Origin of the sequence: Pseudomonas sp. CAU 1711, assembly GCF_039888625.1 — a bacterium.
GTDB lineage: Bacteria > Pseudomonadota > Gammaproteobacteria > Pseudomonadales > Pseudomonadaceae > Aquipseudomonas.
Genome location: NZ_JBDQQT010000014.1, coordinates 1 through 111,933, shown reverse-complemented (window position 1 = coordinate 111,933; position 111,933 = coordinate 1). Strand labels below are relative to the sequence as shown.

103 protein-coding genes (1 of these 103 only partly in view) are annotated in these 111,933 nt (G+C 68.2%); 51 read left to right on the top strand and 52 right to left on the bottom strand.

Going from position 1 to position 111,933, the window contains the following annotated elements; genetic code table 11:
• On the bottom strand, positions 1-473 hold the 5' portion of the coding sequence (locus AAFN46_RS16450) for a TetR/AcrR family transcriptional regulator (RefSeq protein WP_347809775.1). Its footprint begins 169 nt before the window's first position; 473 of the gene's 642 nt are visible here — the first part of the coding sequence; the start codon lies at positions 471-473; its stop codon lies off the left edge, out of view.
• Between the two features lie 139 nt (positions 474-612).
• Between AAFN46_RS16450 and ilvA the strand changes: the two genes are divergently transcribed.
• The 3 genes from ilvA to AAFN46_RS16435 are packed head-to-tail and all read left to right on the top strand — an operon-like array spanning position 613 to position 3,065.
• Positions 613-2,127 (top strand): threonine ammonia-lyase, biosynthetic, encoded by a 1,515-nt coding sequence (gene ilvA, locus AAFN46_RS16445; RefSeq protein ID WP_347809774.1) that lies wholly within the window; start codon positions 613-615, stop codon positions 2,125-2,127.
• Between the two features lie 12 nt (positions 2,128-2,139).
• On the top strand, positions 2,140-2,583 hold the full coding sequence (locus AAFN46_RS16440; protein WP_347809773.1) for a DUF2269 family protein: 444 nt from the start codon (positions 2,140-2,142) through the stop codon (positions 2,581-2,583).
• A gap of 14 nt (positions 2,584-2,597) precedes the next feature.
• Positions 2,598-3,065: a DUF2269 domain-containing protein gene (locus tag AAFN46_RS16435; RefSeq protein WP_347809772.1), complete on the top strand. Its 468-nt coding sequence runs from the start codon at positions 2,598-2,600 to the stop codon at positions 3,063-3,065.
• On the opposite strand, the gene AAFN46_RS16430 is transcribed toward AAFN46_RS16435, so the two are convergent.
• The 3 genes from AAFN46_RS16430 to AAFN46_RS16420 are packed head-to-tail and all read right to left on the bottom strand — an operon-like array spanning position 3,062 to position 5,932.
• The gene (locus AAFN46_RS16430; protein WP_347809771.1) at positions 3,062-4,159 is read right to left on the bottom strand and encodes a DNA methyltransferase; all 1,098 of its coding nucleotides are present in this window, start codon (positions 4,157-4,159) and stop codon (positions 3,062-3,064) included. The two genes, AAFN46_RS16435 and AAFN46_RS16430, sit on opposite strands and share 4 nt — an antisense overlap.
• Entirely contained in the window at positions 4,152-5,264 is a 1,113-nt protein-coding gene (locus AAFN46_RS16425) for a hypothetical protein (protein WP_347809770.1), read from the bottom strand. The genes AAFN46_RS16430 and AAFN46_RS16425 overlap by 8 nt, the downstream gene beginning before the upstream one ends.
• Before the next feature lie 11 nt (positions 5,265-5,275).
• On the bottom strand, positions 5,276-5,932 hold the full coding sequence (locus AAFN46_RS16420) for an HAD family hydrolase (protein ID WP_347809769.1): 657 nt from the start codon (positions 5,930-5,932) through the stop codon (positions 5,276-5,278).
• A gap of 143 nt (positions 5,933-6,075) precedes the next feature.
• Between AAFN46_RS16420 and AAFN46_RS16415 the strand changes: the two genes are divergently transcribed.
• Positions 6,076-6,555: an RNA pyrophosphohydrolase gene (locus AAFN46_RS16415; RefSeq protein WP_347809768.1), complete on the top strand. Its 480-nt coding sequence runs from the start codon at positions 6,076-6,078 to the stop codon at positions 6,553-6,555.
• Between the two features lie 11 nt (positions 6,556-6,566).
• Entirely contained in the window at positions 6,567-8,846 is a 2,280-nt protein-coding gene (ptsP, locus tag AAFN46_RS16410; RefSeq protein WP_347809767.1) for a phosphoenolpyruvate--protein phosphotransferase, read from the top strand.
• A 61-nt stretch (positions 8,847-8,907) separates the two neighbouring features.
• Here ptsP and rpmG read toward each other — a convergent pair whose 3' ends face one another.
• Complete coding sequence (gene rpmG, locus AAFN46_RS16405; RefSeq protein WP_021702025.1) at positions 8,908-9,063, bottom strand: 50S ribosomal protein L33; 156 nt, start codon at positions 9,061-9,063, stop codon at positions 8,908-8,910.
• A gap of 10 nt (positions 9,064-9,073) precedes the next feature.
• Positions 9,074-9,310 carry a 50S ribosomal protein L28 gene (rpmB, locus tag AAFN46_RS16400; protein ID WP_039806568.1) on the bottom strand — a complete coding sequence of 79 codons (237 nt, stop codon included), beginning with the start codon at positions 9,308-9,310 and terminating at the stop codon, positions 9,074-9,076.
• A 322-nt stretch (positions 9,311-9,632) separates the two neighbouring features.
• Here rpmB and AAFN46_RS16395 point away from each other — a divergent pair, with 322 nt between their 5' ends.
• On the top strand, positions 9,633-11,210 hold the full coding sequence (locus AAFN46_RS16395) for an ABC transporter substrate-binding protein (protein WP_347809766.1): 1,578 nt from the start codon (positions 9,633-9,635) through the stop codon (positions 11,208-11,210).
• A 6-nt stretch (positions 11,211-11,216) separates the two neighbouring features.
• Here the strand turns inward: AAFN46_RS16395 and radC are convergent, their stop codons facing one another.
• Entirely contained in the window at positions 11,217-11,891 is a 675-nt protein-coding gene (radC, locus tag AAFN46_RS16390) for a DNA repair protein RadC (RefSeq protein ID WP_347809765.1), read from the bottom strand.
• A 136-nt stretch (positions 11,892-12,027) separates the two neighbouring features.
• On the opposite strand from radC, the gene coaBC reads away from it, so the two are divergent.
• The 4 genes from coaBC (at position 12,028) to argB (ending at position 17,249) form a co-directional block, all read left to right on the top strand.
• Positions 12,028-13,236 carry a bifunctional phosphopantothenoylcysteine decarboxylase/phosphopantothenate--cysteine ligase CoaBC gene (gene coaBC / locus AAFN46_RS16385; protein ID WP_347809764.1) on the top strand — a complete coding sequence of 403 codons (1,209 nt, stop codon included), beginning with the start codon at positions 12,028-12,030 and terminating at the stop codon, positions 13,234-13,236.
• A gap of 23 nt (positions 13,237-13,259) precedes the next feature.
• Positions 13,260-13,715, top strand: a complete 456-nt coding sequence (dut, locus tag AAFN46_RS16380) for a dUTP diphosphatase (RefSeq protein WP_347809763.1) — start codon at positions 13,260-13,262, stop codon at positions 13,713-13,715.
• Positions 13,716-14,922: 1,207 nt separating this feature from the next.
• Positions 14,923-16,320 (top strand): phosphomannomutase/phosphoglucomutase, encoded by a 1,398-nt coding sequence (gene algC, locus AAFN46_RS16375; protein ID WP_347809802.1) that lies wholly within the window; start codon positions 14,923-14,925, stop codon positions 16,318-16,320.
• Positions 16,321-16,340: 20 nt separating this feature from the next.
• Positions 16,341-17,249: an acetylglutamate kinase gene (gene argB, locus AAFN46_RS16370; RefSeq protein WP_347809762.1), complete on the top strand. Its 909-nt coding sequence runs from the start codon at positions 16,341-16,343 to the stop codon at positions 17,247-17,249.
• A 12-nt stretch (positions 17,250-17,261) separates the two neighbouring features.
• Here argB and AAFN46_RS16365 read toward each other — a convergent pair whose 3' ends face one another.
• Positions 17,262-17,855: a DUF4124 domain-containing protein gene (locus AAFN46_RS16365; RefSeq protein WP_347809761.1), complete on the bottom strand. Its 594-nt coding sequence runs from the start codon at positions 17,853-17,855 to the stop codon at positions 17,262-17,264.
• A 19-nt stretch (positions 17,856-17,874) separates the two neighbouring features.
• A complete protein-coding gene (pyrE, locus tag AAFN46_RS16360) occupies positions 17,875-18,516 on the bottom strand; it encodes an orotate phosphoribosyltransferase (RefSeq protein ID WP_347809760.1) in 642 nt (213 codons plus the stop codon).
• A gap of 104 nt (positions 18,517-18,620) precedes the next feature.
• Here pyrE and AAFN46_RS16355 point away from each other — a divergent pair, with 104 nt between their 5' ends.
• The gene (locus AAFN46_RS16355; protein ID WP_347809759.1) at positions 18,621-19,400 is read left to right on the top strand and encodes an exodeoxyribonuclease III; all 780 of its coding nucleotides are present in this window, start codon (positions 18,621-18,623) and stop codon (positions 19,398-19,400) included.
• A gap of 10 nt (positions 19,401-19,410) precedes the next feature.
• Here AAFN46_RS16355 and AAFN46_RS16350 read toward each other — a convergent pair whose 3' ends face one another.
• Positions 19,411-20,328 carry an SdiA-regulated domain-containing protein gene (locus tag AAFN46_RS16350; RefSeq protein WP_347809758.1) on the bottom strand — a complete coding sequence of 306 codons (918 nt, stop codon included), beginning with the start codon at positions 20,326-20,328 and terminating at the stop codon, positions 19,411-19,413.
• A 128-nt stretch (positions 20,329-20,456) separates the two neighbouring features.
• Between AAFN46_RS16350 and AAFN46_RS16345 the strand changes: the two genes are divergently transcribed.
• A complete protein-coding gene (locus tag AAFN46_RS16345; RefSeq protein WP_347809757.1) occupies positions 20,457-21,440 on the top strand; it encodes an AraC family transcriptional regulator in 984 nt (327 codons plus the stop codon).
• Positions 21,441-21,626: 186 nt separating this feature from the next.
• Positions 21,627-22,661: a histone deacetylase family protein gene (locus AAFN46_RS16340; protein WP_347809756.1), complete on the top strand. Its 1,035-nt coding sequence runs from the start codon at positions 21,627-21,629 to the stop codon at positions 22,659-22,661.
• Positions 22,662-22,675: 14 nt separating this feature from the next.
• Here AAFN46_RS16340 and AAFN46_RS16335 read toward each other — a convergent pair whose 3' ends face one another.
• From AAFN46_RS16335 to AAFN46_RS16325, 3 genes are all read right to left on the bottom strand, one after another.
• Positions 22,676-23,605: an SdiA-regulated domain-containing protein gene (locus tag AAFN46_RS16335; protein WP_347809755.1), complete on the bottom strand. Its 930-nt coding sequence runs from the start codon at positions 23,603-23,605 to the stop codon at positions 22,676-22,678.
• Between the two features lie 76 nt (positions 23,606-23,681).
• On the bottom strand, positions 23,682-24,347 hold the full coding sequence (locus tag AAFN46_RS16330; protein ID WP_347809754.1) for a fumarylacetoacetate hydrolase family protein: 666 nt from the start codon (positions 24,345-24,347) through the stop codon (positions 23,682-23,684).
• A 152-nt stretch (positions 24,348-24,499) separates the two neighbouring features.
• Positions 24,500-25,894 carry an FAD-binding oxidoreductase gene (locus AAFN46_RS16325; RefSeq protein WP_347809753.1) on the bottom strand — a complete coding sequence of 465 codons (1,395 nt, stop codon included), beginning with the start codon at positions 25,892-25,894 and terminating at the stop codon, positions 24,500-24,502.
• Between the two features lie 176 nt (positions 25,895-26,070).
• On the opposite strand from AAFN46_RS16325, the gene serA reads away from it, so the two are divergent.
• Positions 26,071-27,300 carry a phosphoglycerate dehydrogenase gene (serA, locus tag AAFN46_RS16320; protein WP_347809752.1) on the top strand — a complete coding sequence of 410 codons (1,230 nt, stop codon included), beginning with the start codon at positions 26,071-26,073 and terminating at the stop codon, positions 27,298-27,300.
• A gap of 234 nt (positions 27,301-27,534) precedes the next feature.
• On the opposite strand, the gene AAFN46_RS16315 is transcribed toward serA, so the two are convergent.
• Both AAFN46_RS16315 and AAFN46_RS16310 read right to left on the bottom strand, forming a co-directional pair.
• On the bottom strand, positions 27,535-28,110 hold the full coding sequence (locus tag AAFN46_RS16315) for a YceI family protein (protein ID WP_347809751.1): 576 nt from the start codon (positions 28,108-28,110) through the stop codon (positions 27,535-27,537).
• Between the two features lie 18 nt (positions 28,111-28,128).
• Positions 28,129-28,674, bottom strand: a complete 546-nt coding sequence (locus AAFN46_RS16310; RefSeq protein ID WP_347809750.1) for a cytochrome b — start codon at positions 28,672-28,674, stop codon at positions 28,129-28,131.
• Positions 28,675-28,904: 230 nt separating this feature from the next.
• Between AAFN46_RS16310 and AAFN46_RS16305 the strand changes: the two genes are divergently transcribed.
• From AAFN46_RS16305 to AAFN46_RS16290, 4 genes are all read left to right on the top strand, one after another.
• Positions 28,905-30,311, top strand: a complete 1,407-nt coding sequence (locus AAFN46_RS16305; protein ID WP_347809749.1) for an adenosylmethionine--8-amino-7-oxononanoate transaminase — start codon at positions 28,905-28,907, stop codon at positions 30,309-30,311.
• A gap of 4 nt (positions 30,312-30,315) precedes the next feature.
• The gene (gene tmpT, locus AAFN46_RS16300; protein WP_347809748.1) at positions 30,316-30,957 is read left to right on the top strand and encodes a thiopurine S-methyltransferase; all 642 of its coding nucleotides are present in this window, start codon (positions 30,316-30,318) and stop codon (positions 30,955-30,957) included.
• Positions 30,958-31,019: 62 nt separating this feature from the next.
• Positions 31,020-31,742: a 16S rRNA (uracil(1498)-N(3))-methyltransferase gene (locus AAFN46_RS16295; protein ID WP_347809747.1), complete on the top strand. Its 723-nt coding sequence runs from the start codon at positions 31,020-31,022 to the stop codon at positions 31,740-31,742.
• 221 nt (positions 31,743-31,963) lie between these two features.
• A complete protein-coding gene (locus tag AAFN46_RS16290; RefSeq protein ID WP_347809746.1) occupies positions 31,964-33,454 on the top strand; it encodes an alanine/glycine:cation symporter family protein in 1,491 nt (496 codons plus the stop codon).
• 50 nt (positions 33,455-33,504) lie between these two features.
• Here AAFN46_RS16290 and AAFN46_RS16285 read toward each other — a convergent pair whose 3' ends face one another.
• The 10 genes from AAFN46_RS16285 to pilG all read right to left on the bottom strand — a co-directional run bounded on the left by AAFN46_RS16285 (position 33,505) and on the right by pilG (position 48,711).
• Positions 33,505-34,113, bottom strand: coding sequence for a LysE family translocator (locus AAFN46_RS16285; protein ID WP_347809745.1), 609 nt, complete (start codon positions 34,111-34,113; stop codon positions 33,505-33,507).
• 77 nt (positions 34,114-34,190) lie between these two features.
• Positions 34,191-34,982: an AraC family transcriptional regulator gene (locus AAFN46_RS16280; protein ID WP_347809744.1), complete on the bottom strand. Its 792-nt coding sequence runs from the start codon at positions 34,980-34,982 to the stop codon at positions 34,191-34,193.
• 1 nt (position 34,983) lies between these two features.
• Positions 34,984-35,454, bottom strand: a complete 471-nt coding sequence (locus tag AAFN46_RS16275) for a chemotaxis protein CheW (RefSeq protein ID WP_347809743.1) — start codon at positions 35,452-35,454, stop codon at positions 34,984-34,986.
• Between the two features lie 19 nt (positions 35,455-35,473).
• On the bottom strand, positions 35,474-36,493 hold the full coding sequence (locus AAFN46_RS16270; RefSeq protein WP_347809742.1) for a chemotaxis protein CheB: 1,020 nt from the start codon (positions 36,491-36,493) through the stop codon (positions 35,474-35,476).
• The gene (locus AAFN46_RS16265; RefSeq protein ID WP_347809741.1) at positions 36,486-44,228 is read right to left on the bottom strand and encodes an Hpt domain-containing protein; all 7,743 of its coding nucleotides are present in this window, start codon (positions 44,226-44,228) and stop codon (positions 36,486-36,488) included. The genes AAFN46_RS16270 and AAFN46_RS16265 overlap by 8 nt, the downstream gene beginning before the upstream one ends.
• Before the next feature lie 22 nt (positions 44,229-44,250).
• The gene (locus AAFN46_RS16260; RefSeq protein WP_347809801.1) at positions 44,251-45,114 is read right to left on the bottom strand and encodes a CheR family methyltransferase; all 864 of its coding nucleotides are present in this window, start codon (positions 45,112-45,114) and stop codon (positions 44,251-44,253) included.
• Between the two features lie 68 nt (positions 45,115-45,182).
• Positions 45,183-47,225, bottom strand: a complete 2,043-nt coding sequence (locus AAFN46_RS16255; RefSeq protein ID WP_347809740.1) for a methyl-accepting chemotaxis protein — start codon at positions 47,223-47,225, stop codon at positions 45,183-45,185.
• 83 nt (positions 47,226-47,308) lie between these two features.
• Entirely contained in the window at positions 47,309-47,845 is a 537-nt protein-coding gene (locus AAFN46_RS16250) for a chemotaxis protein CheW (protein WP_347809739.1), read from the bottom strand.
• A 47-nt stretch (positions 47,846-47,892) separates the two neighbouring features.
• Positions 47,893-48,258 (bottom strand): twitching motility response regulator PilH, encoded by a 366-nt coding sequence (pilH, locus tag AAFN46_RS16245; protein WP_043216118.1) that lies wholly within the window; start codon positions 48,256-48,258, stop codon positions 47,893-47,895.
• A gap of 45 nt (positions 48,259-48,303) precedes the next feature.
• Positions 48,304-48,711 (bottom strand): twitching motility response regulator PilG, encoded by a 408-nt coding sequence (pilG, locus tag AAFN46_RS16240; RefSeq protein WP_021698994.1) that lies wholly within the window; start codon positions 48,709-48,711, stop codon positions 48,304-48,306.
• A gap of 220 nt (positions 48,712-48,931) precedes the next feature.
• On the opposite strand from pilG, the gene gshB reads away from it, so the two are divergent.
• The 7 genes from gshB to AAFN46_RS16205 all read left to right on the top strand — a co-directional run bounded on the left by gshB (position 48,932) and on the right by AAFN46_RS16205 (position 54,798).
• Entirely contained in the window at positions 48,932-49,891 is a 960-nt protein-coding gene (gshB, locus tag AAFN46_RS16235; protein WP_347809738.1) for a glutathione synthase, read from the top strand.
• Positions 49,892-49,978: 87 nt separating this feature from the next.
• A complete protein-coding gene (locus AAFN46_RS16230) occupies positions 49,979-50,875 on the top strand; it encodes an energy transducer TonB (RefSeq protein ID WP_347809737.1) in 897 nt (298 codons plus the stop codon).
• Between the two features lie 123 nt (positions 50,876-50,998).
• A complete protein-coding gene (locus tag AAFN46_RS16225) occupies positions 50,999-51,565 on the top strand; it encodes a YqgE/AlgH family protein (RefSeq protein WP_347809736.1) in 567 nt (188 codons plus the stop codon).
• Positions 51,562-51,987, top strand: coding sequence for a Holliday junction resolvase RuvX (gene ruvX / locus AAFN46_RS16220; protein WP_347809735.1), 426 nt, complete (start codon positions 51,562-51,564; stop codon positions 51,985-51,987). The genes AAFN46_RS16225 and ruvX overlap by 4 nt, the downstream gene beginning before the upstream one ends.
• 21 nt (positions 51,988-52,008) lie before the next feature.
• Positions 52,009-52,515 carry a bifunctional pyr operon transcriptional regulator/uracil phosphoribosyltransferase PyrR gene (gene pyrR, locus AAFN46_RS16215; RefSeq protein ID WP_347809734.1) on the top strand — a complete coding sequence of 169 codons (507 nt, stop codon included), beginning with the start codon at positions 52,009-52,011 and terminating at the stop codon, positions 52,513-52,515.
• Positions 52,516-52,525: 10 nt separating this feature from the next.
• A complete protein-coding gene (locus AAFN46_RS16210) occupies positions 52,526-53,527 on the top strand; it encodes an aspartate carbamoyltransferase catalytic subunit (protein ID WP_347809733.1) in 1,002 nt (333 codons plus the stop codon).
• Positions 53,527-54,798 carry a dihydroorotase gene (locus AAFN46_RS16205; protein ID WP_347809732.1) on the top strand — a complete coding sequence of 424 codons (1,272 nt, stop codon included), beginning with the start codon at positions 53,527-53,529 and terminating at the stop codon, positions 54,796-54,798. Before AAFN46_RS16210 ends, AAFN46_RS16205 begins: the two co-directional genes overlap by 1 nt.
• 184 nt (positions 54,799-54,982) lie before the next feature.
• On the opposite strand, the gene AAFN46_RS16200 is transcribed toward AAFN46_RS16205, so the two are convergent.
• The 5 genes from AAFN46_RS16200 to AAFN46_RS16180 all read right to left on the bottom strand — a co-directional run bounded on the left by AAFN46_RS16200 (position 54,983) and on the right by AAFN46_RS16180 (position 60,364).
• Entirely contained in the window at positions 54,983-56,149 is a 1,167-nt protein-coding gene (locus AAFN46_RS16200) for a PLP-dependent aspartate aminotransferase family protein (RefSeq protein WP_347809731.1), read from the bottom strand.
• Entirely contained in the window at positions 56,146-57,519 is a 1,374-nt protein-coding gene (locus AAFN46_RS16195) for a cystathionine beta-synthase (RefSeq protein WP_347809730.1), read from the bottom strand. The genes AAFN46_RS16200 and AAFN46_RS16195 overlap by 4 nt, the downstream gene beginning before the upstream one ends.
• Positions 57,520-57,623: 104 nt before the next feature.
• Positions 57,624-58,025, bottom strand: coding sequence for a TM2 domain-containing protein (locus AAFN46_RS16190; RefSeq protein WP_347809729.1), 402 nt, complete (start codon positions 58,023-58,025; stop codon positions 57,624-57,626).
• Between the two features lie 106 nt (positions 58,026-58,131).
• Positions 58,132-59,277, bottom strand: a complete 1,146-nt coding sequence (locus AAFN46_RS16185) for a PilT/PilU family type 4a pilus ATPase (RefSeq protein WP_347809728.1) — start codon at positions 59,275-59,277, stop codon at positions 58,132-58,134.
• Positions 59,278-59,329: 52 nt separating this feature from the next.
• Entirely contained in the window at positions 59,330-60,364 is a 1,035-nt protein-coding gene (locus AAFN46_RS16180) for a type IV pilus twitching motility protein PilT (RefSeq protein ID WP_347809727.1), read from the bottom strand.
• A 71-nt stretch (positions 60,365-60,435) separates the two neighbouring features.
• Between AAFN46_RS16180 and AAFN46_RS16175 the strand changes: the two genes are divergently transcribed.
• From AAFN46_RS16175 to AAFN46_RS16115, 13 genes are all read left to right on the top strand, one after another.
• Positions 60,436-61,125 (top strand): YggS family pyridoxal phosphate-dependent enzyme, encoded by a 690-nt coding sequence (locus tag AAFN46_RS16175; protein ID WP_347809726.1) that lies wholly within the window; start codon positions 60,436-60,438, stop codon positions 61,123-61,125.
• Positions 61,126-61,141: 16 nt separating this feature from the next.
• Positions 61,142-61,960 carry a pyrroline-5-carboxylate reductase gene (gene proC, locus AAFN46_RS16170; protein ID WP_347809725.1) on the top strand — a complete coding sequence of 273 codons (819 nt, stop codon included), beginning with the start codon at positions 61,142-61,144 and terminating at the stop codon, positions 61,958-61,960.
• 9 nt (positions 61,961-61,969) lie between these two features.
• Positions 61,970-62,560 (top strand): YggT family protein, encoded by a 591-nt coding sequence (locus tag AAFN46_RS16165; protein ID WP_347809724.1) that lies wholly within the window; start codon positions 61,970-61,972, stop codon positions 62,558-62,560.
• Positions 62,557-62,877, top strand: a complete 321-nt coding sequence (locus AAFN46_RS16160; RefSeq protein ID WP_347809723.1) for a DUF167 domain-containing protein — start codon at positions 62,557-62,559, stop codon at positions 62,875-62,877. The genes AAFN46_RS16165 and AAFN46_RS16160 overlap by 4 nt, the downstream gene beginning before the upstream one ends.
• A gap of 122 nt (positions 62,878-62,999) precedes the next feature.
• Positions 63,000-64,988 carry a dynamin-like GTPase family protein gene (locus AAFN46_RS16155; protein WP_347809722.1) on the top strand — a complete coding sequence of 663 codons (1,989 nt, stop codon included), beginning with the start codon at positions 63,000-63,002 and terminating at the stop codon, positions 64,986-64,988.
• Between the two features lie 99 nt (positions 64,989-65,087).
• Positions 65,088-66,227 carry a homoserine O-acetyltransferase gene (locus AAFN46_RS16150; protein ID WP_347809721.1) on the top strand — a complete coding sequence of 380 codons (1,140 nt, stop codon included), beginning with the start codon at positions 65,088-65,090 and terminating at the stop codon, positions 66,225-66,227.
• A 2-nt stretch (positions 66,228-66,229) separates the two neighbouring features.
• On the top strand, positions 66,230-66,850 hold the full coding sequence (gene metW / locus AAFN46_RS16145) for a methionine biosynthesis protein MetW (RefSeq protein ID WP_347809720.1): 621 nt from the start codon (positions 66,230-66,232) through the stop codon (positions 66,848-66,850).
• Between the two features lie 25 nt (positions 66,851-66,875).
• Positions 66,876-67,295: a DUF4426 domain-containing protein gene (locus tag AAFN46_RS16140; RefSeq protein ID WP_347809719.1), complete on the top strand. Its 420-nt coding sequence runs from the start codon at positions 66,876-66,878 to the stop codon at positions 67,293-67,295.
• Positions 67,292-67,885: an RdgB/HAM1 family non-canonical purine NTP pyrophosphatase gene (gene rdgB, locus AAFN46_RS16135; RefSeq protein WP_347809718.1), complete on the top strand. Its 594-nt coding sequence runs from the start codon at positions 67,292-67,294 to the stop codon at positions 67,883-67,885. Before AAFN46_RS16140 ends, rdgB begins: the two co-directional genes overlap by 4 nt.
• Positions 67,882-69,096, top strand: coding sequence for a radical SAM family heme chaperone HemW (hemW, locus tag AAFN46_RS16130; RefSeq protein ID WP_347809717.1), 1,215 nt, complete (start codon positions 67,882-67,884; stop codon positions 69,094-69,096). The genes rdgB and hemW overlap by 4 nt, the downstream gene beginning before the upstream one ends.
• 84 nt (positions 69,097-69,180) lie before the next feature.
• On the top strand, positions 69,181-69,504 hold the full coding sequence (locus AAFN46_RS16125) for a DUF3392 domain-containing protein (RefSeq protein WP_347809716.1): 324 nt from the start codon (positions 69,181-69,183) through the stop codon (positions 69,502-69,504).
• Between the two features lie 34 nt (positions 69,505-69,538).
• Entirely contained in the window at positions 69,539-69,793 is a 255-nt protein-coding gene (locus AAFN46_RS16120; protein WP_347809715.1) for a hypothetical protein, read from the top strand.
• An 82-nt stretch (positions 69,794-69,875) separates the two neighbouring features.
• Complete coding sequence (locus AAFN46_RS16115; protein ID WP_347809714.1) at positions 69,876-70,277, top strand: hypothetical protein; 402 nt, start codon at positions 69,876-69,878, stop codon at positions 70,275-70,277.
• Between the two features lie 63 nt (positions 70,278-70,340).
• On the opposite strand, the gene AAFN46_RS16110 is transcribed toward AAFN46_RS16115, so the two are convergent.
• Both AAFN46_RS16110 and hslO read right to left on the bottom strand, forming a co-directional pair.
• The gene (locus AAFN46_RS16110) at positions 70,341-71,882 is read right to left on the bottom strand and encodes a phosphoenolpyruvate carboxykinase (RefSeq protein ID WP_347809713.1); all 1,542 of its coding nucleotides are present in this window, start codon (positions 71,880-71,882) and stop codon (positions 70,341-70,343) included.
• 158 nt (positions 71,883-72,040) lie between these two features.
• Complete coding sequence (hslO, locus tag AAFN46_RS16105; protein WP_347809712.1) at positions 72,041-72,934, bottom strand: Hsp33 family molecular chaperone HslO; 894 nt, start codon at positions 72,932-72,934, stop codon at positions 72,041-72,043.
• 93 nt (positions 72,935-73,027) lie between these two features.
• Here hslO and AAFN46_RS16100 point away from each other — a divergent pair, with 93 nt between their 5' ends.
• Positions 73,028-73,825 (top strand): phosphatase PAP2 family protein, encoded by a 798-nt coding sequence (locus tag AAFN46_RS16100; RefSeq protein WP_347809711.1) that lies wholly within the window; start codon positions 73,028-73,030, stop codon positions 73,823-73,825.
• A 2-nt stretch (positions 73,826-73,827) separates the two neighbouring features.
• Here AAFN46_RS16100 and AAFN46_RS16095 read toward each other — a convergent pair whose 3' ends face one another.
• A complete protein-coding gene (locus AAFN46_RS16095) occupies positions 73,828-74,211 on the bottom strand; it encodes a S4 domain-containing protein (RefSeq protein WP_347809710.1) in 384 nt (127 codons plus the stop codon).
• A gap of 130 nt (positions 74,212-74,341) precedes the next feature.
• Between AAFN46_RS16095 and AAFN46_RS16090 the strand changes: the two genes are divergently transcribed.
• Positions 74,342-74,833: an ATP-dependent zinc protease gene (locus tag AAFN46_RS16090; RefSeq protein WP_347809800.1), complete on the top strand. Its 492-nt coding sequence runs from the start codon at positions 74,342-74,344 to the stop codon at positions 74,831-74,833.
• Complete coding sequence (gene rimK, locus AAFN46_RS16085) at positions 74,775-75,680, top strand: 30S ribosomal protein S6--L-glutamate ligase (protein WP_347809709.1); 906 nt, start codon at positions 74,775-74,777, stop codon at positions 75,678-75,680. Before AAFN46_RS16090 ends, rimK begins: the two co-directional genes overlap by 59 nt.
• A gap of 36 nt (positions 75,681-75,716) precedes the next feature.
• Here rimK and AAFN46_RS16080 read toward each other — a convergent pair whose 3' ends face one another.
• Genes AAFN46_RS16080 through AAFN46_RS16070 form a run of 3 tightly spaced genes read right to left on the bottom strand, consistent with a single transcriptional unit; the run spans position 75,717 to position 78,684 of the window.
• Positions 75,717-76,163, bottom strand: a complete 447-nt coding sequence (locus AAFN46_RS16080; protein WP_347809708.1) for an NfeD family protein — start codon at positions 76,161-76,163, stop codon at positions 75,717-75,719.
• Positions 76,160-77,086, bottom strand: a complete 927-nt coding sequence (locus AAFN46_RS16075) for an SPFH domain-containing protein (protein WP_347809707.1) — start codon at positions 77,084-77,086, stop codon at positions 76,160-76,162. The genes AAFN46_RS16080 and AAFN46_RS16075 overlap by 4 nt, the downstream gene beginning before the upstream one ends.
• 53 nt (positions 77,087-77,139) lie before the next feature.
• The gene (locus tag AAFN46_RS16070; RefSeq protein WP_347809706.1) at positions 77,140-78,684 is read right to left on the bottom strand and encodes a L,D-transpeptidase family protein; all 1,545 of its coding nucleotides are present in this window, start codon (positions 78,682-78,684) and stop codon (positions 77,140-77,142) included.
• A gap of 150 nt (positions 78,685-78,834) precedes the next feature.
• Here AAFN46_RS16070 and AAFN46_RS16065 point away from each other — a divergent pair, with 150 nt between their 5' ends.
• Complete coding sequence (locus tag AAFN46_RS16065) at positions 78,835-79,542, top strand: murein L,D-transpeptidase catalytic domain family protein (RefSeq protein ID WP_347809705.1); 708 nt, start codon at positions 78,835-78,837, stop codon at positions 79,540-79,542.
• Positions 79,543-79,551: 9 nt separating this feature from the next.
• On the opposite strand, the gene AAFN46_RS16060 is transcribed toward AAFN46_RS16065, so the two are convergent.
• Both AAFN46_RS16060 and AAFN46_RS16055 read right to left on the bottom strand, forming a co-directional pair.
• Positions 79,552-81,336 (bottom strand): GspE/PulE family protein, encoded by a 1,785-nt coding sequence (locus AAFN46_RS16060; protein ID WP_347809704.1) that lies wholly within the window; start codon positions 81,334-81,336, stop codon positions 79,552-79,554.
• 36 nt (positions 81,337-81,372) lie between these two features.
• The gene (locus AAFN46_RS16055; RefSeq protein ID WP_347809703.1) at positions 81,373-82,737 is read right to left on the bottom strand and encodes an inorganic triphosphatase; all 1,365 of its coding nucleotides are present in this window, start codon (positions 82,735-82,737) and stop codon (positions 81,373-81,375) included.
• A gap of 100 nt (positions 82,738-82,837) precedes the next feature.
• Between AAFN46_RS16055 and AAFN46_RS16050 the strand changes: the two genes are divergently transcribed.
• From AAFN46_RS16050 to argA, 4 genes are all read left to right on the top strand, one after another.
• A complete protein-coding gene (locus tag AAFN46_RS16050) occupies positions 82,838-83,515 on the top strand; it encodes a TIGR00153 family protein (protein ID WP_347809702.1) in 678 nt (225 codons plus the stop codon).
• A gap of 39 nt (positions 83,516-83,554) precedes the next feature.
• The gene (locus AAFN46_RS16045; protein WP_347809701.1) at positions 83,555-84,820 is read left to right on the top strand and encodes an inorganic phosphate transporter; all 1,266 of its coding nucleotides are present in this window, start codon (positions 83,555-83,557) and stop codon (positions 84,818-84,820) included.
• Positions 84,821-84,895: 75 nt separating this feature from the next.
• Positions 84,896-86,035, top strand: coding sequence for an acetylornithine deacetylase (gene argE / locus AAFN46_RS16040; protein WP_347809700.1), 1,140 nt, complete (start codon positions 84,896-84,898; stop codon positions 86,033-86,035).
• Positions 86,036-86,141: 106 nt separating this feature from the next.
• Positions 86,142-87,440, top strand: coding sequence for an amino-acid N-acetyltransferase (gene argA / locus AAFN46_RS16035; RefSeq protein ID WP_347809699.1), 1,299 nt, complete (start codon positions 86,142-86,144; stop codon positions 87,438-87,440).
• Positions 87,441-87,534: 94 nt separating this feature from the next.
• Here the strand turns inward: argA and AAFN46_RS16030 are convergent, their stop codons facing one another.
• From AAFN46_RS16030 to AAFN46_RS16015, 4 genes are all read right to left on the bottom strand, one after another.
• A complete protein-coding gene (locus AAFN46_RS16030) occupies positions 87,535-87,720 on the bottom strand; it encodes a ribosome modulation factor (RefSeq protein ID WP_347809698.1) in 186 nt (61 codons plus the stop codon).
• 143 nt (positions 87,721-87,863) lie between these two features.
• Positions 87,864-89,450: a glutamate--cysteine ligase gene (gene gshA / locus AAFN46_RS16025; RefSeq protein WP_347809697.1), complete on the bottom strand. Its 1,587-nt coding sequence runs from the start codon at positions 89,448-89,450 to the stop codon at positions 87,864-87,866.
• A 125-nt stretch (positions 89,451-89,575) separates the two neighbouring features.
• Positions 89,576-89,962, bottom strand: coding sequence for a PaaI family thioesterase (locus AAFN46_RS16020; protein ID WP_347809696.1), 387 nt, complete (start codon positions 89,960-89,962; stop codon positions 89,576-89,578).
• Positions 89,963-89,965: 3 nt separating this feature from the next.
• A complete protein-coding gene (locus AAFN46_RS16015) occupies positions 89,966-92,293 on the bottom strand; it encodes a Tex family protein (protein ID WP_347809695.1) in 2,328 nt (775 codons plus the stop codon).
• 174 nt (positions 92,294-92,467) lie between these two features.
• Between AAFN46_RS16015 and ompR the strand changes: the two genes are divergently transcribed.
• The 3 genes from ompR to AAFN46_RS16000 all read left to right on the top strand — a co-directional run bounded on the left by ompR (position 92,468) and on the right by AAFN46_RS16000 (position 98,396).
• On the top strand, positions 92,468-93,199 hold the full coding sequence (gene ompR / locus AAFN46_RS16010) for a two-component system response regulator OmpR (protein ID WP_347809694.1): 732 nt from the start codon (positions 92,468-92,470) through the stop codon (positions 93,197-93,199).
• An 85-nt stretch (positions 93,200-93,284) separates the two neighbouring features.
• Complete coding sequence (locus AAFN46_RS16005; protein WP_347809693.1) at positions 93,285-94,598, top strand: ATP-binding protein; 1,314 nt, start codon at positions 93,285-93,287, stop codon at positions 94,596-94,598.
• Between the two features lie 63 nt (positions 94,599-94,661).
• Positions 94,662-98,396, top strand: coding sequence for an EAL domain-containing protein (locus tag AAFN46_RS16000; RefSeq protein WP_347809692.1), 3,735 nt, complete (start codon positions 94,662-94,664; stop codon positions 98,394-98,396).
• A gap of 263 nt (positions 98,397-98,659) precedes the next feature.
• Here the strand turns inward: AAFN46_RS16000 and gcvP are convergent, their stop codons facing one another.
• The 10 genes from gcvP to AAFN46_RS15950 all read right to left on the bottom strand — a co-directional run bounded on the left by gcvP (position 98,660) and on the right by AAFN46_RS15950 (position 111,149).
• Positions 98,660-101,536 (bottom strand): aminomethyl-transferring glycine dehydrogenase, encoded by a 2,877-nt coding sequence (gene gcvP, locus AAFN46_RS15995; RefSeq protein ID WP_347809691.1) that lies wholly within the window; start codon positions 101,534-101,536, stop codon positions 98,660-98,662.
• Between the two features lie 102 nt (positions 101,537-101,638).
• A complete protein-coding gene (gcvH, locus tag AAFN46_RS15990; RefSeq protein WP_347809690.1) occupies positions 101,639-102,028 on the bottom strand; it encodes a glycine cleavage system protein GcvH in 390 nt (129 codons plus the stop codon).
• Between the two features lie 85 nt (positions 102,029-102,113).
• Positions 102,114-103,196: a glycine cleavage system aminomethyltransferase GcvT gene (gene gcvT / locus AAFN46_RS15985; protein ID WP_347809689.1), complete on the bottom strand. Its 1,083-nt coding sequence runs from the start codon at positions 103,194-103,196 to the stop codon at positions 102,114-102,116.
• Positions 103,197-103,358: 162 nt separating this feature from the next.
• Positions 103,359-104,978 (bottom strand): iron ABC transporter permease, encoded by a 1,620-nt coding sequence (locus AAFN46_RS15980; RefSeq protein ID WP_347809688.1) that lies wholly within the window; start codon positions 104,976-104,978, stop codon positions 103,359-103,361.
• 155 nt (positions 104,979-105,133) lie between these two features.
• Positions 105,134-106,135 carry an extracellular solute-binding protein gene (locus AAFN46_RS15975; protein WP_347809687.1) on the bottom strand — a complete coding sequence of 334 codons (1,002 nt, stop codon included), beginning with the start codon at positions 106,133-106,135 and terminating at the stop codon, positions 105,134-105,136.
• Positions 106,136-106,252: 117 nt separating this feature from the next.
• On the bottom strand, positions 106,253-107,470 hold the full coding sequence (locus AAFN46_RS15970) for a 2-octaprenyl-3-methyl-6-methoxy-1,4-benzoquinol hydroxylase (RefSeq protein ID WP_347809686.1): 1,218 nt from the start codon (positions 107,468-107,470) through the stop codon (positions 106,253-106,255).
• A gap of 9 nt (positions 107,471-107,479) precedes the next feature.
• Entirely contained in the window at positions 107,480-107,962 is a 483-nt protein-coding gene (locus AAFN46_RS15965; RefSeq protein ID WP_347809685.1) for a DUF4442 domain-containing protein, read from the bottom strand.
• Positions 107,963-107,971: 9 nt separating this feature from the next.
• Positions 107,972-109,156 carry a 2-octaprenyl-6-methoxyphenyl hydroxylase gene (gene ubiH / locus AAFN46_RS15960; RefSeq protein ID WP_347809684.1) on the bottom strand — a complete coding sequence of 395 codons (1,185 nt, stop codon included), beginning with the start codon at positions 109,154-109,156 and terminating at the stop codon, positions 107,972-107,974.
• A 93-nt stretch (positions 109,157-109,249) separates the two neighbouring features.
• Positions 109,250-110,584, bottom strand: coding sequence for a Xaa-Pro aminopeptidase (pepP, locus tag AAFN46_RS15955; RefSeq protein WP_347809683.1), 1,335 nt, complete (start codon positions 110,582-110,584; stop codon positions 109,250-109,252).
• A 10-nt stretch (positions 110,585-110,594) separates the two neighbouring features.
• Entirely contained in the window at positions 110,595-111,149 is a 555-nt protein-coding gene (locus AAFN46_RS15950; RefSeq protein ID WP_347809682.1) for a YecA family protein, read from the bottom strand.
• 145 nt (positions 111,150-111,294) lie between these two features.
• Here AAFN46_RS15950 and AAFN46_RS15945 point away from each other — a divergent pair, with 145 nt between their 5' ends.
• On the top strand, positions 111,295-111,504 hold the full coding sequence (locus tag AAFN46_RS15945) for a TIGR02449 family protein (RefSeq protein ID WP_347809681.1): 210 nt from the start codon (positions 111,295-111,297) through the stop codon (positions 111,502-111,504).
• Positions 111,501-111,815, top strand: coding sequence for a cell division protein ZapA (locus AAFN46_RS15940; RefSeq protein WP_347809680.1), 315 nt, complete (start codon positions 111,501-111,503; stop codon positions 111,813-111,815). Before AAFN46_RS15945 ends, AAFN46_RS15940 begins: the two co-directional genes overlap by 4 nt.
• Positions 111,816-111,933 lie beyond the last annotated feature (118 nt).

Here is a 111,933-nt window from a genome sequence, read left to right as displayed (position 1 = left end):
TCGACGTCGGCCGGCAGCTGCGGCAGCGGGAAGTGGCGGTCGAACAACTGCTGCATCAGGCGCCCCAGCTCCAGGTCGTGCTGGCGGTCGGCCTGGGTCACCTCGGACAGGCCGTGCTGGGCCAGGATCAGCTGGCGTGCGGCGCTGTCACCGGCATAGATGCTCAGCATGCGCTGTTCGACGATGCGCGACAGATCGCGCCAGTCGCGCAGCGCGGCGTGCTCCACCGGCTGCAGCAGGCAGTCGCGAAAGGCGGCATGCACGTCGGCGGTCAGTGCCTCGAGCAGGGCCGGCACGCTGGCGAAAAAGTGGTACACCGAAGACGGCGGAATGTCCGCGCGCTCGGCCACCGCATAGATGGTCAGGCCGGAGAAGCCCTGGCTGCCGAGCAGTTCACGGGCGGCCGCGAGAATCTGGTCGATACGCGCCTGGCTGCTGGCGCGGGGCTTGCGCGGGCTGGCGGGACGGGGCATGCGGTTCTCCTGTCCGAGGAAGGCGCTATTGGACGCCAGCCGGCCCGCGTAGGCAAGCCGCCATTGCACGGGCTCCCGCAGGCGCGTCGCGCTGGGGTAGACTGGCTCGCCCCGCCACCCTTGCATAAGAACGCCCGCAATGCTCGAACAGTACGTGAAGATGATGCTCACCTCGCGCGTCTATGACGTCGCGGTGGAAACCCCGCTGCAATCCGCCCGCCAGCTCACCGAGCGGCTGGGCAACCAGATTCTGCTCAAGCGCGAGGATCTGCAGCCGGTGTACTCGTTCAAGATTCGCGGCGCCTACAACAAGCTGGCCCAGCTCAGCGCCGAGGAACTGGAGCGCGGCGTGGTCACCGCTTCGGCCGGCAACCATGCCCAGGGCCTGGCCCTGGCGGCCAAGCATCTGGGCGTGAAGGCGACCATCGTCATGCCGCGCACCACCCCGGAACTGAAAGTCCAGGGCGTGCGCTCGCGCGGCGGCAAGGTGGTGCTGCACGGCGACGCCTTCCCCGAGGCGCTGGCGCATTCGCTGAAGCTGGTGGAGGAGAAGGGCTACACCTACATCCACCCCTACGACGACCCGCTGGTGATCGCCGGGCAGGGCACGGTGGCCATGGAGATCCTGCGCCAGCAGCCGGGCCAGCTGGATGCCATCTTCGTTCCGGTCGGCGGCGGCGGCCTGATCGCCGGCATCGCCGCCTACGTCAAATACCTGCGCCCGGACATCAAGGTCCTAGGCGTCGAGCCGGACGACTCCAACTGCCTGCAGGCGGCCATGGCCGCCGGCACCCGCGTAGTGCTGCCGCAGGTCGGGCTGTTCGCCGACGGCGTGGCGGTGGCGCAGATCGGCGCGCACTGCTTCGACGTCTGCCGCCAGCATGTGGACGAGGTGATCACCGTCAGCACCGACGAGATCTGCGCGGCGATCAAGGACATCTACGACGACACCCGCTCGATCACCGAGCCGGCCGGCGCCCTGGCCGTGGCCGGAATCAAGAAGTACGTGGAGCGCGAGGGCGTGCAGGGCCAGGTGCTGGTCGGTATCGACTCCGGCGCCAACATCAACTTCGACCGCCTGCGCCATGTGGCCGAGCGCGCCGAACTGGGCGAGAAGCGCGAGGCGATCATCGCCGTGACCATCCCCGAGCGCCCGGGCAGCTTCAAGGCCTTCTGCGAGGCGATCGGCAAACGCCAGATCACCGAGTTCAACTACCGCTACCACAACGACCGCGAGGCGCACATCTTCGTCGGCGTGCAGACCCACCCGGAGAACGACCCGCGCGAGGCGCTGGTGGCGAGCCTGCGCGAGCAGGGCTTCCCGGTACTGGACCTGACCGACAACGAACTGGCCAAGCTGCATATCCGCCACACCGTGGGCGGCCACGCGGCGGCGGTGTCGGACGAGGTGGTGTTCCGCTTCGAGTTCCCCGAGCGCCCGGGCGCGCTGTTCAACTTCCTCAACCGCCTGGGCGGACGCTGGAACATCAGCATGTTCCACTATCGCAACCACGGCGCCGCCGACGGCCGCGTGCTGGCCGCCCTGCAGGTGCCGGCGGAGGAGCGCGAGCAGATTCCGGCAGCCTTCGACGCGATCGGCTACCCCTACTGGAACGAGACCGACAACCCGGCCTACAAGCTGTTCCTCGGCTGACGGAGCACGGTGATGGAACACTATCAGTTGCTGAAGTACGCCCACCTGATCCCCGCCGTGCTGCTGTTGGCCGGCGTCGTCGCCCACTGCTTCATGCTGTGGAAGGCGCATCGCGCGGGCGACGTCGCCGTGCTCAGCCGCAAGCTGCGCGTCACCCGCCACTACAGCCTGCCGGCCCTGGGCCTGGTGGCGCTGAGCCTGCCGGTCAGCGGCTGGTGGCTGGTGCACCTAGTCGGCCTGTCGCTGGGCGCCAGCTGGCTGCTGTATAGCGCCAAGCTGTTCGGCCTGCTGATGCTGTTTGGCCTGCTGCTGCACGATCGCCTGGGCGCCTGGCAGAAAGCGGTCGCCGCGGGTGACGTGCCGCAGCGCCTGCTGCGCTTCGTGGTCGCCTATGCCGCGCTACTGCTGGTCCTGCTGCTGGCGATCTTCGCCCTGATGGGGGCCAAGCCGGCCTGACACCGGCCCACGCGATGACCCTGTACCTGCTGCTCAAGACCCTGCATATCCTCTCCGCCACCCTGCTGTTCGGCACCGGGCTGGGCTCGGCCTATTACGCGCTGCGCGCCTGGCGCAGCGGGCGGGTCGAGGTGATAGCGGTGACCTTCCGCCACCTGGTCACCGCCGACTGGCTGTTTATCGCCACCAGCGCGGTGTTTCAGCCGCTCTCCGGCCTGGCCCTGACCAGGGTCGCCGGCTGGCCGCTAAGCCAGAACTGGCTGCTATGGAGCCTGGGCCTGTTCGTGCTGGCCGGGCTGTGCTGGCTGCCGGTGCTGTGGCTGCAGATGCGGGTACGCGATATGGCCAGCGCAGCCCTGCAGGGCGACGGCGAGCTGCCGGAACGGGCGCAGCGCTATATGCGCATCTGGTTCGTATTGGGCTGGCCGGCCTTTATCGCCTTTATCGCGATCTTCTGGCTGATGGTGGCCAAACCGCTCTAGCCGGCCAGCGGTAGTCCCTGGCAGAAACGCAGACCACCCAGGCGCTCGGCCACATCGGCGCCGTCCAGCTCGAAACACAGATCCAGGCGCAGCCGTTCTCCGCCACGCTGCAGCCGTTCGGCGCGGAAGTAGTAGCGGCCGCGATACTCGGCCAGGCGCACCGGCAACTCCAGCGGTTGCTGCCAGCAGCTCAGGGCGAAACCCTGCCCCTGCAGCCAGGCCAGCAGGGCATTGACCGCTGCGTCCTCGGCCGGCAGCAACAGGTCGATATCCGCGGGCCAGGGCCGCGCCGCATCTTCCAGCCAGGCGGCGAAGCTGCCGAACAGGGCGAAGCGCAGGCCGGCCGCCTGCATGGCCCGCAGTAGCGCCAGCCCGGCTTCCGGGGCCGGCGCCTCGGCCTGCTTGCGCAGGATCAGGGCGTACTCGTGACTGCGATCGCTGTGGCAACTCATCGGCGCCAGCGCCTCGACCGGCTTGGGATAGAGCAGGACGCGCTCCTCGCACAGCTGCAACTGCCCGGCCAGCAGCCTGGCCACGTCCCAGGCCAGGGGCAGCATCTGCCCGCCCAGCTGCGGGTTCTCGGCCATGACGATGCAGTAGCGCCCCGGCGCCAGCAGCTGGCGGATCAGGCGCAAGCGCTCGCCGAGACGCTGCAGATAACCGGCGTAGTCGGCACTGGCATACAGCTGGTCGGGGTCGCCCGAGGCCCAGCCGCAACCGAAGTAGGGGATGTTGGTCAGGCACAGATCGATGCCGCCCTGCGGCGGCTCGCGCAGGATGTCGGCGGCAACCACCCGCTGCGCCATGGCGCCATGCCGGGCCAGGCGCTCGCGGGCCAGCTCGGCGCGCGCCGGGTCGATCTCGTAGCCCAACCCGGCGCGTTCCTCAAGGTGGGCGGCCAGCAATGTGCTGGCGAAGCCGCAGAAAGGATCCAGCACCCGCTCGCCGGGCCGCGAGAACTGGCGGATAAACGGGCGCATCTGCTCCACCCAGCCGCAGTCACGGGCGGCGAAGGGGTCGCGCCGGCGCAGGTCGTCGGGCAGCCGCCAGCGCGGGTCCTCCTGCTCCAGCAGCATCCAGCTACGGCTATCCATGCCCCGTCTCCAGCAGGACATCCCGGCCCGGCTGCCAGCCGGCGCAGAGCTGGCCGTTGGCGAAGTACACCAGCTTGTAGACCCGGTCCTCGGCGTGCCGCCGGTGCATGACGCGATAGTCCGAGCACTCGAAGACCACCTGCAGGCCGCTGCGATGGCGCAAGCGCAGGTTCCAGAAGTAGTAGCCGTCGGTCAGCGCCTGCGGCGCCAGGCCCAGCTCGCGGTCATCCAGGCAGGCCTGCAGCAGCGGCTCCAGGCTCACCCGCCGCTCCTCCACATAGCGCGCCGTGGCATTGGCCCGGTAGCCCTGGTCCAGGCGCGACAGCTCGCGGAAGATGACGCCGCAGACGCCGAGCCGCGCCGCCCAGTCCAGATAACGGGCCACGCCCTGCGGGGAGTCGATGCCGCCGCGTTGCAGCAGACACACCAGCTGCACCGGGAAACGCCCGGCGACATCGCGCAGCAGGGCGTGAAAGCCCTCGCCGCCGGCCACCGCCAGCCCCGGACGAAAGCGCATGATGCGCTGGTTGGCTTCGGCCTCGTGATGGTGGCGCGACAGCTCCAGCCAGGACAGGCCGAAACGCTCCAGCGCCGTCAGCAGCTGCGCGCCGCGCGCGGCCGCCAGACCGGCGCCGTTGGAGTAGAGCACGCGCTGCTCGACGTCCGGCAGGTCGGCCGGATCGCTCAGGCACGCCAGCAGCTGCAGCAGCCAGTCGGCATCGTCGCTGGCCTCCAGGCCGGACAGCGAATAGGAACGGGGCAGCCCCCGCAGTTCGCCGAGCGCCTGGCGCAGACCGGCGAAATAGCGGGCATCCGGGCGCAACAGCGCCGGCGTGGGCGCGCCATCGAGCCGGCGCAGGTTTTCCGAGCAGAAATGGCAACGCGCCGAGCAGGGCGCGCTGGCCGCGTAGGGCGTGAGCGTCAGCGGCTGGGCAAACAGATGTTCACGCCCGGCGAGGCGATGCCGGCGCCAGCGCCGGGCGTCCTCGCCGGGCGCCCGGCGGATCAGCGCCAGACCGTCGGCCAGCAGCCGCCTGGCCAGCGCCGAACCGAGCATGGCCGACGCCACATCGCTGGCGATCAGTGAAGCGGGGCTGACATCCATGTCGGCAGGGCTCAGTCGCGCAGGCTGAGCACCGGCCAGCCGCGCGCCACGGCGATGGCGCGCAGGCTGTCGTCGGGGTCGACCGCCACCGGCTGGCTCACCGCCTCGAGCAGCGGCAGGTCGTTGCGCGAGTCGCTGTAGAAGCAGGCGCCGTCCAGGCTGTGACCGGTCTCGGCCAGCCATTGGTTCAGACGCACCACCTTGCCCTGCTGATAGCAGGGCACGCCCTCCACCTGGCCGGTGTAGCGTCCATCGCGCATGCCGCACTCGGTGGCGATCAGGGTATCCACGCCCAGGCGCGCGGCGATGGGCGCGGTGACGAAGCGATTGGTGGCGGTGATGATCACCAGCTTGTCGCCGGCCTCGCGGTGCTGGCGCAGCAGCGCCTCGCCCTTGGCCAGGATCAGCGGCTCGATCACCTCGGCCATGAACTCGGCCTGCCAGCGCGCCAGCTCGGCGGCCTCGGTGCGCGCCAGCACGGCCTGGGTGAAGCTCTGGTAGGCCACCACATCGAGCCGGCCGGCGCAGTAGTCGGCGTAGAAGGCATCGTTGCGCGCGCGGTACTCGGCGGCATCGACCCGCCCGCTCTCGCAGAGGAATTCGCCCCAGCTGTGGTCGCTGTCGCCGGCGAGCAGGGTGTTGTCGAGGTCGAAGAGGGCTAGGCGCACGGGAATACCTGAATCGATACGGCCAAAAGGGCCGCCAGAATAGCCGTTTTCGTCCCCCCTGCCCACGGCAGAGAGCCCGCGTTTGCTGCGCCCGCGGCCTTTGTGGAACAATGCCGAAACTTGCGTTTTCGAGGTGCTGTGTCGTGATCGATTCCGATGGTTTTCGCCCCAATGTCGGCATCATCCTGACCAATGATGTCGGCCAAGTGCTGTGGGCCCGGCGCATCAACCAGGATGCCTGGCAATTTCCCCAGGGCGGCATCAACCCCAACGAGTCGGCCGAGCAGGCGCTGTACCGCGAGTTGCACGAGGAAGTCGGCCTGGAGCAGCGGGATGTGAAGATTCTCGCCTGCACCCGTGGCTGGTTGCGTTATCGTCTGCCGCAGCGCCTGGTGCGCACCCACAGCCAGCCGCTGTGCATCGGGCAGAAACAGAAGTGGTTCCTGCTCAAGCTGGTCGGCGACGAGAACCGGGTGCGCATGGACCTGACCGGCAAGCCGGAGTTCGACGGCTGGCGCTGGGTCAGCTACTGGTACCCGCTGAACCAGGTGGTGACGTTCAAGCGCGAGGTCTACCGCCGCGCCCTCAAGGAATTAGCCCCGCGCCTGCCGGTGCGCGACTGACGGAAGCCCGCATGCTCAATATCCTGCGCAAGATCGTCCAGGAAGTTAACGCCGCCAAGGATCTCCGGGCGGCGCTGACGATCATCGTGCAGCGGGTCAAGGAGGCCATGGGCAGCCACGTCTGCTCGGTCTACCTGCTCGACCCGGAGAGCAACCGCTTCGTCCTGATGGCCACCGACGGCCTCAACAAGCGCTCCATCGGCAAGGTCAGCATGGCGCCCAACGAGGGCCTGGTCGGCCTGGTCGGCACCCGCGAGGAGCCGCTCAATCTCGAGCACGCCTCCGAGCACCCGCGCTATCTGTACTTCCCCGAGACCGGCGAGGAACGCTACGCCTCCTTCCTCGGCGCGCCGATCATCCACCACCGCCGGGTGATGGGCGTGCTGGTGGTGCAGCAGCGCGACCGCCGCCAGTTCGACGAGGGCGAGGAAGCCTTCCTGGTCACCATGAGCGCGCAGCTCGCCGGGGTGATCGCCCACGCCGAGGCCACCGGCTCGATCCGCGGCCTGGGCAAGCTCGGCAAGGGCATCCAGGAGACCCGCTTCGTCGGCGTGCCCGGCGCCCCCGGCGCGGCCGTGGGCAGCGCCGTGGTGGTACTGCCGCCGGCCGACCTGGACGTGGTGCCGGACAAGAGCATCGACGACATCGAGGCCGAGCTGGCGCTGTTCGGCAAGGCCCTGGACTGGGTACGCGAGGACATGCAGGAGCTGTCCGAGAAGCTCGCCAGCCAGCTGCGCAAGGAGGAGCTGGCGCTGTTCGACGTGTACCTGATGATGCTCGACGACAACGCCCTCGGCAACGAGGTGCGCAAGGTCATCGAGACCGGCCAGTGGGCCCAGGGCGCGCTGCGCCAGGTGGTCAACGAGCACGTCTCGCGCTTCGAGCTGATGGACGACGCCTACCTGCGCGAGCGCGCCGCCGACGTGCGCGACCTCGGTCGCCGCCTGCTCGCCTACCTGCAGGAGGAGCGCAAGCAGACCCTGGTCTACCCGGACAACAGCATTCTGGTCAGCGAGGAACTGTCGCCGGCCATGCTCGGCCTGGTGCCGGAGGGCAAGCTGGTCGGCCTGGTCTCGGTGACAGGCTCGGGCAACTCGCACGTGGCCATCCTCGCCCGCGCCATGGGCATCCCCACGGTGATGGGCGCGGTCGACCTGCCCTACTCCAAGGTCGACGGCATCGAGATGATAGTCGACGGCTACCACGGCGAGGTCTTCACCAACCCCAGCGAGAGCCTGCGCAAGCAGTACGCCGAGGTGGTCGAGGAGGAGCGCCAGCTGGCCCAGGGCCTCGACGCGCTGCGCGAGTTGCCCTGCGAGACCCTCGATGGCCAGCGCCTGCCGCTGTGGGTCAACACCGGCCTGCTGGCAGACGTCAAGCGCGCCCAGGAGCGCGGCGCCGAGGGCGTCGGCCTGTACCGCACGGAAGTGCCGTTCATGAACGGCGAGCGCTTCCCCAGCGAGAAGGAGCAGCTGGCCACCTACCGCGAGCAGCTGCAGGCCTTCCATCCGCTGCCGGTGACCATGCGCACCCTCGACATCGGCGGCGACAAGGCACTGTCCTACTTCCCGATCAAGGAAGAGAACCCCTTCCTCGGCTGGCGCGGCATCCGCGTCACCCTCGACCACCCGGAGATCTTCCTGGTCCAGGTGCGCGCCATGCTCAAGGCCAGCGAGGGTCTGAACAACCTGCGCATCCTGCTGCCGATGATCTCCGGCCTGCAGGAACTGGAAGAGTCCCTGCACCTGATCCACCGCGCCTGGGGCGAGGTGCGCGACGAGGGCGTGGATATCCCCATGCCACCGGTGGGGGTGATGATCGAGATTCCCGCCGCCGTCTACCAGGTCCGCGAGATGGCACGCCAGGTCGACTTCCTCTCGGTCGGCTCCAACGACCTGACCCAGTACCTGCTGGCGGTGGACCGCAACAACCCGCGCGTGGCCGACCTCTACGACTTCCTCCACCCGGCGGTGCTGGGCGCGCTGCGCCTGGTGGTCGACGGTGCGCATGCCGAAGGCAAGCCGGTAAGCATCTGCGGCGAGATGGCCGGCGACCCGGCCTGCGCCGTGCTGCTGCTGGCCATGGGCTTCGACAGCCTGTCGATGAACGCCACCAACCTGCCCAAGGTCAAGTGGCTGCTGCGCCAGATCAGCTCGAACAAGGCCCGCGAGCTGCTCGAACAGCTGATGCGCATCGACAACCCGCAGGTGATCCACAGCTCGCTGCACCTGGCCCTGCGCAACCTCGGCCTGGGCCGGGTGATCAATCCGGCGGCGACCATCCAGAGCTGAGCCCGAACCCAGAAATGAAAAAACCCGCCGATTGGCGGGTTTTTCGCAAGGACCGGATCAATTACTTGATCTTGGCTTCCTTGTAGGTCACGTGCTTGCGGACGACCGGATCGTACTTCTTGATCTCGATCTTGTCCGGGGTGGTGCGCTTGTTCTTGTCGGTGGTGTAGAAGTGGCCGGTACCGGCGCTGGACACCAAACGGATCAGTTCACGCATGATTAGCTCCTTAAACCTTTTCGCCGCGGGCGCGCAGTTCGGACAGAACTACGTCGATGCCACGCTTGTCGATGATGCGCATGCCCTTGGCGGAAACGCGCAGACGCACGAAGCGCTTCTCGGACTCGACCCAGAAGCGATGGTGCTGCAGGTTCGGCAGGAAACGACGACGGGTTTTGTTGTTCGCGTGGGAAATGTTGTTCCCGGTTACCGGACCCTTACCGGTAACTTGACAGACTCTCGACATGCCTCAGCCCTCTAAACCACATGCCCAACCCGGCATGGGTTGGCCGCTTGAACTCAATAGTCATTTGGCGCTCAGCGCCGCGTTTCTCGGGGGTCTTACCGGCGCTTTGCGTCGCCGCTTGACCGGGCCCCTAGAAAAGAGCGCTGCTTTATACCAGAACAGCCACCCCCTCGCAAGAATTGCCGCGCTTCGCCGACACCGGGCGGAGCCTGGAGCGCCACACCATCGCCCTCGGCGGTGGGCGACCGCTCGTCGCCGGATTTCGTTGTCCACCTCCCTGCATTGGTCTAGGGTTGGGCTCTCGTCGATCGGAGGACACGCGATGCGCCTTGCCACCCTGCCCCTGCTGCTCGCCCCGCTGCTGAGCCAGGCCGCCACCCTCAGCGTCTGCAGCGAAGCCAGCCCGGATGGTTTCGACGTGGTGCAGTACAACTCGCTGACCACCACCAATGCCTCGGCCGACGTGCTGATGAACCGCCTGCTCGACTACGACGCCGCAGCCGGCCAGCTGGTGCCCAGCCTGGCCGAGCGCTGGGAGGCCTCCGCCGACGGCCTGAGCTGGACCTTCCAGCTGCGCCCCGGGGTGAAATTCCAGCGCACCGAGTGGTTCACCCCAAGCCGCGAGATGAACGCCGACGACGTGCTGTTCAGCTTCCGGCGCATGCTCGACCCCGCGCACCCCTGGCACCAGGTGGCCGCCAGCGGCTATCCGCACGCCCAGTCGATGCAGTGGCCGAGCCTGATCGAACGCATCGAGTCGCCCACGCCGATGAGCGTGCGCTTCGTGCTCAAGCACCCGGACGCCACCTTCCTCGCCACCCTGAGCATGGGCTTCGCCTCCATCTATAGCGCCGAATACGCCGACCAGCTGCTGGCCGCAGGCACACCGGAAAAGCTCAACAGCCAGCCGGTGGGCACCGGCCCCTTCCTGCTCAAGCGCTTCCAGAAGGATGCGGCGATCCGCTACACGGCCAACCCGGACTATTTCGCCGGCAAGCCGGCCGTCGACGCCCTGGTGTTCGCCATCACCCCCGACGCCAATGTGCGCCTGCAGAAGCTCAAGCGCGGCGAGTGCCAGATCGCCCTGTCGCCCAAGCCGCTGGACGTGCAGGCCGCGCGCACGGACAGCCACCTGGCAGTTAGTGAGACCCCTGCCTTTATGACCGCCTTCGTCGCCCTCAACAGCCAGCATCCGCCGCTGGACAAGCCGCAGGTGCGCCAGGCCATCAACCTGGCCTTCGACAAGGCCAGCTACCTCGACGCAGTGTTCGCCGGCAGCGCCAGCGCGGCCGAAGCCCCCTACCCGCCGAACACCTGGAGCCATGCCAGGGACCTGCCGGGCTACGCCCATGATCCGGCCAGGGCCCGCGCGCTGCTGGCCGAGGCCGGCCTGGCGGAAGGCTTCGCGACCACCATCTGGACCCGCCCCTCGGGCAGCCTGCTGAATCCCAACCCGACCCTCGGCGCCCAGCTGCTGCAGGCCGACCTGGCCAAGGTCGGTATCCGCGCCGAGATCCGCGTGATCGAGTGGGGCGAGCTGATCCGCCGGGCCAAGGCCGGCGAACACGACCTGCTGTTCATGGGCTGGGCCGGCGACAATGGCGACCCGGACAACTTCCTCACCCCGCAGTTCGCCTGCGCCTCGCTGCAGTCCGGGCTGAACTTCGCGCGCTATTGCGACCCGCAGCTGGACAGGCTGATCGCCGAAGGCAAGGCCGTCAGCTCCCAGGAGCGGCGCAGCGCGCTGTACCGCGATGCCCAGGCGCTGATCCAGCAGCAGGCGCTGTGGTTGCCGCTGGCCCACCCGACCGCCTTCGCCCTGCTGCGCAAGGAAGTCGAGGGCTATGCGGTCAGCCCCTTCGGCCGCCAGGACTTCTCCAGGGTCCGCCTGGCGCGCTGAGCGCGGCTACAGCCAACCGCGCTCGGCCAGGGATAGCGGCTCGCCGTCACCGACTATGAAGTGATCGAGCACCCGTACCTCGATCAGGCCGAGCGCCTCCTTCAGCCGCTCGGTGAGCAGGCGGTCGGCCTGGCTGGGCTCGGCCACCCCGGACGGGTGGTTATGCACCAGGATCGCCGCCGCCGCATTGTGCGCCAGGGCCCGCCTGACCACCTGGCGCGGGTAGACGCTGGCGCCGTCGATGGAGCCGAAGAACAGCGCCTCGAAGCAGATCACCCGGTGCTTGGCGTCGAGGAACAGACAACCGAACACCTCGTGCGGCTCGTGGCGCAGGCGCGCCTTGAGGTAGTCGCGCACCGCCTGCGGACTCTCCAGCGCCGAATCGCGCCTGAGCCGTTCGGCCAGATGGCGCCGACCCATCTCCAGCACCGCCTGCAACTGGGCGAACTTGGCCGGCCCCAACCCCAGGCGCTGGCTGAAGCTGCCGAGATCGGCCTCCAGCAGGGCGCGCAGGCCGCCGAAGTCGCTCAGCAGATGGCGCGCCAGGTCCACCGCGCTCTGCCCGGCCACGCCGGTGCGCAGGAAGATCGCCAGCAGCTCGGCGTCGCTCAGCGCCGCCGCCCCCATTTCCAACAACTTCTCCCGCGGGCGCTCCGCCGCGGGCCAATCGCGAATGCTCATGACTTCTCCCTGTCGTGCCGCCCGCTGTTCCACTGCAGGCCCTGTGCTATCTTAGCCCGGCTTTTTCGGCGCGGCGGCCGGCCTGGGGAGGTGTCGTCGTCGCGTTGCCATCCACTGACATTATTAAGGCAGGCCTATGCAGCGGCTGTATCGGAAACGCATCGTCCTGGGCGTCGGCGGCGGCATCGCCGCCTACAAGAGCGCGGAGCTGGTCCGCCGCCTGCGCGACCAGGGCGCCGAGGTGAGGGTGGTGATGACGCGCGGCGGCCGCGAGTTCATCACCCCGCTGACCCTGCAGGCCCTGTCCGGCCACCCGGTGCACCTCGACCTGCTCGACCCGGCCGCCGAGGCCGCCATGGGCCATATCGAGCTGGCCAAGTGGGCCGACCTGGTACTGATCGCCCCGGCCACCGCCGACATCATGGCGCGCCTGGCCCAGGGCGTGGCCGACGACCTGCTGAGCACCCTGGTGCTGGCCACCGACGCCCAGGTCGCCCTGGCGCCGGCGATGAACCAGGCCATGTGGCGCGATGCGGCGACCCAGGCCAATGCCGAGATCCTCACCCAGCGCGGCCTCAAGCTGTTCGGCCCGGCAGCCGGCAGCCAGGCCTGCGGCGACGTCGGCCCCGGGCGCATGCTGGAGGCCGAGGAACTGGCGCAACGCGCCGCCGACTGCTTCCAGTGGCAGGCCCTGACCGGCAGGCATGTGCTGATCACCGCCGGCCCGACCCAGGAAAACATCGACCCGGTGCGTTACATCACCAACCACAGCTCCGGCAAGATGGGCTTCGCCCTGGCCGAGGCCGCCGTCGAGGCCGGTGCCAGGGTGACCCTGGTGACCGGCCCGGTGCACCTGCCAACCCCCGATCGGGTCAACCGCATCGATGTGGTCAGCGCCCGCGACATGCTGGCCGCCTGCGAGGCCGCCATGCCCTGCGACCTGCTGATCGCCTCCGCCGCCGTCGCCGACTACCGCCCCGAGGTGGTGGCCGCGCACAAGATGAAGAAGGACCCCTGCAGCGGCGAGGGCCTGCTCCTGCAACTGGTGCGCAACCCGGACATCCTCGCCACCCTCGCCGGCCGTGAAGATCGCCCTTTCAGCGTGGGCTTCGCCGCAGAAACCGAGAATCTGCTCGGGTATGCTGAGCGCAAGCTGAAGGACAAGAACCTCGACCTGATAGTCGCCAACGACGTGGCCAACCCCAGCATCGGCTTCAACAGCGAGGAAAACGCGATCACCGTGATCGACCGCGACTTGCAGGCCAGCGCCTTCGCCCAGACCAGCAAGAGCAAGATCGCCCGCCAACTGGTGGCCTTCATCGCCGAGCGCCTCAGCCGCGCCTGATCCACTCGTCTACGGAACCCGACATGCACGCTCTGCAAGCCAAGATTCTCGACCCGCGCCTAGGCAGCGACTTCCCCCTGCCGCAGTACGCCACCCCAGGCTCCGCCGGCCTCGACCTGCGCGCCATGCTCAAGCAAGACTGCGTACTGGAACCGGGTCAGACCCTGCTGATCCCCACCGGCCTGTCCATCCATATCGCCGACCCGGGTCTGGCCGCGCTGGTGCTGCCGCGCTCGGGCCTGGGCCACAAGCACGGGGTGGTGCTGGGCAACCTGGTCGGCCTGATCGATTCGGACTACCAGGGCGAGCTGATGGTGTCCTGCTGGAACCGCAGCAACACCGCCTTCACCATCGCCGTCGGCGAGCGCATCGCCCAACTGGTGCTGGTGCCGGTGGTGCAGGCGCACTTCGAACTGGTCGAGGAATTCGACGCCAGCCAACGCGGCGCCGGCGGTTTCGGCCACTCCGGCAGCCACTGACTCGCAAAGGGAGACATGCGTGAAACTGTTCAAGCGTGCAGCCAAGGATAACGAGCAGAACCTCATCACCCCCAGCGCCAAGCCGCCGCGCAAGAACGGCAACGATCCGCAGGCCCTACTGCCCGGCGCCATCGCCGCGCTGCTCGGCATCGGCCTGGGTGCGGCGCTGATCGTCGTCAACCTCAGCGGCGGCGCCCAACAGCAGCAGCAACGGCTGATCGAGGCCTGGGGCGGCAGCCAGGCCAGCGCCCTGCAGCAGGCCCAGCGCCAGCTGCAGGCCGACACCCAGGCCGCGGCCGGCGACCCGACCCTGCTGGCCGCGCTGCACAGCGGCGAGCGCGAGCTGATCGCCAATGCCGAGCGCAGCCTGCTGCGCTGGCAGGGCGTGGTCGACGCCCACCTCAACCTGCCAGGGCAGGCCTCGCTCAACGTCGACCGCCGCGGGCCGATGAACTTCGCCGCGCTGGACATGCTGCGGCGCCTGGAGAGCGGCCAGGCGCCGGCGGTGGAGGCCTACAAGATCGGCGACCGCTGGCTGGCCTACAGCGCCGCCCCGCTGCGCAGCCCGGACAGTGCGCGCGCCCAGGGCACCCTGCTGCTGGTGGTCGATCTCGAACGCCTGCTCGCCACCCTGCCGGCCCTGCCCGCGGACGCCGGCCAGCTGCAGCTTCAGCAGCAGTTCGCCAACGGCGCGCCCCAACTGCTGCTGCAACGCGGCACTCCGGCGGCCGACGGCCAGGCCGTGGCCTTCGACAGCGGCAACCCCAACTGGCGCCTGGAGTTCACCTCTGGTCCGGCCAGCGGCGCCGCCCTGTCGCCTATGATTCTCGCCATCGCCGTGCTACTGAGCCTGGCCGGCGCCCTGCTCGGCCTGATGCTGACCCGCAACCATCTGCTCGGCCGCTTGCGTGGCGACGTGCAACAACTGGCCGGCATGCTCCAGGAACTGGCCGCCGGCAAATCGGTCAAGGCCTTCAGCCTGCATTTCGCCGCTCTGGACGGCCTGGCGCAGAGCCTGGCGCGCCTGCCGCGCGGACGCCAGGAAGCGCCCCGCACCGACAATGGCGCCAGCGCCAACGGCGCGAAGAAGGTCGCACCACCGCCGGTGGAACCGCTGGCCGACCCGCTGTTCCAGGCCACCGACATTCTCGATATCGACATCCTCGACGAGGACCAGGACCTCCTCGGCCTCGACCAACCCGCAATCATGGAAAACGCAGTGCAGAATCCTCCCAAGCTCCCCGCCAGCATCTTCCGCGCCTACGACATCCGTGGCGTGGTCGGCGACACTCTAACCCCCGAAGCCGCCTACTGGATCGGCCGCGCCATCGGCTCCGAGAGCCTGGCCCAGGGCGAACCCAGGGTCGCCGTCGGCCGCGACGGTCGGCTTTCCGGCCCGCAGCTGGTGCAGCAACTGATCCAGGGCCTGCTCGACTGCGGCTGCCAGGTCACCGACATCGGCATGGTGCCGACCCCGGTGCTGTACTTCGCCACCCATGTGCTGGAAGGCAAGTCCGGAGTGATGCTTACCGGCAGCCACAACCCGCCGGACTACAACGGCTTCAAGATCGTCATCGCCGGCGACACCCAGGCGGGCGAACAGATCCAGGCACTGAAGGCGCGCATCGACGGCAACGACCTGGCCAGCGGCGTCGGCAGCGTCGAGCAACTCGACATCCTCGACCGTTACTTCGCCCAGATCCGCGACGACATCGCCATGGCCAAGGCCATGAAGGTGGTGGTCGACTGCGGCAACGGCGTGGCCGGGGTGATCGCCCCCAGGCTGGTCGAGGCCCTGGGCTGCAGCGTGATCCCACTGTACTGCGAGGTGGACGGCACCTTCCCCAACCACCACCCGGACCCGGGCAAGCCGGAGAACCTCAAGGACCTGATCGCCCGCGTGCAGAGCGAAGGCGCCGACCTGGGCCTGGCCTTCGACGGCGACGGCGACCGCGTCGGCGTGGTGACCAACAGGGGCACCATGGTCTTCCCCGATCGCCTGATGATGCTGTTCGCCAAGGATGTGGTGTCGCGCAACCCGGGCGCCGACATCATCTACGACGTCAAGTGCACCCGCCGCCTGGGCGCCCTGATCAGCGGCTACGGCGGCCGCCCGGTGATGTGGAAGACCGGTCACTCGCTGATCAAGAAGAAGATGAAGGAGACCGGCGCCCTGCTGGCCGGCGAGATGAGCGGGCATATCTTCTTCAAGGAGCGCTGGTTCGGCTTCGACGACGGCATCTACAGCGCCGCGCGCCTGCTTGAGGTGCTCAGCCAGGACCGCCGCGACGCCGAGCAGGTGTTCTCCGCCTTCCCGCTGGATATCTCCACCCCGGAAATCAATGTCACGGTCACCGACGAGAGCAAGTTCCGCCTGATCGACCGCCTGCAGCGCGACGGCGTGTGGGGCGAGGCCAACCTGACCACCCTGGACGGCGTGCGCGTCGACTACCCCAAGGGCTGGGGCCTGGTGCGCGCCTCCAACACCACCCCGGTGCTGGTGCTGCGCTTCGAGGCGGAGAGCGAGGACGAGCTCACGCGCATCAAGGAAGTGTTCCGCGCCCAGCTGTACAACGTCGCGCCCGACCTCAACCTGCCGTTCTGACCCGTTTTATGGAGCATCCCATGAACCTCGATCGTGAAGCCGCCGCCCAAGTCGCCAAGGTCCTGTCCGAGGCGCTGCCCTATATCCGCCGCTTCGTCGGCAAGACTCTGGTGATCAAGTACGGCGGCAACGCCATGGAGAGCGACGAGCTGAAGGAAGGCTTCGCCCGCGACATCGTGCTGATGAAGGCGGTCGGCATCAATCCGGTGGTGGTGCACGGCGGCGGCCCGCAGATCGGCGACCTGCTCAAGCGGCTGAGCATCGAGAGCCATTTCATCGACGGCATGCGCGTCACCGACAGCCAGACCATGGACGTGGTGGAGATGGTCCTCGGCGGCCAGGTCAACAAGGACATCGTCAACCTGATCAACCGCCACGGCGGCAGCGCCATCGGCCTGACCGGCAAGGACGCCGAGCTGATCCGCGCCAAGAAGCTCAAGGTCAGCCGCCAGACCCCGGAGATGACCCAGCCGGAGATCATCGATATCGGCCATGTCGGCGAAGTGACCGGAGTCAACACCGAACTGCTCAACATGCTGGTGCACGGCGACTTCATTCCGGTGATCGCCCCCATCGGCGTGGGCGCCGACGGCGAGTCCTACAACATCAACGCCGACCTGGTGGCCGGCAAGGTGGCCGAGGCGCTGAAGGCTGAGAAGCTGATGCTGCTGACCAATATCGCCGGCCTGATGGACAAGCAGGGCGAGGTGCTGACCGGCCTGACCACCGAGCAGGTGGACAGCCTGATCGCCGACGGCACCATCTACGGCGGCATGCTGCCGAAGATCCGCTGCGCCCTGGAGGCGGTGCAGGGCGGCGTGACCAGCGCGCATATCATCGATGGCCGGGTGCCCAATGCGGTACTGCTGGAGATCTTCACCGACAGCGGGGTCGGCACCCTGATCAGCAACCGCAAGCGCCATCACTGATGGCGCCCTGGCTCAGCGCTCGCCGAGCAGCTTGACCAGGCGCGCGCGGTCGGCGGCGAAGGAGGCCTCTGCCGCCTTGCGGCTGTCGCGATAGCGCTGGATATCCTTCTCAGCGTTGGCCTGTTCGACCTTGAGGTTGTCGATCTGCACCAGCAGGTGCTCGGGCACCTGGCGCCCGGCACGCTCGAACTCGGCGGCCTTGCCCTGCAGGTTGCCCTGCTGGATGCGCAGCGAGTGCAGGTTGCTCTGCGCCACACCGATCAGACCATCGAGCTCGGCCAGCTTGCGATCACGGGCGCGGTCGACGTCGGCCGGCTCGGAATAGATGCGCAGCAACTGGGCATCGGACTGGGCCTTGGCCTTCTCCTCGGCCAGCCGCTGGCGCTCCTCCAGGCTCGGCGCCGGGGGCACCACGCGCACCACCCTGCCCTCCGGGCTGAGAACCTCGTAGCCCTTGGAGATATGCTCGGGCGGCACGCCCTGACGGCTCAGAACGACCCGCCCCTGATCGTCCTTGTAGCGGTAGTACTCGGCGCCGCCGGCCGCGAACGCGGCATGCGGCAACACAGAGCAAAACAGGGCCAGGAGTGCGACCGATCTGAGCATGGTGTTCCCTTGTCGTGATTCAGATGCCGTACTGCGCGCGGTAGGCCTCCACCGCCGGCAGGTGTTTCTTCAGATCGGCATCGTCGGCCAGATAATCCAGCACCTGCTGCAACGAGACAATACTGACCACCGGCATGCCGTAATCGCGCTCCACCTCCTGGATCGCCGACAGCTCGCCCTGGCCGCGCTCCTGGCGGTTCAGCGCGATCAGCACGCCGGCCGCCCGGGCACCCTGGGCCTGGATGATCTGCATCACCTCGCGGATCGCGGTGCCGGCGGTGATCACGTCGTCGACTATCATCACCCGCCCGGCCAGCGCTGCGCCGACCAGGGTGCCGCCCTCGCCGTGATCCTTGGCCTCCTTGCGGTTGAAGCACCAGGGCAGGTCGCGCCCGTGCTGCTCGGCCAGCGCCACGGCGGTGGCCGCGGCCAGCGGGATGCCCTTGTAGGCCGGGCCGAACAGCACGTCGAAGTCGATGCCGGCATCGACCAGCGCCGATGCGTAGAAACGCCCCAGCTTGGCCAAGGCCAAGCCGCTGTCGAACAGGCCGGCATTGAAGAAGTAGGGGCTGGTGCGCCCGGACTTGAGGGTGAACTCACCGAAACGCAGCACGCCGCGCTCGATGGCAAACCGGATGAATTCGCGTTGATACGCCTGCATGCAAAGCTCCGCAAGGCACGGATTGGGCTACTGATTTAGCTATGAATTTAGCTAATGGGAATGAGCTCGGGTATCATACACGCTGGTGTTTTTGGGGGCCATTTATGCGGATCATCAGCGTGAACGTGAATGGTATTCAGGCCGCGGTCGAGCGAGGATTGCTCAGCTGGCTGCAGGCCCAGAATGCCGACGTGATCTGCCTGCAGGATACAAGAGTCTCCTCCTTCGAACTGGACGACCCAGCCTACCAACTGGATGGTTACTTCCTCTATGCGGCCGATGCCGAGGTGCCGAGCCAAGGTGGCGTGGCGCTTTACTCGCGCCTGCAACCCAAGGCGGTGATCCACGGCCTGGGCTTCGAGATGGCCGACCGTTACGGGCGCTACCTGCAGGCCGACTTCGACAAGGTGAGCATCGCCACCCTGTTGCTGCCGTCCGGCCAGGGCGGCGACGAAGGACTGAACCACAAGTTCAAGTTCATCGACGACTTCACCGGCTATCTGGACAAGCAGCGGCGCAAGCGCCGCGAGTACATCTACTGCGGCTCGCTGTACGTGGCGCACCAGAAGCTGGACGTGAAGAACTGGCGCGACTGCCAGCAGCTGCCGGGCTTCCTCGCCCCGGAGCGCGCCTGGCTGGACGAGGTGGTAGGCAACATGGGCTATATCGACGCCCTGCGCGAAGTCAGCCGCGAAGGCGACCAGTACAGCTGGTGGCCGGACAGCGAGCAGGCGGAGATGCTCAACCTCGGCTGGCGCTTCGACTACCAGCTGCTTACCCCCGGCCTGCGCCGCGTGGTGCGCAACGCCAAGCTGCCGCGGCAGCCGCGTTTCTCCCAGCACGCCCCGCTGATCGTCGACTACGACTGGCTGCTCAACGTCTGAGCGGCCGGCCTCAGGGCCTCTTCTCGAAGCGATAGAACAGGTTCGGCTCGCTGACCAGATACAGCCGACCGGCGTCGTCCAGCGCCACCCCTTCCGCCTGCGGCACGCCCTTCTCCAGGCCGTGCCGGCCGCCGAGCAGCGACAGCGAGCTGATCGGCCGGCCATCGGCGTTCAGCTCCAGCACCAGGCGCGACTCGTCCGACAGGGCCAGCAGGTGGCCGCTGGCCACGTCGTACTGCAGGCTGGACAGGTCGCGCAGGAACAGGTGGCCGTCGCGCTCGCGATCGTCCAGCACGTGCACGGTGAACGGCTGGCTGCGGTCGATGCGAGGGAAGCCATAGATCTCGTAGATGCTCAGCGGGTCGCGCTCCTTGGCGGCGAACAGGCGCCGGTTGAGCGGATCGTAGGCCAACCCCTCGAAACCCTTGTTGCCGTTCAGGCCCAGGCCCAGCGACAGCTGCTCGGAGTCGGCGGCATCCACATGCCGGGTCGTCTCGCTCAGATGCACGCGGAACAGACGCTGCTGGCGCTCGTCGGCGATCACATAGAGGTCGCGACCGATGTACTCGATCGCCTCCGGATCGCCGAAGCCGGTCAGGGCGACGCGGCGCAGCAAGCGGCCGTCCAGCGACAGCTCGACGAGCTCGGGACTCTTGTTGGTCACGCTGAACAGCGTGCCGCGGTCGGGATCGAAGGTCAGCGCCGAGACCTCGGCATCCAGCCCCTCGACCGGCCGCGCCTGGACCACCGCGCGGTAGTCCGGTAACCAGATCGAAACCTCACGCCACTCGGCCGCATGGCGCCATTCTTGCACCGCAAACCAGCCCCGCTCGAACAACCGCCACTGCTGGGCGACCAGCAGCAGGCCGAGGAGCACGAGCACAGCCAGCAGGGACAGCAGGAAACGGGGTTGAGTCAGACGGCGCATGAGGGAAGTCCGAGCGAGGCCATGCCGCATTGAAGCAGGCACAGCTGAATTCAAGCTTAAGGGCCGCCGTCACTTAACACCACGCAGTGGAAACGCCAGCCATGTCAGTGTTACCGCAAGAGCGCGTCATGACCACCCTGCACACCGTCGCCCTGGCCGTGCAGGTCCTGCAGCGTATGGGCGTGCCCGCCGAGCGGGTGCTGGCCAGCAGCGGCATCCAGCCGGGCGACCTGGAAAGCCCGACCCGCCTGATCAGTCACGCCCAGGAACTGCGCGTGCTGGCCAACGCCCTGGCGGCCAGCGCCGACCCGGCTCTGGGCCTGCTGCTGGGCAAGCGCATGCATGTCTCGGCCTACGGCATGCTCGGCTATACCCTGCTGGCCAGCCGCAATTTGGGCGAAGCGCTGCGCCTGGCCATCGCCCACCCGGCGCTGCTCGGCAGCTACTTCCAGCTCGATCTGCACACCCAGGATGGCGAGGCGCGCCTGAGTGCCGCCGGCTACCGCTACGACCCGGCCCTGACCCTGTTCAACACCGAGCTGTGCCTGGCCTCGCTGCTCACCGTGGTGCAGGACCTGCTCGGCGAGGCGGTGCGCCCGCGCCGCCTGCTGCTGACCTACCAGGCCCCGGCGCATGCCGCCCGCTACGGCGAGTGGCTCGGCTGCCCGGTGGAGTTCGGCGCCGAGTGCAACGCCCTGTGCTTCGCTCCGACCCTGCTGGAGCGCCCCCTGCCGCTGGCCGACCCGGTCAGCTACCAGCACGGCCTGCAGCAGTGCATGCGGCTGGAGGCCCAACTGCACAGCCGCCACGACCTGCGCGAGCTGATCCGCCAGCAGCTGGCCGACGACCTGGCCGGCTGCGCCAACCTGGAGCGCGTCGCCACCCGCCTACACCGCTCCGAGCGCACCCTGCGCCGCCATCTGCGGCAGCTCGACACCAGCTTCCAGCATCTACTCGACGAGGTGCGCTACGACAAGGCGCGCCAGCTGCTGCTCAACACCGACCTGCCGATCTACCTGATCGCCGAGCAGCTCGGCTACAGCGAGACGGCCAGCTTCCGCCACGCCTTCCAGCGCTGGAGCGGTCAGGCCCCGAGCGAACTGCGGCGCTGAGCGCCGGTCGCGCATCTTGGCCGAATTTATCCCCTATTGACCGCTTCTACCGTTCTGCCCCCCGCGCCACCCGCCTAGAATCCTCGCCAGCGCCCGCCCACGACATAGACTTCTCTATGTAAAACAGATGCTTACCTGGCCGGGCGCGCTGCCATGCATAGCCCCTGTCGAGCCGAGGAGCCCGCGATGCTGACCATCTACAGCGACGACCATCACCTGCACCACGGCAAGTACGAGCTGATCGACGGCCAGCTCACGCCCTGCTTCGAGAAGCCCAGCCGCGCCGACATGGTCCTGGCGCGGGCGAAGAAGGTCGGCCTCGGCGAGATCATGGTGCCGCGCGAGTTCGGCCTGGCGCCGATCCTGCGGGTGCACGACGAGGGCTTCGTGCACTTCCTCGAGGGTGCCTGGGCCGAGTGGCAGGCCCTTGGCCGCGAACACGACATGCTGCCCTTCACCTGGCCCAACCGGCGCCTGCGCCAGCGCATTCCGGAGTGCGTCGACGGCAAGCTCGGCTACTACAGCTTCGACGCCGGCGTGCCCATCACCGCCGGCACCTGGCAGGCGGTGAGCAGCTCGGTGAACGTCGCCCTGACCGGCCAGGCCGAGCTGGCCAAGGGCGCACGCGGGGTGTTCGCGCTGTGCCGGCCGCCGGGCCATCACGCCGCCGCCGACTACATGGGCGGCTACTGCTACCTGAACAACGCCGCCATCGCCGCCCAGGCCATGCTCGACCAGGGCGCCCGCCGGGTGGCCATACTCGACGTCGACTACCACCACGGCAACGGCACCCAGGACATCTTCTACGACCGCGCCGACGTGCTGTTCGCCTCGATCCACGGCGACCCGCGCGTCGAGTACCCCTTCTTCCTCGGCTACGCCGACGAGAAGGGCGAGGGCGTCGGCCGCGGCTTCAACTGCAACTACCCGCTGGCCGCCGGCAGCGACTGGTCGGCCTGGGGGCAGGCGCTGGCCGCCGCCTGCCGGCAGATCGCCGCCTACGCGCCGGACGCGCTGATCGTCTCGCTGGGCGTGGACACCTTCAAGGAAGACCCGATCTCGCAGTTCAAGCTGGACAGCCCGGACTACCTGCGCATGGGCGAGATCATCGGCGCGCTGGGCCTGCAGACCCTGTTCGTGATGGAGGGCGGCTACGCGGTGGAGGAAATCGGTATCAACGCCATCAATGTGCTGCAGGGCTTCGATAGCGTGGCACGCTGAATGCGCTGCGTGCCTCAACCCGGGGGCACGCTGAAAGGCTCGTCCTTGCGAAACACATAGAACAGGTTCGGCTCGCTGACCATGTAGAGGGTGCCCTGCTCGTCCATGGCCACGCCCTCGGCGCGCGGGATGCGGCTTTGCAGACCGCTCTGGCCACCGAGCAGACTGATGAAGCTGACCGGCTCGCCGTGCTCGTCCAGTTCCAGCAGCAGGTGCGACTGGGCGGAAAGCGCGAGGATATGCCCGGTACGCGGGTCGACGCTGAGCGCCGAGAGATTGCGCATACCCAGGCCGTAGCTCGGCAGCGGCCGCAGCTCCTGCTCGAGCAACTGCCGGCCGTCGCTGCCCAGGCTGAACAACGCGGTGGGCTCGCGCTCCTTGCCGAGCAGCAGGCGCTGTCGCGCCGGATCCCAGGCGACACCCTCGAAGCCCTTGTTGCCGGCGTCGGCAAAGCCCAGGTCGAAGGGCTCGGCGTCGAGGATATTCAGCTCGCGGGTGTCCGGGTTGAGTTCGAAGAGCGACAGGCTGTGCTTGCGCTCATCGGCCAGGGCGATCATGCCGTTCTCCAGCACGGCCAGCCCTTCCGGGTTGGCGAAACCCTTGAGCGCGATACGCCGCAGCACCTCGCCGCTGCGGCTCAGCTCCACCAGCACGGGCAGCTTGCCGGTGACGGCGAACAGGGTGCCGGTCAGCGGGCTGTAGGCCAGGTCGGAAGCCTCGTCGTGCTCCAGGCCGGCCAGCGGCTTGCCTTCGATGCTGGCGCGATAGCCCGGCAGCCAGATGCTGGTGGCGCGCTCGGCGACGGGCAGGTTCCGCTCCTTGAACCACAGCAGGGCGCGATCGTCCCAGTGCAGGTAACGGACGAGGGCGCTGGCGCAGGCGGCAGCGATTACCAGCGCCAGGGCCAGGAGCCGGCGGCGGGACAGGGGGAAAGCGAGGGACATCGGAAGAGGCTCGGGAGATCGAGCCTCTCAGACTACTGGGTGCGGGTGAAAGTTCTGTGAAGCGCCGACCGCGACCTCAGAGCACCCGACTGACGAAGCGCGACAGACCGACCAGCTCGATCTCCAGGCTCTCGCCGCTGCTCAGCGGGCCGACGCCGGCCGGGGTGCCGGTGGACACCACGTCGCCCGGCTGCAGGCTGAAGTGGCCGGCGATATGCTGGATCAGCGGAACGATGGGATTGAGCATGTCGCGGCTGTTGCCGTCCTGGCGCAGCTGGCCATCGATGCTCAGGCGAATGCCGATATCGCGCACATCCTCCACCGCGTCGGCCGCGACGAAGGGCGCCAGCACATAGGCGCCGTCGAAGCTCTTGGCCAGCTCCCAGGGCAGGCCCTTTTCCTTCAGCTTCGCCTGCACGTCGCGCAGGGTCAGGTCCAGCGCCGGGGCGTAGCCGGAGATGGCGTCGAGCACTTCCTCTGCGGAGGGCTTCTTCGACAGCGGCTTGCCGATCAGCACGGCGATCTCCGCCTCGAAGTGCACGGCGCCGCGCTCCTGCGGAATGGCGAAACCCTCATCCATCGGCACGGTGCAGGAACCGGGCTTGATAAACAGCAGCGGCTCGGTCGGGATCGGGTTGTTCAGCTCGGCGGCATGCTCGGCGTAGTTGCGCCCGACGCAGACCACCTTGCCCAGCGGGAAGTGGATCGGCGTGCCGTCGGTGTACTGGTGCTGGTAGCTCATGGACCACTCCTAGGATGGGGGCATTGATTTCCCTCTCCCTCTGGGAGAGGGCCAGGGTGAGGGTGTCGCAAGCGACTCGGAGTAGCCTGGAAATCCCTCACCCCTGCGCGGGCCGCCCCGCCCCTCTCCCATGGGGAGAGGGGTGGTAAGGCTCAGAGGGGGAAGATCTTGCCGGGATTCATGATGCCGTTCGGATCGAACACCTGCTTGATCGCCTTCATATAGGCGATCTCGGCCTCCGAACGGCTGTAGTGCAGATAGTCGCGCTTGGTCATGCCCACGCCGTGTTCGGCGGAGATCGAGCCGTTGTACTTCTGCACGGTCTCGAACACCCACTTATTGACGATCGCGCACTTGGCGAAGAACTCGTCCTTGGACAGGTTCTCCGGCTTCAAGATGTTCAGGTGCAGGTTACCGTCGCCGATATGACCGAACCACACCACCTCGAAGTCCGGGTAGTTTTCTTCGACGATGCGGTCGATGTCGTGCAGGAAGGCCGGCACCTGGCCGACGGTGACCGAGATGTCGTTCTTGTACGGGGTCCAGTGGCTGATGGTCTCGGAGATGTACTCGCGCAGCTTCCACAGGTTCTCCAGCTGCTGCTGGCTCTGGCTCATCACGCCGTCCAGCACCCAGCCCTGCTCGACGCAGTGTTCGAAGGTCTCCAGCGCCTGGTTGGCGACTTCCTCGGTGGTGGCCTCGAACTCCAGCAGGGCGTAGAACGGGCAGTCGGTTTCGAAGGCCGGCGGCACATCGCCGCGGGCCATGATCTTGGCCAGGGCCTTGTCCGAGAAGAACTCGAAGGCGGTCAGGTCCAGCTTGTTCTGGAAGGCGTGCAGCACCGGCATGATCGAGTCGAAGTCCGGGGTGCCGAGGACCATGGCGGTGAGGTTCTTCGGCGCGCGCTCCAGGCGCATGGTGGCTTCGACAACGAAGCCCAGGGTCCCCTCGGCGCCGATAAACAGCTGACGCATGTCGTAGCCGGTGGCGTTCTTGATCAGGTCGCGGTTCAGCTCCAGCAGCTCGCCGGCGCCGGTGACCACCTTCATGCCGGCCACCCAGTTGCGGGTCATGCCGTAGCGGATCACCTTGATGCCGCCAGCGTTGGTGCCGATATTGCCGCCCAGTTGGCTGGAACCACTGGAAGCGAAGTCCACCGGGTAGTACAGGCCCTTGTCCTCGGCGAACTGCTGCAGCTGCTTGGTCACCACCCCCGGCTGGCACACCACGGTGCGGTCGTATTCGTTGAAAGCGAGTATCTGGTTCATGTAGTCGAACGCCACCACCACTTCGCCGTTGGCCGCCACGGCGGCGGCGGACAGGCCGGTGCGGCCGCCCGAGGGCACCAGGGCGACCTTGTGGGCGTTGGCCCAGCGCACGATGGCCTGCACCTGCTCGATGGTCTTGGGGAAGACGATGGCCGAGGGCGCCGGGGCGAAGTGCTTGGTCCAATCCTTGCCGTAGGCGTCGAGGGAGGCGGCGTCGGTCAGCACCTTGCCGGCATCCACCAGGGTCTTCAGCTCGTCGATCAGGGCGGGATTGGTCATCTGGGAACTCTCAAACGGTTCATGGTCACCCTGAGAACGCTTCATCGCCCAGGGGTGGCTGTTTCGCGGGGCTCGTATGCTAGCATACGCACCCCGCCAATCGTGCCCCCGAGCCGATCCGCGGGCCCGGCCGCGGCCGCTTTCCTGACACTTTTTGTGGGACCACAGGTACTCCGATGAGCAAGACCTCTCTCGACAAGAGCAAGATCAAGTTCCTTCTGCTGGAAGGCGTGCACCAGAACGCCGTCGACACCCTGAAGGCCGCAGGCTACAGCAACATCGAGTACCTCAAGGGCGCCCTGTCCGGCGAAGAACTGAAAGCGAAGATCGCCGACGCCCACTTCGTCGGCATCCGCTCGCGCACCCAGCTGACCGCCGAGGTGTTCGACTGCGCCAAGAAGCTGGTCGCCGTCGGCTGCTTCTGCATCGGCACCAACCAGGTCGACCTGGCCGCCGCCCGCGAGCGCGGCATCGTGGTGTTCAACGCGCCCTACTCCAATACCCGCTCGGTGGCCGAGCTGGTGCTGGCCGAGGCCATCCTGCTGCTGCGCGGCATCCCGGAAAAGAACGCCTCCTGCCACCGCGGCGGCTGGATCAAGTCGGCGGCGAACTCCTTCGAAATCCGGGGCAAGAAGCTGGGCATCGTCGGCTACGGCTCCATCGGCACCCAGCTCTCGGTACTCGCCGAGGCCCTGGGCATGCAGGTGTTCTTCTATGACACCGTGACCAAGCTGCCGCTGGGCAACGCGCAGCAGATCGGCAACCTGCACGAGCTGCTGGGCCTGTGCGACATCGTGTCGCTGCACGTTCCGGAGCTGCCGTCCACCCAGTGGATGATCGGCGAGAAGGAAATCCGCGCCATGAAGAAGGGCGGCATCCTGATCAACGCCGCCCGCGGCACCGTGGTCGAGCTGGACCACCTGGCCGAGGCAATCAAGGACGAGCACCTGATCGGCGCCGCCATCGACGTGTTCCCGGTCGAGCCCAAGTCCAACGACGAAGAGTTCGAAAGCCCGCTGCGCGGCCTGGACCGGGTGATCCTGACCCCGCATATCGGCGGCTCGACCGCCGAGGCGCAGGCCAATATCGGCCTGGAAGTGGCCGAGAAGCTGGTCAAGTACAGCGACAACGGCACCACCACCTCGGCCGTCAACTTCCCCGAAGTGGCCCTGCCGGCGCACCCGGGCAAGCACCGCCTGCTGCACGTGCATGCCAACATCCCGGGCGTGATGAGCGAGATCAACAAGGTGTTCGCCGACAACGGCATCAACATCTGCGGCCAATTCCTGCAGACCAACGACAAGGTCGGCTACGTGGTGATCGACGTCGACGCCGAGTACTCCGACCTGGCGCTGGAGAAGCTGCAGCACGTCAACGGCACCATCCGCTGCCGCGTTCTCTTCTGAGGACTTCGCTGCGCTAAAGGGCTTAGGCCAAATGCCAGTCACCCAGGTGACTGGCATTTTTATTTCCGCATGGCCGAGCCCTGTAGGCCGCGAGACATCAAGAGCATGGGCGCTATGACCCCTCGCAGGAAAGCCACCGATTTCTGATACAGCTTGCGACTCGTCAGCGGGCAAAGCCGGGGCAATCCATTGCCCCGCAGCCGGCTCCTTATCTCAGCCTTCCCAGAACCGCCATTACTGGCGCACCCCCTCCACCGAGATGATCAGCTCCACCTCCTGGGCGGCCGGGCCGAGGTCCTTCTGGATATCGAAATCCTTCAGCTTCAGCCGGGTCGTGCCCTCGAAACCAGCGCGGTAGCCGCCCCAGGGGTCGCTGCCCTCGCCGATGAACTTGGCGGCGATCACCACCGGCTTGGTCACGCCGTTGAGGGTCAGGTTGCCGGTGATGTCGGCGCTGCCCTCGCCGGTGCTCTTCACCGAGGTGGACTCGAAGATGGCGGTCGGGTGCTTGTCGACATTGAGGAAATCGCCGCTGCGCAGGTGCTTGTCGCGCTCGGCGTGGTTGGAGTCGACGCTGGCGGTGTTGATGCTCACCTTGACCTTGCTCGCCTCCGGTGCCTTGGCGTCGAAGCTGAAGCTGCCGTCGAAGTCCTTGAAGGTGCCGTACAGCCAGCTGTAGCCCAGGTGGCTGATCTTGAAGTTGACGAAGGCGTGCTGGCCTTCCTTGTCGATGGCGTAGTCGGCGGCCATGGCCTGCCCGGCGAACAGGGCGGCACTCAGGGACAGGGCGGCGAGGGATTGCTTGAGCATTAACAGTCTCCTTGTGGATTAACGACCGAACATGCGCACCAGGGTGGCATCGCGGTCGACGAAATGGTGTTTGAGCGCCGCCAGGGCGTGCAGGCCGGCGAAGATCACCAGGGCCCAGGCGAGATACTGGTGGATGACGCCGGCCAGATCGGCCTGTTCCGGCAGGCCGGTCAGGGTGGCCGGCACCTCGAACAGGCCGAACACGGCGATGCCGCGCCCCTCGGCGGTGGAGATCAGATAGCCGCTGATCATCACGCCGAACAGCGCCAGATAGAGGAAGGCATGGCCGAGCTTGGAGGCCAGCCGGGTGGCCGCCCCGTGACTGGCCGGAGCCGGCGGCGGCGGACTGATGAGGCGCCAGAGCAGGCGGCCGAGCATGATCGCGAACAGCAGAATGCCGATGCCCTTGTGCAGCTCCGGCGCCCTGCGGTACCAGCCGCTGTAGTAGTCCAGGCCGACCATCCACAGGCCCAGGCCGAACAGACCGAATACCGCCAGGGCCACCAGCCAATGCAGCAGGATGCTGACCAGGCCATAGGTGGAGTTCGAATTGCGCCACTGCATGAGAGATCGTCCGTATCGCCGAGTGAAGACAGCCTAGCGACAAATGCATCGATGAAAAGCGGAATTTTTCGCTGCGAAATATCGAGCAAACAGATAGTTCGCCATAGCCGCCATTAGTCCGTGCCGAGCGGCTGCGGTTCGCCGCGAGGCTCTGGCCGGCCGATTCCGAGGGACGAACGGCAACGGGCATCTCTGTTAGTCTCTGCCCAATTCGTTGTGGAGAGTCGAACATGAGCCAGAACACCCAGTGGATGCAGCGCGATCTCGAAGTGCTGTGGCACCCCTGCACCCAGATGAAGGACCACGAGCGCCTGCCGCTGATCCCCATCAGGCGCGGCCAGGGCGTCTGGCTGGAAGACTTCGACGGCAAGCGTTATCTGGACGCGGTCAGCTCCTGGTGGGTCAACGTGTTCGGCCACGGCAACCCGCGTATCAACGCGCGCATCAGGGAGCAGCTGGAGAGCCTGGAACACGTGATGCTCGCAGGCTTCACCCACGCCCCCGTGGTGGAGCTGTCCGAGCGCCTGGTGCGGATCACCCCGCAGGGCTTGTCCAAGGTGTTCTACGCCGACAACGGCTCCTCGGGCATCGAGGTGGCGCTGAAGATGAGCCACCACTACTGGATCAACACCGGCAAGCCCGAGAAGAAGCGCTTCGTCACCCTCACCAACAGCTACCACGGCGAAACGGTGGCGGCCATGTCGGTGGGCGACGTGGCGCTGTTCACCGACACCTACAAGGCGCTGCTGCTCGACACCCTCAAGGTGCCCAGCCCGGACTGCTACCTGCGCCCCGAGGGCATGGGCTGGGAAGAACACTCGCGCAACCTGTTCGCCGCTATGGAGCAGTGCCTGGCCGAGCACGCCCATGAGGTGGCGGCGGTGATAGTCGAGCCGCTGATCCAGGGCGCCGGCGGCATGCGCATGTACCACCCGGTCTACCTCAAGCTGCTGCGCGAGGCCTGCGACCGCCATGGCGTGCACCTGATCCACGATGAGATCGCCGTCGGCTTCGGCCGCACGGGGACCATGTTCGCCTGCGAGCAGGCCGGCATCACCCCGGACTTCCTGGTGCTGTCCAAGGCGCTGACCGGCGGCTACCTGCCGATGGCCGCCGTGCTGACCACCGACCAGGTGTACGGCGCCTTCTACGACGACTACGCCACCCTGCGCGCCTTCCTCCACTCGCACACCTACACCGGCAACCCGCTGGCCTGCGCCGCGGCCCTGGCGACCCTGGATATCTTCCGCGACGACGATGTGATCGAACGCAACAAGGCCCTGGCGGCGCGCATGGCCAGCGCCACCGAGCACCTGAAAGACCACCCGCATGTGGCCGAAGTGCGCCAGACCGGCATGGCCCTGGCCATCGAGATGGTCAAGGACAAGACCAGCAAGACCGCCTACCCCTGGCAGGAGCGCCGCGGCCTGCACGTCTACCAACATGCCCTGGTGCGCGGCGCCCTGCTGCGCCCGCTGGGCAGCGTGGTGTACTTCCTGCCGCCCTATGTGATCACGCCGGAGGAGATCGACTTCCTCGCCGAGGTCGCCAGCGAGGGCATCGACATCGCCACCCGCCAGTCGGTTAGCGTGGCCGTCGCCGCCGATCTCTATCCCAACCATCGCGACCCGGGTTGAACAGATGGAACACGACTTCTGGCACAACCGCTGGGCGACCGATCAGATCGGCTTCCACGAGCCGGCAGCCAATCCGCTGCTGATCGAGCACCTGAGCGCACTCAACGTGGCGAAGGGCAGCCGCCTATTCCTGCCGCTGTGTGGCAAGACCCTGGATATCGCCTGGCTGCTCGCCGCCGGCTACCGGGTGGCCGGTGCCGAGCTCAGCGAGCTGGCGGTGCAGCAGCTGTTCGCCGAGCTGGGCCGGGCACCTCGCATCGAGGCACTCAACGCCAGCCTGAAACGCTACGAGTCGGACGATCTGGAGGTGTTTGTCGGCGATATCTTCGCGCTGGATGCGCGGCTGCTCGGCCCGGTGGACGCCATCTACGACCGGGCGGCGCTGGTGGCGCTACCGCCATCGATGCGCCCCGGCTACGCGCGCCATCTGCTGGAGCTCGGTGCCGGTGCGCCGCAGCTGCTAATCAGCTTCGACTACCAGCAGAGCCTGCTGGCGGGGCCGCCGTTCGCCGTGCCGGCCGGCGAGCTGGCGGACCTGTATGGCGCCCACTACCTATTGCGCCAGCTGGCTCGCCAGCCGCTGGAAGGCGGCCTCAAGGGCCAATGCCCCGCCGAGGAAGTAGTGTGGCACCTGCAGCCTCGCTGACAGGTCATGCCAGAAGCATCCGCCGCGCTTAAACTAGCCTCTTTGCCAGTCGCCCACAGCCCATGCGCCTATCCCGCTTCTTTATCGATGCCCCCCTGTCCCTCGGCCAGCACCTGCTGCCCGAGGCCCAGGCCCACTATATCGGCCGCGTGCTGCGCCACGCCGCGGGCGATGCCGTGCAGCTGTTCGACGGCAGCGGCCAGGAATACCTGGGCGAGCTGATCGAGGTGGGCAAGAAGGCGGTCCGGGTCGAGTTGCGCGAGGCCTTCGCCGGCCAGGCCGAATCGCCGCTGCGCATCCACCTGGGCCAGGGCCTGTCGCGCGGCGAGCGGATGGACTGGGCGATCCAGAAGGCCACCGAGCTGGGCGTGGCCGAGATCACCCCACTCCTCTCCGAGCGCTGCGAAGTACGGCTGAAGGACGAGCGCGCCGACAAGCGCCTGGCCCACTGGCGCCAGGTGGCGATCAGCGCCTGCGAGCAGTGCGGCCGCTCGCGGCTGCCGACCCTCCACCCCCCCGTGCCCCTGGCCGAATGGCGGACGGCGGTGGAGGCCGAGTTGAAGCTGGTGCTGCATCCGCTCGCGGCGCCGCTGGACAGCCATGCCAGGCCGCAATCCCTGGCCTTCCTGATCGGCCCCGAGGGCGGCCTGTCCGAGACCGAGGTGGAGCAAGCCAGGGCCGCCGGCTTCCACCCCGCCCGCCTGGGGCCCAGAGTGCTGCGCACCGAAACGGCGCCGGTCGTCGCCTTGGCGGTCGCGCAGCAGCTCTGGGGCGATTTTTCATAAATCTCTGTCGCCTGAACGTAACTAGATGTGACTTAAAAAGATGGCAAGGCCGTCCACCTCTGGCATGCTCTGCACGCCAACAGCGGCCTGCGGCCTACCACCGCGCGTCGCATGTGCGAGAACGGCACTCATCGTGCCGGCCTCACTCCAATAACAATTCGCCGAGACGACGTCCCCTCCCATAAGGAGGCCGCTCGAGTCTCAGGCTAAAGGAGCACTACATGAACGAACTGGTCTCGACTCTGAACGGACTGGTCTGGAGCCCGGCGCTGATCTATCTGTGCCTCGGCGTCGGTCTCTACTTCTCCCTGCGCGGCCGCTTCCTGCAGGTTCGCCACTTCAAAGAAATGATCCGCCTGATGTACACCGGCAAGACCGATGAACACGGCATCACCTCCTTCCAGGCCCTGACCATGACCCTCGCCGGTCGCGTGGGTACCGGCAACATCGCCGGCGTGGCCACCGCCATCACCTTCGGCGGCCCGGGCGCGGTGTTCTGGATGTGGATGGTGGCCTTCCTCGGCGCCAGCTCGGCCTTCGTCGAGTCCACCCTCGGCCAGGTCTACAAGGAAGACCTGGACGGCCAGTACCGCGGCGGCCCGGCCTTCTACATCGAGAAGGGCCTGGGCATGAAATGGTTCGCCTGGCTCTTCGCCATCGTCACCGTGCTCGCCTGCGGCCTGCTGCTGCCGGGCGTACAGGCCAACTCCATCGCCTCCAGCGTGCAGACCGCGTTCGACATCGAGCCGACCGTCACCGCCGCGATCCTGGCCATCCTGATCGGCCTGATCATCTTCGGCGGCGTCAAGCGCATCGCCCACTTCACCCAGGTGGTGGTGCCCTTCATGGCGCTGGGCTACATCCTGGTGGCCATGGTAGTGATCCTGCTGAACATCGAGCAGCTGCCGGGCGTGATCGCGCTGATCTTCAAGAGCGCCTTCGGCCTCGAGGCCGGCTTCGGCGCCATCCTCGGCATGGCCATCATGTGGGGCGTGAAGCGCGGCGTGTACTCCAACGAGGCCGGCCAGGGCACCGGCCCGCACGCCTCCTCCGCCGCCGCCGTCAGCCACCCGGCCAAGCAGGGCCTGGTGCAGGGCTTCTCGGTGTACATCGACACCCTGTTCGTCTGCTCCGCCACCGCCTTCATGCTGCTGATCACCGGCCAGTACAACGTGCAGGCGCCGGACGGCAGCGCGCTGTTCACCGGCATCGCCGGCGTCGCCGCGGGCCCGGGCTACGTGCAGACCGCCATGGAGAACATGATGCCGGGCTTCGGCAACATCTTCGTCGCCATCGCCCTGTTCTTCTTCGCCTTCACCACCATCCTGGCGTACTACTACATCGCCGAGACCAACATCGCCTACATCAACCGCAAGGTGCACCGCCCGCTGCTGATTCTGCTGCTCAAGCTGGGCATCATCGCCGCCACCGTGTACGGCACCGTGCGTAGCGCGACCCTGGCCTGGGACCTGGGCGACCTCGGCGTGGGCCTGATGGCCTGGCTGAACATCATCGCCATCGTCCTGATGCACAAGATCGCCTACGTCTGCCTGAAGGACTACGAGGCGCAGAAGAAGGAAGGCAAGGACCCGGTCTTCCATCCGGAGAAGCTCGGCATCAAAAATGCCGACTACTGGACCGGCTCCCGCGCCGAGGCCAACCTGGTCAAGGAGCAGGACGAGATCAAGGGTGAAATCAGCACCCAGCGCTGAGTCGCCGCTCCGCTGAACGAGAAACCCCGCTTCGGCGGGGTTTTTCATTGCTACAGGCCGCGCAGGGTGAGCCCGGCCAGCGCCAGCAGGAGCAGGCCGCAGCCGGCATGGCTGATGCGCTGCCAGCGCGGCGAGCTGTGCCGGCGCAACCAGTCCACCAGGGCCGCGCAGAAGAAACACCAGAGCAGCGAGGCGAACATGAAGCCGGCGAAGAACACCGCCAGCTGCGCCTGGCTCGGCGTGCCCTCGACCATGCCGGCCAGGGCGCTACCCAGGGCGCCCCAGAACACGATGTTCTTGGGGTTGGACAAGGACAGCAGCGCCCCGGCGCCGAAAGCGTTGCGTCCCAGTTGCGCCCCCTCCTCCGCCAGCGGCGGGCGCCGGGCGTCGCGCAGGCCCTGCAGGCCGAGCCAGGCCAGGTAGGCCGCACTGGCCAGGGTCAGCGGCTGACGCACGCTCTCTTGCGTCAGCAGCAGGGCCAGGCTGCTCAGGCCGATCAGCGCCCAGGCCGCATCGCCGATCAGCGAGCCCAGCTGCACCAGCAACGCCGGACGGAAGCCGCCGAGCAGGCCGCGGCGCAGCGTCTCGCTGAACACCGCGCCGGGCGAGGCGCAGAAGGCCACGCCGAAGAGCATGGCGGCGCAGAAGATAAGCAGCATGGTGGCGCTCCGTGAGTCGGGAAGCGCCAATTATCCTGGTGGCGGCATCACCCGGCTTGAACCGGATTGCTGCGCGCTCAAGCGCGCACGCAGGCCTGGTAACGGCCCGGACTGATGCCGTAGGCGGCGCGAAAGTGGCGGTTCAGGTGGCTCTGATCGGCGAAGCCCAGGGCATGCGCCACCTCGCCGGCCGCCATGCCCTGGCGCAGCAGACCCTGGGCACGGCGGGTACGCAGCTGCATGGCCCATTGCCGCGGGCTGAGCCCGGTGTGCTTCTGGAAACTGCGCAGCAGGTGGAACTTGGACAGGCCCAGCTCGGCGGCCATCAGGTCCAGACTCGGGGTGCGTTCGAGGTTGTCCGCCAGCAAGGCCTGCAGCCGGGCCACCGCGGCATGGCCGATGCTGCGCGCGGCGGCCAGACGCACGCCGGCGCCGGCGGCGACAGCCCCCAGCAGCAGCGTCACGCCCTCCTCGCCGCGCTCGCGCAGCAGCGGGTCGTCGCTCAGGCAGGCTTCCACCCGGCGCGCCAGCTCGGTGGCCAGCGCCGGCGCATGCTGCAGCGGTCGCTCGAACTGCAGCTCGGCGCGCCCCAGGCTGGTGGCCAGCTGCGCGGCCGGCAGGTAGAGGCCGACATAGCACCAGGGCTGACCCTCGGCCGCGCCGCCGCCCTGGATCTCGCCGGGGTTGTAGGTGGTGATGGCGCCGACACCGGCGCTGAAGCTGCGCCCGTCCAGCCAGATGCGCTCCTCGCCGAGCAGGTTGGCGCCGATGACGAACTCGTCGTGACTGTGCTTGTCGAACTGCCGGCCCGCCACGCAGCTGCTGGCGACTTCGAGGTCGCCCAGCCGCGCCAGGCGCACCGAGCTCATCTCAGATCAGGCCGGCGTCCGCCAGCTTCTGCTCCAGGCCGACCAGGTCGGGAATCTTCACCACCGCCTCGCCGAGTTGCACGGCATCCAGCTCCAGCGGGGTGAGCGGCGCGTTGGCGCGCTGCAGGTTGTCCTCGAGCTTCATCGAGCGCGGGATGCCCTGCACCAGCAGGGCGATGAACTTGACCCTGTCGCGCCCGCCGAGGGCATTGAGCACCGCCACCCGCACGCCAGGGCCGATCTGGCTCTGCCCGCCCGTGGCGGCCTCGAAGGACAGCAGCGGCAGCTGCAGGTCGCGCCAGGCGACCTGGCCGAGGAACCAGGACGGCAGGCCCGGGGAGATCACCGGCGGGCGGTAGGGAATCAGCTCGGCCACCGCCACGTTGGGCAGCAGCAGGGTGCGGTCGGCCAGCGGCACCAGCAGCCCGGTGAGGCTGGCGACGGCGTTCTGGTTGGCGATGGCTTGGCTCATGAAAACTCCTGAGGCGCCGTTACTGGCACTGTTCGGCCAGGTGATTGACCAGGGCGGCGGCCAGCTCGCGCGGGTCGCCGCTGAGGCTGCTGTAGCCGCCTTCGCGCAGGCTGTCGGGCATGCTCGGGGAGGCGCAGCTGTCAGCCTTCTGGGTCCAGATCAGGCCACCCTGGCGGCGCACGTAGGCGGCCGCGGCGCTGCCGTCGCTGCCCATGCCGCTGAAGGCGATCACGCCGCAGTGGGCGCCGAACTGCTGGGCCAGGTTGAGCATCATCTGGTCGATCGACGGGCTGTAGGGCTCGGGCCAGCCACGCTCGGCCACCTGCATGCGGCCATCCTCGGCGAAGCCGAGTTCGTTGCCGATCGGCGCCACCACCACTTCGCCGCAGCGCACCGCGTCGCCGTGGCGCACCGGGTTGACGTGCCACTGGCTGTGCCGGCCGACCGCCTGCGGCAGCACGCTCTCGAAATCCGGGGCGATGTGCTGGGCATAGACGAAGCCGATCGGCAGGCCGCCGGGCAGGGCGTCGAGAAACTCCTTGACCGCCGCCGGGCCGCCGAGGGAGGCGGCCAGCAGCCAGACCTGGCGGGCCGGCTCGCCGGCCTGCAGCGGGGTGCCGGCCAGCGCCGCCGGCAGCTCCACCCGCCCCGCGCGCTGCGACTCGGCCAGCAGTGCCTCTAGGCTCGGCCCCACCGCCTGGGTCGGGTCGCCGACCAGGCGCTTGAGCTTGCCGAACAGGCGCCGCTCCCAGCGCGGGTAATTCTCCGAATGCCGTTCGGGGGCGTGGCCCTCGCCGAACAGCACCGGCGCACTGGCCTTCTCCAGCAGGCTGTCGACCAGCGGCGAGTCTTCCGACTGAGCCAGATCGACCAGCCACAGGTCGGTCTCGCAGCCGGCCAGGGCCTCCTCGTCGAGGCGCGCCGGGTCGCTGTTGAGTACCACCTGGTAACCACTACCGGCGAGCGCCTGCTGCAGCACGTGGCGCTGCAGGGAGGTGTCGGCGATGACCGCGATACGAGCTGCAGTTCTGTCAGCCATTGCCCTTGTCCTTGTCCTTGACCAGTTTCTGGATGTTGTCGAGCAGGTCCGACTCTTGATAGGGCTTGCCCAGATACTCGTTGACGCCGATGGCCATGGCCCGTTCGCGGTGCTTCTCGCCGGTACGCGAGGTGATCATGATGATCGGCAGGTCCTTGAGACGCTCGTCGTGGCGCACCAGGGTGGCCACCTCGAAGCCGTCCATGCGCGGCATCTCGATGTCCAGCAGCATGACGTCCGGGCGGTGTTCCTGCAGCTGGGCGATGGCGTCGACCCCGTCCTTGGCGGTCAGCACGTTCATGCCGTTGCGCTCCAGCAGGCGGCTGGTGACCTTGCGCACGGTGACCGAGTCGTCGACCACCATGACCAGGGTCGGCCGCGCCGCCTCGACCTCGGCGACCGCCGGCGCGGCCTGGCTGGCCAGGCGCGGTGCCTGCACCTGGCCGAGCAGGTGGGCATGGCGCACGCGGATGGTCGCCAGCAGGTCGAGAATCACCACCACGCGGCCGTCGCCGAGGATGGTGGCGCCGGAGATGCCGTGCACGCCGGCGAACTGCGGACCGAGGCTCTTCACCACGATCTCGCGCGATCCGGCCAGGGCGTCGACCTGCACCGCCACCGCGTGCTCGCTGGAACGCACCAGGATCACCGGCAGCGGCAGGCTCTGGCCGACCAGCTTGGGCTGCTGGCCGTTGTTCAGCAGGTCACCCAGGTACTTCAGCTCGTAGGCCTGGCCGGCGTACTCGAAGCGTGGCGCGTCCGGCCCGTAGTAGGCCTCCAGCTCGTAGGGCGAGACCCGCACGATGCCCTCGATGGTGTTCAGCGGAATGGCGTACAGGTCCTCGCCGGACAGCACCATCAGCGCGCGGTTGACCGACACGGTGAACGGCAGGCGGATGAGGAAGCGGGTGCCCTCGCCGACGCTGGACTCGATGCTCATCGAGCCGCCGAGCTGCTTGACCTCGGAATGCACCACGTCCATGCCGACGCCGCGGCCGGAGATCTGGGTGACCTTCTCGGCGGTGGAGAAGCCGGCCTCGAGGATGAACTGCAGGATCTCGTGGTCGGTGAGATCGCTGTCGGCATCCATCAGGCCGCGCTCGATGGCCTTGCGCTTGACCGCGTCGAGGCGGATGCCGCCACCGTCGTCGGCCAGGGTCAGGAGAATATCGCCGCCCTCGCGACCGAGGCTCAGGCGGATATTGCCGACCTCCGACTTGCCGGCGGCACGGCGCTTGTCGGCCGGCTCGATGCCATGGTCGACGGCGTTGCGCAGCATGTGCTCCAGCGGCGCGACGATGCGCTCCAGCACGGTGCGGTCCATCTCGCCTTCGGCGTTGCCGACATGGAACTCGACCTGCTTGCCCAGCTCGCCTGCCACCTGGCGCACGATGCGGCGCAGACGCGGCACCAGGCGGTCGAACGGCACCATGCGGGTGCGCATCAGGCCTTCCTGCAGCTCGGTGTTGACCCGCGCCTGCTGCAGCAGCAGGGTCTCGGCGTCGCGGTTCTTCGCCGCCAGGGTCTCCTTGAGGTCGAGCAGGTCGGAGGCGGACTCGAACAGCGCCCGCGAGAGCTGCTGCAGGTGCGAGTGGCGGTCCATCTCCAGCGGGTCGAAGTCCTCGTAGCCGGCGCGCTCGGCCTCGGCCTGGTAGCGGCTGAGGATCTGCGCCTGGGTCTCGGTGTCGAGGCGGCGCAACTGGTCGCGCACCCGCTCGATGGTGGCCTCCATCTCGCCCAGGGTGTAGCCGACGTCGCTCACCTGCTGCTCGACCCGACCGCGGAAGATCGAGGTCTCGCCGGCCAGGTTGACCAGGCCCTCGAGCAGCTCGGCGGGCACCTTGACCAGCTCCTGTGGCGCGCGCTGGGCGGCGGCGCGGGCGGCGGCCTCGGCGGCGCGCTGGACGAAGGGCAGCACCTTGTTCTGTTGTTGCACCTGCGGCTGGCTGCTGGCCGCCACTATCGGCATGGTCAGCGCGGCCGGAGCCGGGGTCGGCTCCGCGGCCGGCTTGTCGACCGGCGCCGCGGCGCTCGCGGGGCTGTCGTCCAGGCGCTGGCGCAGTTGATCCAGGCCCTGCTGCAGCCCCTCGAAACCGGACTGCACGTCGAGGAACAGGCTTTCCGGCCAGGGCGCGCCCTGGTGCTGCGCCTCGGTCAGGTGCTGTTCGAGGTCATGGCTGAGATCGCCCAGGCGCTTCTGTCCGGCCAGGCGCGCACCGCCCTTGAGGGTATGCAGGATGCGCAGCAGCTCGTCGATGGGCGAGCCGTCCTCGCGGTTGGCCTCCCAGCGGCCGATGGCGGCCTCCATGGCCTCGAGCAGGTCGTCGCCTTCCTCGAGGAAGATGTCGAGAATCTCGTCGTTGTCGCCGTCCGGCCCCGCATCCTCCTGCACCGGCTGCAGGTGCACGCTGGTCGGCATGCTGAGCTGCGCCTCGGGGTCGGCCCGGAAGCGCTTGATGGTCTCGATCAGCGCCAGGCCATCGGGGATGGCACGGTTGTCGCGCACCGCCTCGAGCATCTCGGCCAGGCGGTCGTGACAGGCCTGCAGCAGGCCGAACAGGTCGCCGCCGGCCTTGAGGCGGCCGTTGCCGACGCCCTCGTAGAGGAACTCCAGCTCGTGGGCCAGATCGCCGATCTCGCGAATCTCGGCCATCCGCGCACCGCCCTTGAGGGTGTGCAGATCGCGCTGCAGGGATTCGACCTCGAGGGTGTTGTCGACGTCGGCCATCCAGCGCTGCAGGGCGGCGCCCGCGCTGTCCATGATGTCGAAGCCTTCCTCGAGGAATATCTCGACCAGCTCGGGGTCGCGCTCGACCGTCGGGACAGCGGCAACCGGTGCAGGCGTCGGCACTACCGGCTCGGACTCGGGCTCGGGCTCGGGCTCGGGCTCGGGCTCGGGCTCGGGCTCGGGCTCGGGCTCGGGCTCGGGCTCGGGCTCGGGCTCGGCAGCTTCGGCGGAAAGATCCTGCGTGGCAAGCGGCTCCAGATCCTCGGCGCCCAGGGCCGGCAGCGACTCGTCCAGGTGCCACTCGTCCGGGCTCAGCGTCGGCATCTCGGCCGGCGCCTCTTCGCTCGCCGGCTCGGCGGCTGGTTCGATCTGCAGTTCGGGCAACTCGTCCGGCTGCGGCGCGACGAAGTCCACCTCGGCCAGTTCGCCCAGATCCATTTCGGCCGAGCCAAGGTCAGCGTGTTGCGCGGGCGCGGACGGCTCATCCGGGGTTTCGCCACCCAGGGCCGGCAGCGACTCGTCCAGATGCCACTCGTCCGGGCTCAGCGCCGGCATCGCGGCCGGCGTCTCTTCGCTCGCCGGCTCGGCGGCGGGTTCGATCTGCAGCTCGGGCAGTTCGTCCGGCTGCGGCGCGACGAAGTCCACCTCGGCCAGTTCGCCCAGATCCATTTCGGCCGAGCCAAGGTCAGCGTGTTGCGCGGGCGCGGTCGGCTCATCCGGGGTTTCGCTACCCAGGGCCGGCAGCGACTCGTCCAGATGCCACTCGTCCGCGCTCAGCTTCGGCATCGCGGCCGGCACCTCTTCGCTCGCCGGCTCGGCGGCTGGTTCGATATGCAGCTCGGGCAACTCGTCCGGCTGCGGTGCGACGAAGTCCACCTCGGCCAGCTCACCCAGGTCCATTTCCGCGGACTCGCCCTGCAGCGGCGCGGCACTGGCCGTTAGCGATCCGCCGCCCTGGCGAAAGTTGCGGATGACTTCGATCAGGTCCGCCGAGCCGAACAGCGGCTGGCCGCGCTGCAGCTGCTCGAGCTGCACGGCCAGGCGATCGTGACTCTGCTGCAGCAGGCCGGCCAGCGCCGCCGAATGATTGAAGCGGCGATCCACCAGGCCTTCGTAGAGCGACTCCAGCTCGTGAGCCAGATCACCGATGGGACGAATCTCGGCCATGCGCGCGCCACCCTTGAGGGTGTGCAGGTCGCGCTGCAGCGACGACAGGGCCAGGTGGCTGTCCGGGTCGGCGAGCCAGCGGTCGAGGGCCTGGCCGGCGCTGTCGAGGATGTCGACGGCCTCCTCCAGGAATATCTCCACCATCTCGGCATCGAGGTGCTCGGGCATCTCCGCCAGCGCCGGCGCCTGTGCGACAGCCTCGGGCTCGGCCGGTTGCTCAAGCTCGACCACTTCGAGACCGGGCGCGGGATCCTCCAACAGGGACAGGGCATCCTCGCCCAGGGTCTGTTCCAGCAGGCGGTGCAGGGCCTCGACCCGCTCCGGCTGCGGACTGACCTGCAGGGCCGCGGCGACCTGGTCCATCATGCCGATCAGCGCCTCGTGGGCGGCCTCGGCCTCGGCGAAGAACGCCTCGCTCACCGCCAGACGACCGTCCTGGGCAGCCCGGTACAGGGCCAGCAGCGCCTGGCACAGCTCGTCGATCTGCGGCAGGTCGGCCATCTGCGCGCCGCGCCCCAGGGTGTTCAGCTCCTCCAACAGGGCGGACAGCTCCTGTTGCTCGCTGGGATGCTCGCGCCACTTGCGCAGCAGGTCCTCGGCATCCAGCAGGATATCCATGCCTTCGGCGAGGAAGATCGAGATCAGCTGCGGGTCGCGGCTGTCCTGCTCCTCCATGCGCGCGCTCTCGGCGCTGTCCAGGCGGGCCTGGTGCAGCTTGTGCACCCGCTCGAGGAACTCGGCCGCTCCGGGAATGGGCGCCAGCGGCTGGCTTTCCAGCTGTTCCAGGCCGGCGCGGAACAGCTGCTCGGCATCGCGCAGCAACTCGGCCTCGGCCAGGTCCATGTCGATCAGGTTGGTCTTGAACTCCTTGACCAGCTTCTCCAGCGGCGTGGCGATCTCGGCGATCGGCAGGATGCCGGCCATGTGCGCGCTGCCCTTGAGGGTGTGCAGGGCGCGCTGCAGGGCGTCGGTCACCGGCTGCGGCAGCTCCTGGGCGCAGTCGGCGAGAAAGCCGACCAGGCTGTCCAGGTGGGTCTCGGCCTCGTTGCGAAAGATTTCCAGCAGCAACGGGTCGAGGGCGTCCTCGTCACTGCTGTCGGCCAAAGGGCCGCCGAGCTCCTGCGCCGCGCTCTGCTCGGCCGGCGTGTCCGCCACGACCGGACTGGCGAAGCTGGGCACCTGGCCACGGGCCAGGGCATGGGCGGTGGCGGCCAGGCGGTCGACGTCGTCGCGCTGGCGCTGGGCCTTGGCGGCGAACTCCTCGACCAGCGCCGGCATCAGCGCCACCACATCGGCGACCACCTGCTGCACCGGCGCATCGGGCTGGATGCTGCGATCCAGCACGCGGTTGAGCATGTTCTCGATGGACCAGGCCAGCTCGCCGATGATCAGCGCGCGGACCATGCGGCCGCTGCCCTTGAGGGTATGGAAGGCGCGCCGCACCTCGGTCAGGGCGTCCTTGTCATCGGTGTTGGCGCGCCACTGCGGCAGGTACTCGCCGATGGTCTCGAGAACCTCGCCGGCCTCCTCGATGAAGACCTCCAGCAGGTCCTCGTCCACTGGCTCCTCGTCGGCCGGCGGCGGCAGCAGGGACGGCGGCACATCCTGGGCGGGCGGGTTGATGGCCTGCACCGGGGCGGCCATCACCTCGGCCATGGTCATGGCTTTTTCCGCTGCCGGGGCCTGCGCCTCGGGTTCGAGCGGGGCGCTCGGCAGCTCGACTTCCGGCAGCTCGAGGTCGGCGATCTCCAGCTCGTCCCAGCTGCTCGGCGCGTCCTCCAGGCTTAACTCTTCGATCGGCTCCTCGCCCAGGCTCGGCAGCGTTTCGCCGGCCTCGGCGAACGACGGTTCGTCCAGACTCTGCAGCGGCGCGTCCAGGCTCGGATCTATGCCGGCGCTGTCCTCCAGGCTGACTTCGCCCAGGCTCCAGTTATCGTCGGAGACCAGCAGCTGGCCATCGTCCTCGCTCGGCAGCGCGGCGAACTCTGCGCTCAGCTCATCGCTCGGGGCGGGCTCGGCCTCCACGGGGGGCTCCTGCGCTGGCGCCGCGAAGGCCTCCTCCTCGGCAGCCAGCACCTCGATCTCCTGCAGCGGGTCGGCCAGCGGCGCCGGCGCTTCCTCGCGCGGCTCGATGCGGTCGAGGATCGAGGGCTTCTCCTTGAGCGGATAGCCCAGGCTCTCCAGGCTCTCTTCGGCGACGTCGAGAATCAGGTCGCCCTGGCTGGCATGGTCTTCGGCCAGGCGCTCGAGGTAGTACTCGACGCTGGTGATGGCATCGGCCAGGGTGTCCAGGTTCTGCCAGTTGGGCACGGCCTTGCGCACCAGCAACTGTTCCTGGATATAGCGGGTGCAGGCCTGCAGCAGCGCGGCGGCACGGGTCAGCGGAATCATCGCCAGGCCGCCGCGGACCTGGGTCAGCAGCTCCGGCACGCGGGCCAGGTGCTCGTGGTTCCACTGCGAGGCGATGAACTCGATGATCGCGTCCTTGGCCTGCTCCAGGCCGTTGCGCGCCTCCTTGATCACCAGCTGGTGGATCTGCGCCACGTCGGTGGTGGGCAAGTGAGCCTGCTCGCTCTGCGCATCGTCGGCCGGGCCGACCATGCCGGCCAGGGTGGCCTCGACATAGAGCAGCGCGCCGGCCACGTCCATCAGCACCGCGTCGTTGGGTTCGCGCTGACCGAGGGACAAGCCATGCACCACGTCGATCTGGTCGAGAATCACCTTGCGTGGCTGGCCGAAGCCGAGCACCGCCAGGGTATCGGCGATCTGCTTGAGCGGCGCCAGCAGGGCGTCCAGCTCGGTGACCTGCTGGCGATCGCTGCGCACGAACAGGTCGAGGCTGTCCTTGACCCGCACCAGCTCCTCGCACAGGGCACCGACCACCGAGCGCATGGCGTCGCGGTCCGGCCCGGCCAGGCGCGCACGCTCCTCGTCGACCACGCCGCTGTCGGGCAGGGCGTCGTCGAGGCGGTACTGCTCCTTCAGGCTGCGGATACGTGGCGACTGGGCCGGGGCCTTGGCCACGTAGAACAGCAGGTTCTTGGTCAGCTCGTCCGGGGCGGCCTGGTTGATGCCGTCGGCGCCCTGGTCGACCAGGCGCTTGAGCTCCTTGTCCACCTGGCGCAGCAGGGTGCGCACCGAGGTGCTGTTGACCACGCTGCCATTGGCCAGGCCCTCGACCATGCCGGAGGCGATCTGCCACAGCGGGCCGAGCGGGGCCTCCTTGCACAGCAGTTCGAGGCGGGCGAACACGCGCGCCATGTAGCCCAGGTTGGTGGCCAGGTCCTGGTTGCGGATCACCCCGACCAGGGCCATCTGCAGCATCTGCCGCAGCTTGCGCAGCAGCACCGGCAGTTCGGCGGTGCGCAGCTTCTCCAGCGAATCCAGCGACAAGGCCGGCAGGCGGCCGGACAGATCCGGAGAGAACAGGCTGGTTTCCGACAGCAGGTTCTCGCCGCGGGCGGCGCGCAGGTCGTTGAGCAGCGGCAGCACCACCATCGGCAGGTCGCGCCGCGCGCTCTGGATGCGGTCCAGGTAGGCCGGCAGCTGCAGGATGGCCTGCATCAGCACTTCCAGGGCCTCGCCCTGGTTGCCGACGCGGCCGTCCAGCAGGGCCTGGGTCAGCTGCTCCATCTCCTCGGCGAGCAGGGCCGCGCCGTAGAACTCGACCATCTGCAGGGTGCCCTGCACCTGGTGCACATAGGTCTGGCAGAAGCGCATGCGCGTGGCGTCCTGCGGGTTCTCGACGAACGCCTCCAGGGCCTGGCGGGCCTGCTTCAGGGTTTCCGCGATCTCGCCTTTGACCCACTCCAGGGCGACATAGTCGTGCCGATCACCCATACCTGCTCCAGTCATGCTTGTCTTAGCCCTTGCGGGTGAAGGCCAGAACCCGTTCGTCGGCCACCGGCACCAAGTCCGGATGCTGCCAACCGACCACTTCGCCGACCCCCACCACCAGCATGCCCCCGGGCGCCAGGCGCTCGGCCAGGCGGTTGAGGATCTCGCGGCGACGCCAGCGGCGGAAATAGATCAGCAGGTTCTGGCAAAAAATTACGTCCATGCCGGACTGCGGCGCCTTGGCCAGCTCCAGCACATTCAGGCGGGCGACGCAGACTCGCGCCGCCAGCTCCGGCACCACCTTGTAGCGACCGTCGTCCTGGGCGAGGAAGTAGCGCTCGCACAGGTCGCTGTCCATCTGTTCCAGCTTGCGCGCGCCATACAGTGCCTCGCGCGCCTTGTTCAACACATTCAGGCTGATGTCGGTACCGGTCACGCCGAACTGGCGCTGGCTGTCCAGCTCGCGCAGCACTTCGGCGGCGCAGATCGCCATCGAGTAGGGCTCCTCGCCGCTGGAGCAGCCGACGCTCCAAAGTGCCAGGGGTCGCGGCTCTGTGTCCGTGACCAGGCGCCCGCGCAGGTAGTTCTCCAGCACCTCGAAGGACGGCCGATGACGGAAGAAGCGGGTCTCCTGCACGGTCAGGCGGTCCAGCAGGTTCGACCACTCCACCGCGCCACGCGGGCCGTCGGTGACCTGGCGGTAGTAGCTGGCATAGTCGCCGACGCCCAGTTCGCGCATGCGCGCGCTCAGACTGGTCTGCAGGAAGGCGCGGCGCTGCTCGTTGATCACCACGCCGGTGCGCTCCTCGAGCAGCCTCTGCCAGTCACGGAACTCCGCCTGCGACATATCGGCCAGTGGCTGCAAGGCCCAGACGCCGCTTGACTGCATGCTGTGCCCCTCGCTCATGGCCGAATACCTTGGACGGCGGCCCGCTCGGGCCGCCGCGCCTCCCTCGATCAGGCCTGGCCTTCCGGCAGGGTGAAGCCGGATACCGAACGACGCATCTCACTGGCCATCTTCGCCAGGTTACCGATGCTCTTGGCGGTCGCGGTGGTACCGGCGGAGGTCTGCGAGGTGATCTCCTGAATCACGTTCATGGTGTTGGAGATGTGGCCGGCCGAGGAGGCCTGCTGACGAGCGGCGTTGGAGATGTTCTGGATCAGCGCCGCGAGGGTCTTGGATACCTTCTCGATCTCCTCCAGGGCCACACCGGCGTCCTGCGCCAGACGGGCACCGCGCACCACTTCGGAAGTGGTCTGCTCCATGGAGATCACCGCTTCGTTGGTGTCGGTCTGAATGGTTTTCACCAGCGCCTCGATCTGCTTGGTCGCCGCCGAGGAACGTTCCGCGAGGCGCTGTACTTCGTCCGCTACCACGGCGAAGCCACGGCCCGCGTCACCGGCCATGGAGGCCTGGATCGCGGCGTTCAGTGCGAGGATGTTGGTCTGGTCGGCAATGTCGTTAATCAGGCTAACGATGTCACCGATCTCCTGGGACGACTCACCGAGACGCTTGATCCGCTTCGAGGTGTCCTGGATCTGCTCACGGATGTTATCCATGCCGGTGATGGTGTTGTGCACCACCTCGTTGCCCTTGTTGGCGATGGCTACGGAACGTTCCGCTACCGCGGAGGATTCCGCGGCGTTCGCCGATACCTGGTCAATCGACACCGCCATCTCGTTGATCGCCGCGGAAGCCCCGGCGATTTCCTGGGCCTGGTGCTCGGAGGCCTCGGCCAGGTGCATCGCGGTGGCCTGGGTCTCCTGGGCGGCGGCCGCTACCTGCACGGCGGTCGAGTTGATCGTCGCCACCAGGTCGCGCAGCTGGTCGATGGAGTAGTTGATGGAGTCGGCGATCGCACCGGTGAAGTCCTCGGTCACGGTCGCGGCCACGGTCAGGTCACCGTCGGCGAGGTCGGCGATTTCGTCGAGCAGTCGCAGAATCGCCGCCTGGTTACGCTCGTTCTTCTCGGCGGTGGAGGTCAGTCGGCGGTTGGTCTCCTGCACCATCACCAGGCCGATCAGGATGATCGCGGCCAGGGCCAGGGCACCCAGCACATAGCCGGCCAGGGTGTTGAAGGTACGCCCGTCGGCCAGGGTCTCGAACTCGCCGGCCAGGGTCGAGGTCTTGTCCAGCAGGGTCTGCGAGCCGGTGAAGATGGTGTTGGCGGACTCACGCACCTGGAACAGTTCCGGCGAGGTCTCGAGGATTTCGTCCACCGAGCCGGAGACGAACTGGAACAGCTCGGAAATCTCGGCCAGGCGCTCCAGCGCCTCCGCGTCGGTCACCGCGCTGATCTCCATCGCCGCGTTGCCCTCGACCATCGCCTTGAGTACGCGGCCGAACAGGCTGGCGTCGCGACCGAACATGTCGGCGGCCTGCACCGAGTCGTCGTCACCGGCCAGCACCTTGTTCACCGAGCCGAGGATACGTTCGGCCAGCAGCGACTGGCGCTGGGCCACGGATACCTGGGCCGCCGGCGCACCGCTGCGCAGCAGGATGTCGACCACCTCTTCGTACTCGACCTGCAGCTGCGGAATGGTTTCGGCGAGGGTCGCGGCCACCTGGTGCAGCGACAGTACGGTCTGTTCGCTCTGCAGGATGGCGTCCGCGTTCTGCCGCAGCACGTCCCAGTCCTGCTGCACCGCATCCATCTGCGGTTTGACCGACTCGGGAGCGGCGGGCAGGCCACTGGCCTCGCTGCCGGCGGTCAGCCAGCTCCAGCGCTGGTCGAAGTCGCGGCGCGCTTCCTTGAGCAGCGGGAAGGCCTCGGCCTTGCCGGTCGCCGCTTCCGTGGCGTTCTTCGCGATACGCTGCGACAGCACGCGCAGCTCGCCGGCATGGCTGATGTATTCCTTGTCGTAATTAGACTGGGTGTTGAGGTAGGCGAAGTTGGCGAACAACAACACGATGGAAATGATCAGGACCACGAAGAGTCCGGCGATCAGCGTGTTGCTGCGCACACCTGCCAAGAGATTGCCTGCATCGAGTTTTTTCATTATGTGGCCCCCGCCTGGACCGACCGCACTACGGTTTCCATGTAACGCCAAAAGGCCGGCAAGTGCCGACCCAACCGAAAATCTTATACCGCCACGTCGAGAAAGCCCTGGTGCTGCGCCAGCCCGTGCGGGCTGAACACCAGCCAGGGTCGTTCACGCTGGAACACCCCGTGGATGAAGGGAGAGATCGCCGCTTCCAGCGGCGGCAGCTGCTCGGAGAAGGTATCCACCGGGAAATGCTGCATGCCGAACACTTCGTCGACCGTCAGCCCGGCGAACACCTCGTTGTGGTCCACCACCAGCACCCGCCGCTGCTTGCGCAGCGGCGACAGCTCGCTGCCGAAGTAGCCGCACAGGTCCATCACCGGCAACAGCCGGCCACGCACGTTGGCCACGCCCTTGACCCAGCTCTTCACGCCGGGCAGCAGGGTGTGGCGCGGCTCGTGCAGCACCTCGCCGATTTCGCCCATGGGCGCCACGAAATAGCGCTCGCCCATGCGAAAACCGATGCCGCTCCAGGTCTGTACCGCTTCCTGCTGCGAAGGCAGGCCCGCGGCCAGGGCGCGACAGCGCTGATCGAGAGCGACGAGAAGCTGGAAAGGAGATTGCGCGTCCGACATGCCTGCCCTGGTCTGTTCTTCTTATATGGCTACGGAGCGGCGCGGCTTCAGCCGGCCAGTACCGCGTTGAGGGTCTTCATCAGGGTGTCTTCGTCCACCGGCTTGGTCAGGTAGTCGCGCGCGCCCTGGCGCTTGCCCCAGACCTTGTCGGTCTCCTGGTCCTTGGTGGTGACGATGATCACCGGGATGTGACTGGTTTCGGCGTCCTTGGTCAGCTGACGGGTGGCCTGGAAACCATTGAGGCCGGGCATGACGATGTCCATCAGCACGGCATCGGGCTTTTCCTGGCGCGCCAGGGCGACGCCATCGGCGCCGTTCTCCGCCTTGAGCACCTGGTGACCGTGCTTCTCGAGCATGGCGGTCAGTTTGTACATCTCGGTCGGCGAGTCATCAACAATCAGAATACGAGCCATGAGGTTCCCCATTCGGAATAGGCGTCACCGGCTTGTGGCCGGAAATCAGGAGGCTTGCTCCACCGGGACGAATTCGGGCACGTGCGCCTTGATGGCACCGAGCAACTCTTCCTTGCTGAACGGCTTGGTCAGGTACTGGTCGGACCCGACGATGCGTCCCTTGGCCTTGTCGAACAGGCCGTCCTTGGAGGACAGCATGATCACCGGGGTGGATTTGAAAGCGCTGTTGTTCTTGATCAGGGCGCAGGTCTGATAACCATCGAGGCGCGGCATCATGATGTCGACGAAGATGATGCTCGGATGCGTATCGGCGATCTTGGCCAGCGCATCGAAGCCATCGACAGCCGTGATGACCTCGCAACCCACCTTCTTCAGCAGAGTCTCGGCGGTGCGACGAATCGTCTTCGAATCGTCGATCACCATCACCTTCAAACCCTCGGAATGCTGTTCCATGTCTGCCCTACCATCGCCTCGGTGAGTCGTTGTTTTATCTTATACAGCAGAGTGTGGCCGAGACCGAACTCTGACGGGCTGCGCCCCGGTCGTCCGGACTTTTTAGCACACTCTCCCAATGCAATCTATAAGCCCCTAATCCTCGGGGATTTTCTTGACCGGCGCGGCCTCCAGCGCCACCCTTGGCACCTCCGCTCGCCCCCTCAAGCAGGTTTTCTCCATGAGCATTCGCCTGGGGATCGTCATGGATCCCATCGCCCAGATCAACTTCAAGAAGGATAGCTCGCTGGCCATGCTGCTCGCCGCCCAGGCCCGTGGCTGGTCGCTGTTCTACATGGAGCAGCACGACCTCTATCTGGACGCCGGCCAGGCCCGCGCCCGGATGCGCCCGTTGCGCGTGTTCGAGGACCCGCAGCACTGGTTCGAGCTGGACGATGAGCGCGACGCGCCGCTGGCCGAGCTGGACACTATCCTGATGCGCAAGGACCCGCCCTTCGACAACGAGTTCGTCTACTCCACTTACTTATTGGAGCAGGCCGAACGCGACGGCGTGCTGGTGGTCAACCGCCCGCAGAGCCTGCGCGACTGCAACGAAAAGCTGTTCGCCACCCATTTCCCTCACTGCATGCCACCCACCCTGGTCAGCCGCAGGCCGGATATTCTGCGCGAATTCGCCAAAAAGCAGCGTGACATCATTCTCAAACCCCTGGATGGCATGGGCGGCTCCTCGATTTTCCGCCACCGCGAGGGCGACCCCAACCTCTCGGTGATACTGGAGACCCTGACCGCCCACGGCACCCAGCAGTGCATGGCTCAGGGCTACCTGCCGGCGATCGTCGAGGGCGACAAGCGCATCCTGATGATCGACGGCGAGCCGGTGCCCTACTGCCTGGCGCGCATCCCGGCCCAGGGCGAGACCCGCGGCAACCTGGCCGCCGGCGGCCGTGGCGAGGCGCGCCCGCTGAGCGAGCGCGACCGCGAGATCGCCGCCGCAGTCGGCCCGGTACTGCGCGAAAAGGGCCTGCTGTTCGTCGGCCTGGACGTGATCGGCGAGCACCTGACCGAGATCAACGTGACCAGCCCGACCTGTATCCGCGAGATCGACAAGGCCTTCGACACCCGCATCGGCGAACGCCTGATGGACTGCATCGAAGGCAAGCTCGCCGCGCGCAAAGCTTGACGCGCGTGGCAGCTCGGCGCTTCTCGCTTGCAGGGCGCCGCTCGATGCCGGCAGACTGCGCGGCAATCTGAACGCAGCCCCGGGCCGATGAACGCAGCCACGCTCCCTCCTACCGACCTCGCCAGCCCTGGCGTCCGCCCGGCGGACCGCCTGGGCTTCACCCTGTTTCTCGCCGCCCTGCTGCACCTGGCGCTGATCCTCGGCGTCGGCTTCGGCCTGAGCAAGCCCGGCGAGATCAGCAAGACTCTGGAAATCACCCTGTCCAGCTTCCAGAGCCAGGAGAAGCCCAAGCAGGCGGACTTCCTCGCCCAGCACGACCAGCAGGGCAGCGGCACCCTGGAGCACAAGGCGGCGCCCAAGACCACCGAGCAGGCGCCGTTCCAGGACACCCAGATCAACAAGGTCACCCCGGACGCCGCGCCTCCACCCAGCCAGCCGCAGCAGGCGCCCAAGGCCGCGCTGACCACCCGCGCGCCGCAGCCGCAGAAGGCCGCGACCAAGCGCGAGGAGAAACAGCCGGAACCGCAGGCCCGCCCGGCGCCGGTGTTCGACAGCTCGCAGCTGTCGATGGAGATCGCCAGCCTGGAGGCGCAACTGGCCCAGGAGCAGCAGCAGTACGCCAAACGCCCGAAGATCCACCGCCTCAACGCCGCCTCGACCATGCGCGACAAGGGCGCCTGGTACAAGGACGAGTGGCGCAAGAAGGTCGAGCGCATCGGCAACCTCAACTACCCGGAGCAGGCCCGCCGCCAGCGCATCTACGGCAGCCTGCGCATGCTGGTGTCGATCAACCGCGACGGCACCCTGTACGAGGTGCAGGTGCTGGAGTCGTCCGGCCAGCCGGTGCTGGACCAGGCCGCCCTGCGCATCGTGCGCCTGGCCGCGCCTTTCGCCCCCTTCACCGGCGACCTGGCGGACATCGACCGCCTGGAAATCATCCGCACCTGGCGCTTCGAGCGCGGCGACCGCCTGTCCAGCAACTGACAGAGCAGCCACAAGCCGCAAGCTGCAAGCCTCAAGAAAAGCCGCCCGCGACGCCCCGCCCCCGGATTTTCCGCCTCTACTTGCGGCTTGTCGCTCGCGGCTTGCAGCTTCAAACTAACGACCATGAAGACCGCAGCCAGCTACCTCAAGCATCATTTCCTGATCGCCATGCCGCACATGGCCGATCCCAACTTCGCGCAGACCGTCACCTACCTGGTCGAGCACAACGAGCAGGGCGCCATGGGCCTGGTGATCAACCGCCCCAACGGCCTCAACCTGGCCGACATCCTCGAACAGCTGCGCCCGGAACAGGCGCCGTCCGAACGCTGCCAGCACCTGCCGGTGTTCGCCGGCGGACCGGTGCAGACCGACCGCGGCTTCGTCCTGCACCCGAGCGGGCACAGCTTCCAGGCCACCCTGGAACTGGGCGAACTGGCCCTGTCCACCTCGCAGGACGCGCTGTTCGCCATCGCCGACGGCATTGGGCCGGACAAGTACCTGATCACCCTCGGCTACGCCGGCTGGGAAGCCGGCCAGCTTGAGGCCGAGCTGGCCGACAACGCCTGGCTGACCTGCCCGGCCGACAACGCCACCCTGTTCGACACCCCGGCCGAGCAGCGCCTGGCCGCCGCCGCGGCGCGCCTGGGAATCAACCTCAGCCTGCTCACCGCCCAGGCCGGCCACGCATGAGCTACTCGCCGCGCCTGCTGCTGGGCTTCGACTACGGCACCAAGCAGATCGGCGTCGCCGTCGGTCAGGCCGTCACCGGCCAGGCCCGCGAGCTGTGCGTACTGAAAGCGCAGAACGGCGTGCCGGACTGGCAGCGGGTCGCCGCGCTGATCGAGGAATGGCAGCCGGACGCCATCGTCGTCGGTCTGCCGCTGAACATGGACGGCAGCAGGAGCGAGATGAGCGAGCGCGCCGAGAAGTTCGCCCGCCGCCTCAATGGCCGCTTCAACCTGCCGGTGCATACCCACGACGAGCGCCTGACCACCTTCGAGGCCAAGGGACAGCGCCTGGCCCAGGGCCAGCGCGGCGGCTACCGCGAGCGCCCGGTGGACGCTCTGGCCGCCGCCCTGCTGCTGGAAGGCTGGCTGCAACAGAACCTTTAGGAACGACTGCGAGGACTGCCGATGAACCTGCCCGATCCCCAACAGCTGCTGCCGCGCATGGCCGCCGAGCTCGCGGCCCTGCTGGTCCGCCGCGGCGTCACGCAGGCGCGCTTCATCGGCATCCGCACCGGCGGCGTCTGGGTCGCCGAGGCCCTGCTGCGCGAGCTGGGCCTCACGCAGCCGCTGGGCACCCTGGACGTGTCCTTCTACCGCGACGACTTCACCCGCAACGGCCTGCACCCGCAGGTGCGCCCCTCGGAGCTGCCCTTCGACATCGAGGACCAGCACCTGGTGCTGGTCGACGACGTGCTGATGAGCGGGCGCACGGTGCGCGCCGCCCTCAACGAGCTGTTCGACTACGGCCGCCCGGCCAGCGTGACCCTGGTCTGCCTGCTCGACCTGGACGCCCGCGAGCTGCCGGTGCATGCCGACGTGCTCGGCGCCAGCCTCGCCCTGGCGCCCCACGAGCGGGTAAAATTGTCCGGCCCCGCGCCGCTCGCCCTCGAGCTGCAAAGCCTTTCCGCCTAGGAAACTTCCCATGCCCATCGACGCCTCGCGCTCGCTGCAGCTCAACGACCAGGGCCAGCTGCGCCACTTCCTCTCGCTCGACGGCCTGCCCCGCGAGCTGCTGACCGAGATCCTCGACACCGCCGACTCCTTCCTCGAAGTGGGCGCGCGCGCGGTGAAGAAGGTCCCGCTGCTGCGCGGCAAGACCGTGTGCAACGTGTTCTTCGAGAACTCCACGCGCACCCGCACCACCTTCGAGCTGGCCGCCCAGCGCCTGTCCGCCGACGTGATCAGCCTCAACGTGTCGACCAGCTCGACCAGCAAGGGCGAGACCCTGTTCGACACCCTGCGCAACCTCGAGGCCATGGCCGCCGACATCTTCGTCGTGCGCCATGCCGACTCTGGCGCCGCGCACTTCATCGCCGAGCACGTCTGCCCCAACCTGGCCATCATCAACGGCGGCGACGGCCGCCACGCGCACCCGACCCAGGGCATGCTCGATATGCTGACCATCAGGCGGCATAAAGGTAGTTTCGAGAACCTTTCCGTGGCGATCGTCGGCGATATCCTGCATTCGCGGGTGGCCCGTTCCGACATGCTGGCGCTCAAGGCCCTGGGCTGCCCGGACATCCGCGTGGTGGCGCCCAAGACCCTGCTGCCGATCGGCATCGAGCAGTACGGCGTCAGCGTCCACCACAACCTGGCCGAGGGCCTCAAGGACGTCGACGTGGTGATCATGCTGCGCCTGCAGCGCGAGCGCATGCAGGGCGGCCTGCTGCCCAGCGAGGGCGAGTTCTACCGGCTCTACGGCCTGACCGAGCAGCGCCTGAAACTGGCCAAGGCGGACGCCCTGGTGATGCACCCGGGGCCGATCAACCGCGGCGTGGAGATCGAGTCGGCGGTGGCCGACGGCCCGCAGTCGGTGATCCTCAATCAGGTCACCTACGGCATCGCCATCCGCATGGCCGTGCTGTCCATGGCCATGAGCGGGCAGGCCGCCCAGCGTCAACTGCATGCCGAGGAGCCCAACTGATGCGTACCCGTATCCTCGGAGCCCGGGTGATCGACCCGGCCAGCGGCCTGGACCAGGTCCGCGACCTCTATCTGGACGGCGGCAAGCTGGTCGCCTTCGACCAGGCGCCGACCGGCTTCGTCGCCGACCAGGAGATCGGCGCCCGCGGCCTGATCGCCAGCCCGGGCCTGGTCGACCTGGCCGTGGCCCTGCGCGAGCCGGGCTACAGCCGCAAGGGCAACATCGCCAGCGAGACCCTGGCGGCCGCCGCCGGCGGCGTCACCAGCCTGTGCTGTCCGCCGCTGACCAAACCGGTGCTGGACACCCCGGCGGTGGCCGAGCTGATCCTCGAGCGCGCCCAGGAGGCCGGACACACCAAGGTGTTCCCGATTGGCGCGCTGACCAAGGGTCTCGCCGGCGAGCAGCTGGCCGAGCTGGTGGCCCTGCGCGACGCCGGCTGCGTGGCCTTCGCCAACGGCCTGGCGCCGCTGGCCAACCACCGCACCCTGCGCCGCGCCCTGGAATATGCCGCCACCTTCGACCTGACGGTGGTGTTCCACGCCCAGGATGCCGACCTGGCCGCCGGCGGCCTGGCCCACGAGGGCGCCACCGCCAGCTTCCTCGGCCTGGCCGGCATCCCCGAGACGGCCGAGACGGTGGCCCTGGCCCGCGACCTGCTGCTGGTCGAACAGAGCGGCGTGCGCGCCCACTTCAGCCAGATCACCAGCGCGCGCGGCGCCGAGATGATCGCCAGCGCCCAGGCCCGCGGCCTGCCGGTGACCGCCGACGTGGCGATGTACCAGCTGATCCTCACCGACGAGGCGCTGCTCGGCTTCTCCAGCCTGTATCACGTGCAGCCGCCGCTGCGCACCGCCTTTGATCGCGAGGGCCTGCGCCAGGCCGTGAAGGCCGGGGTGATAGGCGCCATCGCCAGCCACCACCAGCCGCACGAGGCCGACGCCAAGCTGGCGCCCTTCGGCGCAACCGAGCCGGGCATCAGCAGCGTCGAGCTGTTGCTGCCGCTGGCCCTGACCCTGGTGCAGGACGGCCTGCTCGACCTGCCGACCCTGCTGGCGCGCCTGACCAGCGGCCCGGCCAAGGCCCTGCGCCTGCCGGCCGGGCGCCTGGCGGTCGGCGCGCCGGCCGACCTGGTGCTGTTCGATGGCGAAGGCCAGACCCTGGCCGGCGAGAGCTGGCGCTCGAAGGGCGGCAACTGCCCCTTCCTCAGCCACTGCCTGCCGGGCCAGGTGCGCTACACCCTGGTCGACGGGCGCATCAGCTACCAGGCCTGAACCGCCCCGCCAAACGGCGGGCCGTCCGTAGGCTGGGTAGAGGCGCGTAGCGCCGAAACCCAGCGCCGCCTGCATGCTGGGTAGCGCTACGCTCCACCCAGCCTACGGACTACCATGCCTGAGAGAGGCTGCGCCCCTCACCCAGTCCCCTCTCCCCCCGGGAGAGGGCCGGGGGTGTGGACGTTCAAATCCGCGCCAGCGCCTGGGCCAGATCGGCGCGCAGGTCCTCGGCCTCCTCCACGCCCACCGACAGGCGCACCAGGGCGTCGCCTATGCCCAGCTCGGCGCGGATCGCGGCCGGGATGCTGGCGTGGGTCATGATCGCCGGGTGCTCGATCAGGCTCTCCACCCCGCCGAGGCTCTCGGCCAGGGCGAAGATCCCCAGCGCCTCGAGGAAGCGCCGGGTGCCGGCCAGGTCGCAAGCCAGCTCCAGCGAGATCATGCCGCCGAAGCCGTGCATCTGCCGCCGCGCCAGCTCGTGCTGGGGGTGCGACGCCAGCCCCGGGTAGTGCACCCGCGCCACCTGCGGCTGGCGCTCCAGCCAGGTGGCCAGCTCCAGGGCGTTGGCGCAGTGGCGCTGCATGCGCAGGGCCAGGGTCTTGATCCCGCGCAGGACCAGGAAGGCGTCGAACGGCCCGGCGATGGCGCCCACCGCGTTCTGCAGGAAGCCCAGGCGCTCGCGCAGCTCGGCATGCCGGGGCTCGCCGCCGACCACGGCGACGCCGCCGATCACGTCGGAGTGGCCGTTGAGGTACTTGGTGGTCGAGTGCACCACCAGGTCGAAGCCCAGCTCCAGCGGGCGCTGCACCCAGGGGCTGGCGAAGGTGTTGTCGGCCACCGCGAGTATGCCGTGGCGCCGACAGACGCCGGCGACGGCCGCCAGATCGGCGAGGCGCAGCAGCGGATTGCTCGGCGTCTCCACCCAGACCATGCGCGTCTGCGGGGTCAGCGCCGCCTCCAGGGCGGCGGGGTCGGCCAGGTCGACGAAACTGAAGCGCAGCCCGGCGCTGCGCCGCCGCACCCGCTCGAACAGGCGGTAGGTGCCGCCATACAGGTCGTTGCCAGAGACTATATGGGCGCCGGCGTCGAGGCACTCCAGCACGGTGGCGATGGCCGCCAGCCCGGAGGCGAAGGCGAAGGCCTGGGCGCCGCCCTCGAGATCCGCCACGCAGCGCTCCAGGGCCCAGCGCGTGGGGTTGTGCGAGCGCCCGTAGTCGAGGCCCTGGTGCACCCCGGGGCTGGCCTGGGCGTAGGTGGAGTTGGCGTAGATCGGCGGCATCAGGGCGCCGGTGGACGGGTCCGGCGCCTGCCCGGCATGGATCACCCGGGTGGCGAAGGCGTGCTGGCTCATGTCAGGGTCTTCCGCAGGTGGTTGAGCAGATCGGAACGGGTGATCAGGCCGTGGAAGTCGTCGCCGTCGGCGATGATCGCCACCAGGCCCCGGTCCAGCACCGCCTCCAGCTCGTGCAGGCTGGCGCCGGAGGCCAGGGTCTCCAGGCGGGCGCACATGGCGCCGGCCACCGGCGCGCGGAAGCGGCCGGGCTCGGCGTGCACGCTGAGCAGCAGGTCGGATTCGTCGATCACCCCCACCAGGTGGCCGCCGTCCAGCACCGGCAGCTGCGAGACGTCGGCCAGGCGCATGCGCTGGAAGGCGGTGAGCAGGGTGTCCTGCGGCCCCACGCTGACCACCCCGCCCTCCTCGAAGCGCCGCGCGATCAGGTCGCGCAGGTCACCGTGGCGCGGGCGGGCGAGCAGGCCCTGCTCGACCAGCCACTGGTCGTTGTAGACCTTGGACAGGTAGCGGGTGCCGGTGTCGCAGACGAAGCTGACCACCCGCTTCGGCGCCTTCTGCGCGCGACAGTAGCGCAGCGCCGCGGCCAGCAGGGTGCCGGTGGAGGAGCCGCCGACTATGCCCTCGGCGCGCAGCAGCTGGCGGGCATGGGCGAAGCTCTCCTGATCGTCGATGGAGTAGGCGACGCGCACGCTGGAGAGGTCGGCGATGGCCGGGATGAAGTCCTCGCCTATGCCCTCCACCGCCCAGGAGCCCGGCGTGCCCAGGGTGCCGCTGCGGCTGTACTCGGCCACCACCGAGCCGAGCGGGTCGGCCAGCACCATCTCCAGTTCGGGGCGCACCCGGCGGAAGAAGCGGGTCAGGCCGGTCAGGGTGCCGGCCGAACCGACGCCGACCACTATGGCGTCGAGGTCGTGGCCGGTCTGCGCCCAGATCTCCGGGGCGGTGCCGGTCTCGTGGGCCAGGGGGTTGGCCGGGTTGTTGAACTGGTCGGCGAAGAAGGCGCCGGAGATCCCCGCCGCCAGACGCGCGGCGTAGTCCTGGTAGTACTCGGGATGGCCCTTGCCGACGTCGGAGCGGGTGATATGCACCTCGGCGCCCATGGCCTTGAGGTGCAGGACCTTCTCGGTGGACATCTTGTCCGGCACCACCAGCACCACCCGGTAACCCTTGGCCCGGCCGACCAGGGCCAGACCGAGGCCGGTATTGCCGGCGGTGGCCTCGACTATGGTGCCGCCCGGACGCAGGCGGCCGTCGCGCTCGGCGGCCTCGATCATGGCCAGGCCGATGCGGTCCTTGATCGAGCCGCCGGGGTTCTGCGACTCGAGTTTGAGGAACAGGGTGCAGGGGCCGGTATCGAGGCGGCTGACCCGCACCAGCGGGGTATTGCCGATCAGCTCGAGCACCGCGGGGCGACTGTCGCTGGCCATGTCGTCACCTCCCCGCGGCGCGCCGCGCTGGTGAAACACATGTCTCGCTAGAACTTAGGCCGCCATGCCGCGCCCCGCAACCGGCCACCGCCGACCGGTCGGATTCAGCCGCGCGCGGCGTTCTTGATCGACACCTGGGTGTTGAGGGTCCAGAAGTCGTAGAGCACGCCGATCAGGAGCAGACCGCCGGTGAGCAGGTAGATGATCCCGCTGATCCACTTGCCCTGGTACATGCGGTGCACGCCGAACACGCCGAGGAAGGTCAGCAGTATCCAGGCCAGGTTGTAGTCGGTGTCGCCGGCGGTGAAGCGCAGGTCGGCCTCGCGATCCATCGCCGGGATCAGGAACAGGTCGACTATCCAGCCGATGAACAGCAGGCCCAGGGTGAAGAACCAGAGGGTGCCGGTCACCGGCTTGCCGTAGTAGAAGCGGTGCGAGCCGAGGAAGCCGAAGATCCACAGTAGGTAGCCGATGACCTTGCTGTGGGTGTCCTGTCGCGTGTTCATGCCATTCTCCTTCTGTGGGCCGACGCGGCTATGACCGGCAAAACCGCCGCGGGTTGCCGGCGGACAAAGAAAAGCCCGCTGGCGCGGGCTTTCTCGAGCGCGGACCTCAACGGAAGCGTCGGCCCGGATCCTCCTCGCTGACCTGCAGGCTGAGGCCCTCGGCCATGTGGGTCAGGTGCTCGCCGTCGGTCTCCGAGCCCAGCTTGATCATCAGGCGCAGGTCGTTGGCCGAGTCGGCGTAGAGCAGGGCGTCCTCGTAGGTGATCTCGCCCTGGGTGTAGAGGTTGTACAGGGCCTGGTCGAAGGTCTGCATGCCCAGTTCGGTGGAGCGCTTCATCAGGCCCTTGAGCTCATGAATCTCGCCCTTGCGGATCAGGTCGGCGGCCAGCGGGGTATTGATCAGCACCTCGATCACCGCGCGACGGCCCTTGCCGTCCGGGGTCGGCACCAGCTGCTGGGCGACTATGGCCTTGAGGTTGAGCGACAGGTCCATCCACACCTGGTTGTGCCGGTCCGGCGGGAAGAAGTTGATGATGCGGTCCAGCGCCTGGTTGGCGTTGTTGGCGTGCAGGGTGGCCAGGCACAGGTGACCGGTCTCGGCGAAGGCCACGGCGTAGTCCATGGTCTCGCGGGTGCGGATCTCGCCGATCAGGATCACGTCCGGCGCCTGGCGCAGGGTGTTCTTCAGCGCCACCTCGAAGGACTCGGTGTCGATGCCGACCTCGCGCTGGGTGACGATGCAGCTCTGGTGCTGGTGGATGTACTCGATCGGGTCCTCGATGGAGATGATGTGGCCGCTGGTGTTCCTGTTGCGGTAGCCGATCATCGCCGCCAGCGAGGTGGACTTGCCGGTGCCGGTGGCGCCGACGAACAGCACCATGCCGCGCTTGGTCAGCGCCAGCTTCTTCAGAATCTCGGGCAGCTTGAGGTCGTCGATGGTCGGGATGTTGGTCTCGATGCGGCGCAGCACCATGCCGGCCAGATTGCGCTGGTAGAAGGCGCTAACGCGGAAGCGGCCGATGCCGCGCGCGCTGATGGCGAAGTTGCACTCGTGGTTCTCGGCGAACTCGCGGCGCTGCTGCTCGTTCATCACCGAGTGCACCGTCTCGCGGGTCTGCTCCGGCGACATGGGGTTCTTGGTCACCGGCATGATCTTGCCGTTGACCTTCATCGACGGCGGCACGCCGGCGGTGATGAACAGGTCGGAGCCGCCCTTCTCCACCATCAAGCGCAACAGTTTTTCGAATTCCATCTTTCCCGCCCGTGTCTCTCGTATCCGGCCGCCGCGCGGGCGGCCTGCATGGTTAGAAGTTTTCCGGCGACTTGGCCTTCTCGCGCGCCGCCTCGCGCCCGATCAGGCCCTTGCTCAGCAGGGTCTTCAGACAGGCGTCGAGGGTCTGCATGCCCAGCGAGCCGCCGGTCTGGATCGCCGAGTACATCTGCGCCACCTTGTCCTCGCGGATCAGGTTTCGGATGGCCGGGGTGCCGATCATGATCTCGTGGGCCGCCACCCGGCCGCCGCCGATCTTCTTCAGCAGGGTCTGCGAGATCACCGCCTGCAGGGATTCGGAGAGCATGGAGCGGACCATGGACTTCTCCTCGGCGGGGAACACGTCGACCACGCGGTCGATGGTCTTGGCCGCGCTGGTGGTGTGCAGGGTGCCGAACACCAGGTGGCCGGTCTCGGCCGCGGTCAGCGCCAGGCGGATGGTCTCCAGATCGCGCATCTCGCCGACCAGGATGATGTCCGGGTCCTCACGCAGGGCCGAGCGCAGGGCCTCGGAGAAGCCGTGGGTGTCGCGGTGCACCTCGCGCTGGTTGACCAGGCACTTCTTCGACTCGTGGACGAATTCGATCGGGTCCTCGATGGTGAGGATATGGTGGTACTTGTTGTTGTTCAGGTAGTCGAGCATGGCCGCCAATGTGGTCGACTTGCCCGAGCCGGTCGGCCCGGTGACCAGCACCAGGCCGCGCGGCACGTCGGTGATCTTGCGGAACACCTCGCCCATGCCGAGGTCTTCCATGCTCAGGACCTTGGAGGGAATGGTCCGGAACACCGCGCCGGCGCCGCGGTTCTGGTTGAAGGCGTTGACCCGGAAACGCGCCACGCCCGGCACCTCGAAAGAGAAGTCGGTCTCGAGGAATTCCTCGTAATCCTTGCGCTGCTTGTCATTCATGATGTCGTAGATCAGCGCGTGGACCTGCTTGTGGTCCATCGGCGGCAGGTTGATGCGCCGCACGTCGCCATCGACGCGAATCATCGGCGGCAGGCCCGCCGAGAGGTGCAGGTCCGACGCGCCCTGCTTGGCGCTGAAGGCGAGCAGCTCGGTAATATCCATGGGACTCCCCAATCCAATGCAAGCGGGTAGAATGCCGCAGACCCTGACGGGCGGGCCAAAGAGCGCAAGTAATGTCCACGATAGCAGAGAATATTGCAAAGGTTCGCCGCCGTATCCGTGAGGCGGCGCAAGCCTCGCAGCGCGATCCGCAGGCAGTTGGCCTGCTCGCCGTGAGCAAGACCAAGCCGGCCGCGGCGATCCGTGCGGCGCATGCCGCCGGCCAGCGCGACTTCGGCGAGAACTACCTGCAGGAGGCCCTGGCCAAGCAGGCCGAACTGGCCGACCTGGAGCTCACCTGGCACTTCATCGGCCCCATCCAGTCGAACAAGACCCGCGCCATCGCCGAGCACTTCCACTGGGTGCACTCGGTCGACCGCCTGAAGATCGCCCAGCGCCTGGCCGAGCAGCGCCCGGCGCACCTGCCGCCGCTGAACATCTGCCTGCAGGTCAACGTCAGCTTTGAGCCCAGCAAGTCAGGCTGCACGCCGCAGGAGCTGCCGGCGCTGGCACAGGCGGTGACACGACTGCCCCGGCTGCGCCTGCGCGGCCTGATGGCCATTCCCGAACCGAGCGACGACCCGCAGGCCCAGCGCGAGCCCCTGGCCCGCCTGCGCCAGCTGCGCGACGCCCTGGGCCTCGACCTCGACACCCTGTCCATGGGCATGAGCCAGGACCTGGAAGCGGCCATCGCCGAAGGCGCCACCTGGGTGCGCATCGGCACCGCGCTGTTCGGTGCCCGCGACTACGGTTCGCCACATTGATTAAGGAAGCACGCATATGAGCCACCCGCGTATCGCCTTTATCGGCGCCGGCAACATGGCCACCAGCCTGATCGGCGGCCTGCTCGCCCAGGGCATTCCGGCCAGCCATATCCGCGCCAGCGACCCCGGCGCCGAGCAGCGCGCCAGGGTCGCCGCCGAGCACGGCATCGAGCTGTTCGAAAGCAACGCCGAGGCGGTGGCCGGCGCCGAGGTGGTGGTGCTGGCGGTCAAGCCGCAGGTGATGAAGGCCGTGTGCCAGGCCCTGGCGCCGGGCCTGCAGCCGGGCCAGCTGATCGTCTCCATCGCCGCCGGCATCAGCTGCGCCAGTCTGGCCGCCTGGCTCGGCGAGGTGGCGCTGGTGCGCTGCATGCCCAACACCCCGGCCCTGCTGCGCCAGGGCGTCAGCGGCCTGTATGCCAACGCCAAGGTTTCCGCTGCGCAGCGCCAGCAGGCCGAGCAACTGCTGGCGGCCGTCGGCCTGGCCCTGTGGCTGGAGGAGGAGTCGCTGATCGATGCGGTCACCGCCGTGTCCGGCAGTGGCCCGGCCTATTTCTTCCTGCTGATCGAGGCGATGACCGCCGCCGGCGAGAAGCTCGGCCTGCCGCGCGCAACCGCCGCCCAGCTGACCCGGCACACCGCCCTCGGCGCCGCGCGCATGGCCTGCGAGAGCGACGTGGAGGCCGCCGAGCTGCGCCGCCGCGTCACCTCGCCCAATGGCACCACCGAGGCGGCGATCAAGGCCTTCCAGGCCGGCGGCTTCGAGGCGCTGGTGCAGCAGGCGCTGGACGCCGCCGCCAAGCGCTCCGCCGAACTCGCCGAACAACTGGGCCAATAAGGAACCCCCATGAACGGACTGGACACCGCCGCCATCTATATCCTGCAGACCCTCGGCAGCCTCTACCTGCTGATCGTGCTGCTGCGCTTCATCCTGCAACTGGTACGCGCCGACTTCTACAACCCGCTCAGCCAGTTCACCGTCAAGGCCACCCAGCCGCTGCTGCGCCCGCTGCGCCGCATCATCCCCGGTTTCGGCGGCGTCGACCTGGCCTCCCTGGCGCTGGCCGTGCTGGTGCAGCTGGTGATCATGACCCTGACCCTGCTGCTGGCCTATGGCGGCATCGCCAACCCGCTGCAGTTGCTGGTCTGGGCGCTGATCGGGGTGACCTCGCTGTTCCTCAAGATCTTCTTCTTCGCCTTGATCGTCAGCGTGATCCTGTCCTGGGTCGCCCCGGGCAGCTACAACCCCGGCGCCCAGCTGGTCAACCAGATCTGCGAGCCGCTGCTGGCGCCCTTCCGCAAGCTGCTGCCGAACCTCGGCGGCCTGGATATCTCGCCGATCTTCGCCTTCATCGCGATCAACCTGATCGACATGCTGGTGGTGAAGAACCTCGCCGCCATGACCCTGATGCCCGCGGTACTCGGCCTGCTGATGTGAGCTGGTTCCGCTGGGACGGCGACGACCTGCTGCTCGACTGCCACCTGCAGCCCAAGGCCAGCCGCGACGAGTTCGCCGGGCTGCACGGCAAGCGCCTGAAGATCCGCCTGACCGCGCCGCCGGTGGAGGGCAGGGCCAACGCCCAGCTGCTGGCCTTCCTCGCCGACGCCTTCGGCGTGGCCAAGAGCCAGGTCAGCCTGGAAAGCGGCGAGCTGAACCGACAGAAGCGCGTGCGCATCCGCGCACCGCGGCAATTGCCGGCCCTGCCAGGACTGACCGCTCGGTCACTGCAGGCGACCAGCCGGTCGAAGTTGTGAAGTGAGGCGATTGACGGCACCATCGACCATCGCATAATGCCGCCATCGTCAGCACGGCTAGGGCGATAGCGAGCCGAGCTATCCCGGCCCCCGCAGGAAGCGCCACCCAGAGGAGTACCAGGATGAGCATGGAACGTCTCAGCCAGCAGGTCGATGCCTACGTCGCCTGGAAGCGCGAGCTGATGCGCGAGATCACCCGCTACCGCAGCTGGCTGGCGCACAACCGCCTCGGCTCGGAGGCGATGGACGCGCGTCTGGAGCGCGCCCTCAAGCTGCTGCGCACCGATCACATCACCCTGGCCTTCGTCGGCGAGTTCTCGCGCGGCAAGACCGAGCTGATCAACGCCCTGTTCTTCTCCGAGTTCGGCCAGCGCATGCTGCCGTCGCATGCCGGGCGCACCACCATGTGCCCCACCGAGCTGTTCTTCGACCCGCGCTCGGAGCGTTCCTACATCCGCCTGCTGCCGATCGAGACGCGCATGGCCGATGCCAGCGTGGCCCAGTTCAAGCGCATCCCGCGGCACTGGGTGAACATCCCGCTCGACCCCAGCGACCCGGACAACATGGCCCTGGCCTTCGCCCAGGTGGCCAAGACCAAGCCGATGGCGGTGGAACAGGCGATCCAGCTCGGCTTCCTGCCGGAAATGCTGGAGCCCACCGGCAAGCCCGGCCAGGTGCTGGTGCCGGCCTGGCGCCATGCCATGGTCAACTTCGACCACCCGCTGCTGCGCCAGGGCCTGCGCATCCTCGACACCCCGGGCCTCAACGCCCTCGGCAGCGAGCCCGAACTGACCCTGTCGATGCTGCCCAACGCCCAGGCCATCATCTTCCTGCTGGCCGCCGACACCGGCGTCACCGCCAGCGACATGGCGATCTGGAAGGACCACATCCGCCAGCTCGACGAAGACACCCAGGCCAGCCTGTTCGCCGTGCTGAACAAGATCGACGTGCTGTGGGACGACCTGGCCGGCGAGGAGTACGTCAACAAGGCCATCGGCCTGGTGCGTAACAGCACCGCCAAGCAACTCGGCATTCCCACCGCCAGCGTGCTGCCGCTGTCGGCCAAGCAGGCACTGCTGGCCAAGGTGCGCGGCGACGAGGCGCTGCTCACGCGCAGCCAGTTGGCCGAGCTGGAGCAGCTGCTGTGCGAGCGCATCGTCGCGCAGAAGGAGCGTCTACTCGAGGAGCGCGTGGTCAACCAGGTGCTGGCCCTGCTCAACAACAGCCAGCACGTGCTCAGCCTGCGCCTGGACAAGGTGCGCGAGCAGCAGGCCCTGCTCAGCAACCACCAGCAGGACAACGGCCAGCTGCTGTTCGAGCTGACCGCCAGGACCAAGGAAGACCATGCCCAGCACCACAAGCGTCTGCTCGGCCTGAAGACCAACCAGCGCCTGCTCAAGCGCCAGGGCGAGCTGCTGCGCGCAGCGGTGCGTCCGGAGCGCCTCGAGGAACACCTGACTCAGGCGCGCCAGGGCCTGATCGGCAGCTGGACCACCCTCGGCATCAATCAGGCCATAGTGCAGTTCTTCCACAGCGTCGAGCACGACCTCGGCAACCTGCTGCAGGAAGCCGAGATGGCCAACAAGATGGTCGCCGCCATCTATCGCCGGCACAACGAGGAAAACCCGCTGCACGGCGTCGACGCCCCGCAGTTCAACGGCCAGCGCTACCAGCGCGAGCTCAAGCAGCTGCGCAGCAAGGCCGACCACTTCCGCCTGCACCTGAAGACCCTGCTCACCGAGCAGCGCAGCCTGACCCGGCGCTTCTTCGCCACCCTGGTGCAGGAGGTGATAGGCCTGCACCAGCGCCTGCGCGGCGAGGCCGAGCAATGGGCCGGCGACGCGCTGATGCCGCTGATGCAGCACAGCCTGGAGCACAAGCAGATGCTCGAGACGCATATGCTCAGGCTCAAGGCCCTGGCCCAGCAGACCCAGCAGAGCCGCCAGCGCGGCCAGCAGCTGGCCGGCTACTGCGGCCTGCTGGAGCAGCAGCTGGGCGAGGCCAACGAGATGCTCCGCGTGCTGCGCCGTCCTGCGCCGATCCAGCGCCAGGGCAAGGTGGTCACCCTGCCCGTGGCGGCGCGCGCCCAGAGTGGCGCCGAACCGGCCTGAAAGCCTCTGGATTCAGGGACTTGACCACGGCCCCCGCGCTTGCTGCCGGGGGCCGCGCTCTTTAGACTGCAGCACTTTCCCTGATCGAGAGCAGGGTCGATGCCGACCGTTTTCCCCGCCGACTCCGTCGGTCTGGTCACTCCCCGGACCATCCGCTTCAGCGAGCCGCTGGCGCTGGTCTGCGGACGCAGCCTGGCCGACTACCAGCTGGTCTACGAGACCTATGGCACGCTCAACGCCATGGCCAGCAACGCCGTGCTGATCTGCCACGCGCTGTCCGGCCATCACCATGCCGCCGGCTACCACAGCACCGAGGAGCGCAAGCCGGGCTGGTGGGACAGCTGCATCGGCCCGGGCAAGCCGATCGACACCGACAAGTTCTTCGTCGTCAGTCTCAACAACCTGGGCGGCTGCAACGGCTCGACCGGCCCCTCCAGCCTCAACCCGGCCACCGGCAAGCCCTACGGCGCCGACTTTCCGGTGATGACGGTGGAGGACTGGGTGCACAGCCAGGCGCGCCTGGCCGATCGCCTGGGCATCGCCCAGTGGGCCGCGGTGGTCGGCGGCAGCCTCGGCGGCATGCAGGCCCTGCAGTGGACCATCAGCTACCCCGAGCGCGTGCGCCACTGCCTGTGCATCGCCTCGGCGCCCAAGCTGTCGGCACAGAACATCGCCTTCAACGAGGTGGCGCGCCAGGCCATCCTCACCGACCCGGAGTTCCACGGCGGCCACTTCCAGGAGCAGGGGGTGATTCCCAAGCGCGGCCTGATGCTGGCGCGCATGGTCGGTCACATCACCTACCTGTCGGACGACGCCATGGGCGAGAAATTCGGCCGCGAGCTGAAGACCGACAAGCTCAACTACGACTTCCACAGCGTCGAGTTCCAGGTCGAGAGCTACCTGCGCTACCAGGGCGAGGAATTCTCCGGGCGCTTCGACGCCAACACCTACCTGCTGATGACCAAGGCGCTGGACTACTTCGACCCGGCCGCCGCCCACGACGGCGACCTGGCCAGGACCCTGAGCGCGGCCAAGGCCGACTTCTGCCTGATCTCCTTCACCACCGACTGGCGCTTCTCGCCGGCGCGCTCGCGCGAGATTGTCGACGCCCTGCTGGCGGCGAAGAAGAACGTCAGCTACCTGGAGATCGACGCGCCGCAGGGCCACGACGCCTTCCTCATGCCGATACCGCGCTACCTGCAGGCCTTCGGCGCCTACATGCAACGGATCGAGGTGTAGCCATGCGCGCGGATCTGGAAATCATCCAGGACTGGATCGCCGCCGGCAGCCGGGTGCTCGACCTCGGCTGCGGCGACGGCGAACTGCTGGAGCATCTGACCCGACACAAGAACGTCAGCGGCTACGGCCTGGAGATCGACGCCGAGAAGATCGCCAAGTGCATCACCCGCGGCGTCAACGTGATCGAGCAGAACCTCGACGAGGGCCTGGGCAACTTCGCCGACAACAGCTTCGACGTAGTGGTGATGACCCAGTCGCTGCAGGCCCTGCGCTACCCGGACAAGGTCCTGGCGGAAATGCTGCGGGTCGGCAAGACCTGCATCATCACCTTCCCCAACTTCGGCCACTGGCGCTGCCGCTGGTACCTGACCAGCAAGGGCCGCATGCCGGTCTCCGAGTTCCTGCCCTACACCTGGTACAACACGCCGAATATCCACTTCTGCACCTTCGAGGACTTCGAGCGCCTGTGCCTGCAACAGGGCGCCAGGGTGGAGGAGCGCCTGGCGGTGGACCACGAGCACCGGCACAACCTGGGCAGCCGACTCTGGCCTAATCTGTTGGGAGAGATCGGCATCTATCGCGTCAGCGGGTCCGGCCAGGCCGATCGCCGCGCAGCCGTCTAACCCGCGCCGCCCCGGAGGACTTCCCATGCACCGTTTCGCATCCCTGCTGCTGTGCCTGCTGCTCGCCCTGCCCGCCTACGCCGAACGCAAGGAAAGCTTCGGCGAACTGGACGTGCACTACAGCGTGTTCAACTCCAGCTTCCTGCAGCCGGACGTGGCCGCGGCCGTCGGGCTGACCCGCAGCAAGACCCTGGGCGTGCTCAACATCGCCGCACTCAAGGACGGCCAGGGCCAGCCGGCCAAGGTCAGCGGCAACGTGAAAAACCTGCTGGGGCAGAGCAGCACGCTGCAGTTCAAGCAGGTGCTGGAGAGCGGCGCCGTCTACTACCTGGCCGAGTTCCCCCTGCGCGAGCGCGAGGTGCTGACCTTCAGCATCAACGTGCAGCTCGGCGACGACTCGCCGCATACCCTCACCTTCAACCAGGAAGTCTTTCCGGACGAATGATGCCGCTCACAGAACTCGTACTGGCCAGCCATAACGCCGGCAAGCTCAAGGAACTCCAGGCCATGCTCGGCGCGCACGTGCGCGTGCGTTCGATCGGCGAGTTCTCCAGCGTCGAGCCGGAGGAGACCGGCCTGTCCTTCGTCGAGAACGCCATCCTCAAGGCGCGCAACGCCGCGCGCATCTCCGGCCTGCCGGCGCTGGCCGACGACTCCGGCCTGGCGGTGGACGCCCTCGGCGGCGCCCCCGGCATCTATTCGGCGCGCTATGCCGATGGTCGGGGCGATGCGGCCAACAATGCCAAGCTGCTGGAAACGCTGAAGGATGTCCCGGATGCCGAGCGCGGCGCCCAGTTCGTCTGCGTCCTGGCCCTGCTGCGGCATGCCGACGACCCGCTGCCGATCCTCTGCGAAGGCCTGTGGCGCGGCAGCATCCTGCATGCACCCCGCGGCGAGCAGGGCTTCGGCTACGACCCGCTGTTCTGGGTGGCGGAGCGCCAGTGCTCCAGCGCCGAGCTGGAAGCGGCGGAGAAGAACCGCATCAGCCACCGCGCCCGCGCCATGGCCCTGCTCAAGCAGCGCCTGGGGATATGACAACAGCGGCAAGTGGCAAGCCGCAAGCCGCAAGTAACGGCAGCGGGAGCGGCTTGCAGCTTGAGGCTCGCCGCTTCGAGCTGCCGCCCCTGGCGGCCTACATCCATATCCCCTGGTGCGTGCGCAAGTGCCCCTACTGCGACTTCAACTCGCATGCGGCGGGGCCCAGCCTGCCGGAAGAGGAATACGTCGACGCCCTGCTGGCCGACCTCGACCAGGACCTTGACCACGTCCATGGCCGCACACTGACCTCGATCTTCTTCGGCGGCGGCACCCCCAGCCTGTTCTCGGCCAAGGCCCTGGGCCGGCTGCTGGAGGGCGTGGAGCGGCGCGTGCCGTTCGCCGGCGATATCGAGATCACCCTGGAGGCCAACCCGGGCACTTTCGAGCAGGCCAAGTTCAAGGACTATCGCGGCCTCGGCATCAATCGCCTGTCGATCGGCGTGCAGAGCTTTCAGCAGACCAAGCTCCAGGCCCTGGGACGCATCCACAATGGCGACGAGGCGATCCGCGCCGCCGATATGGCGCGCGCCGCCGGTTTCGACAACTTCAACCTGGACCTGATGCACGGCCTGCCCGAGCAGAGCGTCGAGGACGCCCTGTTCGACCTGCGCACCGCCATCGCCCAAGGCCCCACGCACCTGTCCTGGTACCAGCTGACCATGGAGCCGAACACGGTGTTCTGGAGCCAGCCTCCGCAATTGCCGGAAGACGATCTGCTATGGGACATCCAGGAGGCCGGCCAGGCCCTGCTGGCCGCCGAGGGCTACGCCCAGTACGAGGTGTCCGCCTACGCCCAGGCGGGCCGCCAGGCGCGGCACAACCTCAACTACTGGACCTTCGGCGACTTCCTCGGCATCGGCGCCGGCGCCCACGCCAAGCTCTCCGCACCGGATGGACGCATCGTACGCACCTGGAAGACCCGCCTGCCCAAGGACTACCTCGACCCCGGCAAGGCCTTCCAGGCCGGCGAGCGGGTGCTGGATGCCGCGGAGCTGCCCTTCGAGTTCCTGATGAACGTGCTGCGCCTGACCGGGGGCGTGCCGGCCGCGCTGTTCGAGCAGCGCACCGGCCTGCCGCTGCAGAGCCTGGCCGCCGCGCGCCAGCAGGCCGAGGCGCGCCAGCTGCTGCAGCGCGACCCGCAGCGCCTGGCGGCGACCCGCGAGGGCCAGCTGTTCCTCAACGATCTGCTGCAGCACTTCCTGCCCTGATCCGCGCGGGGGCCTCGCGCCTACCCGGCTGGTGACGACAGACGGTAAACTCTCCGCGCCCGCCAATCACGACAAGGACCCCCGATGGATCTCGTGCTCGACCTGATCGCCACCCTCTCGCGCTGGTGCCGCGGCAACCTGTACGACATCTCCCTGGCCATCATGGCCACCCTCTTCGTGCTGTTCGGCCCGGGCATCAACGCCTGGGTGCAGAAGGCCATCGGCGGCCTCAACTTCGTCCTGCGCACCCTGATCTTCGTGCTGGTCTGTGCCATCGGCTACGGCCTGGCCATCGTCTTCCTCACCCCCTGGCTGGCCAAGGGCCTGGGCTACTTCAACAACTTCACCCTGTCGCCGGTACTGCTACTAGTCTTCTTCCTGATCGGCGTGCTGGCCGATCGCAGCTAGGCCGCCCCCGGGGCTGGCCGCAAGGAGCAGCCCCATGAAGCCGATCAAGCATCTCTACCTGTACTTTCAGGACGGCCAGCGCCTGGCCCTGCGCTTTCCCAAGCAGAGCGAGGACCCGGCGACCGTCGCCCGCGCCCTGCGCAAGCAGCTGGAGTCGCCCTTCCTCAGCATCGAGGTGGACGGCGACCTGCTGATGATCCCGCGCGAGAGCATCAAGTACCTGCAGGTCTGCCCGATGCCGGCGGCCCTGCCCGAGCTGACCATCCAGGGCGCGCAGGTGATCGACTGAGCCGCGCCTATCGCCAATCGGTCTAATCTGCGCCCGCCGCCCTGGATTAGAGTGGAACCAGGCAACCACAGGGAGAGTTTCGATGCAGATAACCGGCTACAGCGGCCATCTGCCCCTCTCGACCCAGGTCAGCGACAAGAACGCCCCGGCCAGCCCCGAACGGGTGAACAGGGCCGCGGACGCCACCTCCGACCGAGTCGCCGAGCGCCAGGAGAGCCGCGCACTGAGCCAGACGGAGCGACGCGGCGGCGCCAGCCAGATCTACAGCGCCAACACCCGGCAACGGCAAATCGATACCTATCTGGCGGTGGCCAGCGAAGGCGAGATCGACAGCCAGCCGAGCAGCTTGGAGACCGCTCAGGATCTGCGCGAGACGCAGCAGCGCAACCAACGGGCACAGAACATCGCAGACACCGCCAGCCGCCCCGAGCGGCCTGAGACCGATCCGGCCCGGCCGGAGCCCTACGCTGCAACCCCCGCCTGAGCGCCAGACGCCAGGCACGAAAAAGCCGCCCTCGGGCGGCTTTTTCACTGGCCTCGGCCGCGCTTACAGCTGCGGGCCGGCCGCGCGGATGGCGTCGCTCACCTCGAACTTCTTGAAGTTGTCGATGAACTGCTGGGCCAGGCCCTTGGCGGCCTCGTCGTAGGCGTTGCCGTCGGCCCAGGTGTTGCGCGGGTTGAGCAGCTCGGTGTCGACGCCCGGCACGGCCTTGGGCACGTCCAGGTTAATGATCGGCAGGTGCTCGGTCTCGGCGCCGACCAGCGCGCCGCTCTGGATGGCGGCGATCACGCCGCGGGTGGTGGGGATGCTGAAGCGCTTGCCGACGCCGTAGCCGCCGCCGGTCCAGCCAGTGTTGACCAGGTACACCTTGGAGCCGAAGGCCTGGATGCGCTTGATCAGCAGCTCGGCGTAGACGCCGGCCGGGCGCGGGAAGAAGGGCGCGCCGAAGCAGGTGGAGAAGGTCGACTTGATGCCGCCGCCACTGCCCATCTCGGTGGAGCCGACCAGCGCGGTGTAGCCGGACAGGAAGTGGTAGGCAGCCTGCTCGTTGTTCAGGATCGATACCGGCGGCAGCACGCCGGTCAGGTCGCAGGTCAGGAAGATCACCGCGTTCGGCTCGCCGCCGAGGTTCTTCTCGCTGCGCTTCTCGACCAATTCCAGCGGGTAGGCCGCGCGGCTGTTCTGGGTCAGGCTGTCGTCGGCGTAGTCCGGCACGCGGTTGTCGTCGAGCACCACGTTCTCCAGCACGGCGCCGAACTGGATGGCCTTCCAGATCACCGGCTCGTTCTTCTCGGACAGGTCGATGCACTTGGCGTAGCAACCACCCTCGATGTTGAACACCACGCCCTCGCCCCAGCCGTGCTCGTCGTCGCCGATCAGGTAACGGCTCGGGTCGGCGGACAGGGTGGTCTTGCCGGTGCCGGACAGGCCGAAGAACAGAGTCACGTCGCCTTCCTCGCCGATGTTGGCGGCGCAGTGCATCGGCAGCACGTCGGCCTCCGGCAGCAGGAAGTTCTGCACGCTGAACATGGCCTTCTTCATCTCGCCGGCGTAGCGCATGCCGGCGATCAGCACCTTCCTGGCGGCGAAGTTGATGATCACGCAGCCGTCGGAGTTGGTGCCGTCGCGCTCGGGCACGCACTCGAAGTTGGCGACGTTGAGGATCTGCCACTCGGCCTTGGCGGCCGGATTGTAGCTCTGCGGATTGATGAACAGGCAACGGCCGAACAGGTTCTGCCAGGCGGTCTGGGTGGTCATCTTCACCGGCAGGTAGTGCTCGGCGGCGGCGCCTACATGGACGTGGGAAACGAAGTGGTCCTGGGCGTTGTTGAAGGCCTCGACGCGGGCCCACAGGGCATCGAACTTGTCCGCCGGGAACGGGCGGTTGATGTTGCCCCAGGCGATCTGCGCCTCGGTGCTCGGCTCCTGGACGATGAAGCGATCGGCCGGGGAGCGACCGGTGCGTTGGCCGGTGCGAACGACCAGCGAACCGTTGGCGGCCAGCTCACCCTCGCCACGGCGGATGGCCTGCTCGACCAGTTGGGCAGCGCTGATGTCGGTGTAAACGGCGGTGTTGGCTTGCGTCATGTGGGTCCCCGTCGGCGGTTGGCCGAGTCTTCCGAACTTGTGTAGTGGGTCAGAAACATCACTACAGCGATAAAAAAGTCGCGGGAGTATGCCAGAAATGCGCGCTCCTTGGCAGCCTCTTGTCCGCTATGGCTTTCGATAGAGTGCGACTATCGCCCTCAGTGACGGGTCGCCGAGGGCTCTTGGCTGCCGCCGCTGGCGAACAGCTGGGCCACGTCGCTGGCGTCGAAGAAGTAGCGCTGGTTGCAGAACTGGCAGTCGATCTCCACCTGGCCGCCGCTCTCCTCCAGCAGCGCCTCGGCATCGGCCTGGCCGATGCTGACCAGCGCGCGCGCCGAACGCTCGCGCGAGCAGCTGCAGCGAAACTGCAGCGGCGCCGGCTCGAACAGGCGCAGCTCTTCCTGGTGGTAGAGGCGGTGCAGCAGGGTCTGGTTGTCCAGCCCCAGCAGCTCCTCGGCGCTCAGGGTGTCGGCCAGGGTCAGCAGATGGTTCCAGCTCTCCGCGCGCTCCTCGGCCTCGGTCTGATGCTGCGGCGGCAGTTGCTGCAGCAGCAGGCCGCGCGCACGCTGGCCGTCGGCGCGCAGCCAGAAGCGCGTCGGCAGTTGCTCGGACGTGGCGAAATAGGCGGTCAGGCTGGCCGCCAGGCTGTCGCCCGCCAGTTCGACTATGCCCTGGTAACGCTGGCCCTTGGCCGGGTCTATGGTCAGCGCCAGCACGCCGTCCGGCATCAGCTCGCGCAGGCCGGCGCCCGACTCGATGGCCTCGGCGTCGTAGCGGGCGATGCCGCGCACCTCGCGCTCGCTGGAGCACTCGATCATCACCAGCGGCACCGGGCCGGAGGAGCGCGCCTGGAGGATCAGCAGCCCGTCGAACTTCAGGGTGCCGACCAGCAGGGCGGCGGCCGCGAGCATCTCGCCGAGCAGCTCGGCCACCGGTTGCGGGTAGGGATGCTTGGCCAGGACGTGCCGGTAACTCTCGGCGAGGCCGACCATCTCGCCACGAACGTCGTGTTCGTCGAAGAGGAAACGTTGAGTGTGATCGAGATCGTGCATGGGGGGACCGGCTATCGAGAAGTAATGACAAGACGATGACAGCGTCTTATAAAGCGCGCCATCGCACTCGAACTCAGGGAAATAGGAGATTCTATGGACAACCACGCTCGCATCCAAGCCACCTGGCGATGGCCGGCGTTTACCGCCCTGCACCTGCTCGTGGCCGTACTGCTATTGAGCTGGGTTCCCGAGACCGGCCGCGAGCTGTGGCGCGCGGCGGGCGCGCACCTGTTCACCGTGCTGCACGGCACGCTCGGCCACAGCGCCTCGTGGGACCTGCTGTGGGCCCTGTGCAGCACCCGTCTATGGGATGTACTGGCCGGCGCCCTGATGCTGACCCTGCTGCTGCATCAGGGCTGGGCGTTCCGCGGGGCGGAAACTCGCCGCGCGCTCTTCCACTTGCTGGCGCTGCTGCTGATCCTGGTTGTGCTGCGCACTCTGTTCAGCAAGCTGGTGGGCTATTTCCACTGGCAGCACGCCAGCCCTTCGATGCTGATTCCGAACAGCTTCCGCCTGAGCGAATCCTTTCCGGCGCTGGAACGCCTGTTCGAGGTCAAGGACCGCTCGAGCCGCAGCTTTCCCGGCGATCACGCCTCGGTGCTGATTGTCTGGGGACTGTTCATGGCCTGTTTCTCTCGGGGCTGGAAGCTCGCCGCGAGCACTGGCCTGGTGGTGTTCTGCTCGCTGCCCCGCCTGATCGCCGGCGCTCACTGGCTGGAAGACATCGCCGTGGGCGGCGTGCTGCTGGCGGCCCTGGCCTTCGCCTGGGGTTACTGCACGCCGCTGGGCGGCTTGATCGCCGCCGGCCTCGAACGCGCCAGCCAACCCCTGCTGCCCGTCTTGCGCCGACTGCCACTGCTCGGCAACTGGGGCGTACTGCAGAGCCGCTGAGGCTACCCGCGCAGGCCGAGCAACTGGCGACGCTGCTTCTTGTTCGGCCGGCCCTCGCTCTGCACGCCCAGGGCGCCGGCCTTGCGCAGGGCCGCCGCCTCCTCGCGGCGGGCGATGCTCTCGGCCGTTTCCTCGTACAGCAGCTGCGCCTCAGGTGCGCCGCGGCGCACCATGGAGAGCGCCCGCACCACCACGGTACGCTCGTCGAAACCAGTGCGAATCACGTATTCGTCGCCGACCCTGGGCTCCTTGCCCGGCTTGCAGCGCTCGCCGCGGCAATGCACCTTGCCGCCTTCGATGGCTTCCTTGGCCAGCGAGCGGGTCTTGTAGAAGCGCGCCGCCCACAGCCACTTGTCCAGGCGCACCTTGTCGTCTCTATCGCTCACCAGCACTCCAACCAGGCAATGATTGACAGACAGTTTGCCTGATGCGCTTGTCATATGGGCTAACTAGAATGCTAGTAAATTTTCTGGAAGGTCTGCCTTGAAGACGTTCGACCAACTCGACGTGATCGGCCTGCGCGAATGGATCAACCTGCCCGAGCTGGGCATGGTCGGCCTGCGCGCCAAGATCGACACCGGCGCCAGCACCTCCACCCTGCATGCCAGCGACATAGTACCCTTCGAACGCGACGGCGCGCGCTGGGTGCGCTTCACCGCGCACTTCGGCACCCTAGCGCAACTGCACCACCACCATTGCGAGGCGCCTCTGGTGGCGGTGAAAACCATCAAGAGTTCCACCGGCCACGCGCAGACACGCCACGTGATTCGTACCCTGCTGGTGCTGGGCGACCGCACCTGGTCGGTGGACTTCACCCTGACCTGCCGCAAGTCCATGCGCTACCGGGTGCTACTCGGTGCCAAGGCACTGATCGACGGCCAACTGGTGGTCAACCCGGCGCTGAGCTATGTACAAGACGCGCCTTCACTCCCTACCCCCGAGGTGAACCATGAAGATCGCTGTACTGTCTCGAAACCCGCGGCTGTACTCCACCCGCCGCCTGATTGAGGCCGGCCAGCAGCGCGGTCACGAGATGGTATTGATAGACACCCTGCGCGCCTACATGAACATCGCCAGCCACAAGCCGCAGATCCACTACCGCGGCCAGCCGCTGGAAGGCTTCGATGCGGTGATCCCGCGCATCGGCGCCTCGGTGACTTTCTACGGCTGCGCCGTGCTGCGCCAGTTCGAGATGATGGGCGTATCGCCGCTCAACGAGTCGGTCGCCATCAGCCGCTCGCGCGACAAGCTGCGCTCGCTGCAGCTGCTGTCGCGCAAGGGCATCGGCCTGCCGGTGACCGGCTTCGCCCACTCCCCCGACGACATCGCCGACCTGATCCAGATGGTCGGCGGCGCCCCGCTGGTGATCAAGCTGCTGGAAGGCACCCAGGGCATAGGCGTAGTCCTGTGCGAAACACAACAGGCCGCCGAGTCGGTGATCGAGGCCTTCATGGGCCTGAAGGCCAACATCATGGTGCAGGAATACATCAAGGAGGCCGGCGGCGCCGATATCCGCTGTTTCGTGGTCGGCGACAAGGTGATCGCCGCGATCAAGCGCCAGGCCAAGCCCGGCGAGTTCCGCTCCAATCTGCATCGCGGCGGCAGCGCCAGCCTGATCAAGATCACCCCCGAGGAACGCTCCACCGCCATCCGCGCGGCCCGGGTCATGGGCCTGTCGGTGGCCGGAGTGGACATCCTGCGCGCCAACCACGGCCCGCTGGTGATGGAGGTGAACTCCTCGCCCGGCCTGGAGGGCATCGAGTCCACCACCGGCAAGGACGTGGCCGCGATCATCATCCAGCACTTGGAGAAGAGCGCCGCACCGGGCCAGACCCGCACCCGCGGCCGCGGCTAGCAGGCGGTCGATTAGCGACCGGCAGGCGCCTTCGCCTTAGAGCGCCTCGACCCTGAGCAGCACGCCGTCCTGACCGACCACCCGCACCTCGCGGCCCGCCGGCAGGTCCGGCCCACTGACCAGCCACAGGCTGTCGCCGGCCCTGATCTTGCCGCGACCGGCGACTATGGCCTCGTGCAGGACGAAGGTGCGGCCGAGGAACTCGCTGCCGCGGCTGTTCAGCCCCGGCACGTCCGAGGGCTTGGCCGCGCTGCGCTGGCGTCGCCACCAGAGCACCGCGGTGAGCACCGAGAGCAGGGCGAAGACGATGAACTGCCAGGCCCAGGGCAGCTCGGGGAACAGGTAGGTGAGCACGCCGACCGCGGCGGCCGCCACGCCTATCCACAGCAGGTAGCCGCCGGCGCCGAACACCTCGAGGATCAGCAGCACGGTGCCGAAGGCCAGCCAGTCCCAGAACGACAGATGCTGCAGGTACTCGATCACTTCTTGCCATCCTTGCCGTCGAAGGTGGCGCGCACGATTTCGCCGATGCCGCCGACCGCGCCTATCATCTGGCTGGCCTCCAGCGGCATCAGCACCACCTTGCTGTTGTTGGCTGCGGCCAGCTGGCCGAGGGCATCGATGTATTTCTGCGCGACGAAGTAGTTGACCGCCTGCACGTTACCGGCGGCGATGGCCTCGGACACCATGCGGGTCGCCTCGGCCTCGGCCTGGGCCGCGCGCTCGCGGGCCTCGGCCTCGAGGAAGGCGGCCTGGCGCTGGCCTTCGGCCTTGAGGATGTCGCCCTGTTTCTGCCCTTCGGCGGTCAGGATGGCCGCCTGACGCAACCCTTCGGCTTCGAGAATCTGCGCGCGCTTGATACGCTCGGCCTTCATCTGCCCGGACATGGCGGCCATCAGGTCGGCAGGCGGACTGATGTCCTTGATCTCGATGCGGGTGATCTTGATGCCCCAGGGCGCGGTGGCCTCGTCCACGGTACGCAGCAGGCGCTCGTTGATCGCATCGCGCTGGCCCAGCATGGCGTCCAGCTCCATCGAACCGAGCACGGTGCGGATATTGGTCATCACCAGGTTGCGGATGGCGTGCTCCAGGTTGTTTACCTCGTAGGCCGCCTGCGCCGAGTTGATGATCTGGAAGAAGCAGATGGCGTCGATCTGCACCGTGGCGTTGTCGGCCGTGATGACTTCCTGCGGTGGGATGTCCAGCACGTTCTCCATCACGTTGAGCTTGCGCCCGATGCGATCCATCACCGGCACTATGATGTTGAGGCCGGGCTTGAGCGTGGTGGTGTAGCGGCCGAAGCGCTCCACCGTCCACTGGTAGCCCTGCGGCACCACCTTGAAGCCCATGAAGACCACGGCCACGGCCAGGCCGACGAAGAGAAAGATGACGCTTCCGATTTCCACAGGTAAAGCTCCTTTGCCTGGATGTGCGGGATAAGCATAGCGCCACACTCGGATCAGGGGTGCTCGCCGTGTAGCGCGGCGAGCAGCGCGGGGTCGCGCCCATAGATGTCGGGAAAGAAGCGCAGCCGCCCGTCGGCGTCGACCTCGGCGGTCCAGTAGCCGATCAGCAGCGGCACCGGGCGACTCAGGCGATGGCCCTGGGTCTCGCCGCTGGCGATGCGCCGGCGCACCGTCGCCAGCTCGTCCTCGGCCAGCAGCCAGGGCAGCAGCTCGTCGACCGCCTCGATGCGCACGCAGCCGGAGCTGAACAGCCTAGGCGATCTGTCGAACAGCGCCTGGCTCGGCGTGTCGTGCAGGTAGACGGAGAAGGGATTGGCGAAGCGCAGCGCAACCCGCCCGAGCGGGTTGTTGCGGCCGGCGGCCTGGCGCAGCAGGATCGGCCCCGGCTTCTCCCAGTCCACCCGCTGCGGGTCGAGCAGACTGCCCTGCTGGTCGTAGACGCTCAGCTCGTGCTGCTGCAGGTAGCCGAGGTCGGCGCGGATGGCCGGCAGCTTGTCCTCGCGCAGTATGGTCGGCGGCACCGTCCAGGTCGGATTGAGGGTCAGCCGCTCGATGCGCGAGGCCAGCAGCGGCGTGGCGCGCTGCGGGCGGCCGACCTGGGTGCGGGTGCGCCACAGCTCGCGGTCGCCGTCGATCACGCTGAGCTCGGCGGCGGCGACATTGATCAGCACCCGCGCCTCGCGCAAGTCGTCGACGCGCCAGCGCAGGCGTTCCAGATTGGCGCGCAGCTGGTCGCGGCGCGCGAGGGGGCCGACGTTCAACTCGGCCAGGCTGGCGGGGCCGAGCAGGCCGTCGTCGCGCAGCCCGTGGCGGCGCTGGAAGCGCTGCAGGGCGAGCACGGTGGCCGGGTCGAACTCATCCGTCGCCACCTCGCTAGCGGCCAGGTAACCCTCGGCCGCCAGGCGCCGGCGCAGCAGTGGCACCCGCGCGTCGGGCCGCCCCGGCTTGAGCAGCGGGCCGTCGGGCAACGCCTGCCACGCGGCCGGCGGCTGGCGCCGGGCAAAGGCATAGAAGGCGCGCAGGTCGAGATAGCGCCGCGAGCTGGGGCGCGCGGCGGCGAAGGCGGCGGTCGGATCGCCCGCATGCCTCCGCGCGGCGGCGAGCACGGCGCGATAGGGGTCGGGACGCACCTCGCTCGGCGCATGCCAGAGCCCGGCCGCGGCCAGCGCCGGCTGCCGCCCCCGGCGCAGGTCGAGCAGGGCGCGCAGGTAGCTCAGGCTGAGCTGCCGCTCCGAGCAGGCATCGTAGGCGGGCGGCAGGGGGTAGTCGGCCGGACTCAGGCCATCGTCGGCCAGGGCGCCCAGCTCGGCCCGCAACCAGTCGCGCTGGTGTTCGTCGGCCCAGGCGGGCAACTGGTTGCGCTCGCGGTAGAAGTCGTCCAGCAGCTGGCGCGCGCTAGCGTCCGGAGCGGGATGCAGGACCGCGCAGGGCACCGCGACGGGCTCCGGCAGGGGAGCGTCCGGCGCCATGCCGAGGGCGACCAGCGGCAGGGCGAGCAAGGCGATGCTCGGGTAGGATGTACGTTTTTTGAGCAACATACTGCTCCGGTCCATGACCCAGGCGCCCTCTGGACAGGCGCCACGACAGCGTCAAGTATAGGTGGATCGAGGTCGGATCTTGTGACCGGGGGACTGTCGACGCTTGGTCAGGGCCGCGAAGGAGCACGTGCTTTTCAGAGGTATGCGCGAATGTTCGGACGAGTTGGCCGGCTCTGCCTGGCGGGGCTTTATCTATTCTGTGCACCGCTGCTGGCGGCCCCCTCCCCCCTGGCCGAAGAGCTGGCGCGCGTCGCCCCGGGGCTCAATCCGCAGGCCCTGCGCGATGCCGTGGCGGCCATGCAGTGCGCGGTCGAGCACGGCGCCGAGCCCGCCCGCCGGTTGGCGGTGATCGATTACTCGCAGCCCTCCACTGCCCGCCGCCTGTGGATCTTCGATCTGCAGCAGCGCCGCCTGCTGCTGCGCGACTACGTGGCCCACGGCCGCCTGTCCGGGGAGAACTACGCCAGCCAATTCTCCAACCGCCTGGGCAGCCATCAGAGCAGCCTGGGCCTGTTCCGCACCGCCGAGAGCTACTTCGGCAAGCACGGTTACTCGCTGCGCATGGATGGCCTGGACCCCGGCATCAACGATCTGGCGCGCCAGCGCGCCATCGTCATTCATGGCGCGGCCTATGTGAACCCCAAAATGGTCAGCAAGCACGGGCGCATCGGCCGCAGCCTGGGCTGCCCGGCGGTGCGCCCGGAGGTGGCGCGACTGGTGGTGGATAAGCTCAAGGGCGGCCAGTTTCTCCTGGCCTGGCACGCCGACCCGCGCTGGCTGAACCGCTCCGCGCTGCTGGCCTGCAAGTCGCCGCGCCTGCTGCAGAGCGCCCTGCGCCCGCTGCCCGACAAGGGCTGATGAGCCGCGCTACTTCTGCTCGCTCTGCGGGGTGACCCGCAGCACTTCCTCGACCGTGGTCAGGCCGGCGGCGACCTTCTGCGCGCCGGACAGGCGCAGGCTGCGCATGCCGTCCTTGAACGCCGCCCGGCGCAGGGCGATCAGGTCGGTGTCGTGGGTGATCAGCGGCTTGATGTTGTCGTTCAGCAGCATGATCTCGTAGACTCCGGCGCGGCCGCGGTAGCCGGTGTCGCGGCACTCCAGGCAGCCGACGGCACGCTGCGCCTGGGTCGGCCGCGGCGCGCTCCAAGGCTTGGTCAGGCTCTGCCAGTCGTCGTCGCTGAGTTCCACCGGCGCCTTGCAGTGCGGGCACAGGGTGCGCACCAGGCGTTGGGCCATGACGCCGAGGACGGTGGCCTTGAGCAGGTAGTGCGGCACGCCCAGTTCGAGCAGGCGGGTGATGGCGCTCGGCGCATCGTTGGTGTGCAGGGTGGAGAGCACCAGGTGGCCGGTGAGCGCCGCCTGGATGGCCATCTCGGCGGTCTCCAGGTCGCGGATCTCGCCGACCATGATGATGTCCGGGTCCTGGCGCATCAGCGCGCGCACGCCGCTGGCGAAGGTCAGGTCGATGTTGTGCTGCACCTGCATCTGGTTGAAGGCGCCCTCGATCATCTCGATCGGGTCCTCGATGGTGCAGACGTTCACCTCGTCGGTGGCCAGTTGCTTGAGCGTGGTGTATAGGGTGGTGGTCTTGCCCGAGCCGGTCGGCCCGGTGACCAGGATGATGCCGTTGGGCTGGCAGGTCATGCTCTCCCAGCGGCGCAGGTCATCCGGCGAGAAGCCCAGCTGATCGGGGCTCTTGAGCAGCACCTCGGGGTCGAAGATACGCATCACCATCTTCTCGCCGAAGGCGGTGGGCAGGGTCGACAGGCGCAGCTCGACCTCGCCGCCGTCCGGAGTCTTGGTCTTGACCCGGCCGTCCTGCGGCTTGCGCTTCTCCGCCACGTTCATCCGCCCCAGGTGCTTGAGGCGGCTGACCACCGCCATGGTGACCTGGGCGGGAAACTGGTAGACGTTGTGCAGCACGCCGTCGATGCGGAAACGCACACTGCCGATCTCGCGGCGCGGCTCGATATGGATATCGCTGGCGCGCTGCTGGAAGGCGTACTGGAACAGCCAGTCGACGATGTTGACGATGTGCGCGTCGTTGGCGTCCGGCTCCTGGTCGCTGGCGCCCAGATTGAGCAGCTGCTCGAAGTTGCCGACGCCGCTGATCTTGATGTCCTGCGAGGTCGCACCGGTCACCGAGCGGGCCAGGCGGTAGAACTCGGTGGTGAAGCGCTGGATGTCCGCCGGGTTGGCCACCACCCGCTTGATCGGGCGCTTGAGCACATGGGTCAGGTTGCTTTCCCAGGCGTGCACGAAGGGCTGCGCGCTGGCGATGGTGACCGCCTCGGCGTCGGCGGCCACGGCGAGGATCTTGTGCCGACTGGCGAAGGCATAGGACATCAGCGGGGTGACCGCGGCGACGTCGATCTTCAGCGGGTCGATGCGCAGGTAGGGCTGGCCGGCATGGTTGGCCAGCCACACGGTCAGGCCTTCCAGGTCGTGCTTCTTGCCCGGCCGCTGCAGGTCGTCGACCTGCTGCGCGGCGAGGAACTCCAGCGGGTGCAGCTGGGCGTTGCTCGAGGCCCGGCGCAGCACCATGCACTGCTCGGCGCTCTCCTGGGACACCCGCCCCTGGGCCACCAGCTCGCGGAGGATGTCGTTGAGATCGAGCCAGCGATCCTGGGCATGCGAAGCGAGGGTGGACATGGAGCTCCCTTTATAGGTGGCGAGGGGGTGTGCAGCTTATTTCAGCAGCAGTTTCCAGGCTTTGAGCGTCGCCACAGTATGGGCCTGCGCCTGGCGAGCGGCCAGCACTTCGCCGTCGCCCTCCTGCCCGGCCAGGGCCTGCAGCTTGCCCAGCTCGCCGTACAGGCGATCCAGCTCCGGCAGCTCCGGCACCTGACGGGCCAGGCGCAGCCAGACCTGCAGGCGCTCGATGCGCGGCATTTGCTCGGCCAGCGCCTCGGGGAACTGCTGGTAGTGCTTCAGGCGCAGGCCCTCGGCCTCCTCGGCCAGCAGGTGCGGCAGCCAGTTGCCCAAAGCCGCCGCGCCCTGGCGCTGACCACGGGCATTGCGCTCGACCGTCCAGGCGCGCGCCAGCAGCCAGCGCGACAGGCGCAGGGAGAACAGGCCCCAGCGATTGCCCTGCAGCTCGCCGGCGAACATGGCCGGCGCGTTGTGGCGCAGCGCCTCGTCGCTGTGGCCGGCGGCCAGGCGCGGACGCCAGTCGCCGAGCAGCGCGTCGAGTGCCTCGCGCAGCTCGCGGCTGCTGGCACGTGGCGCGGCCTGGCCGAGGCTGCCGAGCAGGGCGCGCAGGTCGACCAGTTGCTGCAGCCACTGCTCCAGCAGTTTCCAGTGGCCGTTGAAGCGGTACTGCTCGGCCAGGCGCTGGCTGCTGCCGAGCAGGTGCCAGGCCAGGGCGGCGAAGGCATCGTCCAGGCTCATCTCGGCGCTCAGTGCCGGGGCCGGCAGGCTCAGGTGATAGCTGGCGGCATCGAACAGGCGGTAGCCGCGCTCGGCCTTGCTGATGTCGCAGGGCATCAGCGGCAGATCGGCGGCCAGCTCGCAGGCCAGCTCGAGCAGGGCCTGTGGCTCGCCCTGGCGCAGCTCCAGCTCCAGTTCGCAGATTTCTTCCTCGCCCTCGCCGGCGATCACCTTGCCCAGGTCCAGGGCCGCCTCGATCACCGTCCTGGCCTTGCCGCGCCCCCAGGCGATCTCCGCCTTGTCGCGGACGAAATCGGTGGTGAACAGCGGCTGCAGGCTGTTCTTGTCCAGTTCGGCCAGGCTGGCCGGCCAGCAGTCGTCGCCGAGCAGCTTGGTGTCCAGCTTGGCCTTGTTCAGGTACCAGTCCCACTCGTTGCGCTCGGACAAGCCCGCCACGCTCTGGCCGCGCGTCTTCAGGGTCTGAATCAGCTGCTCGCCGTCGCGACGCAGGCGCAACGCCACGCGGGCGGCCGCCAGGTCGCGGGCCGGGGTGTCGAAATACTGGTTGAACAGCTCGCAGCGCTGCCAGCTGGACTTGTTGCGCTTCTTCAGCAACGGGTGCTCGCGCAGGGCGGCCAGGGTTTCGCGGCTGATGCGCAGCTTGATTTCGGTTTCTTTGTTCACGGGGCGCCTATCATAAATTTGTTGCAGTCCGATGTATCGCATTGGCCACCGGGCTCTGGCCACTTATAATCGCGGCCCTTTTCCCGCAGGGACTTCCCCCATGCCAACCAATCCCTTCGTCAGCCTGTTCGGTCGCTCGCCGATCGGTCCCATGCAGCAACACATCGCCAAGGCGCATGAGTGTGCGGCCAACCTGATGCCCTTCTTCGAAGCGGTGATGGCGCAGGACTGGGCCGAGGTCGCGCGGGTGCAGCAGGAAATGGTGCGTCTGGAGAAGGAAGCCGACAAGCTCAAGAAGAGCGTGCGCCTGAACCTGCCGAAGAGCCTGTTCCTGCCGGTGCCGCGCTCGGACCTGCTGGAGCTGCTCAGTGTACAGGACAAAGTGGCCAATAAAGCCAAGGACATCGCCGGCCTGATGCTCGGCCGCGAGATGGCCATCCCCGCCGAACTGCAGCCGCTGATCCGCGCCTTCGTGCAGCGCACCGTGGACGCCAGCGCCCAGGCGCTGAAGGCCATGAACGAGCTGGACGAACTGCTGGAGACCGGCTTCGGCGGACGCGAGGCCAAGCTGGTGGAAACCCTGGTCGAGGAGCTGGACGGCATCGAGGACGACACCGACCGCCTGCAGATCGAGGTGCGCCGCACCCTGTTCAAGCTGGAGAAGGACATGCCGGCGGTGGACGTGATGTTCCTCTACCAGATCATCGACTGGGTCGGCGACGTCGCCGACCGTGCCCAGCGCGTGGGCAACCGTCTGGAACAACTGCTGGCGCGCTGAGCGCCAGTGTCCTTTCTGGGATAACAGGTAAAACTACTTATGTCTCTTATTGCGGATTACGGCTTCGTACTCCTGGTACTCGCCTGCCTGTTCGGCTTCTTCATGGCCTGGGGCGTGGGCGCCAACGACGTGGCCAACGCCATGGGCACCTCGGTCGGCTCGCGTGCGCTGACCATCAAGCAGGCGATCCTGATCGCCATGGTCTTCGAGTTCTGCGGCGCCTACCTGGCCGGCGGCGAAGTCACCGAAACCATCAAGAACGGCATAGTCGACGCGAAGGCCATCAGCCCCGACCTGATGGTGCTGGGCATGATGTCGGCGCTGCTGGCCGCCGGCACCTGGCTGCTGATCGCCACCCGCAAGGGTTGGCCGGTGTCCACCACCCACTCCATCGTCGGCGCGGTGATCGGCTTCGCCGCCGTCGGCGTGTCGATGGATGCAGTGCACTGGGAGTCGGTCGGCCCGATCGTCGCCAGCTGGGTGGTCTCGCCGGTATTGTCCGGCCTGGTCGCCTTCGGCCTGTTCATGAGCGTGCAGAAGCTGATCATCAACACCGACAGCCCGTTCAAGAACGCCAAGCGCTTCGTGCCGCTGTACATGTTCCTCACCGGTTTCATGGTGTCGATCATGACCCTGTCCAAGGGCCTCAAGCACATCGGCCTGAATCTCTCCGGCCAGCAGAGCCTGCTGCTGTCGGTGGGCGTCGGTACCCTGGTGATGCTGCTCGGGATCGCCATCCTCAGCCGCATCAAGATCGACGAGGAGGCCGACAAGGCTTTCCACTTCGCCAGCGTCGAGCGCGTGTTCGCCGTGCTGATGATCTTCACCGCCTGCTCCATGGCCTTCGCCCACGGCGCCAATGACGTGGCCAACGCAGTCGGCCCGCTGGCCGGCGTGGTCGGGGTGATCTCGGCCGGCGGCGCCGCCGAGGTGGCGGCCAAGTCCGCCGTGCCGGGCTGGGTGCTGCTGCTCGGCGCCATCGGTATCGTCATCGGCCTGGCCACCTACGGCTACAAGGTGATCGCCACCATCGGCAAGGAAATCACCGAGCTGACCCCCAGCCGCGGCTTCGCCGCCGAGCTGGCCACCGCCGCCACCGTGGTCGGCGCCTCGGCCATCGGTCTGCCGGTGTCCACCACCCACACCCTGGTCGGCGCCGTACTCGGCATCGGCATCGCCCGTGGCATCGGCGCACTGAACCTGGGCGTGATCGGCTCGATCTTCATGTCCTGGATCATCACCCTGCCGATCGGTGCCGGCCTGTCGATCCTGTTCTTCCTGATCCTGCGCGGCATCTTCCTCTAAGAAGCCCTTCGCCAGGCGGGTTTATTCCGCGACGGCGATGGCCCTATCATGGGCCATCCCCCGCGGAGACCGCCGATGTCGTTGCCATCCCTCAAAGACCAGTTCGCCGCGCTGATCGCCACCCCTTCGGTGAGCTGCACCCAGCCGCACTGGGACCAGTCCAACCGCGCCGTCATCGACCTGCTGGCCAGCTGGCTGGGCGCGCTCGGCTTCGCCTGCGAGATCCAGGACGTGGCGCCGGGCAAGGCCAACCTGCTGGCGACTCTCGGCAGCGGCCCCGGCGGCCTGGTGCTGGCCGGCCATAGCGACACCGTGCCGTTCGACGCCGAGCTGTGGCAGAGCGACCCGCTCAGGCTCACCGAGCAGGGCGACCGCTGGCTGGGCCTCGGCGTCTGCGACATGAAGGGCTTCTTCCCGCTGGTGATCGAGGCCGTGCGCGGCCTGCAGGGCCAGCCGCTGAAGCAGCCGCTGCTGGTGCTGGCCACCTGCGACGAGGAGAGCTCGATGGCCGGCGCCCGCGCCCTGGCCGATGCCGGCCGGCCACTGGGACGCGCCGCAGTGATCGGCGAGCCGACGGGTTTGCAGCCCATCCGCCTGCACAAGGGCATCATGATGGAGCGCATCGACATCCTCGGGCAGAGCGGCCACAGCTCCGACCCCAGCCTCGGCCATAGCGCCCTGGAGGCCATGCACGACGTGATGGGCGAGCTGCGCGCGCTGCGCGCCCAGTGGCAGCGCGAGTTCAGCAACCCGCAATTCGGCGTGCCGACGCCGACGCTGAACCTCGGCTGCATCCACGGCGGCGACAACCCCAACCGCATCTGCGGCCAGTGCTCCCTGGAGTTCGACCTGCGCCCGCTGCCGGGCATGGACCCGCAGCAGCTGCGCGCGGCGATCAACGCCAAGCTGCAGCCGCTGGCCGAGCGCCATCGGGTTCGGATCGACTACGCGCCGCTGTTCGACAACGTGCCGCCCTTCGAGCAGAGCGCCGACAGCGAGCTGGTACACCTGGCGGAGAAGCTCACCGGGCATGCGGCGCAGGCGGTGGCGTTCGGCACCGAAGCTCCGTATCTTCAGCAGCTCGGCTGCGAGACCCTGGTCCTCGGCCCCGGCGATATCGCCTGTGCCCATCAGCCGAATGAATTTCTCGAGCTGGCGCGCATCGAACCCACGGTGCAGCTGCTGCGCCAGCTGATCCAGCACTACTGCCTGTAACCCCGCCCTGTCATCGAGGAGCTCCTGATGTTGCGACGAAGCTAGGCCGACCCTCTTCCCCTGCGGAAGCCAATCCCCCTTCGTCCTCTGCCCGACAGGCTTGTACATGCACGACTACGTCAACTGGCTGCGCCACGCCTCGCCCTATATCAACGCCCACCGCGACTGCACCTTCGTGGTCATGCTGCCCGGCGAGGGCGTGGAACATCCGAATTTCGGCAATATCATCCACGACCTGGTGCTGCTGCACAGCCTCGGCGTACGCCTGGTGCTGGTGCATGGCTCGCGCCCGCAGATCGAGGCGCGCCTGGCCGAGCGCGGCCTGACCCCGCGCTACCACCGCGACCTGCGCATCACCGACGGGCCGACCCTGGACTGCGTGATCGACGCCGTCGGCCGCCTGCGCATCGCCATCGAGGCGCGGCTGTCGATGGATATGGCCGCCTCGCCCATGCATGGCGCGCGCCTGCGCGTGTCCGGCGGCAACTTCGTCACCGCGCGGCCGATCGGCGTGGTCGACGGCATCGACTACCACCACACCGGCGAGGTGCGCCGGGTCGACCGCAAGGGCATCGGCCGCCTGCTCGACGAGCGCAGCATCGTGCTGCTCTCGGCACTGGGTTACTCGCCCACCGGGGAGATCTTCAACCTGGCCTGCGAGGACGTCGCCACCCGCGCCGCCATCGACCTGCAGGCCGACAAGCTGCTGCTGTTTTCCGCCGAACGCGGCCTGCTCGACGACAGCGGCAAGCTGGTGCGCGAACTGCGTCCGCAGCAGGTACCGGCGCACCTCGCGCGCCTGGGCAGCTGCCACCAGGCAAAATTGCTGGGCGCCGCCGCCCAGGCCTGCCGCGCCGGGGTCAAGCGCAGCCATATCGTCAGCTACATGGAGGACGGCTCGCTGCTCACCGAGCTGTTCACCCGCGACGGCGGCGGTACCCTGGTCGACCAGGAGCAGTTCGAGTCGCTGCGCGAGGCGACCATCGAGGACGTCGGCGGGCTGATCGAGCTGATCACCCCGCTGGAGGATCAGGGCATCCTGGTGCGCCGCTCGCGCGAGGTGCTGGAGCGCGAGATCGGGCAGTTCAGCATCGTCGAGCGCGACGGCCTGATCATCGCCTGTGCCGCGCTCTACCCCATCGCCGACTCGGACAGCGGCGAGCTGGCCTGCCTGGCGGTCAACCCCGAATACCGCCATGGCGGACGCGGCGACGAGCTGCTCGAACGCATCGAGGAGCGCGCCCGGGCGCTGGGCCTGAAGACCCTGTTCGTGCTCACCACCCGCACCGCCCACTGGTTTCAGGAGCGCGGCTTCGAGGCCAGCGGCGTCGAGCGCCTGCCGGTGGCGCGCGCCTCGCTGTACAACTACCAGCGCAATTCGAAGATATTCGAGAAGGCGTTGTAGGAAGGCCTGGATAGGCTTGTGGGGGTAGGAGCGGCATCACCGCGCTGAAACGACAAGGGCCGCGCTTGCGGCCCTCTTGGCTTTTGCCCGGCATTCAGGCGCTGCGCCGCTGGTGCAGCTCGAACTGCTCGTTGCCGTCGTCCCAGCCAGCCTCCCAGGCGGCGGCCAGCACCTCCACGGGGTAGGGCTGACGTAGCCGCGGCTGGCCGGTGAGGCCGGCCATATAGCCTTGCTGGTAGGCCTTGGTCAGGCTTTCCAGGCTCCAGTCGTGATCGTCCATGGCAATCGTCGAGGCGGGTTTCCCCACAGGCTAGCCGGTGACCGACAGCGCGGCTTACCGCTGGTCAGGGGCGAACGGTCGAGGCGGCGGATTTGTGACGCAATGCCGCGGCCGGCACCGACTCGTTCGCCAAAGCCCTGATTTCAAATGCCCCTGTCGAGGATGCTGGCCTGGTAGGCGGCGACGAAGGCGTCGAAATCATCGCTGGCCGAACGCTCCAGCTCGGCCTGCGCGGCCCGCGACTCGCGCGCCAGGCGCTGGAACTCCTGCGCCTCGGCCGCGCTCAGCGGCTGGCTACGGAAGGTCTCGGCATGCGCCTGGCTCTGGCGCAGGGCAAAGGCGCGGAAGCTCTCGCCGCGCTCACGCAGCTCGGCCAGGATGCGCGCCGACGGTGTCAGCTCGACATCCTCGACCTTGGCCCGCTGCAGCCGCAGGGCGCGCCGATAGTCCTCGCCGCCATAGGCGCGGTCGAGCAGTTCGGCGATGGCGGCGAAGGCGTCCAGCAGCTCGCCGGCCCAGGCGCGCAGCTCGATCTGCTCGCCCCTGCGCTGCAGATGCAGGCCGGGACGACGCCCCTCCTTGACCGTCTTGAGGAAGTTGTCGGTGCAGGCGTGGCACTCGCCGTCGGCCAGCAGCGGGCTGCCGCGCAGGGCGCAATAGAGGATGAAGACATCGAGGAAACGCGCCTGGTCCAGGTCGATGCCCAGCGGCAGATAGGGATTGATATCCAGGCAGCGCACTTCCACGTACTGCACGCCACGGCTGCTCAGGGCCTGGATCGGCCGCTCGCCTAACTGGGTGACGCGCTTGGGCCTGATGCTCGAGTAGTACTCGTTCTCGATCTGGATGATGTTGGTATTGAGCTGCTGCCACTGCCCATCGGCATCGTGGGTGCCCAGCTCGGCATAGGCCGGATAGGGCGTGGCCACGGCCGCGCGCAGGCTGTCGATATAGCTGGCCAGGTCGTTGTAGCAGGGGGTCAGGCCGGACTGCGCGCTGCTCTGGTAGCCCAGGTCGCTCATGCGCAGGCTGGTGGCCCAGGGCAGGTACAGGGTGTCGGCGTCGAGGCGCTGCAACTGGTGCGGGCGGCCGCGCAGGAAGCTGGCGTCCAGCGCCGGCGAGGCGCCGAACAGGTACATCAGCAGCCAGCTGTAGCGGCGGAAGTTGCGGATCAGCGAGATATAGGCGGCCGACTGGTAGTCGCGCACGCTGCCGGCCTCGCCGTCGAGCCCCTGCAGCAGCGGCCAGAGCGCCTCGGGCAGGCTGAAGTTGTAGTGGATGCCGGCGATGCACTGCATGGTCTTGCCGTAGCGCAGGGCCAAGCCGCGACGGTACACGTACTTCAGCCGGCCGATATTGGAGCTGCCGTAGCGGGCGATGGGAATGTCCGCCTCTTCCGGCAGCAGGCCGGGCATCGACGGGCTCCACAGGTACTCGCCATCCAGCTGGCTGGCGGCGAAACGATGGATGCGCTCGAGCTCGACCAGGGTCGCCGCCGGATCCTGCTCGGCGGAGGTGATGAACTCCAGCAGCGCCTCGGAATAATCGGTGGTGATCTGCCCATGGGTCAGCGCCGAGCCGAGCGCCACGGGGTGGTCGCTGCGGGCCAGCTCGCCGCGCTCGGTGACGCGCAGGGTCTCGCGCTCGATGCCGTGCAGGCACTGGGTGAGCAGGGGCAGGTGGGCAGTGTCGCCGAGCAAGGCCAGGCGGCGGGAAAGGAGATCGCTCAAGATTCGGGTTCCTTCACTCGACGGTCGCCCGTATATGGGGACGTTGACTCGACTCTGCAAGTCGCACCGCGGGAAGGCGAGCATGCGCCGAGCGGGCCGCTCGACGCAATGCCGGGTGGCGACCCTTACTTGCAGATAAAGGTGGCCTGGGCGCTGGCCACCAGCTTGTCGCCCTGACTGGCGCGCGCCTCGATCACGTGTACCTTGCGCCCGGCGTTGATGACCCTGGCGATGCACTGCACCTCGCCGTCCTCGACGGCGCGGATGTAGTTGATCTTGCATTCCAGGGTCATGCTGCCGGCCTCGCCGCCGAACAGGCTGTGGCTGGCCTGGCCGAGGGCGGTGTCGATCAGAGAGAACAGCGCGCCGCCGTGCATGCGCCCGTGCAGGTTGAGCATCTGCTCCTGCATGCACATGCGCAGCTCGGCCTCGCCGTTCTCGGCGCGCAGGATGCGGATGCCGAGCAGGCGGCTGAAGTTGCTGTCCTGGCCCACCGCGGACTGGTCGCTCATGGCTTACTTCCTCAGCTGCTTGGCGTTGGCGAACAGCGCGGCCATGGCCGCATTGGCCGGGGCCGGCTTGTCCTGGCTGGAGTGGCGCTCGCTGCGCGGCTGGTTGCCGCCACGGCCCTGGCCATTGCCACGGCCGCCGCGCGGGCCCTCGACCTTCTCGCCGGGGGTGTCGCTCATGCGCATGGACAGCCCCACTCGATTACGCGGGATATCCACTTCCATGACCTTGACCTTGACGATATCGCCGGCCTTGACCACCTCGTAGGGGTCCTTGACGAACTTCTCCGACAGCGCCGAGATATGCACCAGGCCGTCCTGGTGCACGCCGATATCGACGAAGGCACCGAAGTTGGTGACGTTGGTCACCACACCTTCCAGCACCATGCCCGGCTTGAGGTCCTTGAGGCTCTCGACGCCGTCCTGGAACTCGGCGGTCTTGAACTCCGGGCGCGGGTCGCGGCCGGGCTTGTCCAGTTCCTTGAGGATGTCGGTGACGGTCGGCAGGCCGAAGCTCTCGTCGGTGAAGCGCTTGGGATCCAGGCTGCGCAGGAAGGCGGAGTCGCCGATCAGCGAGCGGATATCGCGACCGGTGTCCGCCGCGATGCGCTGCACCAGCGGGTAGGTCTCCGGGTGCACGGCCGAGGCGTCCAGCGGGTTGTCGCCGTTCATCACGCGCAAGAAACCGGCGGCCTGCTCGAAAGTCTTGTCGCCCAGGCGCGGCACCTTCTTCAGCTCGGCGCGGCTCTTGAACGCGCCGTTGGCATCGCGGAACGTAACTATGTTATTGGCCAGGGTCGCGTTGAGGCCGGAGATGCGCGCCAGCAGGGCGGCGGAGGCGGTGTTCACATCCACGCCGACGGCGTTCACGCAGTCCTCGACCACCGCGTCCAGCGAACGCGCCAGCTTGAGCTGCGACACGTCGTGCTGGTACTGGCCGACGCCGATGGATTTCGGGTCGATCTTCACCAGCTCGGCCAGCGGGTCCTGCAGGCGGCGGGCGATGGACACGGCGCCGCGCAGCGACACGTCCATGTCGGGGAACTCGCGGGCGGCCAGCTCGGAGGCGGAGTACACCGAGGCGCCGGCCTCGGACACCATCACCTTGGTCAGCTTGAGGCCCGGCACGGCCTTGATCAGGTCGGCGGCCAGCTTGTCGGTCTCACGGCTGGCGGTGCCGTTGCCGATGGAGATCAGGTCCACCGCGTGCTTGGCGCACAGCCTGGCGAGGATGGCCAGGGTGCCTTCCCAGTCGTTGCGCGGCGCGTGCGGGTAGACGGTGGTGGTCTCCAGCACCTTGCCGGTGGCGTCGACCACGGCGACCTTGCAGCCGGTGCGCAGGCCCGGGTCCAGCGCCAGGGTGGCACGCGGGCCGGCCGGGGCGGCCAGCAGCAGGTCGTGCAGGTTGCGGGCGAACACTGTGATCGCCTCGTCCTCGGCCTTCTCGCGCAGCTCGCCGAGCAGGTCGGTTTCCAGGTGGGTATAGAGCTTGACCTTCCAGGTCCAGCGCACCACCTCGCCCAGCCACTTGTCGGCGGCGCGGCCGCGCTGCTCGATGGCGAAGCGCTCGGCGATCATCAGCTCGCAGGGGTGCAGGGTGCCGGGCGCCTCTTCGCCGACCTTGAGGCTGGCGCCGAGCACACCCTCGTTGCGCCCGCGGAAGATCGCCAGGGCGCGGTGCGACGGCACGTTCTTGAGCGGCTCGTCGTGCTCGAAGTAGTCGCTGAACTTGGCGCCCTCGGCCTCCTTGCCGGCGACCACGCGGGCGCTCAGAGTGGCCTCGCTCTTCAGGAACGAGCGCAGCTTGTCGAGCAGGCTGGCATCTTCGGCAAAGCGCTCCATGAGGATGTACTTGGCGCCTTCCAGCACGGCCTTGACGTCGGCGAAGCCCTTCTCGGCGTCGATGAAACGCTCGGCTTCGCTTTCCGGATTCAGCTCGGGGTTGCCGAACAGCGCGTCGGCCAGCTCGCCGAGGCCGGCCTCCAGGGCGATCTGGCCCTTGGTGCGGCGCTTCTGCTTGTACGGCAGATAGAGGTCTTCCAGACGGGTCTTGGTGTCGGCCTCATCGATCTCGCGCTTCAGCTCGGGGGTCAGCTTGCCCTGCTCCTCGATGCTGGCGAGGATCGCCGCGCGGCGCTCGTCCATCTCGCGCAGGTAGCGCAGGCGCTCTTCCAGGTGGCGCAGCTGGGTATCGTCCAGGCTGCCGGTGACCTCTTTGCGGTAACGGGCGATGAAGGGCACGGTGGAGCCTTCGTCGAGCAGGGCCACGGCGGCGGCGACCTGTTGCGGGAGGACGCCGAGCTCGGCGGCGATGCGCTTGTTGATGCTGTCCATAAAACCTATCTGCAGGGAAACGGGGTCCGGCCGCGCCGGTGCACAAGCGCCGCATTATAAACATCGCCCCGAAAGGCGATGGGAACCGTTCGAGGGAAAAATCTGCTAACAATGGCCGGCCCGGGCGGCGGCGGCCATCGGCCATAATGCGCCCATTGTCAGAGGGGAAACCGCATGAGCACCGCTGCTGCGCCGGAAGGCGAAAAGATCCTGATCGTCGACGACGACCCCGGCCTGCGCCGCCTGCTGGAGCGCTTCCTCAGCGAGCAGGGCTACCGCGTGCGCGCGGTGGAGAACGTCGAGCAGATGGACCGCCTGCTGGCCCGCGAGCTGTTCCAGCTGCTGGTGCTCGACCTCATGCTGCCCGGCGAGGACGGCCTGTCCGCCTGCAGCCGCCTGCGTGCGGCGAACAACCAGGTGCCGATCATCATGCTCACCGCCAAGGGCGACGAGGCCAGCCGCATCCAGGGCCTGGAAGGCGGCGCCGACGACTACCTGGCCAAGCCGTTCAACCCGCGCGAGCTGCTGGCGCGGATCAAGGCCGTGCTGCGCCGCCAGGCGCCGCTGGTGCCGGGCGCGCCGGCCAGCGCGGACGAGGTCGTCAGCTTCGGCGACTACCAGCTGTCGCTGGCCACCCGCGAACTGCGCAAGGGCGAGGAGCTGCACATGCTCACCACCGGCGAGTTCGCCGTGCTCAAGGCCCTGGTCCAGCACGCCCGCGAACCGCTGACCCGCGACAAGCTGATGAACCTGGCGCGCGGCCGCGAGTGGGACGCCCTGGAGCGCTCCATCGACGTGCAGATCAGCCGCCTGCGCCGGCTGATCGAGCCGGACCCATCCAAGCCGCGCTATATCCAGACGGTGTGGGGCGTGGGCTATGTGTTCGTGCCGGACGGAAGCAAATGAAGCCGCAAGCTGCAAGCCACAAGCCGCAAGTGATCGGAGTGCAGGCAGCTTTCACTTGCCGCTTGCAGCTTGAGGCTTGCAGCTGTTGAAAACCCCCGTCTGGTTCCCGCAAAGCTTCTTCGCCCGCACCCTGTGGCTGGTGCTGATCGTCGTGCTGTTCTCCAAGGCGCTGACCCTGGTCTACCTGATGATGAACGAGGACGTGCTGGTCGACCGCCAGTACAGCCACGGCGCGGCGCTGACCCTGCGCGCCTACTGGGCGGCGACCCCGCAGGAGCGCGCGCATATCGCCGAGGCGGCGACCCTGACCCGGGTGGCCAGCGACCAGGTGCCGGCCACCGAGCAGCACTGGCCCTATTCGGAAATCTTCCTGCGCCAGATGCAGGCCGAGCTGGGCCCGGACACCGAGGTGCGGGTGCGCGTGCAGAGCCCGCCGGCGCTCTGGGTGCGCGCGCCGAGCCTGGGTGACGACTGGCTCAAGGTGCCGCTCTATCCGCACCCGCTGCGCGGGCAGAAGATCTGGAGCGTGCTCGGCTGGTTCCTCGGCATCGGCCTGCTGTCCACCGCGGCAGCCTGGATTTTCGTGCGCCAGCTCAATGCCCCGCTCAAGCGCCTGGTGTTCGCCGCCCGCCAGTTCGGCCAGGGGCGCAGCGTGCGCCTGCCGGTGAGCGACACGCCGAGCGAGATGACCGAGGTGTATCGCGCCTTCAACCAGATGGCCGAGGACATAGAGCAGGGCGCGCGCGAGCGCGAGCTGATGCTGGCCGGGGTGTCGCACGACCTGCGCACGCCGCTGACCCGCCTGCGCCTGTCGCTGGAGATGCTCGGCGGCGATGCCGAGATGAGCGAGGACATGATCCGCGACATCGAGGACATGGACGCCATCCTCGACCAGTTCCTCGCCTTCATCCGCGACGGCCGCGACGAGAAGCCCGAGCCGCTGGCGCTCGACGAGCTGGTGCGCGAGGCGGTGGCGCCCTACAACCAGCAGGAAGAGCGCGTGCGCCTGTGCCTGGAGCGGGTGCCGGCCTTCCCGCTGCGTCGCGTGTCGATCAAGCGCCTGCTGGTCAACCTGCTGGACAACGCCCTGCGCTACGGCGGGCACAACGTCGAGGTGGTGACCAGCCTGGCCGGCGACGACAGCGCGCCCTACGTGGTGCTCAGCGTGCTGGATCGCGGCCCCGGCATCGCCCAGGCGGAGATGGGCGAGATCTTCAACCCCTTCATCCGCGGCGACCGCGCCCGTGGCGGCAAGGGCACCGGCCTGGGCCTGGCCATTGTCAAGCGCATCGCCGCCCTGCACGGCGGCAGCGTGGAGCTGCGCAACCGCTCCGGCGGCGGCCTGGAGGCGCGCATCTGCCTGCCCCTGGGCCTGCTGCTGCCACGCGACGCCAGCTGAGGCCGCGCGCCCGGGCCTGCCGGGCTGATCTATGCTGCCTGAGGTGATCAGCTCGAGGTCAGCATGGCCGTGGATTCCGCGCGACTGCCGAGGTGGACCTGGTGGCTGCCGCTGCCCCTGCTCCATCTGGCCACCTGGTTGTCCCTGGCGGGCCAGACCGCTGGCGGCACGGCGCTCTGGCACCCGTCGTTCGCCCTCGGCCTGGTCTTCACCCTCTGGTGGGGGCCGCGGGTGCTGCCGGCGGTCTATCTCAATGCCCTGCTCGGGGCGGTGCTGTGGGCCCCGGACTGGCGCTGGGCGCCGCTGCATGCCCTGCCCGAGGCCCTCGCCGTCGGCCTCGCCTGGCTGGCCCTGCGGCGCAGCGATGCCGGCCTGACCGACCTCGCCAGCCTGCTGCGCCTGCTGCTGCTCGGTGCACTGACTCCCGCCCTGCTGCTCGCCACCGGGGAGCAGAGCGGCCAGCTGCTGAGTGCAGAGGTCGCCATTGCGGCATGGGGCCGGGCCACCCTGAGCCTGTGGCTGGTCGACAGCCTGACCGCCCTGGGCATCGGCCTGCCGCTGCTGGTGCTGCTCACCCCGCGCCTGCGCCGGCGCGACTGGGCGCTCGGCGCCCTGCGCGGCGCGACGCCGTCGCGCCCCCTGCCCCGCTGGCTGGCCCCGCTCCTGCTGCTCGGCGTGCCTCTGCCGATGCTCTGGCTGCCCCTGCCCCTGGCGCTACCGCTGATCGGCGCACTGCTGCTGTGCCTGAGCCTCGCCCGAGGCTTCTCCGGCGCCCTCGCGGGAGCCGTGCCGACCAGCCTGGCGGCGCTGGCCATGCCCCTGCTCGCCGGCAGTGCCGCGTGGCACGAACCGCAGCCCCTGCAGCTGCACTTCGGCGCGCTATTGCTGAGCATGGCCGCGCTGCTGGTCGGCCGCGCCCTCGGCGACCGCCAGGGCAGCCTGGCCGCCAATGCCGCCATGCAGGAGGAGCTGGCCCTGGCCAACCTGGCCCTGCAAGCCTGCCCGCTGGGCGTGTCGATCTCCGATCTGCGCCAGCCCGGCGTGCCCTTCATCTACTGCAACCCGGCGCTGGAGAAGATCAGCGGCTACCCGCGCGAGCAGATCATCGGCTCCTCCAGCCGCCTGCTGGTCGCTCCGGGGCAGAAGCAGAGCGCCCTGCTGCGCATCCGCCAGGCCATCGCCAGCGGTCGGGTGCACAGCGAGGTGTTGCGCAACTGGCGCAAGGACGGCCAGGCGTTCTGGAACGAGGTGACGGTGGCGCCGCTGCTCGACGAGCACGGCCAGATCAGCCATGTGGTGGCGCTCAACCACGACGTCAGCGAGCGCGAGAGGCTCGCCGACGAGCTGGCCCGGCATCGCGAGGAGCTGCTGCGCCAGGCCCACCTGCTGAGCCAGACCGAGGCGCTGGCCGATATCGGCGGCTGGGTGCTGGAGCTGGACAGCGGCAAGATGTACTGGACCGAGGGCTGCTTCCGCCTCAACGAGCTGGACCCGGCCGGCGGCGCGCCGGACATGCAGGCGGCCCTGGCGCGCTACGACGAGCCCAGCCAGCAGCGCATGAACGAGACCCTGCAGCGGATCATGCTCAGCGGCGAACCCTTCGACCTGGAGTTGCGCCTGCTCGGCGCCCGCGGCACCGCGCGCTGGGTGCGCCTGAAGGGCTTCGCCGAGAAGGACGGCACCCAGGTGGTGCGCCTGTACGGTGCGATCCAGGACATCAGCGAACGCAAGCTCACCGCGCGGCGCCTGCGCGAGCGCGACGAGTGGCTGCGCCTGTTCTTCGAGGCGCCGCTGATCGGCATGGCCATGATCAGCCCGCAGCGCCAGTGGCTGGAGGTCAACGCCAAGCTGTGCCAGATCCTCGGGCGCAACCGCGAGGAGCTGCGCGCCGGGCGCTGGCTGGAAATCAGCCATCCGGACGACATGGAGGCGGAGGAAGCCCTGTTCGCCACCATCCAGAGCAGCCGGCGCGACGACTTCGAGCTGGAGAAGCGCTTCCTGCGCCGGGACGGCAGCACCGTCTACACCCGCCTCAGCCTGCGCGCGGTGCGCGACCCGCAGGGCCAGCTGGAGGCCTGCCTGACCCTGGTCGAGGACATCACCGCGCGGCGCGAGGCCGAGGCGCGCTACCACACCCTGGTCGAGCATGCGCCCGAGGCCATCCTGCTGTTCAGCCCGGATGGCGGCATCATCGAGGCCAACGCCAACGCCCTGCGCCTGTTCCGCTGCAGCCGCAACGACCTGCTCGGGCGCAAGCCGAGCGAGCTGAGCCCGCCGCAGCAGCCCGACGGGCGCGCCTCGGAAGCCGCCGGAAGGGCCTATGTGGGCAGCGCCATCGCCGGCGAGACACCGGTGTTCGAATGGCTGCATCGCGACAGCGCCGGCCACCTGCTGCCCTGCGAGGTCCGCCTGGTACGCATGCCCGGCGAACCGCTGCTGCTGCGCAGCAGCATCATCGATATCTCCGAGCGCCAGCGCTACCAGCGCGAGATCGAACGCCTGGCCTACAGCGACGAGCTCACCGGCCTGCCCAACCGCCGCCTGCTGCAGGACCGCCTGCAGCACGCCATGGCCCGCGAGCGTCGCGAGGGCAACTTCGGCGCCCTGCTGTTCATCGACCTGGATCATTTCAAGACGGTCAACGACAGCCTCGGCCACCCGGTCGGCGATGCCCTGCTGCGCGAGGTCACCACGCGCCTGAGCCGCAGCCTGCGCGCCGAGGACACCCTGGCACGGCTCGGCGGCGACGAGTTCGTGGTGCTGCTGGAGACCCTCGCCGAGAGCCAGGCCCAGGCCGCCGAGCTGGCCGCCGAGGTGGGCGAGAAGCTGCTGGCCAGCCTGCGCGGCAGCTTCCAGATCCACGGCCACGACCTGGCGCTGAGCGCCAGCATCGGCATCACCCTGCACCCGCTGCCCGGCCAGGACGCCGACGATGCCCTCAAGCAGTCGGATACCGCCATGTACCGGGCCAAGCATTCCGGGCGCAACGCCCTGCACTTCTTCGCCCCGCAAATGCAGGCGGTGATCGACCAGCGCCTGCAGCTGCAGAGCGAGTTGCGCCAGGCCATGGCGCGCCAGCAGCTGAGCCTGGCGTTCCAGCCGCAGCTGGAACTGGCCAGCGGGCGCGTCGTCGGTGCCGAGGTGCTGCTGCGCTGGCACCATCCGCAGCGCGGCGATATCCCGCCGGGCCAGTTCATCCCGCTGGCCGAGGAGACCGGGTTGATCCACGAGCTGGGCCAGTGGGTGCTGGAGCAGGCCTGCGCCTGCCTGGGACGCTGGCAGGCCGACTGGCCACGGCTGGTGCTGGCGATCAACCTCAGCCCGCGCCAGCTGCGCCAGGGCGACTGCGCCGAACGCATCGGCGCCTGCCTGAGCGGCAATGGCCTGCGCCCCGGCGCGCTGGAGCTGGAGATCACCGAGGGCGTGCTACTGGAGGACGTCGACCACTGCATCGCCACCATGCAGGCGCTCAAGGGCCAGGGGGTGCGCTTCGCCATCGACGACTTCGGCACCGGCTACTCCTCGCTGACCTACCTCAAGCGCCTGCCGCTGGACCGGCTGAAGATCGACCGCAGCTTCATCGGCGACCTGGATGAGGACAGCGGACGCATGCTGGTCGAGACCATCCTGGTGATCGCCCGCAACCTCGACCTGGAATGCGTGGCCGAGGGCATCGAGAACGACGCCCAGCTGGAGTGGCTGCGCCAGCACGGCTGCTCCCTGGGCCAGGGCTACCTGTTCGGCCGACCCATGGCCGAGGCGGCCTTCCTGGAGTGGCTGGCACGGCACGCCGGCTAGAAACGACGAGGCCGCGGGCGACATGCTGCTCACTTAAGAAAACGCCGCGATTTCTTTCCAGAGTCGCAGCGTCTTGAGAGCACCCCCTCTCCCGCCGGGAGAGGGGCTGGGGGTGAGGGACTATCGCCTACTCGTTGCCTGCCCCTCACCCCGGCCCTCAACAACAGCCGCACCGCCGACTCAATCAAAGCTCGGTCGAGCGCAATGTCGCTAAGTGAACAGCATTACGCCCATGGGGCGGGCTCGTACTCTGCACCTAGGGCTTACTCGCGATAGTCGTCCATCGGCACGCAGGCGCAGAACAGGTTGCGGTCGCCGTAGACGTTGTCCACCCGGTTCACCGCCGGCCAGTACTTGTGCGCCAGGGTGTGGGCGGACGGCGTCACCGCTTCGGCGATGCTGTACGGACGCTCCCACAGGCCAGTGACGTCGGCCAGGGTGTGCGGCGCGTTCTTCAGCGGGTTGTTGTCCGCCGGCCATTCGCCGCTGGCGACCTTGGCGATCTCGGCGCGGATGCTCAGCATGGCCTCGATGAAGCGATCCAGCTCCTCCTTGGATTCGCTCTCGGTCGGCTCGATCATCAGCGTGCCCGGCACCGGGAAGCTCATGGTCGGGGCGTGGAAGCCGTAGTCCATCAGGCGCTTGGCCACGTCTTCCTCGCTGATGCCGGTCTCGGCCTTGAGCGGGCGCAGATCCAGGATGCACTCGTGGGCGACGCGCTCGTTGCGGCCGCTGTAGAGCACCGGGAAGGCGCCCTTGAGCTGGCTGGCCAGGTAGTTGGCGCTGAGGATCGCCGTCTCGGTGGCGGTGGCCAGCTGCGGGCCCATCATGGCGATGTACATCCAGCTGATCGGCAGGATGCTGGCGCTGCCCCAGGGCGCGGCACTGACCGCGCCGTTATGCGGGTTCGGCCCCTGCAGCTCGACCACCGGGTGATTGGCGACAAAGGGCGCAAGATGTGCCCTGACACCGATCGGGCCCATGCCCGGGCCGCCGCCGCCGTGCGGGATGCAGAAGGTCTTGTGCAGGTTCATATGCGACACATCCGCCCCAATGTCGGCCGGACGGGCCAGGCCGACCTGGGCGTTGAGGTTGGCGCCATCCATATAGACCTGGCCGCCGAAGCCGTGTACCACCTCGCAGATCTCGCGGATGCCTTCCTCGTACACGCCGTGGGTCGAGGGGTAGGTGATCATCAGGCAGGACAGCTTGTCGCCCGCCTCGGCGGCGCGCGACTTGAGGTCCTCCAGGTCGACGTTGCCGGCGGCGTCGCACTCGACCACCACCACGCGCATGTTGAGCATCTGCGCCGAGGCCGGGTTGGTGCCGTGCGCCGAGGCCGGGATCAGGCAGATGTCGCGATGGCCTTCGCCGCGGCTCTCGTGGTACTTGCGGATCGCCAGCAGGCCGGCGTACTCGCCCTGGGCGCCGGAGTTGGGCTGCATGCAGATGGCGTCGAAGCCGGTGATGGCGCGCAGCCAGGCCTCCAGCTCGTCGATCATCAGCTTGTAGCCGGCGGCCTGCTCGGCCGGCACGAAGGGGTGCAGGGCGCCGAACTCGGGCCAGGTCACCGGGATCATCTCGCTGGTGGCGTTCAGCTTCATGGTGCAGGAACCCAGCGGGATCATGGCCTGGTTCAGCGCCAGGTCCTTGTTCTCCAGGCGCTTGAGGTAGCGCAGCATGTCGGTTTCGCTGTGGTGGCTGTTGAACACCGGGTGGCTCAGGTAGCCGCTGCTGCGCTGCAGCGCGGCCGGGATGCCTTCCGGCACCTCGCCGGCATCCAGCGCGGCCAGGCTCAGGCCGTGGTCGGCGCCGAGGAAGATGCACAGCAGTTGCTCGACGGTGTGCTCCGAGCAGGTCTCGTCGAGGCTGACGCCCAGCTTGCCGCGGCCGAGGATGCGCAGGTTGATGCGCGCGGCCTTGGCCGACTCGAGGATGGCGGTCTGCATGCCGCCGACGTCCAGGGTCAGGGTGTCGAAGAAGAACTGGTTGTCGCGCTTGACGCCCTTCTGCGCCAGGCCGGCGGCCAGCACGGCGGTCAGCCGGTGCACGCGCTGGGCGATGCGCTTGAGGCCTTGCGGGCCGTGGTAGACGGCGTAGCAGCTGGCCATGTTGGCCAGCAGCACCTGCGAGGTGCAGATATTGGAGTTGGCCTTCTCGCGGCGGATATGCTGCTCGCGGGTCTGCAGGGCCATGCGCAGGGCGGTGTTGCCGCGGGCGTCCTTGGACACGCCGATGATGCGCCCGGGCATGGCGCGCTTGAAGGCGTCGCGGGTGGCGAAGAAGGCCGCGTGCGGGCCGCCGTAGCCCATCGGCACGCCGAAGCGCTGGGCCGAGCCGAACACCACGTCGGCGCCCAGCTCGCCGGGCGGGGTCAGCAGCAGCAGGCTGAGCAGGTCGGTGGCCACGCAAGCCAGGGCGTTCTGCGCGTGCAGCTGCTCGATCAGCGGCTTGATGTCGACGATCTCGCCATGGGTGTCCGGGTATTGCAGCAGGGCGCCGAACACTTGCAGGCCGGCCAGTTCGTCCCGGCTGCCGACCTTGACCTCGATGCCGAAGCCTTCGGCGCGGGTCTGCACCACCGAGATGGTCTGCGGATGGCAGTGCTGGTCGACGAAGAACAGGTTGCTCTTGCTCTTGGCCACCCGCTTGGCCAGGGCCATGGCCTCGCCGGCGGCGGTGGCCTCGTCGAGCAGCGAGGCGCTGGCCAGGTCCAGGCCGGTGAGGTCGATGGTCAGCTGCTGGAAGTTCAGCAGCGCCTCCAGCCGGCCCTGGGCGATCTCCGGCTGGTAAGGGGTGTAGGCGGTGTACCAGCCCGGGTTCTCCAGCAGGTTGCGCAGGATCACCGTGGGGGTGATGGTGCCGTGATAGCCCATGCCGATCAGGCTGGTCCACAGCTGGTTCTGCTCGGCGTAGCCGCGCAGCTTGGCCAGGGCCGCCTGCTCGTCCAGCGCGGCCGGCAGCTCCAGCTCGCGGTTGAGGCGGATGGCCGGCGGCACGGTCTGCACGATCAGCTCTTCGCGGCTGGCCACGCCGAGGGCGGCGAGCATGGCCTGCTCCTCGCGGGCATCGGGGCCGAGGTGGCGGCGGAGGAAGGCATCGGGCTGTTGCAACTGGTCGAGACGGGGCGTCTGGGACATGGTGGGGCTCTCGAAAAATGACAGAGCCTCGACGGATCGAGGCTCGACAGCGGAAATCGCAGTTATCGGCGGCGGGCCGCGTGCTAGACGCGGCCATCAGCCTCAGGCATCGGCGGAGCAGACGGCCTGATAACCGGCGGCGTCGAGCAGCCCGTCCAGCTCGCTCGGGTTGCTCGGCTTGAGCTTGAAGAACCAGGCGGCGTAGGGCTCGCCATTGACCTGCTCCGGCGCATCGGCCAGGGCCTCGTTGACGGCCAGCACTTCACCGGCGAGCGGCGCGTAGATGTCGGAAGCGGCCTTCACCGATTCCACCACGCCGGCTTCCTGGCCGCTGGCCAGTTGCTTGCCGACTTCCGGCAGCTCGACGTAGACCACATCGCCCAGGGCTTCCTGGGCATGGTCGGTGATGCCCACGGTCACCGAGCCGTCGGCTTCCAGGCGAATCCACTCGTGGCTGGCTACGTAACGCAGGTCGGCGGGGATATTGCTCATGTTGTCTTCCTCGGAATCGATGGGCGAAGAGGCCGCCCGGAAAATTTAGCAGTTGGGGCGGGCGCTGGCGCCTCACCCGGACGAATCAGATGACGGCCTTGCCATTGCGCACGAAGCTGGCCTGCACCACCCGCACCGGATACCACTTGCCACGGATCTCCACCTCGGCGCGCTCGCCGGTGGCGGCCGGCACGCGGGCCAGGGCGATGGACTTGTTCAGCGTCGGCGAGAAGCTGCCGCTGGTGATCTCGCCCTCGCCCACGCCCTCGACCCGCACCACCTGGTGGGCGCGCAGCACGCCGCGCTCCTCCAGCACCAGACCGACCAGTTTGGGCTGGTCGCCTACGGCGCGCTGGCTCTCCAGGGCGCCACGGCCGATGAAGTCGCGTCCGGCCGGCTCCCAGGCGATGGTCCAGCCCATATTGGCGGCCAGTGGCGAAGTATCTTCGTCCATGTCCTGGCCATACAGGTTCATGCCGGCCTCCAGCCGCAGGGTGTCGCGTGCGCCCAGGCCGATCGGGGCGATGCCGGCGCCGACCAGCTCGCTGAGGAAGGCCGGCGCGTCGGCGGCCGGCAGCATGATCTCCAGGCCGTCCTCGCCGGTGTAACCGGTGCGGGCGATAAACCAGTCGCCTTCCGGCAGGCCCTGGAACACCTTGAGTTCGTTGATCAGCGTGGCGCGTGCCTGGGTCACCAGCTCGGCGGTCTTGGCGCGGGCATGCGGGCCCTGGATGGCCAGCATGGCCAGCTCCGGACGCTCGCTCAGGCTGACCTCGAAGCCGGCGGTACGGGCCCGCATCCAGGCCAGATCCTTGTCGCGGGTAGCGGCGTTAACCACCATGCGGTAGCCCCAGTCGGTGAGGTAGACGATGAGGTCGTCGACCACCCCGCCGCGCTCGTTGAGCATGCCACTGTAGAGCGCCTTGCCCGGAGTCTTCAGGCGCCCCACGTCGTTGGCCAGCAGGTGCTGCAGCCAGGCCTTGGCCTGGGCGCCGGCGATATCGACCACGGTCATGTGGGAGACGTCGAACACGCCGCAATCGCGCCGCACCTGATGATGCTCCTCGACCTGGGAGCCGTAATGCAGCGGCATGTCCCAGCCGCCAAAATCGACCATCTTGGCGCCGAGGGCCAGATGCTGTTCATACAGGGGTGTACGCTGTCCCATGGATAACTCCTTCTGCGGGCCCCTGCCCTGCCGGTCGGCGGGTGCGGGGTACATGGACGGCTGCGTAAGCAGGCGCGCATTGTAGCCCCGCGAATGCGACTGGTCACGCCGCCTACGGACCGCCCGGTCGGCGCATTTCCCTGACTTTCGGGACAGGCCGGATCAGTGCCCGGGCTGACGGGCGGAGCGGCGGATCAGGCCGATCACCGGCAGCAGGCCGACCAGCACCAGGGTCAGCGCCGGCAGCGCGGCGCGCGCCCACTCGCCCTCGCTGGTCATCTCGAAGATGCGCACCGCCAGGGTGTCCCAGCCGAAGGGGCGCATCAGCAGGGTGGCCGGCATTTCCTTGAGCACGTCGACGAACACCAGCAGCGCGGCGGACAGCGTGCCCGGCACCAGCAGCGGCAGGTACACCCGCAGGAACAGCGCCGGCCCGCCGACGCCGAGGCTGCGCGCGGCCTGCGGCAACGACGGGCGGATGCGCGCCAGGCTGCTCTCCAGCGGTCCGTAGGCCACCGCCATGAAACGCACCAGATAGGCCAGCAGCAGGGCGAACAGGCTGCCCAGCAGCAGCGGCTTGCCGGCGCCGCCGAGCCAGGCGGACAGCGGGATCACCAGCTCGCGGTCGAGCCAGCTGAAGGCCAGCATGATCGCCACCGCCAGCACCGAGCCGGGCAGCGCGTAGCCCAGATTGCCGAGGCCGACCAGCGCGCGCATCGGCCGCGCCGGCGCCTGGCGCCGAGCGAAGGCCAGCAGCAACGCCACCCCCACCGTGAGCGCCGCCGCGATAGCGCCGAGCCAGAGGGTGTGCAGGATCAGGCCGACGTAGCGCTCGTCGAGGTCGAAGCGACCACGTTGCCAGAACCACAGCAGCAGCTGCAGCAGCGGCACGACGAAGGCGCAGGCGAACACCAGGCCGCACCAGGTGCTGGCGGCGAAGGCCTTCCAGCCATGCAGGTGGTACAGCGCCTTGCCGCGTGGCCGCTCGCTGGCCGGGCGCGAGGCGCCGCGGGCGCGGCGCTCGCCGTAGAGCACCAGCAGCACGGCGAGCAGCAGCAGGCTGGCCAGCTGGGTGGCGCTGGACAGGCTGTAGAAGCTGTACCAGGTCTTGTAGATGGCGGTGGTGAAGGTGTCGAAGTTGAATACCGACACGGCGCCGAAGTCGGCCAGGGTCTCCATGATCGCCAGCGCCAGGCCGGCGCCGATGGCCGGCCGCGCCATCGGCAGGGCCACTCGCCAGAAGGCCTGCCAGGGCGACAGGCCGAGCACCCGCGCGGCCTCCATCAGGCCCTTGCCCTGGGCCAGGAAGGCGCCGCGGGCGAGCAGGTAGACATAGGGGTAGAACACCAGCACCAGTACCAGGATCACCCCGCCGCCGGAGCGCACCGGGGGGAAGCGGATGCCGCTGCCGAACCAGTCGCGGGCCAGGCTCTGCACCGGCCCGGCGAAGTCCAGCAGGCCGACGAAGACGAAGGCCAGCACATAGGCGGGGATGGCGAAGGGCAGCATCAGCGCCCAGTCCAGCCAGCGCCGCCCGGGAAACTCGCAGAGGCTGGTGAGCCAGGCCAGACTGACGCCGAGCAGCACCACGCCGACGCTCACCCCGCTCACCAGCAGCAGGGTGTTGCCCAGCAGGCGCGGCATCTGGGTGCTCCACAGGTGGCGCCAGATCTCGCCGTCCACTTCGTGCCAGGACAGCAGTAGCACCGACAGCGGCAGCAGCACCAGGGCGGCGATGGCGAAGGCGATGGGATACCAGCGGCGCTGGACGGGATGGCTCACGCGGACTCCTGGCAGGCGAAAACGAAACGCCCCGGACTGGCCGGGGCGTCGAGTATAACGGCAAGCTGCAAGCGCATCAGTGTGCGGGGGCTATCCAGCTCCGCAGCGCTTTGGCCTTTACTTGCAGCTTGTCGCTTGTGGCTTGGCGCCGCCTCTCAGTTCCAGCCGGCGCGGTCCATCAGCATGGTGGCCTCGGCCTGGCGCTTGCCGGCCACTTCCACCGGCACGCTGTCGGCCTTGAACTCGCCCCAGGCGGCCACTTCGGCGGACGGCTTGACCGCCGGGTTGGCCGGGTACTCCTGGTTGAGGTCGGCGAACAGGCTCTGCGCCTCCGGCGTGGTCATCCACTCCAGCAGCTGCTGGGCGGCCTCGGCATGCGGGGCGTGCTTGGTCACGCCGGCGCCGGACAGGTTGACGTGTACGCCGCGGTCGCCCTGGTTCGGCCAGAAGGGCTTGACCTTGAACTGCGGGTTCGCCTTGTGCAGGCGACCGTAGTAATAGGTGTTGGTGATGCCCACGTCGCACAGGCCGGCGTCGATGGCCTGGAGCAGCGCGGTGTCATCGGCGAACACGTCGGTGGCCAGGTTGTTCACCCAGCCCTTGACGATCTCCTCGGTCTTGGCCGCGCCGTGGGCCTCGATCAGGGTGGCGGTCAGCGACTGGTTGTAGACCTTCTTGCTGGTACGCAGGCACAGGCGGCCTTCCCAGTTCTTGTCGGCCAGGGCCTCGTAGGTGGACAGCTCCTGCGGATCGACCCGCTCGGTGGAGTAGAAGATGGTCCGCGCGCGCAGCGACAGGCCGGTCCAGGCGCCCGAGCTGGAGCGGTACTGGGCCGGGATATTGGCGGCGATCAGCGCGGAGTCGAGCGGCTTGAGCACGCCCTGCTGCTCGGCCTGCCAGAGGTTGCCGGCATCGACGGTGATCAGCAGGTCGGCCGGGGTGTTCTCGCCCTCGGCCTTCAGGCGCGCCAGCAGCGGCGCTTCCTTGTCGGTGATGAACTTGATCGGGGTACCGGTCTTGGCGGTGTAGGCATCGAACACCGGCTTGATCAGTTCGTCGATGCGCGAGGAGTAGACCACGATCTCGTCGGCGGCCTGGGCGGCGCCGGCCAGGGCGGAGAGGGCCAGAATGGCGAGGATTCCAGAGCGGGACTGCATGGCTGCTGCCTCTTGTCATGTCGAGAGAGGCTGAATAGTAGTGAATGCTATTTAGCTTCTCAACACGACACGCTGCCGCAGCGTTACCGCATATTGCGAGATTGCCACCCGAACGGATCAGGCCTGCGCCAGCTGCGGCAGATCGCCGACCAGGCCGAGCGCGCGGCGGACGAACAGGGCCTTGGCATCCGGCAGCTCGTCAACCCAGTTGAGGCCGCTGTTGCGCAGCAGGCGAACGGGCAGCGGGTCGGCCTGGAATAGGCGCTGGAAGCCCTCCATGGCCGCCATCATCGCCAGGTTGTGCGGCATGCGCCGACGCTCGTAGCGGCTGAGCACGCGCACGTCGCCCGGTTGCTCGCCGCGCTCGATGGCATGCAGCAGCACCTCGGCCAGCACGGCGGCGTCGAGGAAACCCAGGTTGACCCCCTGCCCTGCCAGCGGGTGGATACTGTGGGCGGCATCGCCGATCAGCGCCAGGCCGCTCTCCACGTAGCGCTTGGCGTGACGTTGGCGCAGCGGGATGCAGAGCCGCGGGTCGACCTGGGTGACCTGGCCCAGGCGCCACTCGAAGGCCTTGCCCAGCTCGTGGCGGAAGGCTTCGTCGCCCAGCGCCATCAGCCGCTCGGCCTCGCCCGGCAGGGTCGACCAGACGATCGAGCACCAGTGCTGATCCTCGCCACGCCGCAGCGGCAGAAAGGCCAGCGGGCCGTCGTCGGTGAAACGCTGCCAGGCGGTTTCCTGATGCGGACGCTCGCAGCGCACGCTGGTGACGATGGCGTGGTGCAGGTAATCCCACTCGCGGGTGGCGCAGCCGGCCAGGCGGCGCACCGCCGAGTTGGCGCCGTCGGCGGCCACCAGCAGCGGCGCGCGCAGCTCGCGGCCGTCGACCAGGGTCAGCAGCCAGCCGTCGCCGGAGCGGCGCAGCTGCTCCAGGCGGGCGCTGCCGAGCAGGCCGATGCGGCTGTCGTGCAGGCGGTCGAGCAGGGCATCCTGGACCACGCGGTTCTCGACTATGTGGCCGAGGCTCTCGGCGTGCACGCTGGCCGCGGAAAAATGCACGCTGCCGGTGCCGGAGCCGTCCCACACGCGCATGTCGCGATAGGGCGAGGCGCGCCGAGCGGCGATGCCCTGCCACACGCCGAGGCGTTCGAGAATGCGCTGGCTGGCGGCGGACAGCGCGCTGACCCTGGGCTCGAAGGCGCCTTGAGCATCGAAGGGCTTGACGCTGAGCGAGCTGCCATCGACGACGAGGACCTCCAGGCCGCTGTGCTCCAGGGCCAGGGCCAGGGCACTGCCGACCATGCCGGCGCCCACGATGATCAGGTCCGCTTGCATCTGTTGTCCTTAGGCGACCTGGCGGGCGCGCGGTTTGAGACGAACGTAAAGGGTCTTGTGCACGGTGGCGACCAGGCTGCCGGCGCCGTCGCGGATATCGACGTGCAGCTCGGGCAGGTACTTGTCACCACCGGCGGTTTTGGCGCGAATCTGCGCCAGCAGGGCGTCGTCGATGCGGAAGTCGGCATACACCGGGCCCTTGCCGGGGTTGACGAAGTCGATGCTGGCGGCCTTGTCCCAGACGATGTAGTCGTTGCCCAGCAGCTGCATCAGCATGAGCATGAAGAAGGGGTCGGTCATGCTGTACAGCGAGCCGCCGAACTGGGTGCGCACATAGTTACGGTTATACCAGCGCAGCGCCATGCATACCCGTGCCCGGCGGAAATCCGGGCTGATCTCGCGCACGCGAATACCGGCGCCGAGATAGGGCGGGTACAGGTTCAGGACCAGGCGCAGCAGACGCGCGCGGCGCGCCAGTCGCTTATCACTCATGCGCCTTACTCACAACGAACGGGTACCCAGGCCCATGGCCTGGCGGGCGAACCAGCGCTTGGCCGGCGGCAGCAGGTCGAGGCCGAGCAGGCCGAGGGTGCGCCCGGCCACCAGCAGCGATTCGTCGCGACCGAACAGGCGGGTGACGCGGTCGGAGAAGCCGACGGTCAGGGCCTGGTCCTGATCCTGACGCGCCAGGTAGTGCCGCAGGGTGGCGAAGTCGCCGGGGCTCGCGGGGCCGGCCAGCAGCACCTCGGCCAGGGTCTGGGCATCGCGCAGCGACAGGTTGAAGCCCTGCCCGGCCACCGGGTGCAGGCTGTGCGCGGCATTGCCCAGCAGCACCAGGTGCGGGCGCACCTGCTCGGCGGCCTCGACCAGCGCCAGCGGGTACAGGTGGCGCGTGCCGACCTGGCGCAGGCTGCCCAGGCGATAGCCGAAGGCCTGCTGCAGCTCGTCGAGGAAGGCCCGCTCGGACAGGCCCCGCAGGCGCTCGGCGTCCACCGGCGGACGGGTCCAGACCAGGGCGCAGCGGTTGTCCGACAGCGGCAGCAGGGCCAGCGGCCCCTGCTCGGTGAAGCGCTCGAAGGCCTGGCCGCCATGCGCCTCGGCCGGGCTGACATTGGCGATCAGCGCGCACTGCTCATAGGGCGTGTGACGCACGGCGATGCCGAGCTGCTCGCGCAGGCCGGAGCGGCCGCCGTCGGCCAGCACGGCCAGGTCGCAGTCGAGGCCGGAGCCGTCGTTCAGCCACAGCCGGTAGCCGTCGCCCAGGGCCTGCAGCCGCGTCACTTCCGCCGGGCTGCGCCACTCGACCACCGCGGGATCCAGCGCCTGCCACAGGCAGTGGCCCATCCAGGCGTTCTCCAGCACATAGCCGAGCGCCGGCACGCCTTCGTCCGCCGCGCTCAAGCGGGTGGCGCCGAGGCGCCCGCGCTCGGACACCTGAATCTGCAGTATGGGTTCGGCGCGCTCGGCCAGCAGCGGCCACAGACCGAGGCGCTCGAAGATCAGCCGGCTGCCATGCGATAGCGCGCTGGAGCGCGCGTCGTAACTGGGTTGGTAGCCGTGCCCGGGGACGAAGGGCTCGACCAGCACGATCTTCCAGCCGCGCGCCCGCGCCCCGGCCTGCAGGGCCAGGGCCAGGCTGGCGCCGACCAGACCGCCGCCGATAATGGCCAACTGGACTCGGGCCATCAGGCCATGCTCCTCGGCAGGGCCGGGCTCGCCCCCGGCCTGCCGGCAACGGCCCCGGCGCCGATAGTGGCCAGTCGTGCGCGGCTCATGAACTCAGGCGGCCCGCTCGCGGGCGGCGGCCATCAGCGCCTCGATCTCGGCCACCGTCTTGGGTGCGCCGCTGGTGATGATCTCGCAACCGCTCTTGGTCACCAGCACGTCGTCCTCGATGCGCACGCCGATGCCGCGCCACTTCTTGGCCACCTGCTCGTTGTCCGGGGCGATATAGATGCCGGGCTCGACCGTCATGGCCATGCCCGGCTCCAGCACGCGCCACTCGCCGCCGACCTTGTAGTCGCCGACATCGTGCACGTCCATGCCCAGCCAGTGGCCGGCGCGGTGCATGTAGAAGGGCTTGTAGGCCTCGGCGGCGATCAGCTGGTCGACCTCGCCTTCGAGCAGGCCCAACTCGACCAGGCCGGCGGTGATCACCCGCACGGTGGCCTCGTGGGCCTCGTTCCAGTGCTTGCCCGGGGCGATCTCCAGGAAGGCGGCCTCCTGGGCGGCCAGCACCAGCTCGTAGATGGCCTTCTGCTCGGGCGAGAACTTGCCGCTGACCGGGAAGGTGCGGGTGATGTCGCTGGCGTAGCAGTCGATCTCGCAGCCGGCATCGATCAGCACCAGGTCGCCGTCGCGCAGCGGCGCATCGTTCTCGCGGTAGTGCAGGATGCAGGCGTTCTTGCCGGCGGCGACTATGGAGCCGTAGGCCGGCATCTTCGCCCCGCCCTTGCGGAACTCGTAGTCCAGCTCGGCTTCCAGGTGGTACTCGGCGAGGCCGGCGCGGCTGGCCTGCATGGCGCGCACATGGGCGCGCGCGCTGATCTCGGCGGCCTCCTTCATCACCTTGGCCTCGGCCGCGCTCTTGTACAGGCGCATATCGTGCAGCAGGTGGTCGAGGGCGACGAATTCGTTGGGCGGCGTGGCGCCCTGGCGCGCCTTGGCGCGGATGTGGTTGATCCACTCCATCAGCCGGTGGTCGAATTCCTGATTGCAGCCGATCGCGTAATAGACCCGCTCGCGGCCCTCGATCAGGCCCGGGAGGATGTCGTCGATATCGCCAATGGGGAAGGCGTCGTCGGCGCCGTACTGCGCCACCGCGCCATCCTGGCCGGCGCGCAGGCCGTCCCACAGCTCGCGTTCGGGGTCGCGCTCGCGGCAGAACAGCACGTACTCGCCGTGCTCGCGCCCGGGGATCAGCGCCATCACCGCCTCCGGCTCGGGGAAGCCGGTGAGGTACTGGAAGTCGCTGTCCTGACGGTAGACGTGCTCGACGTCGCGGTTGCGGATATACACCGGCGCCGCCGGCAGGATGGCGATGCTGTTGGGCTCCATCTGCTCCATCAGCAGCTTGCGACGGCGGGCGTACTCGGCGCGGGGAATGCTGGCCATGGGCTCGACCTCAGTGCAGGGAGGGTTTCGGGGCCGGCGCGACGGGCTTGGCGCACTCGGCGAACAACAGCAGCGGGGCGACGCGCAGGTACTCCATGACTTCCATGTAGTCGTTCTCGCCGTCCTCGGACTCCTCCAGGCCACCCTGTACCTGGGCGATGGCGGACAGGTCCTGCAGCACCTCCATGGCCTCGGCGCTCAGCGCGGCATTGCCGACCACCATGCCGAAGCCGTCGAGGAAGCCCTGGCACCACTGGCCCAGGGCCTTGGCCCGCTCGGCCAGCGACGCGTCGTCGCCGGGCAGCAGCAGGACCAGGGTGATGTCGCTGCCGGACAGCTCGCCCTTGACCATCTCCTGCAGGCCGATCAGGGCCTGGCGTACGTTGTCGGCCGGCTCGCCGCCGAGCAGCTCGGCGGCATCGCTCAGCCAGGCGTCGGCCTCGAAGCCGGCGCCGGCGCAGCTGCGACCGAGCAGCAGGCCGTGCAGTTCGGCGGGGGAAACGGATTTGCCGCTGCTCGTCAGCAGGGCGGCGAAGGCGCTGTAGGGGGAGCTCGAAGTGGGCATGGCAACTAGGCGCTGAACCGCGCAATCTCTAGAATGTAGGCCCCGTATCCTAGCACCGGCGGGCACGCCCGAGCCATCCAAGCCAGCGTCGCAGCCCCGCCGCACATCCTTTATAGTGCAGCGACTCTCTGACCTGGTGGAGCCAATGGAAGACGCCGAACTGCAAGCCCTCACGCGCAAGCTGGAACTGCTGATCCAGCGTGTCGAGCAGCTCAAGTCGCAGAACCGTGCCCTGCTGGCCAGCGAGAAGGCCTGGCGCGAGGAACGCGCCCATCTGATCGAAAAGAACGAAATGGCCCGGCTTAAGGTCGAAGCGATGATTTCGCGCCTGAAGGCCCTGGAGCAGGACTCATGACCCAGCCGAACACCGTCACCGTACACATCCTCGACAAGGAATACTGCATCGCCTGCCCGGCGCAAGAGCGCGCCAACCTGGAGAGCGCCGCCCGCTATCTGGACGGCAAGATGCGCGAGATCCGCTCCGGCGGCAAAGTCATAGGCGCCGACCGCATCGCCGTGATGGCCGCGCTGAACATCACCCACGACCTGCTGCACAAGCAGCAGCGCCTGGACCAGGAAGCCACCACCACGCGGGAGAAGGTGCGCGATCTGCTGGACAAGGTGGACAGCGCCCTGGCCAGCGATGCGGAAGGACAATTGCTCTAGGGAAATTCTGAAGAAGACTTCCCGAATCTGGTGAAATACGCCGATCCCGTTGCCCGAGTTTCCCGATGAAGCAGATGACCTTCGCCGATGCCGAGTACGCCGGCAAGCGCAAGCAGAC

What these genes read in the sequence shown, in the direction of transcription:
- ilvA (WP_347809774.1), top strand. Translation starts at nt 613, where the DNA reads ATGCTCGAACAGTACGTGAAGATGATGCTCACCTCGCGCGTCTATGAC.
- AAFN46_RS16440 (WP_347809773.1), top strand. Translation starts at nt 2,140, where the DNA reads ATGGAACACTATCAGTTGCTGAAGTACGCCCACCTGATCCCCGCCGTG.
- AAFN46_RS16435 (WP_347809772.1), top strand. Translation starts at nt 2,598, where the DNA reads ATGACCCTGTACCTGCTGCTCAAGACCCTGCATATCCTCTCCGCCACC.
- AAFN46_RS16430 (WP_347809771.1), bottom strand. Translation starts at nt 4,159, where the DNA reads ATGGATAGCCGTAGCTGGATGCTGCTGGAGCAGGAGGACCCGCGCTGG.
- AAFN46_RS16425 (WP_347809770.1), bottom strand. Translation starts at nt 5,264, where the DNA reads ATGGATGTCAGCCCCGCTTCACTGATCGCCAGCGATGTGGCGTCGGCC.
- ptsP (WP_347809767.1), top strand. Translation starts at nt 6,567, where the DNA reads ATGCTCAATATCCTGCGCAAGATCGTCCAGGAAGTTAACGCCGCCAAG.
- rpmG (WP_021702025.1), bottom strand. Translation starts at nt 9,063, where the DNA reads ATGCGTGAACTGATCCGTTTGGTGTCCAGCGCCGGTACCGGCCACTTC.
- rpmB (WP_039806568.1), bottom strand. Translation starts at nt 9,310, where the DNA reads ATGTCGAGAGTCTGTCAAGTTACCGGTAAGGGTCCGGTAACCGGGAAC.
- AAFN46_RS16395 (WP_347809766.1), top strand. Translation starts at nt 9,633, where the DNA reads ATGCGCCTTGCCACCCTGCCCCTGCTGCTCGCCCCGCTGCTGAGCCAG.
- radC (WP_347809765.1), bottom strand. Translation starts at nt 11,891, where the DNA reads ATGAGCATTCGCGATTGGCCCGCGGCGGAGCGCCCGCGGGAGAAGTTG.
- coaBC (WP_347809764.1), top strand. Translation starts at nt 12,028, where the DNA reads ATGCAGCGGCTGTATCGGAAACGCATCGTCCTGGGCGTCGGCGGCGGC.
- dut (WP_347809763.1), top strand. Translation starts at nt 13,260, where the DNA reads ATGCACGCTCTGCAAGCCAAGATTCTCGACCCGCGCCTAGGCAGCGAC.
- algC (WP_347809802.1), top strand. Translation starts at nt 14,923, where the DNA reads ATGGAAAACGCAGTGCAGAATCCTCCCAAGCTCCCCGCCAGCATCTTC.
- argB (WP_347809762.1), top strand. Translation starts at nt 16,341, where the DNA reads ATGAACCTCGATCGTGAAGCCGCCGCCCAAGTCGCCAAGGTCCTGTCC.
- AAFN46_RS16365 (WP_347809761.1), bottom strand. Translation starts at nt 17,855, where the DNA reads ATGCTCAGATCGGTCGCACTCCTGGCCCTGTTTTGCTCTGTGTTGCCG.
- pyrE (WP_347809760.1), bottom strand. Translation starts at nt 18,516, where the DNA reads ATGCAGGCGTATCAACGCGAATTCATCCGGTTTGCCATCGAGCGCGGC.
- AAFN46_RS16355 (WP_347809759.1), top strand. Translation starts at nt 18,621, where the DNA reads ATGCGGATCATCAGCGTGAACGTGAATGGTATTCAGGCCGCGGTCGAG.
- AAFN46_RS16350 (WP_347809758.1), bottom strand. Translation starts at nt 20,328, where the DNA reads ATGCGCCGTCTGACTCAACCCCGTTTCCTGCTGTCCCTGCTGGCTGTG.
- AAFN46_RS16345 (WP_347809757.1), top strand. Translation starts at nt 20,457, where the DNA reads ATGACCACCCTGCACACCGTCGCCCTGGCCGTGCAGGTCCTGCAGCGT.
- AAFN46_RS16340 (WP_347809756.1), top strand. Translation starts at nt 21,627, where the DNA reads ATGCTGACCATCTACAGCGACGACCATCACCTGCACCACGGCAAGTAC.
- AAFN46_RS16335 (WP_347809755.1), bottom strand. Translation starts at nt 23,605, where the DNA reads ATGTCCCTCGCTTTCCCCCTGTCCCGCCGCCGGCTCCTGGCCCTGGCG.
- AAFN46_RS16330 (WP_347809754.1), bottom strand. Translation starts at nt 24,347, where the DNA reads ATGAGCTACCAGCACCAGTACACCGACGGCACGCCGATCCACTTCCCG.
- AAFN46_RS16325 (WP_347809753.1), bottom strand. Translation starts at nt 25,894, where the DNA reads ATGACCAATCCCGCCCTGATCGACGAGCTGAAGACCCTGGTGGATGCC.
- serA (WP_347809752.1), top strand. Translation starts at nt 26,071, where the DNA reads ATGAGCAAGACCTCTCTCGACAAGAGCAAGATCAAGTTCCTTCTGCTG.
- AAFN46_RS16315 (WP_347809751.1), bottom strand. Translation starts at nt 28,110, where the DNA reads ATGCTCAAGCAATCCCTCGCCGCCCTGTCCCTGAGTGCCGCCCTGTTC.
- AAFN46_RS16310 (WP_347809750.1), bottom strand. Translation starts at nt 28,674, where the DNA reads ATGCAGTGGCGCAATTCGAACTCCACCTATGGCCTGGTCAGCATCCTG.
- AAFN46_RS16305 (WP_347809749.1), top strand. Translation starts at nt 28,905, where the DNA reads ATGAGCCAGAACACCCAGTGGATGCAGCGCGATCTCGAAGTGCTGTGG.
- tmpT (WP_347809748.1), top strand. Translation starts at nt 30,316, where the DNA reads ATGGAACACGACTTCTGGCACAACCGCTGGGCGACCGATCAGATCGGC.
- AAFN46_RS16295 (WP_347809747.1), top strand. Translation starts at nt 31,020, where the DNA reads ATGCGCCTATCCCGCTTCTTTATCGATGCCCCCCTGTCCCTCGGCCAG.
- AAFN46_RS16290 (WP_347809746.1), top strand. Translation starts at nt 31,964, where the DNA reads ATGAACGAACTGGTCTCGACTCTGAACGGACTGGTCTGGAGCCCGGCG.
- AAFN46_RS16285 (WP_347809745.1), bottom strand. Translation starts at nt 34,113, where the DNA reads ATGCTGCTTATCTTCTGCGCCGCCATGCTCTTCGGCGTGGCCTTCTGC.
- AAFN46_RS16280 (WP_347809744.1), bottom strand. Translation starts at nt 34,982, where the DNA reads ATGAGCTCGGTGCGCCTGGCGCGGCTGGGCGACCTCGAAGTCGCCAGC.
- AAFN46_RS16275 (WP_347809743.1), bottom strand. Translation starts at nt 35,454, where the DNA reads ATGAGCCAAGCCATCGCCAACCAGAACGCCGTCGCCAGCCTCACCGGG.
- AAFN46_RS16270 (WP_347809742.1), bottom strand. Translation starts at nt 36,493, where the DNA reads ATGGCTGACAGAACTGCAGCTCGTATCGCGGTCATCGCCGACACCTCC.
- AAFN46_RS16265 (WP_347809741.1), bottom strand. Translation starts at nt 44,228, where the DNA reads ATGGGTGATCGGCACGACTATGTCGCCCTGGAGTGGGTCAAAGGCGAG.
- AAFN46_RS16260 (WP_347809801.1), bottom strand. Translation starts at nt 45,114, where the DNA reads ATGCAGTCAAGCGGCGTCTGGGCCTTGCAGCCACTGGCCGATATGTCG.
- AAFN46_RS16255 (WP_347809740.1), bottom strand. Translation starts at nt 47,225, where the DNA reads ATGAAAAAACTCGATGCAGGCAATCTCTTGGCAGGTGTGCGCAGCAAC.
- AAFN46_RS16250 (WP_347809739.1), bottom strand. Translation starts at nt 47,845, where the DNA reads ATGTCGGACGCGCAATCTCCTTTCCAGCTTCTCGTCGCTCTCGATCAG.
- pilH (WP_043216118.1), bottom strand. Translation starts at nt 48,258, where the DNA reads ATGGCTCGTATTCTGATTGTTGATGACTCGCCGACCGAGATGTACAAA.
- pilG (WP_021698994.1), bottom strand. Translation starts at nt 48,711, where the DNA reads ATGGAACAGCATTCCGAGGGTTTGAAGGTGATGGTGATCGACGATTCG.
- gshB (WP_347809738.1), top strand. Translation starts at nt 48,932, where the DNA reads ATGAGCATTCGCCTGGGGATCGTCATGGATCCCATCGCCCAGATCAAC.
- AAFN46_RS16230 (WP_347809737.1), top strand. Translation starts at nt 49,979, where the DNA reads ATGAACGCAGCCACGCTCCCTCCTACCGACCTCGCCAGCCCTGGCGTC.
- AAFN46_RS16225 (WP_347809736.1), top strand. Translation starts at nt 50,999, where the DNA reads ATGAAGACCGCAGCCAGCTACCTCAAGCATCATTTCCTGATCGCCATG.
- ruvX (WP_347809735.1), top strand. Translation starts at nt 51,562, where the DNA reads ATGAGCTACTCGCCGCGCCTGCTGCTGGGCTTCGACTACGGCACCAAG.
- pyrR (WP_347809734.1), top strand. Translation starts at nt 52,009, where the DNA reads ATGAACCTGCCCGATCCCCAACAGCTGCTGCCGCGCATGGCCGCCGAG.
- AAFN46_RS16210 (WP_347809733.1), top strand. Translation starts at nt 52,526, where the DNA reads ATGCCCATCGACGCCTCGCGCTCGCTGCAGCTCAACGACCAGGGCCAG.
- AAFN46_RS16205 (WP_347809732.1), top strand. Translation starts at nt 53,527, where the DNA reads ATGCGTACCCGTATCCTCGGAGCCCGGGTGATCGACCCGGCCAGCGGC.
- AAFN46_RS16200 (WP_347809731.1), bottom strand. Translation starts at nt 56,149, where the DNA reads ATGAGCCAGCACGCCTTCGCCACCCGGGTGATCCATGCCGGGCAGGCG.
- AAFN46_RS16195 (WP_347809730.1), bottom strand. Translation starts at nt 57,519, where the DNA reads ATGGCCAGCGACAGTCGCCCCGCGGTGCTCGAGCTGATCGGCAATACC.
- AAFN46_RS16190 (WP_347809729.1), bottom strand. Translation starts at nt 58,025, where the DNA reads ATGAACACGCGACAGGACACCCACAGCAAGGTCATCGGCTACCTACTG.
- AAFN46_RS16185 (WP_347809728.1), bottom strand. Translation starts at nt 59,277, where the DNA reads ATGGAATTCGAAAAACTGTTGCGCTTGATGGTGGAGAAGGGCGGCTCC.
- AAFN46_RS16180 (WP_347809727.1), bottom strand. Translation starts at nt 60,364, where the DNA reads ATGGATATTACCGAGCTGCTCGCCTTCAGCGCCAAGCAGGGCGCGTCG.
- AAFN46_RS16175 (WP_347809726.1), top strand. Translation starts at nt 60,436, where the DNA reads ATGTCCACGATAGCAGAGAATATTGCAAAGGTTCGCCGCCGTATCCGT.
- proC (WP_347809725.1), top strand. Translation starts at nt 61,142, where the DNA reads ATGAGCCACCCGCGTATCGCCTTTATCGGCGCCGGCAACATGGCCACC.
- AAFN46_RS16165 (WP_347809724.1), top strand. Translation starts at nt 61,970, where the DNA reads ATGAACGGACTGGACACCGCCGCCATCTATATCCTGCAGACCCTCGGC.
- AAFN46_RS16155 (WP_347809722.1), top strand. Translation starts at nt 63,000, where the DNA reads ATGAGCATGGAACGTCTCAGCCAGCAGGTCGATGCCTACGTCGCCTGG.
- AAFN46_RS16150 (WP_347809721.1), top strand. Translation starts at nt 65,088, where the DNA reads ATGCCGACCGTTTTCCCCGCCGACTCCGTCGGTCTGGTCACTCCCCGG.
- metW (WP_347809720.1), top strand. Translation starts at nt 66,230, where the DNA reads ATGCGCGCGGATCTGGAAATCATCCAGGACTGGATCGCCGCCGGCAGC.
- AAFN46_RS16140 (WP_347809719.1), top strand. Translation starts at nt 66,876, where the DNA reads ATGCACCGTTTCGCATCCCTGCTGCTGTGCCTGCTGCTCGCCCTGCCC.
- rdgB (WP_347809718.1), top strand. Translation starts at nt 67,292, where the DNA reads ATGATGCCGCTCACAGAACTCGTACTGGCCAGCCATAACGCCGGCAAG.
- hemW (WP_347809717.1), top strand. Translation starts at nt 67,882, where the DNA reads ATGACAACAGCGGCAAGTGGCAAGCCGCAAGCCGCAAGTAACGGCAGC.
- AAFN46_RS16125 (WP_347809716.1), top strand. Translation starts at nt 69,181, where the DNA reads ATGGATCTCGTGCTCGACCTGATCGCCACCCTCTCGCGCTGGTGCCGC.
- AAFN46_RS16120 (WP_347809715.1), top strand. Translation starts at nt 69,539, where the DNA reads ATGAAGCCGATCAAGCATCTCTACCTGTACTTTCAGGACGGCCAGCGC.
- AAFN46_RS16115 (WP_347809714.1), top strand. Translation starts at nt 69,876, where the DNA reads ATGCAGATAACCGGCTACAGCGGCCATCTGCCCCTCTCGACCCAGGTC.
- AAFN46_RS16110 (WP_347809713.1), bottom strand. Translation starts at nt 71,882, where the DNA reads ATGACGCAAGCCAACACCGCCGTTTACACCGACATCAGCGCTGCCCAA.
- hslO (WP_347809712.1), bottom strand. Translation starts at nt 72,934, where the DNA reads ATGCACGATCTCGATCACACTCAACGTTTCCTCTTCGACGAACACGAC.
- AAFN46_RS16100 (WP_347809711.1), top strand. Translation starts at nt 73,028, where the DNA reads ATGGACAACCACGCTCGCATCCAAGCCACCTGGCGATGGCCGGCGTTT.
- rimK (WP_347809709.1), top strand. Translation starts at nt 74,775, where the DNA reads ATGAAGATCGCTGTACTGTCTCGAAACCCGCGGCTGTACTCCACCCGC.
- AAFN46_RS16070 (WP_347809706.1), bottom strand. Translation starts at nt 78,684, where the DNA reads ATGTTGCTCAAAAAACGTACATCCTACCCGAGCATCGCCTTGCTCGCC.
- AAFN46_RS16065 (WP_347809705.1), top strand. Translation starts at nt 78,835, where the DNA reads ATGTTCGGACGAGTTGGCCGGCTCTGCCTGGCGGGGCTTTATCTATTC.
- AAFN46_RS16060 (WP_347809704.1), bottom strand. Translation starts at nt 81,336, where the DNA reads ATGTCCACCCTCGCTTCGCATGCCCAGGATCGCTGGCTCGATCTCAAC.
- AAFN46_RS16050 (WP_347809702.1), top strand. Translation starts at nt 82,838, where the DNA reads ATGCCAACCAATCCCTTCGTCAGCCTGTTCGGTCGCTCGCCGATCGGT.
- AAFN46_RS16045 (WP_347809701.1), top strand. Translation starts at nt 83,555, where the DNA reads ATGTCTCTTATTGCGGATTACGGCTTCGTACTCCTGGTACTCGCCTGC.
- argE (WP_347809700.1), top strand. Translation starts at nt 84,896, where the DNA reads ATGTCGTTGCCATCCCTCAAAGACCAGTTCGCCGCGCTGATCGCCACC.
- argA (WP_347809699.1), top strand. Translation starts at nt 86,142, where the DNA reads ATGCACGACTACGTCAACTGGCTGCGCCACGCCTCGCCCTATATCAAC.
- AAFN46_RS16030 (WP_347809698.1), bottom strand. Translation starts at nt 87,720, where the DNA reads ATGGACGATCACGACTGGAGCCTGGAAAGCCTGACCAAGGCCTACCAG.
- AAFN46_RS16020 (WP_347809696.1), bottom strand. Translation starts at nt 89,962, where the DNA reads ATGAGCGACCAGTCCGCGGTGGGCCAGGACAGCAACTTCAGCCGCCTG.
- AAFN46_RS16015 (WP_347809695.1), bottom strand. Translation starts at nt 92,293, where the DNA reads ATGGACAGCATCAACAAGCGCATCGCCGCCGAGCTCGGCGTCCTCCCG.
- ompR (WP_347809694.1), top strand. Translation starts at nt 92,468, where the DNA reads ATGAGCACCGCTGCTGCGCCGGAAGGCGAAAAGATCCTGATCGTCGAC.
- AAFN46_RS16000 (WP_347809692.1), top strand. Translation starts at nt 94,662, where the DNA reads ATGGCCGTGGATTCCGCGCGACTGCCGAGGTGGACCTGGTGGCTGCCG.
- gcvP (WP_347809691.1), bottom strand. Translation starts at nt 101,536, where the DNA reads ATGTCCCAGACGCCCCGTCTCGACCAGTTGCAACAGCCCGATGCCTTC.
- gcvH (WP_347809690.1), bottom strand. Translation starts at nt 102,028, where the DNA reads ATGAGCAATATCCCCGCCGACCTGCGTTACGTAGCCAGCCACGAGTGG.
- gcvT (WP_347809689.1), bottom strand. Translation starts at nt 103,196, where the DNA reads ATGGGACAGCGTACACCCCTGTATGAACAGCATCTGGCCCTCGGCGCC.
- AAFN46_RS15975 (WP_347809687.1), bottom strand. Translation starts at nt 106,135, where the DNA reads ATGCAGTCCCGCTCTGGAATCCTCGCCATTCTGGCCCTCTCCGCCCTG.
- AAFN46_RS15970 (WP_347809686.1), bottom strand. Translation starts at nt 107,470, where the DNA reads ATGCAAGCGGACCTGATCATCGTGGGCGCCGGCATGGTCGGCAGTGCC.
- AAFN46_RS15965 (WP_347809685.1), bottom strand. Translation starts at nt 107,962, where the DNA reads ATGAGTGATAAGCGACTGGCGCGCCGCGCGCGTCTGCTGCGCCTGGTC.
- ubiH (WP_347809684.1), bottom strand. Translation starts at nt 109,156, where the DNA reads ATGGCCCGAGTCCAGTTGGCCATTATCGGCGGCGGTCTGGTCGGCGCC.
- pepP (WP_347809683.1), bottom strand. Translation starts at nt 110,584, where the DNA reads ATGGCCAGCATTCCCCGCGCCGAGTACGCCCGCCGTCGCAAGCTGCTG.
- AAFN46_RS15950 (WP_347809682.1), bottom strand. Translation starts at nt 111,149, where the DNA reads ATGCCCACTTCGAGCTCCCCCTACAGCGCCTTCGCCGCCCTGCTGACG.
- AAFN46_RS15945 (WP_347809681.1), top strand. Translation starts at nt 111,295, where the DNA reads ATGGAAGACGCCGAACTGCAAGCCCTCACGCGCAAGCTGGAACTGCTG.
- AAFN46_RS15940 (WP_347809680.1), top strand. Translation starts at nt 111,501, where the DNA reads ATGACCCAGCCGAACACCGTCACCGTACACATCCTCGACAAGGAATAC.